This is a genomic window from Cyanobacteria bacterium GSL.Bin1, from assembly GCA_009909085.1.
In the GTDB taxonomy this organism is placed as follows: Bacteria; Cyanobacteriota; Cyanobacteriia; order Cyanobacteriales; family Rubidibacteraceae; genus Halothece.
In genome coordinates this window covers 1-103,597 of sequence record JAAANX010000034.1, presented here as the reverse complement: position 1 = coordinate 103,597, position 103,597 = coordinate 1, and the positions used below count along the sequence as shown (strand labels likewise).

At 42.8% G+C, this 103,597-nt stretch carries 81 protein-coding genes and 8 pseudogenes; 40 read left to right on the top strand and 49 right to left on the bottom strand.

Going from position 1 to position 103,597, the window contains the following annotated elements:
* Positions 1-85: 85 nt before the first annotated feature.
* From GVY04_02665 to GVY04_02635, 7 genes and pseudogenes are all read right to left on the bottom strand, one after another.
* Positions 86-343 (bottom strand): annotated as a pseudogene (locus tag GVY04_02665) (OsmC family peroxiredoxin).
* A 167-nt stretch (positions 344-510) separates the two neighbouring features.
* Positions 511-795 carry a hypothetical protein gene (locus tag GVY04_02660; protein NBD15070.1) on the bottom strand — a complete coding sequence of 95 codons (285 nt, stop codon included), beginning with the start codon at positions 793-795 and terminating at the stop codon, positions 511-513.
* Between the two features lie 116 nt (positions 796-911).
* Positions 912-1,802: a LysR family transcriptional regulator gene (locus GVY04_02655; GenBank protein ID NBD15069.1), complete on the bottom strand. Its 891-nt coding sequence runs from the start codon at positions 1,800-1,802 to the stop codon at positions 912-914.
* Positions 1,803-1,805: 3 nt separating this feature from the next.
* Complete coding sequence (locus GVY04_02650) at positions 1,806-2,465, bottom strand: glutathione S-transferase family protein (protein NBD15068.1); 660 nt, start codon at positions 2,463-2,465, stop codon at positions 1,806-1,808.
* Between the two features lie 55 nt (positions 2,466-2,520).
* Positions 2,521-3,126 (bottom strand): TetR family transcriptional regulator, encoded by a 606-nt coding sequence (locus tag GVY04_02645; protein NBD15067.1) that lies wholly within the window; start codon positions 3,124-3,126, stop codon positions 2,521-2,523.
* A gap of 52 nt (positions 3,127-3,178) precedes the next feature.
* A complete protein-coding gene (locus tag GVY04_02640) occupies positions 3,179-3,661 on the bottom strand; it encodes a GNAT family N-acetyltransferase (GenBank protein ID NBD15066.1) in 483 nt (160 codons plus the stop codon).
* 167 nt (positions 3,662-3,828) lie between these two features.
* Positions 3,829-3,930: pseudogene (locus tag GVY04_02635) on the bottom strand (Uma2 family endonuclease).
* A 274-nt stretch (positions 3,931-4,204) separates the two neighbouring features.
* Between GVY04_02635 and GVY04_02630 the strand changes: the two are divergent.
* From GVY04_02630 to GVY04_02615, 4 genes are all read left to right on the top strand, one after another.
* A complete protein-coding gene (locus tag GVY04_02630; protein NBD15065.1) occupies positions 4,205-4,624 on the top strand; it encodes a DUF1622 domain-containing protein in 420 nt (139 codons plus the stop codon).
* Positions 4,625-5,213: 589 nt separating this feature from the next.
* Positions 5,214-5,693, top strand: a complete 480-nt coding sequence (locus GVY04_02625) for a GNAT family N-acetyltransferase (GenBank protein NBD15064.1) — start codon at positions 5,214-5,216, stop codon at positions 5,691-5,693.
* A 147-nt stretch (positions 5,694-5,840) separates the two neighbouring features.
* Entirely contained in the window at positions 5,841-6,401 is a 561-nt protein-coding gene (gene aac(6'), locus GVY04_02620) for an AAC(6')-Ia family aminoglycoside 6'-N-acetyltransferase (protein ID NBD15063.1), read from the top strand.
* Positions 6,402-6,848: 447 nt separating this feature from the next.
* Positions 6,849-7,223 carry a hypothetical protein gene (locus GVY04_02615; GenBank protein ID NBD15062.1) on the top strand — a complete coding sequence of 125 codons (375 nt, stop codon included), beginning with the start codon at positions 6,849-6,851 and terminating at the stop codon, positions 7,221-7,223.
* Between the two features lie 82 nt (positions 7,224-7,305).
* On the opposite strand, the gene GVY04_02610 is transcribed toward GVY04_02615, so the two are convergent.
* Both GVY04_02610 and galE read right to left on the bottom strand, forming a co-directional pair.
* Positions 7,306-7,455 (bottom strand): hypothetical protein, encoded by a 150-nt coding sequence (locus GVY04_02610; protein NBD15061.1) that lies wholly within the window; start codon positions 7,453-7,455, stop codon positions 7,306-7,308.
* Positions 7,456-7,477: 22 nt separating this feature from the next.
* Positions 7,478-8,479, bottom strand: coding sequence for a UDP-glucose 4-epimerase GalE (gene galE, locus GVY04_02605; protein NBD15060.1), 1,002 nt, complete (start codon positions 8,477-8,479; stop codon positions 7,478-7,480).
* 258 nt (positions 8,480-8,737) lie between these two features.
* Between galE and GVY04_02600 the strand changes: the two genes are divergently transcribed.
* A complete protein-coding gene (locus GVY04_02600) occupies positions 8,738-9,676 on the top strand; it encodes an EamA family transporter (protein ID NBD15059.1) in 939 nt (312 codons plus the stop codon).
* On the opposite strand, the gene GVY04_02595 is transcribed toward GVY04_02600, so the two are convergent.
* From GVY04_02595 to GVY04_02585, 3 genes are all read right to left on the bottom strand, one after another.
* The gene (locus tag GVY04_02595; GenBank protein ID NBD15058.1) at positions 9,650-10,555 is read right to left on the bottom strand and encodes an AAA domain-containing protein; all 906 of its coding nucleotides are present in this window, start codon (positions 10,553-10,555) and stop codon (positions 9,650-9,652) included. The two genes, GVY04_02600 and GVY04_02595, sit on opposite strands and share 27 nt — an antisense overlap.
* Positions 10,552-11,490 (bottom strand): bifunctional riboflavin kinase/FAD synthetase, encoded by a 939-nt coding sequence (locus tag GVY04_02590; GenBank protein ID NBD15057.1) that lies wholly within the window; start codon positions 11,488-11,490, stop codon positions 10,552-10,554. The genes GVY04_02595 and GVY04_02590 overlap by 4 nt, the downstream gene beginning before the upstream one ends.
* A 76-nt stretch (positions 11,491-11,566) precedes the next feature.
* A complete protein-coding gene (locus tag GVY04_02585; protein NBD15056.1) occupies positions 11,567-12,364 on the bottom strand; it encodes a response regulator in 798 nt (265 codons plus the stop codon).
* A gap of 169 nt (positions 12,365-12,533) precedes the next feature.
* Here GVY04_02585 and GVY04_02580 point away from each other — a divergent pair.
* Positions 12,534-12,872, top strand: a pseudogene (locus tag GVY04_02580) (hypothetical protein).
* A gap of 252 nt (positions 12,873-13,124) precedes the next feature.
* Complete coding sequence (gene ileS, locus GVY04_02575) at positions 13,125-16,034, top strand: isoleucine--tRNA ligase (GenBank protein NBD15055.1); 2,910 nt, start codon at positions 13,125-13,127, stop codon at positions 16,032-16,034.
* A 228-nt stretch (positions 16,035-16,262) separates the two neighbouring features.
* Here the strand turns inward: ileS and GVY04_02570 are convergent, their stop codons facing one another.
* Complete coding sequence (locus GVY04_02570) at positions 16,263-16,529, bottom strand: GlsB/YeaQ/YmgE family stress response membrane protein (protein NBD15054.1); 267 nt, start codon at positions 16,527-16,529, stop codon at positions 16,263-16,265.
* A gap of 378 nt (positions 16,530-16,907) precedes the next feature.
* Between GVY04_02570 and GVY04_02565 the strand changes: the two genes are divergently transcribed.
* The 8 genes from GVY04_02565 to GVY04_02530 all read left to right on the top strand — a co-directional run bounded on the left by GVY04_02565 (position 16,908) and on the right by GVY04_02530 (position 30,220).
* Positions 16,908-18,005: a DUF3616 domain-containing protein gene (locus GVY04_02565; GenBank protein ID NBD15053.1), complete on the top strand. Its 1,098-nt coding sequence runs from the start codon at positions 16,908-16,910 to the stop codon at positions 18,003-18,005.
* A 304-nt stretch (positions 18,006-18,309) separates the two neighbouring features.
* On the top strand, positions 18,310-20,307 hold the full coding sequence (locus GVY04_02560; GenBank protein NBD15052.1) for a CHASE2 domain-containing protein: 1,998 nt from the start codon (positions 18,310-18,312) through the stop codon (positions 20,305-20,307).
* A gap of 75 nt (positions 20,308-20,382) precedes the next feature.
* On the top strand, positions 20,383-21,039 hold the full coding sequence (locus GVY04_02555; GenBank protein ID NBD15051.1) for a response regulator: 657 nt from the start codon (positions 20,383-20,385) through the stop codon (positions 21,037-21,039).
* Positions 21,040-21,088: 49 nt separating this feature from the next.
* The gene (locus GVY04_02550; GenBank protein NBD15050.1) at positions 21,089-21,688 is read left to right on the top strand and encodes a protein-tyrosine-phosphatase; all 600 of its coding nucleotides are present in this window, start codon (positions 21,089-21,091) and stop codon (positions 21,686-21,688) included.
* 235 nt (positions 21,689-21,923) lie between these two features.
* Entirely contained in the window at positions 21,924-22,277 is a 354-nt protein-coding gene (locus tag GVY04_02545; protein NBD15049.1) for a hypothetical protein, read from the top strand.
* A 633-nt stretch (positions 22,278-22,910) separates the two neighbouring features.
* Complete coding sequence (locus GVY04_02540) at positions 22,911-24,731, top strand: BamA/TamA family outer membrane protein (GenBank protein NBD15048.1); 1,821 nt, start codon at positions 22,911-22,913, stop codon at positions 24,729-24,731.
* A gap of 21 nt (positions 24,732-24,752) precedes the next feature.
* Positions 24,753-27,731 carry a filamentous hemagglutinin N-terminal domain-containing protein gene (locus tag GVY04_02535; GenBank protein ID NBD15047.1) on the top strand — a complete coding sequence of 993 codons (2,979 nt, stop codon included), beginning with the start codon at positions 24,753-24,755 and terminating at the stop codon, positions 27,729-27,731.
* 179 nt (positions 27,732-27,910) lie between these two features.
* Positions 27,911-30,220 (top strand): tetratricopeptide repeat protein, encoded by a 2,310-nt coding sequence (locus GVY04_02530; protein NBD15046.1) that lies wholly within the window; start codon positions 27,911-27,913, stop codon positions 30,218-30,220.
* 56 nt (positions 30,221-30,276) lie between these two features.
* Here the strand turns inward: GVY04_02530 and GVY04_02525 are convergent, their stop codons facing one another.
* The 16 genes from GVY04_02525 to GVY04_02450 form a co-directional block, all read right to left on the bottom strand.
* Positions 30,277-31,641: a DUF2808 domain-containing protein gene (locus GVY04_02525; protein NBD15045.1), complete on the bottom strand. Its 1,365-nt coding sequence runs from the start codon at positions 31,639-31,641 to the stop codon at positions 30,277-30,279.
* Positions 31,642-31,784: 143 nt separating this feature from the next.
* Positions 31,785-32,756 (bottom strand): hypothetical protein, encoded by a 972-nt coding sequence (locus tag GVY04_02520; protein NBD15044.1) that lies wholly within the window; start codon positions 32,754-32,756, stop codon positions 31,785-31,787.
* Between the two features lie 93 nt (positions 32,757-32,849).
* Positions 32,850-34,886, bottom strand: a complete 2,037-nt coding sequence (locus GVY04_02515) for a hypothetical protein (protein NBD15043.1) — start codon at positions 34,884-34,886, stop codon at positions 32,850-32,852.
* Between the two features lie 313 nt (positions 34,887-35,199).
* Complete coding sequence (locus GVY04_02510) at positions 35,200-37,731, bottom strand: FHA domain-containing protein (protein NBD15042.1); 2,532 nt, start codon at positions 37,729-37,731, stop codon at positions 35,200-35,202.
* A gap of 18 nt (positions 37,732-37,749) precedes the next feature.
* Positions 37,750-38,994 carry a DUF1822 family protein gene (locus GVY04_02505; protein ID NBD15041.1) on the bottom strand — a complete coding sequence of 415 codons (1,245 nt, stop codon included), beginning with the start codon at positions 38,992-38,994 and terminating at the stop codon, positions 37,750-37,752.
* A gap of 10 nt (positions 38,995-39,004) precedes the next feature.
* On the bottom strand, positions 39,005-40,558 hold the full coding sequence (locus GVY04_02500) for a hypothetical protein (GenBank protein NBD15040.1): 1,554 nt from the start codon (positions 40,556-40,558) through the stop codon (positions 39,005-39,007).
* 124 nt (positions 40,559-40,682) lie between these two features.
* On the bottom strand, positions 40,683-41,588 hold the full coding sequence (locus GVY04_02495) for an apolipoprotein acyltransferase (protein ID NBD15039.1): 906 nt from the start codon (positions 41,586-41,588) through the stop codon (positions 40,683-40,685).
* A 76-nt stretch (positions 41,589-41,664) separates the two neighbouring features.
* Positions 41,665-42,591, bottom strand: a complete 927-nt coding sequence (locus tag GVY04_02490; protein ID NBD15038.1) for a hypothetical protein — start codon at positions 42,589-42,591, stop codon at positions 41,665-41,667.
* A 58-nt stretch (positions 42,592-42,649) separates the two neighbouring features.
* Positions 42,650-43,642 carry a hypothetical protein gene (locus GVY04_02485; protein ID NBD15037.1) on the bottom strand — a complete coding sequence of 331 codons (993 nt, stop codon included), beginning with the start codon at positions 43,640-43,642 and terminating at the stop codon, positions 42,650-42,652.
* Positions 43,643-43,679: 37 nt separating this feature from the next.
* A complete protein-coding gene (locus GVY04_02480; GenBank protein ID NBD15036.1) occupies positions 43,680-44,570 on the bottom strand; it encodes a hypothetical protein in 891 nt (296 codons plus the stop codon).
* Between the two features lie 599 nt (positions 44,571-45,169).
* Positions 45,170-47,296: an FHA domain-containing protein gene (locus tag GVY04_02475; GenBank protein ID NBD15035.1), complete on the bottom strand. Its 2,127-nt coding sequence runs from the start codon at positions 47,294-47,296 to the stop codon at positions 45,170-45,172.
* Between the two features lie 443 nt (positions 47,297-47,739).
* Entirely contained in the window at positions 47,740-48,585 is an 846-nt protein-coding gene (locus GVY04_02470) for a ketose-bisphosphate aldolase (GenBank protein NBD15034.1), read from the bottom strand.
* A gap of 172 nt (positions 48,586-48,757) precedes the next feature.
* Positions 48,758-49,816: a Rieske 2Fe-2S domain-containing protein gene (locus tag GVY04_02465; protein NBD15033.1), complete on the bottom strand. Its 1,059-nt coding sequence runs from the start codon at positions 49,814-49,816 to the stop codon at positions 48,758-48,760.
* An 89-nt stretch (positions 49,817-49,905) separates the two neighbouring features.
* Positions 49,906-50,286 carry a response regulator gene (locus tag GVY04_02460; GenBank protein NBD15032.1) on the bottom strand — a complete coding sequence of 127 codons (381 nt, stop codon included), beginning with the start codon at positions 50,284-50,286 and terminating at the stop codon, positions 49,906-49,908.
* Positions 50,287-50,289: 3 nt separating this feature from the next.
* The gene (locus GVY04_02455) at positions 50,290-55,164 is read right to left on the bottom strand and encodes a PAS domain S-box protein (GenBank protein NBD15031.1); all 4,875 of its coding nucleotides are present in this window, start codon (positions 55,162-55,164) and stop codon (positions 50,290-50,292) included.
* Positions 55,165-55,196: 32 nt separating this feature from the next.
* Positions 55,197-55,394, bottom strand: a complete 198-nt coding sequence (locus tag GVY04_02450; GenBank protein ID NBD15030.1) for a chlorophyll A-B-binding protein — start codon at positions 55,392-55,394, stop codon at positions 55,197-55,199.
* A 923-nt stretch (positions 55,395-56,317) separates the two neighbouring features.
* Between GVY04_02450 and GVY04_02445 the strand changes: the two genes are divergently transcribed.
* Positions 56,318-56,731 (top strand): AbrB family transcriptional regulator, encoded by a 414-nt coding sequence (locus GVY04_02445; GenBank protein NBD15029.1) that lies wholly within the window; start codon positions 56,318-56,320, stop codon positions 56,729-56,731.
* 171 nt (positions 56,732-56,902) lie between these two features.
* Here GVY04_02445 and GVY04_02440 read toward each other — a convergent pair whose 3' ends face one another.
* Complete coding sequence (locus tag GVY04_02440) at positions 56,903-59,092, bottom strand: DUF839 domain-containing protein (protein ID NBD15028.1); 2,190 nt, start codon at positions 59,090-59,092, stop codon at positions 56,903-56,905.
* 382 nt (positions 59,093-59,474) lie between these two features.
* Positions 59,475-60,863 (bottom strand): asparagine--tRNA ligase, encoded by a 1,389-nt coding sequence (asnS, locus tag GVY04_02435; GenBank protein ID NBD15027.1) that lies wholly within the window; start codon positions 60,861-60,863, stop codon positions 59,475-59,477.
* A gap of 123 nt (positions 60,864-60,986) precedes the next feature.
* Here asnS and GVY04_02430 point away from each other — a divergent pair, with 123 nt between their 5' ends.
* Positions 60,987-61,304 carry a DUF1825 family protein gene (locus tag GVY04_02430; protein ID NBD15026.1) on the top strand — a complete coding sequence of 106 codons (318 nt, stop codon included), beginning with the start codon at positions 60,987-60,989 and terminating at the stop codon, positions 61,302-61,304.
* Position 61,305: 1 nt separating this feature from the next.
* Here the strand turns inward: GVY04_02430 and GVY04_02425 are convergent, their stop codons facing one another.
* The gene (locus GVY04_02425) at positions 61,306-63,240 is read right to left on the bottom strand and encodes a PBP1A family penicillin-binding protein (GenBank protein ID NBD15025.1); all 1,935 of its coding nucleotides are present in this window, start codon (positions 63,238-63,240) and stop codon (positions 61,306-61,308) included.
* A 236-nt stretch (positions 63,241-63,476) separates the two neighbouring features.
* On the opposite strand from GVY04_02425, the gene GVY04_02420 reads away from it, so the two are divergent.
* The 5 genes and pseudogenes from GVY04_02420 (at position 63,477) to GVY04_02400 (ending at position 71,262) form a co-directional block, all read left to right on the top strand.
* The gene (locus GVY04_02420; GenBank protein ID NBD15024.1) at positions 63,477-64,613 is read left to right on the top strand and encodes a succinylglutamate desuccinylase; all 1,137 of its coding nucleotides are present in this window, start codon (positions 63,477-63,479) and stop codon (positions 64,611-64,613) included.
* A 1-nt stretch (position 64,614) separates the two neighbouring features.
* The gene (locus tag GVY04_02415; protein NBD15023.1) at positions 64,615-65,547 is read left to right on the top strand and encodes a GTPase Era; all 933 of its coding nucleotides are present in this window, start codon (positions 64,615-64,617) and stop codon (positions 65,545-65,547) included.
* 178 nt (positions 65,548-65,725) lie between these two features.
* Positions 65,726-66,169 (top strand): annotated as a pseudogene (locus GVY04_02410) (hybrid sensor histidine kinase/response regulator).
* Positions 66,170-66,715: 546 nt separating this feature from the next.
* Positions 66,716-69,598, top strand: a complete 2,883-nt coding sequence (locus GVY04_02405; protein ID NBD15022.1) for a response regulator — start codon at positions 66,716-66,718, stop codon at positions 69,596-69,598.
* A 56-nt stretch (positions 69,599-69,654) separates the two neighbouring features.
* Entirely contained in the window at positions 69,655-71,262 is a 1,608-nt protein-coding gene (locus tag GVY04_02400) for a SpoIID/LytB domain-containing protein (protein NBD15021.1), read from the top strand.
* 11 nt (positions 71,263-71,273) lie between these two features.
* Here GVY04_02400 and GVY04_02395 read toward each other — a convergent pair whose 3' ends face one another.
* The 5 genes from GVY04_02395 to GVY04_02375 form a co-directional block, all read right to left on the bottom strand.
* Positions 71,274-72,038: a hypothetical protein gene (locus GVY04_02395; GenBank protein ID NBD15020.1), complete on the bottom strand. Its 765-nt coding sequence runs from the start codon at positions 72,036-72,038 to the stop codon at positions 71,274-71,276.
* Positions 72,039-72,761: 723 nt separating this feature from the next.
* Positions 72,762-73,718 carry an AAA family ATPase gene (locus GVY04_02390; protein ID NBD15019.1) on the bottom strand — a complete coding sequence of 319 codons (957 nt, stop codon included), beginning with the start codon at positions 73,716-73,718 and terminating at the stop codon, positions 72,762-72,764.
* Positions 73,719-73,769: 51 nt separating this feature from the next.
* Positions 73,770-74,219 carry a KH domain-containing protein gene (locus GVY04_02385; protein NBD15018.1) on the bottom strand — a complete coding sequence of 150 codons (450 nt, stop codon included), beginning with the start codon at positions 74,217-74,219 and terminating at the stop codon, positions 73,770-73,772.
* Positions 74,212-74,460: a 30S ribosomal protein S16 gene (gene rpsP, locus GVY04_02380; GenBank protein NBD15017.1), complete on the bottom strand. Its 249-nt coding sequence runs from the start codon at positions 74,458-74,460 to the stop codon at positions 74,212-74,214. Before rpsP ends, GVY04_02385 begins: the two co-directional genes overlap by 8 nt.
* A 62-nt stretch (positions 74,461-74,522) precedes the next feature.
* Positions 74,523-74,786: a hypothetical protein gene (locus GVY04_02375; GenBank protein ID NBD15016.1), complete on the bottom strand. Its 264-nt coding sequence runs from the start codon at positions 74,784-74,786 to the stop codon at positions 74,523-74,525.
* A gap of 203 nt (positions 74,787-74,989) precedes the next feature.
* On the opposite strand from GVY04_02375, the gene GVY04_02370 reads away from it, so the two are divergent.
* On the top strand, positions 74,990-75,583 hold the full coding sequence (locus tag GVY04_02370) for a chorismate-binding protein (GenBank protein NBD15015.1): 594 nt from the start codon (positions 74,990-74,992) through the stop codon (positions 75,581-75,583).
* Positions 75,584-75,585: 2 nt separating this feature from the next.
* On the opposite strand, the gene GVY04_02365 is transcribed toward GVY04_02370, so the two are convergent.
* The 4 genes from GVY04_02365 to GVY04_02350 form a co-directional block, all read right to left on the bottom strand.
* Entirely contained in the window at positions 75,586-76,617 is a 1,032-nt protein-coding gene (locus tag GVY04_02365) for a J domain-containing protein (protein NBD15014.1), read from the bottom strand.
* Positions 76,618-76,977: 360 nt separating this feature from the next.
* A complete protein-coding gene (locus GVY04_02360) occupies positions 76,978-77,592 on the bottom strand; it encodes a heme-copper oxidase subunit III (GenBank protein NBD15013.1) in 615 nt (204 codons plus the stop codon).
* 127 nt (positions 77,593-77,719) lie between these two features.
* Positions 77,720-79,384 carry a cytochrome c oxidase subunit I gene (ctaD, locus tag GVY04_02355; protein ID NBD15012.1) on the bottom strand — a complete coding sequence of 555 codons (1,665 nt, stop codon included), beginning with the start codon at positions 79,382-79,384 and terminating at the stop codon, positions 77,720-77,722.
* Between the two features lie 25 nt (positions 79,385-79,409).
* Positions 79,410-80,381, bottom strand: coding sequence for a cytochrome C oxidase subunit II (locus tag GVY04_02350; protein NBD15011.1), 972 nt, complete (start codon positions 80,379-80,381; stop codon positions 79,410-79,412).
* 423 nt (positions 80,382-80,804) lie between these two features.
* Here GVY04_02350 and GVY04_02345 point away from each other — a divergent pair, with 423 nt between their 5' ends.
* The 3 genes from GVY04_02345 (at position 80,805) to psaC (ending at position 83,924) form a co-directional block, all read left to right on the top strand.
* Complete coding sequence (locus GVY04_02345; protein NBD15010.1) at positions 80,805-81,728, top strand: heme A synthase; 924 nt, start codon at positions 80,805-80,807, stop codon at positions 81,726-81,728.
* 49 nt (positions 81,729-81,777) lie between these two features.
* Positions 81,778-82,728 carry a protoheme IX farnesyltransferase gene (locus tag GVY04_02340; GenBank protein NBD15009.1) on the top strand — a complete coding sequence of 317 codons (951 nt, stop codon included), beginning with the start codon at positions 81,778-81,780 and terminating at the stop codon, positions 82,726-82,728.
* A 950-nt stretch (positions 82,729-83,678) separates the two neighbouring features.
* Positions 83,679-83,924, top strand: coding sequence for a photosystem I iron-sulfur center protein PsaC (gene psaC, locus GVY04_02335; protein NBD15008.1), 246 nt, complete (start codon positions 83,679-83,681; stop codon positions 83,922-83,924).
* 155 nt (positions 83,925-84,079) lie between these two features.
* Here psaC and GVY04_02330 read toward each other — a convergent pair whose 3' ends face one another.
* Positions 84,080-84,718, bottom strand: a complete 639-nt coding sequence (locus tag GVY04_02330; protein ID NBD15007.1) for a hypothetical protein — start codon at positions 84,716-84,718, stop codon at positions 84,080-84,082.
* Positions 84,719-84,852: 134 nt separating this feature from the next.
* Here GVY04_02330 and egtD point away from each other — a divergent pair, with 134 nt between their 5' ends.
* On the top strand, positions 84,853-85,881 hold the full coding sequence (gene egtD / locus GVY04_02325; protein NBD15006.1) for an L-histidine N(alpha)-methyltransferase: 1,029 nt from the start codon (positions 84,853-84,855) through the stop codon (positions 85,879-85,881).
* A 75-nt stretch (positions 85,882-85,956) separates the two neighbouring features.
* Here egtD and GVY04_02320 read toward each other — a convergent pair whose 3' ends face one another.
* The 3 genes from GVY04_02320 to GVY04_02310 form a co-directional block, all read right to left on the bottom strand.
* Positions 85,957-87,132: an LL-diaminopimelate aminotransferase gene (locus tag GVY04_02320; protein ID NBD15005.1), complete on the bottom strand. Its 1,176-nt coding sequence runs from the start codon at positions 87,130-87,132 to the stop codon at positions 85,957-85,959.
* Between the two features lie 113 nt (positions 87,133-87,245).
* On the bottom strand, positions 87,246-87,569 hold the full coding sequence (locus GVY04_02315) for a thioredoxin fold domain-containing protein (protein ID NBD15004.1): 324 nt from the start codon (positions 87,567-87,569) through the stop codon (positions 87,246-87,248).
* 116 nt (positions 87,570-87,685) lie between these two features.
* Positions 87,686-88,474, bottom strand: coding sequence for a PspA/IM30 family protein (locus GVY04_02310; GenBank protein NBD15003.1), 789 nt, complete (start codon positions 88,472-88,474; stop codon positions 87,686-87,688).
* Positions 88,475-88,877: 403 nt separating this feature from the next.
* Here GVY04_02310 and GVY04_02305 point away from each other — a divergent pair, with 403 nt between their 5' ends.
* From GVY04_02305 to GVY04_02275, 7 genes and pseudogenes are all read left to right on the top strand, one after another.
* Positions 88,878-90,404, top strand: a complete 1,527-nt coding sequence (locus tag GVY04_02305) for a sodium/solute symporter (GenBank protein ID NBD15002.1) — start codon at positions 88,878-88,880, stop codon at positions 90,402-90,404.
* Positions 90,405-90,473: 69 nt separating this feature from the next.
* Positions 90,474-91,412: pseudogene (locus GVY04_02300) on the top strand (GAF domain-containing protein).
* Between the two features lie 555 nt (positions 91,413-91,967).
* Positions 91,968-92,750 (top strand): annotated as a pseudogene (locus tag GVY04_02295) (PAS domain S-box protein).
* Positions 92,751-92,816: 66 nt separating this feature from the next.
* A pseudogene (locus GVY04_02290) lies at positions 92,817-92,999 on the top strand (sensor histidine kinase).
* Positions 93,000-93,071: 72 nt separating this feature from the next.
* Positions 93,072-93,956: pseudogene (locus GVY04_02285) on the top strand (response regulator).
* Between the two features lie 75 nt (positions 93,957-94,031).
* Positions 94,032-94,403, top strand: a complete 372-nt coding sequence (locus tag GVY04_02280) for a hypothetical protein (protein NBD15001.1) — start codon at positions 94,032-94,034, stop codon at positions 94,401-94,403.
* Between the two features lie 62 nt (positions 94,404-94,465).
* Positions 94,466-94,627 carry a YqaE/Pmp3 family membrane protein gene (locus GVY04_02275; GenBank protein NBD15000.1) on the top strand — a complete coding sequence of 54 codons (162 nt, stop codon included), beginning with the start codon at positions 94,466-94,468 and terminating at the stop codon, positions 94,625-94,627.
* A 57-nt stretch (positions 94,628-94,684) separates the two neighbouring features.
* Here the strand turns inward: GVY04_02275 and psbH are convergent, their stop codons facing one another.
* The gene (gene psbH / locus GVY04_02270) at positions 94,685-94,888 is read right to left on the bottom strand and encodes a photosystem II reaction center protein PsbH (protein ID NBD14999.1); all 204 of its coding nucleotides are present in this window, start codon (positions 94,886-94,888) and stop codon (positions 94,685-94,687) included.
* A 140-nt stretch (positions 94,889-95,028) separates the two neighbouring features.
* Between psbH and psbN the strand changes: the two genes are divergently transcribed.
* Positions 95,029-95,160: a photosystem II reaction center protein PsbN gene (psbN, locus tag GVY04_02265; protein ID NBD14998.1), complete on the top strand. Its 132-nt coding sequence runs from the start codon at positions 95,029-95,031 to the stop codon at positions 95,158-95,160.
* A gap of 45 nt (positions 95,161-95,205) precedes the next feature.
* Here psbN and GVY04_02260 read toward each other — a convergent pair whose 3' ends face one another.
* On the bottom strand, positions 95,206-96,327 hold the full coding sequence (locus GVY04_02260) for an aminotransferase class V-fold PLP-dependent enzyme (protein ID NBD14997.1): 1,122 nt from the start codon (positions 96,325-96,327) through the stop codon (positions 95,206-95,208).
* Positions 96,328-96,441: 114 nt separating this feature from the next.
* On the opposite strand from GVY04_02260, the gene GVY04_02255 reads away from it, so the two are divergent.
* The 5 genes from GVY04_02255 (at position 96,442) to GVY04_02235 (ending at position 100,428) form a co-directional block, all read left to right on the top strand.
* Positions 96,442-97,950 carry a TM0106 family RecB-like putative nuclease gene (locus GVY04_02255; GenBank protein ID NBD14996.1) on the top strand — a complete coding sequence of 503 codons (1,509 nt, stop codon included), beginning with the start codon at positions 96,442-96,444 and terminating at the stop codon, positions 97,948-97,950.
* Between the two features lie 232 nt (positions 97,951-98,182).
* Entirely contained in the window at positions 98,183-98,410 is a 228-nt protein-coding gene (locus GVY04_02250) for a hypothetical protein (GenBank protein NBD14995.1), read from the top strand.
* 224 nt (positions 98,411-98,634) lie between these two features.
* A complete protein-coding gene (locus tag GVY04_02245; protein NBD14994.1) occupies positions 98,635-99,510 on the top strand; it encodes an NAD(P)H-binding protein in 876 nt (291 codons plus the stop codon).
* 36 nt (positions 99,511-99,546) lie between these two features.
* Positions 99,547-99,870 carry a hypothetical protein gene (locus tag GVY04_02240; protein ID NBD14993.1) on the top strand — a complete coding sequence of 108 codons (324 nt, stop codon included), beginning with the start codon at positions 99,547-99,549 and terminating at the stop codon, positions 99,868-99,870.
* Between the two features lie 24 nt (positions 99,871-99,894).
* Positions 99,895-100,428, top strand: coding sequence for an FKBP-type peptidyl-prolyl cis-trans isomerase (locus tag GVY04_02235; GenBank protein ID NBD14992.1), 534 nt, complete (start codon positions 99,895-99,897; stop codon positions 100,426-100,428).
* A gap of 37 nt (positions 100,429-100,465) precedes the next feature.
* Here GVY04_02235 and dnaB read toward each other — a convergent pair whose 3' ends face one another.
* Complete coding sequence (dnaB, locus tag GVY04_02230; GenBank protein NBD14991.1) at positions 100,466-102,364, bottom strand: replicative DNA helicase; 1,899 nt, start codon at positions 102,362-102,364, stop codon at positions 100,466-100,468.
* 62 nt (positions 102,365-102,426) lie between these two features.
* Positions 102,427-103,425 (bottom strand): aldo/keto reductase, encoded by a 999-nt coding sequence (locus tag GVY04_02225; GenBank protein NBD14990.1) that lies wholly within the window; start codon positions 103,423-103,425, stop codon positions 102,427-102,429.
* Positions 103,426-103,597 lie beyond the last annotated feature (172 nt).

The window sequence follows — 103,597 nt, the reverse complement described above, 5'->3', positions numbered from 1 at the left end:
CTCGCCTCACTTAAAAACGCGAAGTCTCGGAAACGAGATGGAGAAGCCCGCGTTCTATCCGTAGGATGAACGATGGGAAGATGTCACTAACAATAATTGATGCATCGGCACATAAGTGGAGATACCAAAGGAGATGACACGCAGATAAAGAAGCGACTAATAATTCTTCTGGGTTATATTGGGTTGGATTCCCCAGAAAAGCTGGATCGGCTGATCCGATAATGACTGGCTTATTTTCCACTTTAATCTCATAGGTGCGTTGATAACTCCGATAATTGACTGTTCCTTGACCTTGATTCCCTTGCCAAGTTAGTTGTGCCGAATAGTGATGTTTTTTTTTCTGGGTTCATTGTCATGTAGTACTTCCTAAGCGGGTGAGGGACAAAATTATCGGTTTAGGGAATAGGGAAAAAAGGATGTACTTCATGAGCATAAGAATTGCTAATAAACATTAATCAAATCAGGGGCTAGGTTTGTTTTCCTTAATCCAACCCACCCCATACAAGAAAGCTATTGATAATAGCGTTGGTCTAACCACATTCTCACTTCTGATTCCGAAGTAAAGCTTGCTTTGAGATTAGTATAGGGATCATAAACGTCCCACCAAATCTCTCCGCGACGATTTGATCTTTTACGAACTTTTGGTTCAGGGGGGCGCGTTAAGTAAGTGATTAAATGCTCCCACAGTTGATGCAAAGGACGTTGAATTGCTTGGGGTTGAATTCGCTGCTGAGTATAGGGAATAATTTGATGCGAAACGAGGACTTTTTCATATAAGACACGGCTTCGTCTCATCGCTTAGCTCTCCTGAAAAGATATTTTTTTGAAGTTCTAAATTCACTGTAGAGTTCATTTCAGGAAGGATCAAAAAGTAAGCTGCATCTGTTCTATGAGTAAAATTGATATCTGAATTAATGCTGAAATGCCCGTAGTGTTTCTAGGAAAGCGTAAGTTGCCGGTGTGTGCAGGGCATCTTTGCGCATCGCCGCATAAATCACGCGCTCTAGGGGAATTGGTAAATTACAGGCATGAATGGTTTCTGGGATCGGTTCAGCCGCCAGACGGGGTAAAATGGCAGCGCCTAAGCCTTGCTTCACTAAACTCATCATGGTCGAGTCGCCACGAATCCGGTAAGCTACCTCTAGAGGAACTGTTTCCTGTTGCACATAAGGCTCAATATATCTAGAACAACTTTGGCTATTGGGAAGAATGAGAGGAAACTGTGCCAGTTGTTCCCAGGTTAGTGTTTTTGTCTCTTGATGAACCACTGTATTGGGAGGTAGCAAGACAACATATTCATCTCTGAGTAATTCAAAACTGTCAAAGTCGTTGGGATTGAGCAGATCGCTTAAGCTAATATCAGCATTCCCTTGCTGCAAAGCTTGTTCCAATTCCGTCCATTCTTCAAACTCGGTGATTGTCACTTTAATATTCGGAAAGCGCTGCCGAAATTTCACCAAAATTTCCGGCAATAAATGCGTCGCCAGACTGCGAAACGTTGCCACTCGCACCCTTCCCCCATCTAATCCTTTCGCGTGTTGTGCCGCGCTGACAATATCGGAAAGATGGGTCAATACCTTTGCTGCATGTTGAACAATTTGTTCGCCCACAGGTGTCAGATGCGCCCCATATCGCCCCCGATGCAACAGTTGAACACCTAATTCTTCTTCTAATGACGCGATCGCGTGACTAATTCCTGATTGCGACACATTAAGTTCCAAAGCCGCCTGACTAAAGTTTTGATGTTGGGCAACGGCAACTAACGCGCGTAACTGAGAAATCTTGATATTAGGCAAAGTCATGACTCATCTCGACTGTTTTTGACGCTGGTAGCGCTTGATTGTAATTTGGATATAGCGTTTCCACTGGGCAAAATCTTCTGCATTGGGTTCAGTTTGTTGCCAAGCTTCCCGGGTGGATAATTTTTCTTGCCAGGCTTGGAGACGAGGATAAGGATCCGCAGCGATACCCAAGCGAAATAATAAAGGAACGGTTGCACCGACCACAATATCGGCTAAGTTGAGGGTATCCCCGCCAAAATAGTTATTCTGTGCCAGTTGTGCTTCCAGAAAGCCTAAACCGGTATTTAAATCTGTTTCTTGTTCAGTCGTTAAGGGTTGCACTTCTGCATTGGCAACCAGGGGTAACTTGGGCATCACTTCATTGGTCGTTACCATTTGCACCATTCTCATTTTGGCGAATTCAGGGGCGGAGTGGGGTGACAAAGTAATTTCAGGATAACGCTTTTCCAAGTAATCCAAAATTGCTAAGGATTCAATCAGTCGTAAGTTATTCTCAACAATAACTGGTACATGATGAAAGGGATTTAACGCCAGAAACTCCGGTTGATTTTGTTCCCCGCGTAAATCAACCAAGACAGGATGAAAGGGAATCTGTTTTTCGAGTAAGGCGAGCCAAACTCGGCGCGCAACGGGGGAAAGGGGATGATAATAAAAAGTCAGCATAATTTTCTCCGTTCTATAAAAGACCAATCGGTCTGTTTTAGGTAAAAAAAATGAGCTAATCTGATTGTGAGGGTTTGAGGGTCGTATCGATGTAGTTGAGGAGATGTTGTTGAGCGCGATCGAGATAAGCGCGATCGTCATAAAGCTTACTCATCATTAAGCCTCCTTCGAGCACGGAAATAAAAACAGTTGTCGTCATTTCAACATCAACAGTGGCTTGGATTTCTCCCCGTTTCACACCGCGATTGATAATATGCTCAATCATTACTTGCCAATGATCCATGGCTTGCTGCGTCCGCTGACGTAGTAAGGGATGGGTATCATCACTATCAACAGCCGTATTCAAAATTGGACAACCGCCAGCAAGTGGCGGATCTTCGATAGTGGCGGTAAAGACTTTCACCATCAGTTGTAAGCGGTTAATGGCATGACGATGAGTGTGCAGCACTTGGCGATGACGCTGTTCGAGTTGTTGGACTGCATAATCAAACGCCGCTAAGGCTAACTCGTCTTTATTCCGAAAGTGGTTATAGATCCCTCCTTTTTTTAAGCCGGTTGCCTGCATGATGTCAGACATGGCGGTTCCCTTGTAACCATACTGATTAAAAATTTCAGCAGCTTGTTCAATAATCCACTGACGAGTGGCTTGTGCTTTCGACATCATTAAGAAACCAATCGGTCTGAAATAAATTTACCAGATCAAAGACGATTGCTCAAAGGTGTTTTTCCATCAGGTAATTGGCAAAGGTTTCTCCACGACGAGTGACACACTGTTGATTCACTACGGAAAAGCCCATCTTCTCAAAAAATGGCTTGGCGGTAATGCTAGCGGCTGTGACTAAGCGAGGGAGTTGCAGTTGAATTGCTTGGCTTTCAATTGCTTGGTAAATTCGACGACCGACACCACAGCCTTGATAGTTATGATGACAGTAAAAACAATGGATATCGCCATTGGCTTCTAATTCACCGAAGCCAATAATCGTTCCCTTGCAATCCGCCACATAGGTGTAATATTGGGAACAGATTACTGCCCAATTGCGGAAGTAAATCTGATCCGGTGCCCAGGCTTTGACTTGAGAAGGGGAATAATCTCGACTGTTGATCTTGCGGACTGTATCGTGAAAGAGTTGCGCAATTTGTTGGGCATCACTGGCTTGAAAGCGCCGGATTTTGTAGTCAGGAGTTTGAGGAGACATCTTGAGATCTTGATGCTATTGTTTTTAATTATCCCCTCTCAAACGATTGACGTTTCTCCTTATTCGCTAAATAATTGAATGAGCCAACGGTTAATTGTACCGTCATCTGTAGTTCTCCCCTTTTCAAGTGCTTCTTCAACAATGGTCATTTGTAACGTTGGTAAACTAATTACCCTGGCAGCGATCGCGTTATCTCGTCCATGATTCAATCCTAATGGGCTCATTTCAATTTTCATGTAGCCGTGATCATAGTAAAATCGAGCCTGCTCAGATTTCGGTTGATGAGTTAGCTTTTGAAAGCTTTGCCAACTCATGGCTTGCCAAGTTTCAGTTAAAGTTTTATCAGAAGAAGTATTAACCATACTTATAGAAGTTTTGCCGGAAAACTTTTATAACTTTAGTTTAGTGGGGAGAATGAAGAAAGAGTAAAGGAAATCAAGCTTGATGACTGGTAAGACCGTTATAGTAAAAAAAATGATCTTGAATGATGACTTGAACTATCCCAGTGGATGTTGTCATGTCAGCATTGATTGAGGAGGTGCTATGGCACTGGATGTGGTAAGTGCAGAAATTTCAGCGTTAGTCGTTCTACTCAACAGTATTTTGACCAGCTTGTGTCAGTTGCTGGCTCTGTTTGTCATTGCCATTGGCGTAACCAAGGCACTGTTTATATTTCTCAAAGCCGGTTTCTTTCGCCCTGAAACCACAGAAGCTTTTCAGCACAGTCGCCTTGCGATGGGGTATTCTTTTTCTTTGGGATTGAGTTTTTTGATTGGTGCAACGATTCTCAAGACAATGATTTCTAGCCGCTGGGATGATATTGCTCGATTAGCCGCAATTATTGCTGTTCGCACTTTACTGAACTATTTATTGCTTCAGGCGATTAATTCATCGAAAGAGGATTCATCTCAGTCATCTTCCCCAAGCTTACTTTCCAAACTTCCTTCACTTTCAGGAGAGTAGAATGCTGTTGATCTTAATCCAGTTCCATCAAGTAATAACCTGCTCAAGGAGTTTTTGACGAGATTTTTCCACGAAAGGATCTCCCGAAAAATTCTTTAATTTATCTGTCATCCTGAGAAGACCCTCATCTCAGATGATGGGATGAATCAGGATAGTTGTGTGGTATGATTTTGGCAAGCTAAAGGAGGGATATTGGATTAGTCGTGTAGTACGAACCTATCCTCACGCTTTGCTCCGGCTGGAAAAAGGCTAACTGCACCAAGTGGGTATCGAAAACCGCTTGCCCCATTGCTCCACTGATCGATAAGTATCAAGGGCGGGAGATCAAAATAAATTACGATACCGTCGGGCGGACGGAAATCTAAACGCTTGGGGAGCTACCTTTAAGAGCGCTTGCTGTAAAAGGTGTAGTCAGGTAGGACATGAGACCGTAAGACCAAAATTAACTTAGTTAATGGAGGCAAGACTCAGCCCAAGAATCCCTCACCTCCGGTGATGGGAGCGTCAATCCATACAGTGGGACATCCAGAAAGTTTCCGCATCATAAATAGTTAGCTTGCCACGCACAGCTTTGATGCAAACCGAGATTATGAACTGCATTATTCGACCACTCGAATTAGAAGACGAGCCATTTCTCTGGGAAATGTTGTATCAAGCCATACACGTACCTGAGGGGCAAACTACTTTGCCACGAGAGATCGTCCAAATCCCAGAACTTGCTCGCTACGTTCAAGATTGGGGGCGTGAGGGCGACTGTGGTTTTCTTAGTAGCGATACACTCACCAGCCAACCTATTGGTGCCGTATGGCTACGCTTGCCAATAGGAGAACACAAAGGTTATGGCTATGTGAATGACAACACCTCTGAACTCAGTATCGCAGTTCTCCCTGAATATCGTGGTCAAGGTATAGGCACAAAATTGCTGAGCCGCTTATTTGCATCTGAGTGGGGGAAATCGTCTATTTCGTTGAGCGTCTCCGCAGATAATCCAGCAGTGCGGCTTTATGAGCGTTTCAGGTTTAAGATTGTAAGCAGGAGCGATGAGTCACTCACGATGAAACGAAACTAAAATGCAATCAGCGAGAGGCTAATACTTCACTGCAGCGGACTGACAAAGGGTGCTGCAGTGAAGTTGCTGAGATTATCTACCGCCGCTGCGTTTTGCCGTTAGGTAGGCGTGTTCCGCCCTAATGAAGACAAACAAGAAGAAAGTAACATGGTTGACAGAATTCGTCAGTTCTGTACAATATCGGAATCAGAGGAATGGATGAGCCAAGCCGCGCACCTACTGATAGGAACCTTCCGTGAACTGGAAAACTATGCCTGGTCCGACGATGAAAGTGCGCGCAAGGAAGTAGTCGAATGTATACAAGACCCAAACGTCTGTATCGGGCTTTGCGAGGGCAACACATTACTCGGCTGGATTGGGCTACGTCCGATGTACAAGACGACCTGGGAAATGCATCCCCTGGTGGTTGATCCTCAGCATCAAAGGCAAGGGATTGGTAGAACTCTACTAGAAGAAATAGAGAGAATCGCCAAGGAAAAAGGAATCATCGGAATAGTGCTTGGGACAGACGATGAACAATTCAGGACTTCGCTATCTCAAGTCACCATTAGCAGGGACAACATCTGGGAAGAGATTAAAAAGATCAGGAATCTCAGGAATCATCCTTATGAATTCTATGAGAAGTGTGGATACATGATCGTGGGAATTGTCCCAAACGCAAATGGTAAAAATAGACCGGACATCTGGATGTGGAAGGCGCTGGAATGAAAAAAAAAGGATTGGTCTAACCAATGCTTCGAGTGGATTTGATAATCAAGGGCACGTTGCAATACTTCTCGAATCAGCCTCCCTATTGATTGGTAAAGATGGGGACAAGGTTAAAGGATCAAGGGACAAGGAACGTTAAATTACCCTTTTCAGTATCGCCTTTAAACGACAAGTACTGGGGCGCGTTGGCAAACCTTGGATTGATCCAGGTTGAGAAATTTACAAGCTATCCGGTCAACTCAAAGAATTATGGAAAGGTTTAAGGATGGGAAGGCATGAAGTTGAAATTTCGCGATCAAGCGAAGCTCGCTGCCAGAGGTGATCGCGCTAGCGCAACCTTGATGACATCATAATGGACTCATTTCAATTCAGAAAAAGTAAAGGAAATCAAGCTTGATGACCGGTGAGACCGTTATAGTAAAAAAATAGTTAGCTGCAGGAATAGAGATGAGAATTCTTACAAACATCTGCACAGACGATCTGCAAAGCAGTAAAAAATTCTATGTTGACCTTCTTAAGTTAAAGGTCAAATACGACAGTGATTGGTATGTTCAGCTTTGTGTGCCAGATAATTCGGAATTCGAATACGGAATCATAAAGCGGGATCATGAATTAGTACCTGAGCAATACCAACAAAAACCTACAGGTATGTATGTAACGTTTGTAGTATTGGATGTAGACGTTACTTATCAAAAAGCAATTGAAATGGGGCTGCAAATAATTCAAGAACCACGCAATGAGTTTTACGGACAGCGCCGTTTTCTTACACTAGATCCTAATGGTTGTTTAATCGATATTTGCTCTCCTTGGGAGGCATCGTAATGGCAATCGTTCTACAGCTAACAAGGCGCTGCACTCGGACGGCAATTCCGCTACCCTCCATTGCCGCCGGTGAGCTTGGTCGTTAGGTAGACGTGTTACGAATGGCTTGCGGTTGCGGGGCTAAAACTGTGGCAACAGCAAGATAAATTGACAGTAGACCGGTAAGAAAAAGCAAGCAACCCATAACAATCAGTAAAGAAAAATAGCATTGCCGACACAGAAAGTAAAACAACTTGATTCAGGTTTAATCTCAGCTAAAAATGTCGCTTTTGATGCCATTGCCAAGCGTGACCAATAATTTGCTTTAAATCAGAATATTCAGGTTGCCAGTTCAAAATTTGACGCGCTTTCTCACTACTGCCCACTAACATCGGTGGATCGCCGGGGCGTCGGTCAGCTTCTTCTACGGTAAAATCTTTTTCTGTGACTGCTTTGGCAGTGGCTATCATTTCTCGCACGGTAAAACCATTGCCATTACCGAGATTAAAGATTTCACTCGCTCCACCGGCTAGCAAATATTCTAACCCTAAGACATGCGCTTGGGCTAAATCGGTAACGTGAATATAGTCGCGAATGCAAGTACCATCGCGGGTGGGGTAATCAGTACCAAAGATTTTAATGGCATCCCGTTTGCCTAAGGCAGCGAGTAAAATTAAGGGGATGAGATGAGTTTCCGGGTTATGATCTTCTCCCGCTTGCCCGTAGGGATCGGCCCCAGCGGCATTAAAATAGCGGAAAATGACGGATTTCAAGTTATAAGCGGTATCAAAATCTTGCAAGATCCGTTCTACCATTAACTTACTTGCTCCATAAGGGTTAATGGGATTTTGGGGATGGGTTTCGGGAATCGGAACCGTTTCGGGAACGCCATAGGTGGCACAAGTAGAGGAAAAGACAAATTTATCAATTCCTGCATTTTGCATCGCTTCTAAAAGCGTTAGGCTACCAAAAACATTATTGTGATAATATTTGGCGGGATTGGTCACGGATTCTCCCACATAAGCATAAGCAGCAAAGTGCATGACTGCGGCAATCTCTCGTGTCTGGAAGATCTGATCAAGGAGGGCGCGATCGCTGGTATCGCCAACAATTAATTCTGCCTTGAGGTTATTTTCGACAATATCCTGATGTCCATAAACTAAGTTATCAAGAATAACGACATCATAGCCTTTCGCTTGTAAGGCAAGAACAGTGTGGGAACCGATATAGCCGGCACCACCGGTAACAAGAATAGTTGAATTCGATAAGGAGGACATAGGTAATCAATATATAGATGATTCGACTTACCAGTTGAACAGGGGACAAACTTGACCCAAATCAATTAATTGAGTTAATTGAGTACCCTAAAAATTGTTTTTTCAGGATTATGCCTTATTATAGGTTGTCTGCTAAAAACTGGGTCATGTAGAAACAACAACTCTGGATTCAATCAATTGGTAATTGGTGTTGGTTTCTAATGACTGCAAAATTTATCTTTTGCTTCCCATCCTCAACTTTATTTTGAATGACTATTTATGCTTGGTATTTTAGTAATGTTACTGGCAGGTGGCTTTTTGTCTCTGCAAAATGTGATTGTCCGCGTATTTTTTCAAGGCAATGCAGAAATTGGCGGGATCTTACCGTCTAACTTTGAGCATACTGTCCTCTTTTTGCAAACTCGCACTTTTTTTATGGTGCTTTTCCTGAGTTTAATCGCATTGCGGATTTATCCGAAAACTTTTACTGAAATTGCCCAAGCTGGAATGCGCTTAAAATCCGCTTTACTCAGCGGTTCAATTTATTTTGTCACGGTGATTCTCCTTTATTTAGCGATTGGTAATATTCCCGCGGGCATTGCAGTGACGCTCTTTTTTATCCACCCCATTGTCGCAATGTTGTTGGGATGGTGGCGCGATCGCGCAGCGCCAAATCGCTGGCGTTGGGGCATTATTACGGGTGTGATGCTCGGTTTAATTTTAGTGACTCCGCAGTTGCAAGGGAATCTTTCTTCGCAATTTACCTTCGGCATGATGTGTGCTTTGGGGGCAGGCATTGGCTTTGGATTATATGCATTTACGGCTCAAAATGCTTTGATACAATTTCATCCGATTTCTTTTTCCCTCATTACCTTTTTTCTACTCTTTCTTTTGTCCAGTTTGACGGGCTTGATCTTACAAATTACCATTCCCCAAAACCTTTGGTTACCGTTACTGCTGTGGAGTGCGGCATCAGGATTGATCACCCTTGGGGGATTAGTCTTTACTAATTTAGGAATTCGCTTAGTGGGGGCAGCAACGGCTACTTTAGTGGGCTCGATCGAGCCGGCACTGACCGCAGTGGTGGCTTGGCTCATTCTGCAAGAAACCCTCGATCCCAGACAGATGATTGGGGTTGCCATTGTCACTCTCAGTATTGCCAGCTTAGGATTAGAGAGACGAAAACAAAGTTCAACTCTCCACAGGAACCGCTCTTAAGAGGCGGTCAACAATCACTTTTTCCTTGCGTCCTCCCGCTGGAATTAACCGATGGGAAAGCACATAAGGAGCAAGAAATTTCACATCATCAGGAATGGCATAATCTCGCCCTTCAAGAAAAGCGAGGGCTTGCGTCGCCCGTTGCAGGGCAACCGTTCCCCTAGGGCTAACCCCTAACCTCACCTCTTCATCTTCCCGCGAAGCCCGCACAAGATTCAGAATATACTGTTGTAGAGGCGTAGCGACTTTGACTGCCAAGACTTGACGCTGTAATTCGATAACGTCTTCCGGGGAAATGGAAGGTTGTAAGGCCTCCAAACTAGTGCCTTGACGCTGTAGCATTTGCAGTTCTTCTTCTGCGGTGGGATATCCTAAACTTAAAGACAGCGCAAACCGATCCATTTGGGCTTCTGGCAGGGGAAATGTCCCTTGGTATTCAATGGGATTTTGCGTTGCAATCACAAAAAAAGGCTTTTTGACCGGACGCGTCTCCCCATCAATCGTGACTTGCTGTTCTTCCATGACTTCCAATAAGGCAGATTGGGTACGGGGGGTTGCCCGGTTGACCTCGTCTGCGAGAAAAATATTAGAAAAAACGGGACCCGGAACAAACTCAAAGGTTTGATCCCGCTGATTCCAAATATTGGTGCCTGTGACATCAGACGGTAGGAGGTCAGGGGTACATTGAATGCGCTGAAATTTGCCATTAATCGACCGCGCTAGGGATTTCGCTAGCAGGGTTTTTCCAACGCCAGGCACATCTTCGAGGAGAACGTGACCGCCACTGAGGAGAGCGATGATGACCAAGCGAACAGACGTATCTTTACCCACAAAAATTTGGGCAATGTTCTCGGTTAGTTTTTGGATATAGTCTCTCATGGATTTACAGGTTGAGAAGAGGGTTGGGGAAGAAGCTGACGCGCTGTTTCGCAATCTCTAGCAATTTGGGCTTTGAGGGCATCTAAAGACTCAAATTTAGTTTCTGGACGGAGAAACTGCTTTAATTGTACGCTCAAAGTCTGCTGATATAAGTCTCCGCTCCAATCGAGAAGATGAATTTCGATGGTCGGATGTTCCCCATTAACCGTAGGACGCCTCCCAATGTTCATCACGCCAGGGTGAGGCGTAACCATTGAGTGAGTCATACTCGTCACCTGCACGGCATAGACGCCATGACAAGGAATCAATTTATTACGGGGAAGGGCAAGATTAGCAGTGGGAAACCCAATCGTCCGTCCCCGTTGTTCTCCAGTGACCACTGTTCCTTTCAGAGTGTAAGGTCTGCCTAAGAGTTGATTGGCCAGCTGAATTTCCCCTTGATTTAGGGCTTCGCGGATCCGAGAACTACTGATGCGTTGTTCGGCATTCGTTTGTAAATTGGCAATATTAACCTTAATCTGAAAGGAAGACGCGATCGCGCGCAGATCTTCAGCCGTTCCCTGACGTTGGTAGCCAAACCGAAAGTCTTCTCCCACACTAATATAGTAGGGGTCTAATTGTTCAATTAAAATTTTTTGCACAAAGTCTTCAGGAGAAAGGGCAGCGAGTTCTCGATTGAAAGGGAGCAAAACCAGTTGTTGGATTCCCAAAGCTTTGAGATGACTAATTTTTTCCTCTAGAGGCGTGAGGAGAGAACAGGGCTGCCCACTAAAATATTCCCGGGGATGGGGATGAAAAGTGACCACTGTCGAACGTACCGATTGCTCTAAGACCGGTTGAATGACATTCCGGTGTCCGCGGTGAACACCATCAAAATTACCGAGCGCGATCGCGGTTGGCGTTAAAGCCTGTTCTGGCGTTGGGGTAATCCACACAGGAATTGTTGCTGACTTCCTTTTCAAATCTTCATATTATCGGAAATCCTGAAATTTGGCTACTCAACCTCCTCATTCAAGAAATTGATTCACGATTGTTTATTCCTGATATTGGGACTTCGGATAAAGGAGTCTCCCTCATTTGAGGGAGGGGCTTTCCCAGACGAGTTTTAAGCAAATGACTGGAACTAAGCACATCGATATTTAGGCGATACCCGACATTACGCACAGTTTGAATCAGCAATGGCTGTCGGGGATTGGTTTCTAGTTTTTTCCGTAATGATAGGATATGGGTGTCAATGGTGCGAGGATTATCAATTGCTTCGGGCCAAGCCCGACGTAATAATTCTAACCGAGACAAAGCAACTCCTTGGGCTTGTGCCAAAACATAGAGTAAGCTGAATTCCTGTGGCGTAAATTCAATTTTTTCCCCTTGCAAATAAACTTTGCGCTGCGCCAAATTAATTTTCAACTGACCGTAATCGAGCAATAAAGGGACATTACTTCCTCGAAACCGTCGCGCTAGCGCCTCAACTCGCGCCATGAATTCCCGCATACCAAACGGTTTCACGAGGTAATCATCGGCTCCGGCTTTTAGCCCGGCAACAATATCTGCTTCACTGTGACGGGCCGATAGCATTAAGATCACTGCTTGTTGATAGCGATGCAACCAATAGCAGAACTCCAAGCTATCTCCATCTGGCAAATCGGAATCCAACACCACCAAGGTCAATTCGCTACTCTGCAAATGCTTTTTCCCTTGCTGGATCGTCCCCGATTGAGACACAGAGAACCCAGCCTGCTGTAAATGCCAACCCAACAGTGATCTGAGATGGGGATTCCCCTCAACAATGTGAATAGAAATTGATTCCACTGTACGTTTTACGACTGTCATCCTAGTGGTATCAAAAATAACAAAGATCCAGGGAAAGTTCCGTAACAAGTGTTACTGGGGACTAGACCAGTGTTACCAAGAAATCGTCACTGAAAAGACCCACACAAACCGATAAAATCAACATACTGTCTTGGGAGGACTTAATCAAATGCTAGCTCATTTACTTGCTCTTGCAATCGCCCTAGGAAGCTTTGTTCTCTATTTCTCAGCCTTCTTTTTTCCAGAAATTCATCGTAAAAGCGACTTTTACTGGAGTGGCTTGGGACTCTTTTATGGTCTCGTTTTGTGGGTTTGTGCGGGACGAATTACCGGTGCTGTTCTCCTCGGAACGGTTGCAAGCACCGCTTTACTCTTGTGGTTTGGTACACAAACCTTACTCTTACGCCGGGCACTCGCTTCACCCGCTGAGAAAACGAAGGTCTCTCAAACCATTGCCACTCGTTTGCAAGCTCTTTCTCCACAACGCCTCTGGCAAAAACTGAGAGGTCAGCGCACAACGCCCGAACCGGCTGTTAATAACCAATCCGAAGCAACACAACCAGCAGAAGCCACTGGGGAAACCGACCCAACACCCCCCGAGTTGCAACCAGAAGAAGAAACCAAAAAGCAGTTATCCAGCAACAAGGAAGAAAGTTCAGAAGCATCTTCTGAAACAGAGGAGAAAAACACCCCATCCTAACGTTAAAATAACGATACAACTTCACTGAATTTGTCCACCCCACAAGCACAACAAAAGACCGTGACAACCAATAATAAGAGTTATAAGGACACGATTAACTTACCCAAAACTGATTTTGCGATGCGGGCAAACGCAAAACAGCGAGAACCTGAAATTCAAGCGTTCTGGCAGCAGGAACAAATTTATGAAATGCTGTCGCAACAAAATCCCAAAGATGTTTTTGTTTTGCATGATGGACCCCCCTACGCTAACGGTTCACTGCACATGGGGCACGCCTTGAATAAAATTCTTAAAGATATAATCAATAAATACAAACTCTTACAAGGTTATAAGGTGCGCTATGTCCCGGGTTGGGATTGTCACGGTTTGCCCATTGAATTAAAAGTTTTACAAAATATTGAGGAGAAAGATGCCTATGGCTCGGTCTTCGATCTACGCGCCCAGCTGACTCCCATTAAGCTACGGAAAAAAGCAGCAAAGTTTGCTCACAAAACAATTGAGGTGCAACGGGAAGGCTTCAAGCGTTATGGGGTCTGGGGGGATTGGGACAACCCTTACTTGACGCTAAATCCGGCTTATGAAGCGGCGCAAATTGGTGTTTTTGGGGAAATGGCACTGAAAGGGTATATTTATCGGGGTTTGAAACCTGTGCATTGGAGTCCCAGTTCTCAAACTGCCCTCGCTGAAGCAGAATTGGAATATCCTGAGGGACACACTTCCCCGAGTATCTATGCCGTGTTTCCCATAACGGCTTTGGGAGAAGCGGCACAAGCCGCCTTAGGAGAATATGCGTCCAGTTTAGGGGTTGCCATTTGGACAACTACCCCTTGGACCATTCCAGGGAACTTAGCGGTGGCGGTAAATCCCGATTTAAATTATGCGGTAGTGGAACCCTCAGGAGACAACGCGCCCTGTCAGTATTTGATTGTGGCAGCAGAGTTAGTGGAGAAACTTTCCGCAACCTTAGGACAATCGCTAACGGTACAAACAACGCTTCCGGGAAAGGCATTGGAATATTGTCAATATCGCCATCCCCTCTTTGATCGCGAAAGTCGGATCTTGATCGGTGGTGATTACATTACAACTGAATCAGGAACCGGACTGGTTCATACTGCACCCGGACATGGTCAGGAAGACTATGTGGTTGGGATGCGCTACGGTTTACCGATTTTATCTCCCGTTGATGAACAGGGAACTTTTACAGAGGAAGCCGGTAAATTTGCAGGATTAGAGGTGCTTAATGGCGGGAATGATGCAGTTATTGAGGCGTTACAAGCAGCAAACTCTCTTCTAAAACAAGAACCCTATCAACATAAATATCCCTATGATTGGCGCACCAAAAAACCAACAATCTTCCGGGCGACCGAACAGTGGTTTGCTTCGGTAGAAGGGTTCCGCGAAGCTGCCCTCATGGCAATTGCCTCAGTCAATTGGCTGCCGAAACAAGGGGAAAATCGCATTCGGGCGATGGTTTCTCAGCGGAGTGATTGGTGTATTTCTCGCCAGCGTAGTTGGGGCGTTCCGATTCCGGTATTTTATGACGAGGAGACGAATGAACCGTTGCTGACCCCTGAAACCATTGCTTTCGTGCAAAATATTATTGCCGAAAAAGGATCGGATGCCTGGTGGGAAATGTCTACCGAGGAGTTGTTACCGCCGGAGTATCGCAATAATGGACGCACTTACCGCAAGGGAACGGATACGATGGATGTCTGGTTTGATTCTGGTTCCTCTTGGGCGGCGGTAGCGAAACAGCGAGAAGAACTGAAGTATCCGGTGGATATGTATTTGGAAGGATCCGATCAACATCGGGGTTGGTTCCAGTCCAGTTTATTAACCAGTGTGGCGACGCAAGGCATTGCCCCCTATCAAACGGTTCTCACCCATGGCTTTGTCTTGGATGAAAAAGGCTACAAAATGAGTAAGTCCATGGGGAACGTGGTTGATCCAGCGGTGATTATTGAGGGCGGTAAAAATCAGAAAAAAGAACCGGCTTATGGGGCAGATATTCTGCGTCTCTGGGCATCTTCTGTGGATTATTCGGCGGATGTTCCCATTGGTCAAGGCATTCTGAAACAGTTGGCCGATGCCTATCGCAAGATTCGCAATACAGTCCGCTTTCTGTTGGGGAATTTACATGATTTTGACCCAAAAACAGATGGGGTAGCCTATGAACAACTCCCCAGTTTAGACCGCTATATGCTGCATCAAACCAGCGAGGTATTTGCAGAAATTACTGCTGCCTTTGAAGACTATGAATTCTTCCGCTTTTTCCAAACGGTACAGAATTTCTGTGTGGTGGAACTTTCCAATTTTTATCTCGATATTGCCAAAGATCGGCTATATATTTCCGATGCGAGTTCCTTACGACGACGCAGTTGTCAGACAGTATTAGCGATTATTGTCGAGAATTTGGCTCGCGCGATCGCGCCCGTTTTATGCCATACCGCAGAAGATATTTGGCAAAATATCCCTTATCCCCTACCTCACCAATCAGTTTTCGCTTCTGGATGGATTCCTCAACAAACAGATTGGAAAAATACAGACCTTGCGGAAAGTTGGTCGAAATTACGTCAAATCCGTGGGGAAGTGAATAAAGTTCTTGAACAAGCCCGAACTGAAAAACTGATTGGCGCTTCTCTCGAAGCTAAAATCTTACTTTATGTATCTGACTCGGAGTTACAGGAACAACTGCGTGCCATGAATCCCAATGAAACAGTTGGAGATGGCTTACACGTGGATGAACTGCGCTATCTATTCCTTGCTTCACAAGTGGAAGTGTTAGATACCCCAGAGGCAGCGCAAAATGCTGTGTACCACAGCGAAACCGAACTGGTAACAGTTGGAATCGTCAAAGCAGAAGGCGAGAAATGCGATCGCTGCTGGAATTATTCCACCCAAGTCGGGCATTTTCCGGATGATCTAACCATCTGCGAACGATGTCATGACGCTTTAGCCGGTCATTTCTAATCAAAATGGGAGAGGGTTATCCTACTTCTTAAAAAGAAAAGAAGGATAACTAATCTTCTACAATCAACTCGAAATCTCTAATGTTTTCTGAGTTCAGAAACGTTTTACACGATTGATGCTTGGTAGCCATTTCGCTGATTTTACAGCTTTTTATTGCTAGACTCAAAAAAGTTTTCTGCACCAGCAAGGCTCTTTAATTTAGCGTTTGTCCAACTTTTCAAACCTTATTTAACCTCTGCGAGTAATTAACCCCCAGATAAAAATTGCAATGATCGCTCCAAGTACGGCAACAATTAAACCAGAAATACTCAAAGTAGTGGCCGTCAAAGACAAAGTCCCTGTCGTCAAAAAAGTGTGTAGCGTTCCTCCAATAAAAGCACCTAGTAACCCAAGAAGGATAGTCGCTATAATTCCTCCTTCTTGATCACCGGGATAAATTGCTTTAGCAATGATTCCTGCCAATAGTCCTAAAATTAACCAAGCAATGATATTCATTTCAAGTTTTTATGTATTAACACTTAAACACTTACATATTAAAGGAATAATGAACAGATAAAGGTAAAATATTACATAATCTTAATAAGATTAATATCATCGAGATTATTAATAATTATTCATATTTATCTGCTGAATTTTCTATCAAAAGCCAGATGGAATAGACCCTAAAATATAGTAAGGATGGGAACCAACAGTAGATGATGTGATTGCTGGGAAAGCGAATCTCTTATTTTTAAAGGGAATAGGCGTCGTTACAAAATCTACAGTTTATTCGCTTGGAAATTGAGTCTTTCCTGAATTTGAGAGAAATCGCCCAACTAGATCGTTACAACTATCTTTGTCCATTTGTCCTTCATTAAAACTTTATGCTAATTTATGCTAAACGGATTTTTACTCACTCGAGTGTTACTTCAATTTCAAAGTAAATCAGATGATTTGTTAAAAGAACTTTCTGCTGTTGCCCTCACCCCAGATGGCAGTCTTTGGGTGGGCTCAGACGAGTATATTACCTTAGAGCGTCTGACTCCTATGGGTAATGGGACTTACGGTAACCATGAAACCTTTCATCTTAAAGATTTTGTTGATCTCTTTGATCACGACTTTGAAATTGATATTGAAGGGATAGACTATTCTGATGGCTATCTCTGGCTCGTTGGTTCCCATAGCCTCAAACGCAACAAAACCAAAGGCAAGAAGCCGAAAAAAGATATTGAACGACTCTCGGAAATCGAGCGTGATCACAATCGGTTTCTCTTGGCACGGTTGCCGGTTCTCAATGGAGAGCTGGTCCCGACCTATGCTCGATCAAACAATAACGAAGATGCTTTAACTGCTGCCTCTTTGCAAAAAGTGGAAGGTCATAACCAACTGATCGAGGCTCTCATTGAAGACGAACATTTAGGCCCCTTGCTATCCATCGGTCTCCCTTCTAAGGATAATGGCTTTGATATTGAGGGGCTAGCCGTCCAGGGGCACCGCATTTTTCTTGGGCTACGGGGTCCCGTCTTGCGCGGTTGGGCGATCATTTTAGATATTGAGCTAGAAGTCACTGCTCCTGGGGTTCTGACCCTTAAAGATTTGGGAGATGGTATCTTATATCGCAAACATTTCCTGGATCTCAATGGTCTCGGCATTCGGGAACTCTGTTTCTACAACGATAGCTTATTGATTTTAGCAGGACCAACAATGGATCTCGAAGGTGCGATGCAATTGTTTGGTCTCAAAGATATGCTTGATTGCAGTAAGGACACCCTATGGGATCAAGATTCTGACCACTTAGAACTTCTGTTTAACTTACCTTTTACCATTGGTTCCGATCATGCAGAAGGACTAACCCTCTTCCCCTGCTTTGAAGATGAAAAGGGATTAATGGTCGTTTACGATTCCCCGAATGAAAACCGTTTTCGTGATCAGCAATCTATTTTTGCTGATGTCTTTCAACTACCCAGCTCTAAGCTAGAGAAACTGACGTGATCGGAGAGCTGCTTCCAGCAAGCTTAATTGAGTTGACATCGTCTCCTGTTAGCATTCGTCTAGCGGGAGCTTCCTATTCAGCATCAATGAGTATTAAGAACGAGACTGGTGTTTTCAGCACTTCTAAGCTGTGTCGCCATTATGAGCATTGGAGTTGGTGAGGTGAGACTTGGGTATAATCGTTTATCCCCTTTCGCTCCAGCTTTGAATGCAAAATTTTAATGATCTGAATATTTATTGCTCATTTTCATCCGAAACTCATGGAACGATGTCACCTTTAAGGGACGAAACCAAAATGTGATATATGATAATCTATATTACATTAGATTTAGCGGCTGAAATAATAATGTCTGTAAATGCAGGTCAATTAGCTCGTTTCACTTTGAGCTTAAGCTGGGGCTTGTTTTTTGGTTTTTTTATCTCAATTCATCCCTTTATGAAAAAGGTAGAGGTTTACATTTATGATTACTTGATACAACAAGCTAAACTACCAGCAGCTAATTCTTCTATTATTTTAGTCAAAGCAAATAATGAAAATCTGGCTCCTTCTAAGGAAAAACTAGTTTACGCTAATCTGGTAGAGAGATTATTAGAGGGAGGAGCCTCAGTTGTTGTTCTGAACTTACACCATAGTTGGAGAAACCCTGATGATAATCACTGGTTAAATTCTCAATTTTCTCATCGTCCCTTACGAGCATTAGTGCAGAAATATTCTGAACAACTCGTTTTAGTAACTCCCATACAAACTCAAACCGACTCAGAAAAACGTCAATTTAAAGTTTATAATCACCTTTTGAATCAAGATCTAAAATATTCGATTGCCCCACCAAAAGTTCAAGGTTTTTTTGAATATAATTTTATCCAGCAATCTCCCATAGATATTAATAGTGCTGCTCGTAGAATTCATTTAAATGATCGGTTGATTAAGAGTGATAATCTAGAAAAAATTCATTTAGAATCATTTGCAGTAATTGCCTTCAAGAAATATGCTCGATTCTTAAATCGACCTTTAAATACTTATCACCAAAACTTACTTGACACTAAAAAAATAAAAGGGATTAATTTTGGACAACAGAAAAAACAATTTACGACTCTAAGTTTAAGCGATATATGTGGCGATAATCAAAGGGTATTATGTCAACCGAAATCTCGTTCAAAACAGGTTCCTTTAATTCGGAATAACATTGTCATTGTTGGTTTTACTAAAGGTGATTTTCTGAACACGATGCCAATTCAATCTCCTGGAGGAGAAACGATACCTGCAATTGAACTTCAGGCATATTTATTAGCAAATTTAATGACAGATTCTTTTTTTTCCCCTCTTCCGCAAGAGTTTGTCATCATGCTCTTAGTTTCAGGTGGAATATTAATTACTAGCACAATTATGCTGGGATTCAATCAAAATGCTTTTTTATGCCTCCCTCTTTCTTGTTGGAGCCTCTTAATTGGAACTGGTATTGCTTTTGGCGGGCTGACATTCATTCTATTTTCTAACTACATCACCATACCCATCATGTCGCCTATCTTAACCGGTCTTGGTTGTGGCGCTGCTGCATGGATCTGTCAATGGATTAAGCAAGAGAAAGATTATATTAATCAACAACAGTTAGAAATTGAGCAACATATTGCAAATGAACAACAAGTTGCGTTATCTCAAGCTCAGAAGATTCTCTATCGAGTTGGAGATGAACTCCATAGCGGAGCCCTACAAGAACTCAAACTCCTGATGGACGATTTGGAATTGTTGCAGTTAGGCGCTTCCTCTGTTGAAATTAGCTCAATTTTAGAAAAAGCTGAAAAAATTGGAACTGATTTACGGTTAGCTTTATATGATACGCATTGGATGGCACAAAAATTACATATTAATTCTGAATTAAACGAAGGATTATTGGTTGCTATAAAACGTAAATTAAAAGAATTAGAGAGTCAAGATAATATTAATATTAAAGTTATTCAACAAATTCAATTCTTACCAGAGCCAATTAATAATCAATTGTGGATTGAAGCACGAGAAGAGATTTTTCAATTTTTTAATGAAGCCATTTCTAATGTAATTTATCATGCGCTGCCTCCTCATGGAACTGCAACTTATATCAAAGTTGCTTTATCCTGGCAAACCAAAGGGGAATTAGTCATTGAAAATGATGGTGTACAGATTTTATCTAGTGCCCAAAAGAGTACTGGCTACGGCAGTCGATTGATGGAATCTGTAGCAACTAAATTGCCACAAGGACATTGGGAACGAAACTTTTTATTTCAAAAAAAAGTCAGAGTAAGATTAGTTTGGGAACATCGATTTTAGAATTATAAAGAATTTTCTAAATTGAGTAGGAATTTAATAAATAGAACCAAATGAATGATGATCAATTAATTCATTATGTCTTCAAGGTTAGTTCTAGTGGTTGAGGATCACCCGGACGTATCACAAAACAATTGCAAGTTTTTACAGGTGTTAGATTCCTCTGCGGTCTGTGTTCCCATTGAACATCCGCAGCAAGCGCTGAAACGCCTTCAGTTGGAAACACCTGATTTGGTAGTCGTCGATCTGCAATTTGGAAATAGTGATGGGACGGAAACAGCAGAACCGGGATTAGAGTTCTTAAAAGAGATATTTGAACAATACCCAACACTTAACCTGCTGATCTATACCAGTGAATATAGTTGGCTGCAGGGATTGGGGCAAGATATTCAATCACATGAAGGTGGATTCGTTGTTGTCAGTAAACTGCAACGGCGTAAAGCATTTTTAGAGGGGGCGGAGGGAGCATTAAACCGTGAGTTCCGGATTCCCCGTGAGTTACAGCGTCATTTTCGTTTGACTTTAACCGAACAAGATTTAGCAGTATTACAAATGGTGTGTCGAGAATCGTTGACCGATCGCGCGATCGCGCAACGCCTTCATGTCAGTTTGAAAACAGCACAGAACTACATTAAACGCCTGAAAGTCAAGTTAGATGTGGATCTAAGCGATCCTAATACGAGTTCTCGGGTCGCACTGTGTATGGAAGCGATTCAACGCAAGTTATTGGTGTAATCAGAAATCAACTGAGAGCAAAAATTGCGGTTTTATGTGTAAATTATAATTGATTGCTTTCAGTTCGCGATCGCGCTTCCAAGCTAACGACATAGACGGCAACCTAAATGATGAACATCCAATGATACCTAACTGGCGAGATGTGGGTGAAGCTGTCAACTTAATTACCGGAAAAACCGTTCTCCTGAAAGGACAACTATTCCGTGGGGGGAGTATCAATCAATTATTCTCAAGGGATGAACTGCCACCCGTGGGAACAATTGTTAATTTACGGAAGGGGCGCGATCGGACGTTTGATCGCGTGACCAATATTCATATTCCGGCTACTGACACCCTGGATAATTACTTGACACAAAATCATAAAATCCAAGGTTGGATCAACCAAGTTTTGTCAGCAATGTGTTTCAGGGCGGAATGGCCCCTATTATTGCACTGTACTGCTGGAAAAGATCGAACAGGAGTCGTTGTTGCAACTATCTTGAAAGCTGTTGCAATTGAAGACGATGTGATTAAAGAAGAGTACCTCTTGTCGGATGGCATTAAGGATCCAGCTTATATTGATCTTGCTTTGGCAGGAATTAATCGGGTTAATGAATATATTTATGACCCTCAAGTCATTACTATCCTTCATAAGAAACTCATCTTATAAATATTTTTTAGATACGCGATCGCGCTTTTGAAGTTAAATTTATAGCGTGACCGCCTTTTGTGATTAATATTACAAAAATAAAAGACAATCCTCTATTAAGGAGGTGTGATAAATCAATGCTGGGTTTAAGTTGCGGTTTTACGTAAATAATTTTACGCAATCTACTCTATTCCAAGAAATTGGAGAAGAGATATTATCTAGAGTGTATTTAATTTTTTTATAAGGATTAACAAGGGTGATACTCAAGAAACTGTCATTGCTAATTCCTGCTTCTATCTTTCTAACCTTGAGTAGTGTATCTTTAGTACAAAAAACAGCTTGGGCTCAGTGTAATGCTTTTGGCTGTTCTCAGTCCAGTGTTGCTGAGTGTAATGCTTTTGGCTGTCCGAAACCTCCTCGCGGAGAAGAGTGTAATGCTTTTGGTTGCCCCCCTTCTCCACAACCAGAACAGAATAACAATGGCAATACCAACTTTAATTTTTACCAGGAAAGTCAGGGAGTGAGCAACTTCCAATTTTGCGTTCAAAATCATAGACAAGAAGGTTACCCTACTTCATCTGCAGTTAGAAGATGTGAAGGTTTACGGTAGTTTCTATTGACTTGAATTAGTATAAATCAGTCACAGAGCCATCCTTTAAAAAAGGATGACAGGACTTGTAAAGGGCGGGAGCTTCCGCCCATAGCCACTTATCAATTGTTGACAACAGCAATGGTTTGCGCCTTGTATTGGAAGAATTTTTTCAAGTTTAGAAGAAATAGAGATCAACCTGCTAAATCTAAAAAAGAAAAAGCCCTATAGAATATCTATAGAACTTTTTAGAAGCATGATCCCACTGTCAACCAATTAAATTTTAATGACTTGTTTGTTCTATTAATAAATTGGTCTTGTTTACAGCTTCGTATGCACTTCCTTAAATTTTTTTGGGAAATTACTACAGAAAAAAAACTTTGGCATATTCACAAGGGATTTTAAGTAACGCAATTCCCCCTTGAGATCAATGTTTGTCAAATGAACAACGTGGTCCATCCTCAAGTTCAGACGAGACATCTCGTTTAGAGCAGTTTTTTAAGCATATTCACTGTGCCGGCCATTGCACTGGCAATTTTGTGGAAAAATTGCGGTTTTACGTAAATTGCTTTGCGCTGAGAGACTCAATCAGTATTTCTCTTAGTGATTAAAATTAATTTGTTCAGATCGAAATAGCAGTCATTTCGTTGCTTAATGAATATTCCTATTGATTTGTGGTGTTCGAGGAGTAGTCTTCTGTTTGCATCTAGCACAGTCTTAGGTTTGAATGCATGGGTAATTCAACCGGCTTATTCCTTTGAAGACCAAAACAGACAGTTCAATCCAGATCAAGTCCTCATTAGTCAGCGTCCCGATTCCCCTGAGGATCGTTTTCCACAACCGCAACCTTTACCTGCAGAACCTCCTTCTGAAGAACCGATCTTACCGTCTGAGGAAACGCAGCCCGAAGCGCCAACAGAAGAGGAACAGCAAAATCTAGATCTTCCTCTTGACGTTACTCGGATTGAAGTTACCGGTAGCACGATCTTGACTGCTGAGGAGTTGGATCCGATTATCAACCCATTAGAAGGGAGAATAACCACTCTCGGGGAACTGAAAGAGGCAGCAACGGCAATTACACAACTTTATTTAGAGAGAGGTTATATTACCTCTCGTGCGGTGGTACCGCCGCAAGAGATTGAAGATGGAGTGGTTGAAATTGTTGTCATTGAAGGGAGTCTAGAAGATGTTCAAATTGAGGGCAACCGTCGTCTGAATACGGGTTATATCCGCAGTCGTCTGGAACTGGCAAGGGAAACGCCTTTCAATGCGGGAGCCCTTGAAGATCAGCTCCAACTTTTACAAATTAACCCCCTATTTGATGCCATTGAAGCCACATTGCAAGCCGGAGAAGGGGCGGGAAAAAGCGACCTTGTGGTTACGGTAGAAGAGGCGAATCCTTGGTTGTTTAGTCTCAATGTGGATAACTATACCCCACCGAGTACGGGTTCAGTGCGCACTGGCATTAATGTCGGGCATCGTAATTTAACCGGGCTGGGCGATACGCTGTCACTGACGTTCAATCGCACGGTCAATGGCGGTTCTCGAGAACTGGATGCTAACTATACCGTTCCCGTTAATGCGAAAAATGGAACCCTGCAACTGCGGACGATTATTGAGGGGAATGATGTCACTGAAGATCGGCTGGTACCCGTTGATCCCAATACGGGTGACGAATTAGAGATTGAAGGCGAATCGGAACGGTATGAAATTAGCTTTCGACAACCTGTGGTTCGTACTCCACGGGAAGAATTTGCCTTATCTTTAGGGTTTAGCCACCAACGCAATCAGAATTTCTTTGAAAATGAAGGATTTGGCTTCTTTAATCAAGCGCCGGATGAGGATGGAGAGACTCGTACCAGCGCAATTAGATTGGGTCAGGAGTATTTAAGTCGCGATCCGAAGGGGATTTGGCTACTCCGGTCGCTATTTAGTGTTGGCATTGATGCATTTGATGCCACGACGAATGATGCGCCCGTTCCGGATAGTCGTTTCTTTAGTTGGTTCGCCCAAGCCCAACGAGTGCAGCGTCTCAGCCAAAATAACTTGTTGGTGATCCAAGCTGATTTGCAATTAACGCCAGATAGTTTGCTGTCTTCAGAACAGTTTACAATTGGTGGAGGGCAATCGGTTCGCGGATATCGGCAGAATGCTCTTGTTGGAGATAATGGCTTTCGCTTGTCGGTAGAAGATCGAATCACGCTTGCTCGGAGCGAAGAGAGGGGTGAAGCAACGCTACAAGTTGCTCCTTTTGTCGATATGGGCGCAGTTTGGAATTCCGATGATAACACCGATAGCGACTTAGGCGATGACACCTTCCTCATTGGGGTTGGACTTGGCGTCATTTGGCAACCTGTATCGGGCTTAAATATCAGGCTTGATTACGCACCTCCTCTGATTAACTTAGATGACGATATCAAAGGAGACGATATTCAAGATCATGGACTGTATTTTAGTGTTTTCTACCAACCGTAAATTGAGAAGGAAATGATTTTCATGAAAACAGTTATAACACGCGTCTCAATTGTAGCTTTCCTCTTCCTCTTTGGCGTCAAAGGCGTTCAGGCGAACCCCATTACCGCTGCTAACGATGGCACTGGCACCCAAGTTTCCCCTAATGGCAACCAGTTTGATATTGAAGGCGGAACCCAAGCTGGAAACAATCAATTCCATAGCTTCGAGAAGTTTGGACTCAATCGCGGACAGATTGCCAACTTCATCTCTAACCCTAATATCCAAAATATTATTGGTCGGGTGACCGGCGGGAATGCTTCGATTATTAACGGTTTAATTCAAGTCAGTGGAACCAATGCTAATCTGTATTTGATGAACCCGGTGGGGATTCGCTTCGGGTCTCAAGCCGCTTTAAATGTCCCCGGCTCTTTCACTGCAACAACGGGTCACGGGATCAAAATTGGGGATTACTGGTTTAAAGCCCTAGGACAAAACAACTATGCCAACTTAGTGGGAGAACCCAGTGGCATTGCCTTTGCTACTGACAAGGCCGGTGCCATTATTAATGAAGGAGAACTTTCTGTTCCTACCGGAGAGCAAATTGCCCTAGTTGGGGGTTTAGTGATTAATACCGGAACCCTAGAAGCACCAGAAGGCGATATTATCATTGCTTCGGTTCCGGACCAGCAAATGGTTACGATTACCCAAGAAGGCAGTTTGTTAAGTTTGGGCTTACCCGCATCGGCAGAAACCGAGCTGGCAATGGGTGCACAAGCTTTAACGCCTTTAGATTTGCCTAAACTACTAACAGGTGGGAATGCAGAAACCGTTTCCAAAGTGGAACTAACGGCAAATGGAACTATTCGCCTCGTGGGAAGTGATGCGGAAGTTCCCAACACTGCAGGAACAACTTTGGCATCCGGTGAGATTGATGCCTCGGGAGAAGTAGGAGGCAAAGTTGGTATTTTTGGGGAAAAAGTGGGGGTCATTGCAGCCAATATTGATGCTTCGGGAAGCAATGGCGGTGGTGAAATCCTCATGGGTGGGGAGTATAAAGGACAAGGGGATCCTCCCAATGCCTTACGTACCCTGATTGATGAAACTTCTGTGATTAATGCGGATGCGCTGGATGAGGGCGATGGCGGGCGAGTCATTGCTTGGGCGGATGAGGTAACCGGATTTTATGGTGAAATCAGTGCTCGCGGTGGGAATAACTCCGGTGATGGCGGGTTTGTTGAAGTGTCTGGAAAAAATCACCTGGCTTTCCAAGGGACGGTTAATGTCAGCGCTCCCGAGGGGGTGAATGGGACATTACTATTAGACCCTGCTGTTATTGAGATTGTTGAAACTGGTGAGAACGATGATGAACTCGATGACGGACAAATCTTATTTGATGATGATGACGATGAAGATAGTACATTCACGATTTCGGCAAGTGCTTTATTAGAAGCTGGTCGTGATGGAACAATTGAGTTGCAAGCGACTAAAAGAATTACTCTAACTCGTGATACTAATCTAGGTTCTTCCTCATCAAACGAGTTCAGTGGTGACTCCGGAGAAGAAGTAGTATTAGATCCTGGTGAAAAGATAAGCAATTTAATTGTCACTGTTGCTCCTGTCGGTTCAGAAACAGGAATTATTCAAATTTTTGGGAATATTAATGCCAATCAATTGACTCTTGAGAATAAAAATGGTGACATCATCATTGGAGAAGAAAGTAATCTAGTTGAAATTAATCTAGCTAATTTTACTGTCAATGAAGTAGATTTTAATTCACTGACCGAAGAACAAAAAGATAGAGTAACAGCTGATGTAGTCCGGGGAGGCTTAGGCTTTGATCAAAATAGCAATGGTAAATTATTTCAATCTGAAAGCGGAGGAGGGGAAAGTAGTTTAATTGCTACTAATGGAAACATTGAGCTTTTTGGTGGAATTCGACTGGATGCCAAGGATTCTCTAACCATAGACGCCAAACGGTTTAGAGCTTTGAAACCATTATCTGTTAATGGAAACTCAGGATCGCAAGGCCAACCTGCTCCTGAGGATGACCTTGGTCAGGTTAATTTTAATATTGGGGTTCAATTTGGGGGAGAAGCTGTAGCTGGCGGTATTATAGGTCCTAATGCAGTTTTATCAGAAGGAGAGCCTGATGTTTTACTAACAGCTCAATTCTTAAATGAACGCTCAAATAACAAAGACCCAAAACGCGTTGAACTTTTCAATAATAATGAAAATCCTTTTGAGCCAGACACAAACATTAATTTAATTATCCGTGAAGATACATCATTTAGGTTTGGTGATAATTTCGATCCTGACCAACCAGAAAGTAGTGGTCTAGAAGAACCTATTAAAACTTTTCAAATTGATCAAATATTGAATGGTTCTCTTTTTGTTGGTGGAGAAAGTGGTAGTGTTGACGACCCATTAACAGTGGGTTTAGTTCCTGATGAACCACCAGAAACAGATAAAGACCGAAATAAAAATAGAGATACAGATACTGACAGAGATGGTGACGGCGGCGACGGAAATGGTGGCGACGGCGGCGACGGAAATGGTGACGGCGGCGACGGAAATGGTGGCGACGGCGGCGACGGAAATGGTGACGGCGGCGACGGGAATGGTGACGACGGCGACGGGAATGGCGACGGCGACGGGAATGGTGACGACGGCGACGGGAATGGCGACGGCGACGGGAATGGTGACGACGGCGATGATGATGATTCAGGTGATAGTGACGACCAAGATGATGATGAACAAGATGATGGCGAAATAAGTCAAGATGATTTATGTGAAGAAGATGAAACAGATTGTGAAGTGGCAGGCTATACCTTTACGCCAATCGAGGGAACTAATATGGTATTAGCAACCCGCTCGGGTCAAGTGTTATCACTGCTGTTCACTTTGCCAACTGATGAAGACGGTAATGTGATTCCAATTTCGGTCGAGTTATTCCCAGAATTGTTAACCCCAGATGCCTTTTTAGACGCAGACGATTGGGAATTTCAAGATCAACAAATTTAGATTCCGCTAAGGTTATGTACAATCGCAGCTTTCCTTTCCCATCATTGGCATTACTTCTAACATCTTGCTTACTGTCTGTAAGTGGGGGGTATGCAGCTCACTCGTCAATTTCTGAGTCGCCGCAGATTCAGTTAGCTCAGTCTCAGCAGACAAGTCCTCAAGAACTCCTGAGAGAAGGGATGAACCACTATCAAGCCCAGCGTTGGGACTTAGCGATTCAAGCCTGGAAAAAGGCGTTATCCCGCTATGAGCAGTTAGATGATGCCAGTGGACAGGGATTGACCTGGGGACGGTTAGGGCTGGCTTATGAAGGAATGGGCAGTTATCAAGAAGCGGTCAATTCCTTTGAGCAGTCCCTCACTTTTTTACAGGAAAGTGAAAATCGTACCGCCAAAGCGAGTGTTCTGGGCAATTTGGGGAATAATTATCTACGTTTAGGCAATTATCCCCAAGCCTTGGACGCTTACAACCGCTCTCTAGCGATTTGGGAAGACCTGGATAATGCGGTGGGCCGAGAATTGGTGCTGCGGGGTTTGGGCAATCTGCACTTGGAATTAGGTGAGTTTGAACAAGCCCTCTCTTTACATGAACAGGCGTTGCAGTTGACGCAAACCAGAAATGATCGCGAAGGGATAGCTCTCTCACTCAATAGCATTGCTAACGTTTACATGAACCAAGGGAAATTTCCAGACGCGATCGCGCAGTATCAACTCAGTCTGACTACAGCGGAAAAAATTGAGGATGAAACTCTCAGTCAAAAGTTGCAAGCACAAATCTTAAGTAACCTCGGTTATGTTGAGCAAGCACAGAAGAATCACGATGCCGCCTTAGCGCACTATCAACAAAGTTTAAAGTTTGCTCAAGCGATTCAACATCCTCGCTTGGAGGGGATTGCAACGAAGGGAATCGGGACCGTTTATACGGACCTGGAAAATATACCAAAGGCAATGCCCCATCTTAAGAAAAGTCTCACCCTGGCTCGACAAGTGAGTGACCCCAGGCTAGAAGCTTCCGCTCTTCATGTACTCGGCTCAGCGTATTGGATTGCTGGCGATCTCGTGCAAGCGGAGAAACACTATAAAGGCGCGATCAAGCTCTTAGATGACTTACGCGATGGCTTAGGCGACTTAACCCAAGTTTCGATGTTTGACACGCAAATTCACAGCTATGCCCTCCTGAGACGGATTTTGGTCGAACAAAATAAATACGAAGAAGCTTTAGAAATCGCCGAACACGCTAAAGCCAGAGCCTTCGTTGAGCTATTGGTCAAAAGAGTGTCGTCTGTCGCTCCCACTTCTCCGCAGTTTGAACAGCAAATTGCCCCTCCCGATATTCAAAAAATTCGTGAAATTGCTCAAGAGCAGAATGCCACCCTGGTTGAATATGCTTATATTGCCGATGAAGAATTTGTCGCCCGGGGAAAAATTTATGGTCAATATATCAAGCTGCATATTTGGGTCGTGCAACCCAATGGCCAAGTCTCCTTCCAATCCGTTGATTTGAGTGCTCAAGACTCCCAGTTAATTCTCAAAGCGGGTGAGTGGGCAAATGACTGGCTAGAGTTCCTGCAAACAGATCTATCCACCGCTCAGTATGAGCGCTTGCGGAGTACTGAGCTTGAACCGACATTTGATCAAATCCATCGCTCTCTCTACTCGGTTTTAATTGAACCAATCGCGGATTTATTACCCTCTGACCCAAATGCACCGGTTATTTTTATCCCTCGCCGAGAACTCTTTCAAATTTCTTTCCCCGCCCTCCAAGATGCCAACGGAACCTACTTAATTGAAAAACACACCATCCTAACCGCGCCAGCGATTCAAGTGTTAGACTTTACCGCTCAAAGGAGAAACGATAATCAAAATAAGAGAGCATTGGTCGTGGGCAATCCAGAAATGCCCAAAACCTTTATTGGCCCTAACCAAACCATTGGGCTTGAATTAGTTTCGTTACCCGGCGCGGAAGAAGAAGCCCAGGAAATTGCTCAACTGCTGGGCACGAAAGCAATTATTGGCAAGGATGCAACGGAAGCTGCCATCAGTGAGCAAATGGGAGCAGCCCAACTGATACACCTGGCAACCCACGGGTTAATTCAAGACTTTTCTGGCAGTGGTGTTCCTGGCGCGATCGCGCTGGCTTCCTCTGGTGAACAAGATGGCATTTTAACTTCCGATGAAATTCTCAAGTTAGACCTGCAAGCCGAGTTAGTCGTCCTCAGTGCTTGTGATACGGGTCGAGGTCATCTCACCGGCGATGGGGTAATTGGACTGTCTCGTTCCATCCTGGCTGCCGGAGCTTCACGTTTAATCGTTTCACTCTGGACGGTAAGGGATGATGCATCAGCTAACTTAATGGTTGAATTTTATCGCCAACAGCGTCAAACTCAAAGTAAGGCTCAAGCTTTGCGACAAGCGATGCTCTCAACAATGGAGGAATATCCGCATCCAATCGAATGGGGGGCATTTACGATGATTGGTGAAGCCAATTAATCAACTGTTTTTACCCCCATTGGAGCGAGTTGTTAGCATTCGCTTCATCGCGACTCCTAAAAGAAATGATCATTGTCTCGAAAGTGAAAGCGGGCAACACCCAGATTCAAAGCCAAAGGTTTCTTGCCTCCAGGAACGGCTGTCACATTAAACAGATACACCCCGCTAGATCGGGGATTTCTGGTCGGAAATAAGCCGACGGTAAACGTTGTTCCCGGTGCTATAGGCTCGGTAAAGGAAATAGTAATCGTTTGCGTTGCCTCATCGAGTGAGACATCTTGAATCGCGATCGTTGTTCCTGAGCTGCGTTTTTCCCCCGTGAACGCGATCGTTTCTTCGAGTTCGTACTCGATGTTTTCAGTAGATTGCTGCTGCTTGATTTGTACAGCTTGCAGAGGCTCTCCCGCATTATCCGGAAGAGCAAGGGTGAAGTAATGTTTGACTCCTCTTGCTTCTACAGTATTCCGGGTGGGACGCGCACTGAGTAAGCGAGGTGACTCTGCAAACGATGCTGAGCGGTTCGGCGGTCGAGATGGAGTGGCAGAGGGAGTAGGCGATGAGGGCTGGGGTAAGGAGGGCTCGGAGTCTGCACCTGGGAGGAAAGCAAAATTATTATCCAGGGAAGTAGAAACCCAAGGTACCTGTTGCCCTCCCGTTTGTCTCTTCACTGTACGTCGTACCTCTCTCATCATTAGGACGACATCTTGCCCTGGGGTGCGGATGCCTTCCAGTAAAGCACCCGTAAAGGTTCCATTGCGACCTTCGCCATCAGAAGCAACATTGCCCGGTGCAGTGGCATAGGCAATTAACATGCCTTCAGCTCTCACCTCAGCTAAACCTCGGGAGCCAGAGGAACGCCAGCCCCGATTAAAGGGATTATCGCGACAGGCATCGAGAATGACAATATTCATCTGATTCCCAGCATCTTCCATTCGTCCTAGCACTTGCCCCAGAGCAAGACTCTCGTAGCGAATATCTGACTCGGATTGAATTTCTGCATCTACAGGAATCAAATAATTTTCTCCTTGAGACTGCATGCCGTGTCCGGCATAGTAAAATACGCCAACACTTCCCGCCCTCAACTCATTGGCAAAATTTTTCAGAGCTGACTCCATTTCCCTCAATTCGGCATTGGTAACTGTAATGACCTCGTCAAACCCCAACTCTTGGAACATTGCTGCTATATCTGTCGCATCGTTGACCGGATTTTTTAAGGGAGAGCCCACTGTGTAATCTGCATTGCCCATTACTAAAGCGACACGCCGACGATTGGCAGCGCGATCGCGCTGTTGGGACTGAACGCCAACCTCATCTTTCGGTAGATTCTGAGCCAACAACAAAGAATAATCGGCACTCAAACCGATGATTGATAGTAAACCCACAACAGCTAAACCGAGGGAAATAAAGGATGGCTTCCACATAAGTCCACGGTGGGAATTTCTACCCCAGATACACTTTATAGGAAAAATTGTACTACGGAACTTCTCGTTTAACCGTCGAAAAGGAACATACAAGACCTTTCTTGACCTTTGCTCTAAGTTATATTCTCCTCTTCATTACCTAATTACTGTTGATTAAGTCTTGTCTCTAAAAAATCATCCCAAACAATCACTTCTTTCATTTCCTCGCCCCCAACGTTCCGAAAAATTCCCCCACTACTGGCACGTTCTTTAAGATTAAACAACTCCCTTAACACTTGATTGGGATTATCTTGGGCTTCTAAAGTAATTAAAAGACCATCACTTCGACAATCTCCAGCATCATTTTTTGCAACACAAATGACGTTTTGTTGATTCATTGTTCCCGTTGAAATGTATCGGAGTGTTTCGGCATCAGAATGTTGCTGAAAGCGTGCCGTTACTTGATCACAGCGTTTTTGAGGGGTATAGCCTGAATTGGCAAAAAACTGACTCTTCCAAATAATCAGTTCAATTCTGCCCCGTTTAGTATCAACAACGGTAACCGGTTGTTTTCCACCTTCATTTAAGCAAAAGTATTGTATAGAATTTTTGGGTTGGGTTGCCGTAGAATCTTGTGGAAGTTGATTTCCTTGATCAGAAAGAGGCTCAGTTTGATTAGTCGCTATTTGTTGATTTAGATTAACAACTGGCTTCTGAGAATTCCCTTGATTTTGCTCGATTGATGAGCTGCTAAAAAACTGCCTTAAGGCTTGCTCGGGAGCCATATTATTGTTTAACATCAGTAAAAAACCAAAGTTATCTCCAGTACAATTCCCGGATTCATTAGCAGCGCATAAAAAGTACTGATTATTAAGAGTCCCCACTGAGATAAACCCCTGGTTGCCATTGTTAACAAAGTCTTGTAATCGAGAAGTAAATTCTAAACATGCCTTAGCAATATCTTCTCCATCGAGCAGAGATTCGACTTGTTGCCAATTGACTAATTCTTTTTCTTGGCTTGAGATTTGAGCAACAGTGAGGAATTGACCATTTTTGGAAACACAGCTATAGCGAGTCGATTCAGCAATAGAAATATTTGAATAGCTAAGAAAGCTAGATATAAGTGTTGTTGCCACTATTATTGGTTTAATTGCGCGATCAAGCATTAATTATTAATCTCCACTTTAAAACTAAGTATTAAATAGAATTATTTACCAAAGAATCTGAATTTACTCACAACCAGCAGTAGACATTCCGGTACTCCGATTAAACTCATCATCGCAAAGGTCAATTGTTATATCATCAGGTTTGATCTTCGTTGTTCCAGTAGTCGTTCTCGTATTCGTTGTTCCAGTAGTCGTTCCCGTATTCGTTGTTCCAGTAGTCGTTCCCGTATTCGTTGTTTCAGTATTTGTCTCGATGCTCCCAGCAGTTGTCATACCTTCATTAGCCTTGGTTATAATTGAACTAGCTTCAGTTTCCCAGTAGTTGTAGCCCTTCCCTGATTTTTTTAATTCTTGCGCTTGATTTCTTGCTACATTCCATTGTTCTTTCTCTAGAGCACTGTTAGCCTCAGATAATAATTTCTCGTTTTTCTCATGTAAATCCTCCAACTCTTCTTTTTTCTGAAGTGCTTGTTCTCGAACTGGGTTAGAAGTCGATAATGTATCAACCGCTTTTTTAAAGCTGTCTAACTTCCCATTTTCTTTATACTCGCTGATGCCTTTGTCTAAGAGTTCATTCGACCAATCTTTAATCTTTGTTTGAGCCTCTTGATAAACTTCACTTTCCTCCTGAATTTTCTCAGCTCGTTGAATCGCCTCTGAGTATTTGTCAATCTCAACATCAGACTGAGCTAAGCGGAGTGAACACTTGTCATAAAAGTTCACCTTGGCTTCTTTCATCGCATCAGTTTCATCTTCTAATTGGCTATTAGATTGCTCAATACACTCTTGGTATTTCTTTTTATCAAATAATGAGGTTAATGTTTCTTCAAGATTATTTAAACGCTCTTCATTTTGTTGGTTTTGCTTCACGATTGCCTGATTCTGTTGCCGCTGTTTATAGAACTCCAACCCATACATAAAAACAGTCGACAAAATTATGATAAGAGATACAATTCCCACATTTTTGGCTAAGGGAGACTTCAGCGAAGTCGCCACTTGATTTTGAGATCTAGATGGTGATGGGAGTTTATTCTCTTCCTTTGAAGAAGATGACTGCTGAGATACTGATAAGTGATTTTGGGAATTTGAATCTTGTTTAAGGGTTTCTTGTTCTGGTTGTGGGATCGCTGAGTTTTGTTTAAGGGTTTCTTGTTCTGATTGTGATTTTTGTTGGTTGTAATCTGTAAATTCTTGCGATCTCATGCCATTCAACTCTTCAGTTAAGATGACAGAGGTTTCATTTTGTTCTTGGTTAGAACTTCGGTTGTCTAATGCTGCTGTAACTTCCTGGGCAGTTTGATATCTATCCTTGAAGTCATGACGAATTATTTTGGATAAAACTTCTGCTAAGCTAGCATTAACTGTAACGCTCCGCTGAAGCTGACCCTCTTCATCTTCTATATATTGCCAAACCAGTTCTCCATTGTCATCTTCTGGTAAATCAATGGGATTCACTCCCGTTAATGCTTGAATGGCAACCATTCCTAGCGCAAAAATATCGCTAGCGGGACGAGGTTTCCCTCGAATTTGCTCAGTGGGCATATAGCCACGAGTACCAATAGCAACGGTTGATTGAACCAGCTTAGTCTGAAATGATTCTTTAACTGCACCAAAATCAACCAACACAATTTTTCCATCTTCCTGACGCCGAATTAAATTGGCAGGTTTGATATCCCGATGAATAATGGGTGGTTTTTGAGTGTGAATAAAGTCTAAAATTGGAAGACAGTCTTTGAGAAGAGCCAAAACGGCTGATTCTGACCACGGTTGATTGGGCAGGAGTTCTTGATCTAAAGGGATCCCATCAATAAAGTCTTGAACAAGATAAAAGTTTCCTTCCTCTTCAAAATAATCCTTGAGGTAAGGAATTTGGTTATGAGTCCCCACTTTCGATAAAGTAGCAGCTTCTTTTTCAAACAGTTTCTTGGCTTGTTCAAAATGATTGGGATCATTGACTAAGGGTTTCAATTGCTTAACCACGCACTTCGGCTGGGTTGGAATATTTTGGTCCTCAGCTAGAAAGGTAACGCCAAAGGCTCCTGATCCAATATTTTTCAGGATGTGATAGCGAGATGCTAATAGCTTATCTTCAATCGTCATGGTTCTAGATAAAAATCATTGATATTAGTAAAGATGGCAAACCATTTTCTACATATAGGCACGAAGCAATCATGCAAAGTCTTCTGCTTTTAAATTGGTTGATTTTTTTCTCAGTATGCACAGAAGCTAGCAAAATTTTTATAGAATCTCAGTTAATTGACCAATTGATAAACTCGCTATTGATTTGCCAAGGAATAAATAATTGATCGAATTAACTGAAATATCTTTATTTTATTCCTTTTCAGCGAAATCTAGGAATAGAAACAACGTAATGCAATTTACGTAAAACCGTAAGTATCTTTTTTTCAAAAGACTAGAGTGTCCAGAGGGCAATCTTTTCTCCTTCCACAGCACTTGCTAGAGTTTGACCATCAGGATGCACTACTGTTACTCCTCGATAAGCCGTTGGAATTGCCATTGATAATATTTCTTCGGCTGTCCCAATTGACCATAGTTTAATCCATTGCCGATCGCTAACACTAGCTAGCAACTGCTTCTCTGGGCTGAAGGTTAGAGCCGAAATAATCGATTTTTGAGTACTCATAGAAAGTGTTTCCTCTCCCGTTTCCAGATTCCAAAGTTTAATGGTTTTATCGCCGCTGGCACTAGCGAGAGTTGCCCCATCAGGAGAAAAAGCAAGGGCGTTAATCGCCAGTTTATGAGCCGTAATGGAAAGTGTTTCTTCTCCGGTTTCCAGATTCCAGAGTTTAATGGTTTTATCGCCACTGGCACTAGCGAGAGTTGCCCCATCAGGAGAAAAGGCAAGGGCGTTAATCGCCAGTTTATGAGCCGTAATGGAAAGTGTTTCTTCTCCGGTTTCCAGATTCCAAAGTTTAATGGTTTTATCGCCACTGGCACTAGCGAGAGTTGCCCCATCAGGAGAAAAGGCGAGGGCAGTAATTTCTTCTGAACAAGGCAGGTGAGACACTTCTCGTTGAGACATTATTCCCCATAGTGAGGAAGAAGTAATCGCTTCGAGATCATGGGTAGGTTCGGGATGAGTTGTTGTTGACTTGACCGGAGTGTGATTTTTATCAGTTTTTGTTATCTCTTCTTTGGTTTCTAGAGAAGGCAGCGGTACTGATGCAGTTGGTTTTTCTGGTGCTTTTGTGCTGGATTGAGAAGCAGAGGGTGAGGTCTTTTCTTCTGGTATTGATAGGTTTTCTGTGGGAACAGGGAGAGCAGAAGACGCTTCCTGTTCTTCTTGGTTCTGTTCTACAGCTTCTGCTTCTTTCTTTTCTTCTACGGCTTGAGAATCCAATTCCGATATCGATTCTTCAGCACTAGTTGATTCTTCGGTGGTAGAAACGGGAATAAAAACGGTTGTCGGTAAGGCAGAATGCTCAAAAATGAGTTCGGGTCCTTTATAGCCTAGGGTTACGCGATCGCCAGAGTTAAGAGAATGCCACCCTTCAATGCGCTGATCGTTCACTAACGTTCCATTAGTCGTTCCCGTATCTCGAATGTGCCAACCGGATTCTTGTCCTTGTTTAATATGTTTAATTTCGGCGTGACGGCGGGAAACAGTGACATGTTCAGTGGGATTGAGAGGAATTTGACAATCTGGCGATCTCCCAATTACAGTTACTTCTTCTGATGAGAGGAAATATTGTTGAGTTTTTGAGCAATCTGGGGAGGGAGAGGAGGGATGTAATGTTAAAGTGGCAACAAAATTAGAACTTGCATTAGACATAATTGTTGTTTCTCCTTTTGATAATTCGTTCCAAGTGGGAGGCATTTCAGCAGGATTTTGAAAAATTAGGGGTAACCAACTTGCCCCCGGAAATTCTCCTTCAATGCCTTGGAGTCTTTCTCGGGCTTCTCTGAATGCTAGATAAAGGGATTGTCCTTCAGAAAAGGCAAATAAAAAGTGTTTGAGAAAAATCTGAGCAACACGGTCAGGCACTGGCTCGCGCATCAAAATCATTTGTGGAAAGTCTAAATCACTTAATTGATTTGCCAACCCTAGCCCTTGACAAGAGTTGAAAATCGCTAATTGCAATCCACTTTTCAAAGCACGATTGAGAGCATTTTTTAACTGAGCAATCGTAAGTTTTTCTGTCGGATTAATGTAAATTTCTCCGGTTTTGCCATCTAATTGACTGCAACTATGTCCAGCAAAAAAGAGAATATCCCATCCGGCTTGGTGCCACAAGTATTCATCTAGTTTTTGCCGAGAAGGCTCAACTAAAAAAACGACGTTTGCTCCTTTTAAATTTTCTAGTAGGGCGCGATCGGCTTCAATATTAATGCCTGAGCTATTCCCTAAAATTGCTAAGATTCTGACTTGTTTAGCGGGGTTAATTACTCTTCTAACTGACTTGAAATCCAGTGCGCTAAGGGCAACTTCTGCTCCAGGATAATCTTGGAAAAATTGCCAAATAGACCAAGGAATTTGCCTAGACTGTTGATCTGAAGTTTGGATAATAAAGCGAATTTCATCATGAACACTCAATTCTTGGCGTAGACTACGTTCTATTTGTCGAAATCCTTCAGTATTAAGCCAGCTATCGAGACAACTTTTTAATTGTGTAGCAGCATTCGATAGTTCAATTTCTGAAACATGAGTAATATCAGTTTCGTTGATGAAAATACTGCTATCGCGATCAAAATTAGGATTCTGTCGATCCTTGGGTGGAGAATCACGAGTTCCTAAAGAACGTGATTGATTCAGAAGTTGGTAAACAGACTGCCAGTGTTGATAGTAATTGAGCAATTTTGGTACAGCTGGTAAGTTTCCTGTTACTTGCATCATGTAGTTACTAGATTGGAAAGTAACGCTCACAAAAGGAAAGCCCTGATTAAAATTACCTGTACCCAAATTTAAGACAACTAATTTAGTCATAAGGAATCTCTCTACTAATTAAGGAATTCCAACTTTAAATGACTCGGCTAAAGTTAAATCTCCAAGAGTTACTTGAACTCCAACGAAAATCCTTTCTTTGCAAGTAAATTGTTTGAGTTGAATTAAATTATCCTGATCTCTTGCTTGCACTTCTTGAATAATTTTATTGGATTGGGATAATAAAGACAGTTTAAGACTTGAGGGTAAGTAATTTTCTTCATCCATTGATTGTAGTTGAATCTGGACAGCAATTTTTCCTTCACGTTTAGGATGAATCTTAACAATTAGTGCCACTTCATTTTTACAATCTGGACCTAATTCTAAAAGTTTGACCCCTTGAGCACCCTCTTTTTGTGGAGACTCATTGCTTCTAAAATTATAGGCTAAATTCATTGATTGAGGTTTAATTAATTCTTCAAGAGAGTACCAACCTGCTTCAAAAATATTCCGAAACCACTGCTTAACATCAATTATGTCTTTTTGCTGAGTTGCGGCTGCTAATAGATTGTCCAATTGCTGTTTTTCTTCTGGATAATTATATATTAAATAACGCCACTTTTGATTCGTAAAAAGAGCTCCCCATTGGTAAAATGGTATAGCTAATCTTAATATATTCGGTCTTTCATACTCAAGGAGTTGGATTAAATTTGCTGCGTCTCTTGAAGATAGTTCTGGTAATGAATCCACTTGGGGTCGTGTTTCAGCAAATAGTTCCTGGCTTACCCAAATTGCAGATAAATCTTCAGTTAAAGCAGTAATTTCAAGAGAATAGGTTTTATCGAAGGGATCATAATGTCCCTGGTTCGATAGTTGTTCATGAGTAGCAAACCCTGATATTCGTAGGAAACAGTTTTCTAGATCAACATGGGCTGCTAAATAATAATTCCCAATCCATTCAGAAAGATCAACCCATTCTTGATGAACGCGTAATTCTTCAGCCTCTATTTCTTCGCTTGGGATAATAATTAATCGTGTTTGATTCAGGGTAATTGCTACGCCATTAATCAGCTTCCAAAGATGGGGAAATTCTTTGGAATGGGGATAAGTATCTAATCTGGAATTACGGAAGTTGGAATCACTTTTAAAATAATCAGTCATCGTATCAGAAGACAACGCATTAAGAAATGCTCGCCAGCGACTCGTTGCATCTTGATACTTAAAGTCCGCTGTTTTTTCCCAAGCGCGATCGCGCTGATCAGGACTAAATTCTAATACAAGTTGATCGGGATACAGTAAAGCAATATCATCTAATATTAAAGACATTAATTTTACCTCATAAGTTTGCTACTATAGTTGCCTGATTTTGAAGGATCCACTCTTCAATAAACATTCGTATTCTTTCCGAGGATGAATTATAAGTTATTAATCTAATTCCTAATCGTTTCTCGATTTCTATTTCAAATAATTCCTTTAATTGAGATAATTGATTTGTTTCTGAACAAGACAATTGTAGTTCTTCCAAGATTTGACTTTTTTCATCTGAGTTAAAATGGTTAAAAATAACCTCTTCTAAAATTTGAACAAAAAAGAATTTACTGTAACACTCTAAATAACTCTTTAAATAAGCGAGTCTTTCTTTAGAGCAAAACTCCGCTATTAAGGATTTCATATTTTTCTGATTTGACGGTTTCTTGAGATAAGTCTTACAAACAAAGGTTAAGATTTCCTTTTGATAGCGTTGAAACTGACGAGCCACTTGGTATTGTTTTTGCAAGCCAAAAGAAGTAAGAAAATCTCTTTGATTAATTTCCAAACCTAGCCACAGTAATAAAGAAAGCGAACCAATCGGCTCGATCGCGCTGAGCGCTTCTAAAATCAGCGATCGATATTCAGTTAATTTTTCTTGTTCTTCTTTTTGAAAAGCAATTTCCCAAGGATTAGCCACTAACGGTGAAGTCTCCTCGCTAACTGAAGGAGAAACTTGAAGTGCATCTAAGGAAATTTTATTTTTCCGTTCCCCCTCCTGTGTTGCTTTCAAACAAGTGTCTAAAACTTCTTCAATATCTTGGCGATTTAAGGGCTTTGCTTCCAACTTAAAAGCTCTCGCATAGTCTTGATAAAGACTTTTGAGTCTTAAAATTTGCTCGTTGTTCAGCGATCGCACAGAAGAGCTTTGACGGCGATGTTGAGTATTATTAACACTAATTTCATTTAGCAGATCTTTAAACGATTGCCAAATTAAGCGATACCGAATTAATTCATTGCCTGTAATTCCCCATCTGACTAAGCCTTTTTCTAGTTGGGTAGGACTCACTGATTGAAGAAAGCCATATCCTGATAATTTGATTGATTTCGACTTTAATTCCTTGGCAATCTGATGCTTAATCAACCGACTTAGAACCGTAAAAGCATAAGATTGAGCAGAAACCCCCGTCTTAACATCAAAACGTTTCAGGAGTCTAGTTGGATTGAGAGCTTGTTCTAAAGCTAAAACAAAACACTCTTCAAGGGGATACTGCAAGTTAACATTAAAAGATTGTCGCAGTTGGAAATTAACTTTTTTAGCAGCTTGCCAACTTGGTGTTTGCAAATAACAGAAGAGGAACTGCTGATAATAGCTGCTACCTAAAATTGAATAAGTCCAGTAAAGACTTGCTTTTTCTTTTTTTAAGAAATAAATATTTTGTTTAAATGATCTCAATATTTGTAAAAAATGATTTGCCCAATCCACATCAGAATAGTTTGCGATTAAACAATAAACTTCTTCGATTAGTGCTTTTAGAACGGGATGAGATTGGTAAATTGGAATAATGTGGTTTGTGGTTGAGTTTGTTCTTAAATAAATAACACTAGAAAAATTTTTAAGAATTGCTTCATAGTTATTCATACTGTAAAATAATTTAGAACTTAATATATTTTTTCTTAGCAAAGCTCTTAAAAAAGGAGGCTGTTCTAGCTTGACAATAAGTTAAGATAGAACAGCTGTTAATAATGCCAAGGAATAATTTTACCTAAGTAAATCTTCCCAATAATTCTTTTGCTTCAGCAAACACGCCAATTGCAGCTTCCAGACCAACATTTGTGGTATTCATACCAGTCACTAATGTGTCTTTGCTAGTATCAACAGTATTCCCCAAATCAATAACTGTCTCTCCAATACTGTTTAGGGTATTCCGCAATTCTTGTGCTTGACTGATTAACTCCTCAAATTGATCCTCTTCTTGTTTTTGTGTTTCAGCGACAACTTCTTCGGACTTTTCGCGAGTCTCATTTCCCTTTTCTTCTGCTTTTGATTGAGAAGCTTCAATGAGACCATCAATTTCGCTATTAAGTTCAGCGATCTTTTCTGTCAGTTCAGAAATTGCTTCTTCAGAAATGGTGCTTTGGACACGATTGGAATTTTCTTCAATTTCTTCTTCATGAGTTTGAATTTCTTGAGCAATATCCTCATTTAAGCGATTTTCTATATCGGTCGCATCTTCTTCTAACTCTTGGCTAACCTCTTCAACTTTACTTCGCAGAGATTCCAAACTCTCTTCAATAGAATTGAAAAGTTCATCTAAATCACTTCCTTTTGTTTCCGAATCTTCCCCAAGAGATGCTAATTCAGAGGTGGTATTTTCTAATTCTTGCTCTGCTTCTGATTGCAATTGTTCGGTTGTATCTTTCAGGGTTACGATCCCAGTTCTTAAGACTTCTCCTTCTGATTGCACTTGTTCTTTTGCAGCATTCAGACGGTCTAAAAGGGCTTGTGCTTTCGTTTCCAAATCATCCCAATAAAAATCGAATTGTTCGGCAACTTGCCCTAATTCTTCTCTAGCTGCAATTAAATTTGTTTCGGTTTCAGCTGCGCGATCCATCAATGCTTCCAGTTTATCGGCGGTTTCTAGGGCGGTAGCTTCAAAATCAACGGCCATTTTTTTCCTCCTAATCTTAATGATTATAGTAAGCGTTCTTAAAACTTAAAGACTGGTTATTAGGAATAGCTAAAAATTAAGCTACCCCCAGTTTGTTTGCTTCTCTTTCTACAGCTTCAATTCCTTCTTGAATGGGATCAACATACTCCCATAATTCATCAATTAAAGGCTCAACCAGCTGTCGTGTTCCTGATGATTCGGATTCCGATTCTATAATTTTTGCACTCATTTGTTCAATGGAATCCGTTATTTGTTTCAGTCCATCATCAATGAGTTCTTGTAACTCTTGTTCGATTTTAGATTGAGCTTCATCGATCATGCCGTTAACTCCTCCATACATCGAGCCTAAAATAGCATCTAAATTATTACTAAACATTTCTGAAATGTTGCGGAATTCAGATGCTAGTGTCTCAATTTTGCTGGTTACCTCTTGTTGATTGGTATTTACTTCATTACTGAAGTTTTCCACTTCTTCTCCCATTGTGGTTTTTGCTAATTCCAGCTTTTCACGAAGAACATCAATTTTTTCAATGGTTGCTTCCATTGCCGTACTGAGTTTTTCTTGATTAGTTTCTAGAGAAGTCCGAGCCTCATCGAAAGTGTTACGAGTTTCACTTTCAGTAGAATCGGTTTGAGCGCGACCTTCTTGAATTTTTGTTTGTAGTTGACCAAACTGAGATTGAGTCTTTTCTACTTCACTGCCTAATTTTTGTTGAGCTTCTTCAAGAAATGTCGTTAGGTTAGATGCACTATTTTCAAATTCAGAAATGCCTGATTCTAAATCTGATTGACGAGTTGAGGTTTCTTCTCTCATTTCATTGAGTGCAGTTTGCACCTGTTCTAAGATTTGGGTAACTTGTTCCTGTTTTCCCTTCGCGTTCTCCATTAACGCTTGTGTTTGTTGTTCTACTGCTTCTGCTTCAGTAATAATTGTGTTGAGACGGGTAGGAAATTCAGTTACCATCAGAGACAATCTATCGAGAGCATCTGCTAAATCAGCCATTTGGGTTCTCCTAATATTAATGTGATTGCTATTGTTTGATTTTGAGTGAGTTTAAGGGTTAAAGACCAACAAAGTCTAAGACTTCATTCATTGCACTAATGAGCGCTTTTGCTGCTGCTAATTGGGGAAGAATTGGTGAAATTGCACCAGTAACGCTAGTTCCAGTTGTCATTAAGGCAATATTTTCTGCTACTTCGGTTGCCATACTTTTAACAACCTCGTCTATTGCATCTTGGAAACTTTGTTTGATTTCTTCAGTGGCTTTATTCTCTGCGTAGTCTTGGCTATTTTCTAAAATCTCATTTAACCGATCTTTCAGCTGATCTCCCAAATCTGAAGTATCCTCATTAAAGGAGTTAATACTGTCTTCAAACTTTGTGATGGTTTCTTCAAACGTGGCAGTAATTTCACTTAATTTGTTATCGGTTAAATCAGAACTAAAATCAGAAAGTAAGGACTCTAGGGTTGCTTTTAGGCTTTCTCCAATTTCACTGGAAGTCTCATCAAAATCACTTTCTGAATCTGATTGAGCTGTTTCCATTGCTTGCTGGTGGTTACCCAGATTTTCTTCATAAGTTGAAAAGGTATTTTCAGCTTCTTCTCGCGTGCCTGACAAGTTATCTTCTAGGATAGAAATTGCTTCAGCAAGTTCACTAAATGTCTGAGTTAACTCCTCATAAGTGCTATCTAAATCAGATTTTCGTGCATCAGCTTCTGACTCAAAACTACTTTCAGAATCTTCAATGGATTGGTCTGCTTCATCTAGCTTCCCTTGCAATTCTTCTAAAGCATCTTGCAACGCCTGTAAAGCATTAATCGTTTCAGTACGAGAGCCTTCAAACTCGGTTCTAGTGTTTTCTAAAAGTTGGGCAGTTTCTTCTAATTCTGTTTCCACTGCTTGTTGAGCTTGTTGCAGTTGTTCGCCAGTGCTTGCTAGTTGTTGTTGAAGCTCTCCCATAGTTTCTGCTGCAACATTTAAGTTGCTTTGAAGACTGGTTAACTTCTCAGTTGCTTGTTCGACATTAATTCCTAATTCTTCAATACCTGCCATGATTCTTTGCTCCTATATGATTAAATGAACTGGAAAATTAGAGAATTTGGTCAATTGCTTCTAAAATGGGTTTTACTTCTTCAATTAAGTCAGTGACTTCGGAAACGCTATCAACAATCTCACCAATTTCTCCATCGATTAATTCCGAGGCTTCTCCCCCAGCGCTATCGACCGCATCTAGAGCTTGTTTGAGACCTTCAGAAGAGCCAGTCAGCTCACTAATCACTTCTTCGGCAAATTTAGTTGCCAAAGCTGATATGAGTTCGTTGGTCGAAGAATCAAGATTACTCTCTAAGGTTTGTTCCTGATTTTTACTTTCATCCTTGACCGTTGATACGTCATCAGATAAACTCTGCATTTTTTCTTTCAACTCTTCTTCGAGCGCTATAAATTGCTCTAGAAGATTACCTTTTTTCTCTGAAAAGCTTTCAGAAGTCGCGTCAATAGAACCCTTAAAGTTATCAAGATTGCTGTTAGCAGTTTCGCGATGATTATCGATCTCTTCTTCAGTTTCTTGAAGATGTTGAGAATACTGATCAAAGTCTGAGCGAGTTGTTTGGGCTTGTTCATCTAACTCTCCTTGAATTTCCTCTTTACGATTGCGAAAATTCTCTAGACTCGCCTTAAAATTATTCAGTTCTTCCTCAACTTTATTGCTAATATCTTCAATTCTTTGCCGAAAGTCGTCAAGACCGGTATTCGATTGCTCTAACTCAGTTTCAAATTGTTCCTCGGCAATTTCCAGCTCACTGAGAATTGCTTCCCAATTTTGATGCGCTTCTTGACCAGCTGTGCTTAGGGTTTGCACAAGATTATTGGTAAACTCCACAATCTGATCAACTTCATCCAGTGCATTAGTCCCATCTAAAAGTAGAGCTTGCGATTGTTGGTCACATTGATCGATTAAAACTTCGATACTTTCAGTCATATTTTTCCTTTGAATGCTGTTATTTACTTATTGGTCTCCTTAGAGAAAGAGTATGCACTTATCTCAAAAATTGAGTAAAAATATTGGAGTAATAAGTTTTTATACTTACCTATTGATTTTAGAAAGAAATTAGGTATCGTTATTAATAACATTTATAATATGATTTCAATCATAACAAGTGTCATTGAGTCACAATCCTTCATCTGCGTACAAAGATTTACGTAAAACCGTACTTTTTTTAGATAGGTTAGGTGTAACTGAGAAATATATTAATCTATGTGCAAAATAACAGGCTGTTGTTAGGACTTAGACAAAAAACAACAAGAAAACAGCATTAGACGCAGTCATAGCAATCAATTTACGCCAAAAAACTAAAAATCGCTGAAACCCAGCTATATCGAGAAAACTGCTCAATCGAAGTTAAACAACTACTATGTAAAGGTTTGAGGTTGTTTTTGCCTCACAATTGTTTAAGTCCCGCTATTACCCGCACGGAGTAATAGCATTTGAAGGATTTTTAGAGTATCAGCGGCTTCCAGCTTCTATCGCTTAATGAGAAACTAAACAATACATCTCATGTCAAGTTCAATCATGTTGAGCTAGATGTGAAGAGCCTTGCTAAGCTTAAGATAGTGTTCCTTTTGCTTTTTCAACTCGTTTTGCTGAGTCTTTAATTCTTCCATTTGAGCTTTATATTGATTTTGCTCTTTTTCTTTTTCTAAAATTTTTTGTTCATAAGTTTCGTTAACTAGCTTTAAAGCATCTCGGAAAGAGCGCTCTTCTTCTTCAAGCTTTAGGGTGAGTTCTTGAAAAATTTTATCTAACAGACTTTTCAGCAAGGATTGATAGTAACTCAGTAACTTATTTTTTAATTTTTCAGTAGTTTCTTGTATTTTTAGTTTTTGTTCTTGATTATACTGATCCGAGAAAAACCAGTAAATCAGAGCAATCACTACACCAAACAGAGGTGGGAAAGCAGTAAAGTGTTTTCCAACAAAATCAGAAATTTCTTGTCTGCCTAAACCCAAGCCAATGAATGCTGATCCCATTGTCACCATCATCATAATTTGCATCAAATTACTTCTCAGTTGTTTCATCAGGTAACCAGCAAAAGAAACTTGCTTATAATGACTATCACATTCATGTTCCATAAATGACCCCATTAAAATATTTTCGATATCAATTTCTGGGGTAGATGGGAAAGGAGATTCAGGTAAGAGATTCGGAAAAATATTGAGGTTTTGATGAGACCGATCATATAACCCTTTTAATCCGCCATTGCCGTAGGTATTAAGGATTTTTTCCCATTCGGCATAAGCCCAACGCCTCAGTTCCTGACAAATAAATTTCAGCAGTTTCTGGTTAATTTCTCGGCTTTCTGCTGATTCTGGTGTACTAAGTTGGATGTAACACATCCCTTCTTTCTTCAAAATAATTGAATCTAGCTCTTGAACGATTGTATGAAGCTGGTAACTAACACTATCTTTATGGGGAAGAAATAGTAACTGCTCTTTAGAGCGCGTAAAATCTATCTTCACTTGTTTAAAGAAACGATCTTTATCTTCATTTACTTCCGTGATCACTTTTTTTCCCATTTCTTTCAAGTTAACAGTGGCAATTCCTTCTAACTTAGATTGAACTTGCTCTAATTTTGTATCCAATTTTTCTTCTTGCTTGGAAAGGGCTTGATCAATTGGTTCTAATAAAGGAAGTGTCAATTTAGATAAGCGCTGAGCTAAGATATTTTCAGGCTGGCGTTTGACGAAATTTTCTAAAGACTTAAAAAAATTAGCTTGTGCTTTTTTTAAGGATTTCGGTAACTGGTCAAAATCGGGGTTATTCTCTGACTGATTTGTGTCTTGCTCATAGAAGAGTTGAAGACAAACTGTAATCAGTTCAAATTCTTTTTGTAAGGTTTGTTGGTCAAGCCAATTTTGTAAGCGGCTCGAGTGCTCGGAGGATAATTTTTCTTCTTCAGAATCATTCGGTGAAGGAATATCAGCAACAATTAGCGGTTTATGAATGAGAGTGCTATCTAGTTTTTGCAGAAAATTTTCTTCTTCTGAAGTCAGCGGTTGACAAGAATTAACCACCATTACTAAAAAATCACAGTTTATACATTCCCAATAGAGGGGAGAGGCACTGTAGTCAGGAACTTCAAAATAACTATCAAAGGAAAATTCTGCAATTTGAGGTTTTGATTCTGGGAAGCCTAGGTGAATTTTATCTCCGGAAACAATTTGTTGAGATCCTTTAATTGGTTGACCATTAATAAATGTGCCATTGCGACTATTAAAGTCACATAATTCCCAAATCCCCTCCCCCTCTTTTTCGCCAACAAAGCGGATGGTGGCGTGGTGTTGAGAAATACCTCGATAATGGCTGGCTGGCAGCGCGATCGCGCAGTTTTCATCTCTACCAATTTGATATTCTTGAGTTGCAAGTAACTCATATCGTTGCCAACTTTCAGTTCCCTCTTCCGATAAAAATTGACGTAAACTTAAATATCCTTTGTATTCAGGTTCAATCCGCTGTGGAACATCCGGTAGATGACTATAATTAATTTGACAAGCACTAGTCAGAGTTTGATCGGTACTGACGACGTTATATAAAACTTCAGCTAAGCTTAGATCTTGGCTAACAATTTGCATTGTCACCTTTCTCTTAGCAAGATAGTGTTCGATCTCAGTTAGTTCTCGAACCACACTATCTAATGGCTCACTCAATCCAGTTTTTTCCAAAAAAGTTCGGAGATCACGAAGTGTTTGCTCAAGTTTGTCTGCTTTAGAGGCCATCTTACATATGAATTAGGAGTAATTTCTCATGTCATGTAAAGTTGCTACAAAGGATGACTGTCAGTTGAACATTCAAATGAGGAGGGGAGTGTTGAACGTGATTAACTCTGATCCTATAATTTTCCCTTAGCTAAATTGGACAAATTAACTCAAACTTATTTACGTAAAACCGTACCTTTTCGTCAGTAATAATTACTCCTGCCGTGGGAGCGGCAACGTTTGCACTGTTTGTTACGTCACTTTGTTCCCTTTCCAATCATACAAGGCATTACTCTCAGAGCAGAAATCATTCTTTTAGCTGAGCAAGGGAACAATACAATAATCAAAGGTTGGTCAGTTCACGTCTCCTCGTCAATTTGGTAGAGCGCATCACTTTAAGCTTTACCCGCACTACCAAACAACCTCATCTTTTCGGCAATCACCGCTTGCATCGCTGCCGTCACGGCTTTTTGGCAATCTAAGAGATCGCTTTTAGCTTCCGTTTGCCCGTACTCCTGCCAAAACTGGAGATAGGTTTTTCGCACTTCGCTATTGACATTAAACTTGCAGACTCCTAATTCAATAGACTGTTGAATCATTGCCACCGGTAAACCAGAAGCACCGTGCAACACTAAGGGAATCTGGAGTTGCTGACGAATCTTAGCGAGGCGATCAAAATCTAATTGGGGTTCGCCGTGATACTGACCGTGAACATTACCGATGGTAACCGCGAGAAAATCGACTCCCGATTCAGCCACAAATGCCTTTGCTTCCTGGGGGTCGGTCATTTTAGCTTCTTTTTGGGCAACCGTCATTCCGTCTTCTGTGCCGCTAATTCGACCGACTTCTGCTTCCACCGTTGCCCCTTTAGCGTGGGCTAACTCCGTCATGGAGCGGGTGAAAGCAAGGTTTTCTTGAAAAGGGAGAGAGGAACCATCAGCTAAAACCGATTGCAGGCCGGCTTCTAAAGCCGTTCCGATCACAGCGCGATCGCTGCAATGATCTAAGTGAACTGACATCGGGACTTTAGCTGAGTCGGCTGCTTCTAAAAACAGCGCCATTAAGGGAGAACCGCCGTAATCTAGGACATGAGGCAGAATTTGGAGCATCGCTGGGCTATTTTCTGCTTCGGCAGCATTAACCACCGCTTTTGCTCCTTCAAGATTATACAAATTGAAAGCGCCAATCGCGTAGGAATGTTTTTGGGCTGCCTCTAAAAGTTCTTGGGTGGAAGTGAGCATAAAATTGGTTTTTGAGCGCTTTGAGCTAGCTATTCCTTTTGCTCCAATTTAAGCATCATCGGAAATTTCGAGTCAATCGTGATCCACTCGCTCTTTGCTCATCCCTTGTTGCCAATCCTCCGATGATACCCTACTCCCCAAAAAGCGATTCGTCTGCAATGTTAATGGCGACTTATTGAGAAGACTGTTGACCATTGCTTTGATCAGATTGCTTGAGAATCAGTCGCTGGATCGCAAAGATAGCTGGGTTCACTTCCACACATTGACGCTGGGGATTTTTAAGATAAGTTTCTTGTTCACTTTCAACCATTTCAATGTCTTGAGCGAGAAAGCGATGCAATACGAATCTTTGTAAGCCCCAAACTAAAAGCGGACGGATTAGGTTTAAAAGCCATTGCGGGAGTCCCAGATTAAAGAAGAAATAGGCAAAGGAGCGGCTTTCTGTTTTACTCACCGGTAAACGCATTAAGTAGAGTGAGGAAATACCTTCTAAATTGGTGGCGTAGTGAGGATAGCGATATTCAATTGTAATGGGAAGAGTAGTGACTTCATCAGCGCGATCGGTGAGTCCTAAAAACTTCGCCATTACTCCCTGATAGGAAACATTATATTGAGCGCAAACACTGTGTTCTGTCTCTTTGAGATTGATCAGTTCTGGGTTAAACCAGCCTTGCAAGTTTTGATGAAGATACCCATGGAAAACATCTATTGTGTTTTCGTTACACATGGAAAAATGAGCATTAAAGTGAGCTGTTACAGGGACTCGTAACCATTGCCGATTTTCAAATTCGGGAATCTGTAAAATCGGCTGCTCATTGGCCAACTTAGGGTCACCTGGGAAAACCCAAATCAAGTCATATTTTTCTTGAATCGGGTAACTGCGAGCGCAAGCTCGAGGTAATTTTTGTTCGTCGGAGAAATAAGGAATTTTTACGCATTCGCCCTGACTATTAAATTCCCAGCCGTGATAGGGACAAACTAGACGATTCTCTTTCACTTCTCCTTTATGAAGGGCAACGCCTTTGTGAGGACAAGCATCAGCAAGGGCATGAACGTTGCCTTCGTGATCTCGGTAAATAGCAATATTTTGATACCAGATTGTAACCTGGTGTACCGTACCGACCTTTAATTGCTCTGCCCATCTTACCGGATACCAGTGGTTGGGGTTAATTCCGACTTCTCGAATTCGATTCTGAACAGTTTGGCTTTGGAGCGTTGTTTTCAATTCCATCTTTGTTATACTTTGCCCGGGCTACGCTCTAAGTGATGTATTCTTTACTTGTGTAGCCATCAATAACGATGCACTAAACTTCAAATTAATTATTCGGTTTTATGGCGAGAAATGGCAATCTCGATCGCGGCGTGCAGTTCTCTTTCTTTAAAGGGTTTGAGAATATAGCCATAAGGTTTACTTTCTTTCGCTCGCTCGAGGGTACTTTCTCCAGCATAAGCCGTTAGATAAATAACAGGTAAATTATATTCTTTATAAAGTTTAGTTGCCGTTTCAATGCCATCCATTTCTCCTTGCAAGTTAATATCCATTAAAACCAAATCAGGACGTTCTTTTTCAATTAACTCAAGCGCTTCTTCGCCAGAAGCAATACGACCCATCACTTCGTAGCCCATTTTTTCTAGACGCCTAGAAACATCAAGGGAGACTACGGCTTCATCTTCGACAATTAAAATTTTATTGGCTGACATAGTTTAAAATCGTTTCCGTTCAATGGGTTTGGGAAAAGTAATTTCAAAACTTGCCCCAGGGTTATTCTGAAACTTTAGAGTACCACGTAACTGTTGAGTGAGAGAAGTAATTAAAGAAACCCCCAGAGAGCTATTTTTTTCAGGATTAAATCCTTCTGGTAAGCCCACACCATCATCTTCAACTTTTAAGCTAATCATTTCTTGAGCTTCATCAATAACGCCTAAGAAAATGTAAATTTTACCTTGATGTTGATTAGTAAAGCCATGCTTGAGTGAGTTAGAAACGAGCTCGTTAATTAGGAGTCCACAAGGAATAGCACTATCAAGGTTCAGTTGGATGGATTGGATGTTCATTTCCGTTTGTACCCAATCGGGATTAATGTTGTAAGACGCAAGGAGATGATAGATGAGATCGCGAATGTATTCTGCAAAGTCAATATTGGCTAAGTTTGTTGCTTGATAGAGTTTTTCGTGGATGAGGGCCATGGAACTAATCCGGTTTTGGCTTTCTTCCAAGATGGCAAGGGCTTGTTCATCTTCTATTGTTTGGGATTGTAAAGAAAAAATACTGGAAATGACTTGGAGATTATTTTTGACTCGGTGATGGACTTCTTTTAACAAGAGGTCTTTTTCCTCGAGAGAGGCTTGCAGTTGTTCTTCTCCTTCTTTTCGTTCGCTGATATCTCGACAAACCCCAACAATCTCGCCATTGCGGATTAAATTCATCGATAGTTCTTGGATAAAGGTGCTTCCATCTCGACGCTGGGCGTAGATTTCTCCACTCCAACAACCGTGACGTTGCAGTTGAGGAAAAATTTCTTCGTTGATTCGGGATAATTCTTCTAAGGGATGATGATCGCGCCATTGAGTGTTGACGAGGGTTTCAGGAGCGTCATACCCAAGCATTTTGCAGTAAGCCGGATTCACATAGTGGAGTTTCCCCCCAGCCTGAATAATCATAATGCCGTCGGTGGTGGTTTCAATGGCAGTGAGTTGTTGCTGGAGCGTTTCTTGAGTGAGTTGTTTTTCTTTAGCCAGCGCGATCGCTGCTGCTGCCGAACTTAATAAGCCAACTTCTAAACGTCCCCAATTTCGTGCAATTTCATAATTATCAAAGCCAATAACGCCAAAAAATTCACCATTGACCATTAGTGGCAACATGAGAAACGAAATAATATTTTGCTCCCGGAAAAAGGCTTGTGTAGCCGGTGGTAAATCCGTAACCGTTTTTTGTAAAAATTCTCCTTGTTGTAACTTCTGATAACATTCAGAGCCTAAGTTTTCGTAGCAGAAGTAGAGTTGCTCATCAAACTTGGGATAATAAATACGATCAGAATACCATTGCGCACATTTCCGTCCCCGCAACCGCCCTTGTTCATCCACAAAGTTTTCATAGACATAAATGCGATTCGCTGCACAGGCTTCGCCTAAAATACCCAATACTTCCTGATATAAGGCTTGATCAACGGTTGAAGCGAGAAGACGACGTTGCACACCGACTAACGCTTTTAAATAGCGTTCGCGTTTTTGTAGTGCTTCTTTCGCTTGTTTCCGTTCTGTAATATCTTCAGCAATTCCGGCAATCCGATAAACTTTTCCTTGATCGTTCCGTACCGGAAAGGCGCGGTCATGAATCCACCGCATCTCTCCATTCGGACGAATAATTCGGTACTCCTCATTGTACTCACCGCGAATCTGTTTGCGAGAGGAATCGAGCACATGCTGGTAATCTTCAGGGTGGACAGATTGTAACCAGTCCGTAGGAGAGTCATAAGCACTCTGCAAACTTCGTCCCCAAGTCGATTCATAAGCCGGAGAGATATAAATAAAACTCTGCCGGGCTAAATCAACCATCCAAAACACTTGCTCAATATTTTCTGCCAGTTGACGGAACTGATTTTCGCTTTCTTGCAATGCCAACTCAGCTTGCTTACGTTCAGTAATATCAATCCCAATCAAAACCGCTGCACTGGCTTGGCGATATTTTTGCGCTGCCACCAAGAAGCTGCGAGTTTCCCCATTTTTGATCGTATTTTCTAAAACTTGGCTGGTTTCAATCTCTTCACTCGCCAGAAATTCGTACATAAAGCGGACAAAAGAAGAATTGGTATTCAAAAAGCCAATTTCTTTCCCAAGAAAGTCTTCTGGTTCTAAATTGAGGGTATTGGCCAATTGCTCATTGACACCCAAATAATATCCATCTCGACTCACCCAAGAAACTAATCCGGGGACAGTATTAATCACAGCTCGCAGTTGATCTTCAGCTTGGCGACGTTCTGTAACTTCATTGAGCGTTCCTGTAATACCGGTAATGATGCCATTTTCATTCCTAGTTACGCGAGCGGTTACCTCCATCCAACAAAAACCGCCGGCTTGCGTTTGATAGCGGATTTCATAACGACAATGATAATCCGGATTGTTGAGCAATTTTTGAAATTGCTTTTGATGGTAAGCCAAATCTTCAAAATAGATGTAGTTGAGAAAAGGCTGTCCAATCGTTTCAGAAATTCGGTAGCCGGTAATTTCTGTCCAAGCTGGATTTAAAAAGCACCAGAGACCATTAGTATTTACCCGAAAGATTACTTCTCGGATCCCATCGACTAGAGAGCGGTAGGCTTGCTCACTCTGTTGCCATGCCGCTTCAGTTTCTTTGTGATCGCTGATATCTTCTAAAATCGCCACGAGTGATTGCGGTTTTCCTTCTAAATCCCGCAGCAAAGACATCGTTAAGCTAACCCAGACCCAACTATTATCCTTACGGTGGTAATGTTGTGCTTGACAAAAGCAATCTCTTTCTCCTCGTAATAACTCCCGAATCTGACTATCATCTGTTGCAATTTGTTCTATAGCAATTAAATCATGATAGGTACGAGTGACTAATTCCTTTTGAGAGTAGCCTAAAATCTCACAACCTCGCTGATTAACCCGTTGAAAGCGACCGGCAAGATCCAATAAGGCAATCCCAACGGCAGCTTGTTCAAAAATACTGCGAAAACGTTGTTCGCTAGTTTTAAGGGCGATTTCAGTTTGCTTACGATGACTAATATTGCGAGTGATCACCCCTAAATTAATCGGCGTTGAGGTGGTAAGGTCTCGAACAACAAAAATATTGGCTAAAACGGGTAGAACTGCTCCAGTTTGGTGATTCCGAACCGCAAGTTCTCCCGACCACTGACCGGTTTTGAAAATACTGGGAAAAATTTTTTGATCAAATTGCTCCTCACTATTGGTTAAAAAACAGTCTTTTAGCGATAGAGAAAGCCTTTCGACGCCATCAACTCCCAATAACCGTTGACCGCCCGGGTTGAGGAATTCCACTTCTCCCTCTAAACTCGTGAGGCTAATGAAATCTTTACTATTCTCGACCAGCGCCGCGAGTTTTTGATGTTCATTTTTCATGGGGTTGGTCTCTGTGATATTAATCCCAACGCCCACCACATATCCTTGCTCTTCCTCCAGATTGACACAGACATGACTTAAATAACATGTGGCAATTGTGCCTTGTTGGTTGAGAAATGTTGCTTCTGTAGTTGATTTACCGTGGCTCAAGGCTTCTTGGATTTTATCTTCTACATGAGCGCGATCCGATTCGATAAAGAATTGGAGGGGATCAATTGCACTAATTTCCTCGGTGTTATAGCCGGTAATCTTTTCCAGTTCCTGATTCCAGCGGACACAAGGACCATTTTTTTCAATCATGTAGAAGACACCGGGCAAACTTTTAAGAATCGAGTCCGAAATTTCTTTTTCTCGATATCGTTCCGCTTCTTTCTGAACGCGATCGCGCAAATCGCGACCTTCTGCAATTAAAAGGACGACTTGACCGGCTTCATCCCGGACCGGTTTTAAAGATAAATCGATGGGAACTAGCTCCCCACTGTCTGAGAGTAATTGTGCTTCATAGCGCACCATCCCACCAATTTGGGCTAGCTTAATCGACTGTTTGATTTGCGCGCGATCAGCTTCTGATCGCCACCAAGGAATTTCTGAAAAATGATGATGCCTAATCTGGGGAAGATGACTCTGCACTAATTCCAAAGCTGTTTGATTCAAATCAATTACTTTTCCTGTTTCATCTAACAGGGCAATAATTTGAAAACTTTGATCAAATAAAGCACGCCATTTCTTTTCACCGGCAGTGAGCGCCTGATAAATTTGCTGCTGTTCACTAATATCTTGTAACAAGCAGCCAAACTGCAGGGCTTCCCCAGCACTTCCTTGGATCAAGCTCAAGCGCAAAGCGGCAAAAAAAGGGCTTCCTTGTTGAGGAGAGATCCTGGCTTCGCACTTTTCCACACTCTTTTCTTGCTCAGCAATTGTCTGCATGGCTTGTAGCAGCTGCTCTTTCTCGTCAGCGCCCGTCAGAAACGTGAGCAGAGATTGTCCAACCAGTTCTTGTCTGTCCACTCCCAGTAGGTCACCAGCTGTCAAATTAGCTTCTAGGACTTGTCCCTGAGCATCAGTGGTTAAATAGCCATCGGGAGCCAACTGAAATAAGTTCTGATAGCGTTGGTAATCCACTTCTGTTCCTTGCTGATGACTAACCCTTGAGTTGAGTTTCCCTTGAGTGCTCTTTGGCTCTGGCAGAGGGGCTTCGGCAACCACTTCTAATGTGTCTTGAGTTTCATCGAAGGAAGGGAGAGAAACTGTTGGTTGGTCTTCCCATTGGAGATAGAAACTAAGTTGGCGAGTGAGGGTTTGAATTTGAGCAGATAACCGTTGACGTTGTTGTAAATCTTCCTGAAGTGAAGCTTGCAGTTGCTTTACCGTGGGGAGAACGCCTTTTTCTGTTTGCTGATGCAAGGCTTCCAAAGCAGGAGAATTACCAAAGTTTTGACTCAACGTGGCAATCCGATCAATCAGTTGCTGACAAGTCATAGCTAGCGCAAAACGTACTGGGTAGAATAAGTTTATCTTAAACCTAACCAAGTCAAAAAGCTTTGGTTTGTAATAAATTCAATTAAGAGAAGGGCAACAAATCCTAACATGGCAAATCGCCCATTCATCCGTTCCGCATAAGGCGTCCAGCCAAAAGCAGGTTCTTCAATTTCAGGAAGAAGGGATTCATTGTTCTGAGTTAATTTTGAGTTAGATGTTTTTTCGTTCATCTGTTGTTATAAGTAAATAGCTTTCTGATCAGTTTAAAGGGAATCGGGTATTTTGGCTGTTACAAGTTGACAATCACGATGCACTTGGGTTCAATTTATTTTTACTATAATCAAGTTTCCTCTCCGGATTTAGGTAGCCATTTTTTAGTCTAATCATCAAACTTCGCCATTGATGATAAAATCACCGCTCTAGCGTCTCGCTTTCTCATGGCGTCAGTTAACAAATCACCTTGGGTAAGAAAAATTGGCTGAAATAAAGGTGGTCAGCTTTTCCCATGGGGATAATTTTTTTAAATTGCTGCTTGACTCTTACCAAATTAATCATCAGTTCTCATTTTGTCCTGAGTCTGGTTAGCTTGATCAGCTGTTAGCGTTGGCGATTACTTTTTGATGGGAGCGAGTCAATAACTCAAGTGAGAGACGACTGCAATCACAATTACTTGGCGAAGCTTGTTAATAAAAAGCTCAATTGCTCTTTTCTTGATTCAAATGGTTAATAAGACTCTCATATTTCTCCCCAATCAGTAAAGAAACCTAGAGTTACGCCCCATGGTTTTCATTTTTTATGGTAGAAGTTTTGCTGCTCACCCTCTTGAGTAAGATCTTATCCTTAATCAGGTTTTGAGATTTCTAGAGACTAACAGCCGCTGCCAATTATCTCAGAAAAAGTCTCAATTCTCCCCTTCTTTGGCTAGTTAATCCCTTTTCTTTTCTCCTTTCTGCACAAGAGATATTCGCCTTGCTTTGTTACTGTTCTTTAATTTTATCGGAGCGAAGCCAACGGCTCAATAATAGTAAATCGCAAATTTTAAAAAATTTCTTGTAAAATTGTAGGAGTTTAACGATATATTTTTAATAGGAGGAATGTCTCTAAGCAAACTCTCCCAACTGAACAGACAATTAAGAGGATAATTATACAGAAAATGGAAGAACAAACAGCACCGTTAAAAGGTCGTGCCTTGCTGCAAAAAGTCAAAGAACTCTCTCACTTACCGCGTCGAGAAACAGCTAAAGAGTGTGGTTATTACAACACAACCAAAACCGGTCAAACGCGGGTCAATTTAACCGAGTTTTATGATGCTGTTCTTGAAGCCAAGGGCGTTCCCCTTGATCCCGATGGGGGGAAAGACGGTCGTGGACGTGAACCGACTTATAAAGTTAGCGTTCACAAAAATGGTCAAATTGTCATCGGTTCCACTTATACCCAGGCAATGGGGTTACAACCGGGCGAAGAATTTGAAATTAAGTTGGGCTATAAACACATTCGCTTGGTTCATATTGATGATGGTTCGAGCAAACCTGAAGAGGCTGAAGAACTCGAAGCAGTAGCATCCTAGACCGGGAGTAGCAGTTATAGGTCGTTAGCACTCGGAAAAAAATCCCTACTCATAAAGAGCAGGGAACCTAAGGTAAACTCAAAGATCTAAATTTTTCTGAGAAAAGGAAATAAACAAGTCAAGGTTCTATTTCCTTTCCACCTATGATTGTATAGCGGGATGCGTCGGAGGTCAGTCTTCTCTTTTAAGAGATTGTCCATCTTTCCGTCGCACCGCTACTACACCTGGGCGTGGTGGGTCATTGGGGCCCAAGCCCGGCCAATTAGAACCTAAAGGAACTTCGCGCTGTTGTATAAAATGTTCCCCGGTGGTCGTTTTCATCGCAAAGGTTCGGGTTTCGCTTGCCATGTTTTGGCGTTTTCCATTGACTTCTCCAACATGCTGAGGCGCGAGGAAAAGGGTTTTTTGATCGCTGGTTAACCAAATGCCACAAATTTCACATTCCATTGGACCAACAACAATCGGATAAGCCATCCCTGCTTTCTCACCGGAGGTAGGCAGATACCAAGCTGAGTTATTCCCGAAAATGCCTCGCAATGCCGATTGATCAACGCCATCGCGATCAGAAACTTCTAAATTATGCTTACTGGTGGAAATATCAGTCACCATCCAGACATCGCCATCAGTATCAATATCAAGATTATCAGGATTGACAAACCCTAATCCCTCTTCCGCCGGTTCTCCACCAAGGGCAAACATCTCCCAACGAAAACGCATCGCTGCCGGATTATTGCTGTCTTCTTGTAATTTCATGATCCAGCCATATTCATAAGCCTCACCATTAGGACCGGCAAAGACTTGGTTATCCGGACCGCCATCACCCCCCGGACTGCCGGAAGTGAAAGCAATATATAGCGTACCATCTTTTGCCACATCAGTGTCTTCTGGACGAGCCGTGCAGCTAAGACCAGCCGCATTACCGGCAAAGTGAGCATCAACGAGAATGGCACCCTGTTTTTCTGTCTGATCTCCCAGATAAAGGTCACCGAGGGTTTTGAATTGAGCTTGAAATGCTTCGGCTTCGGCGTCATTAGTAATTTCAATGACACCACCTTCGGCACGATCTGGATTAGGAAGCATGACTTTGCTCCCAAAAACTGTGCTGGGACGAACCGGATCAATCGGCGTGTCAGGAGTTAAAGCCACCCAGCGTCCACTGCCATCAGGATTAAATTTCGCGCCATAAAGCATTCCGCTTTCCAGCAGGCGAGAATTGTTTTTATCAGTAACGGTTTTGACAGTATCTTGAGAAACAAACTTATAGAGGTGTCCCCCGCGGCGATCGCAGCCCGAATAAAACGCAAGTTTTTGCTTCGGCACCACCCGCACCCCAACGGCTTCATGACGAAATCGCCCCAGCCAAGTATGTTTTGTCCCGTAGTCAGCAGGATTCGCCGGATCGACTTCCACCATCCAGCCATATTTATTGCCCGGTAAACCGAACACATTGGCGCGTCCATCCACCGTATTATCGGTGAGAATAAAAGGCGTGTTACCGGGATTAAACGCTGAACCATCTGCCATTACAGGTTCATAGACCTGATCCTGGAAGTTTTCTTCAGCGGATAAAACGGTTCCCCAAGGCGTGGTTCCGCCCGCACAGTTTTGAAACGTGCCAATGATCCGATTACCTTGATTATCTTCGTAGCCCATCTTGTCGGGTTTGGTGAAGACAGCAGTAGCCGGTCCAGTGGCATAAAGCGCCCGATTGTCTTCTAAGCCAGAAATCCCAGTAATCCGGCGATCAGCATTGGAATAAGTCCGTTCCCAACTGCCATCTGGATTGCGTCGAATGGAAATAATGCCAATGCCTTGGTCAATCAACCCCTCTTTCGAGATTTCTTTAATTTGCGCTTTCAGGGGACTATTTTCCGGTAGCGCAAAGGCATTAATCTGACCCTCGCTTGGCGCGGCAACCGCTTTGACTTCAGCAATGGGTAACGACTTGCCAATGACCTCTGGATAGTTTTCCAGCCACGCTTTCCCACTGATATATTCAAAGTTAACCGTGAGGAAGCCTTCATTGGGTGCCGTTTCCACAAAAGAAACATAATCATTGTTATAACCAAAGCGAGAATCTCCCACTTCGTCTCCCCAAGCTGCAATTAAATCGTAGGTAAAGCCATCCGGCAGCACCAAATCATCAACCACCTGATAGTTGCTGTAAGCCTCCTTTTGTGCGTTAGAAGAAAGCTGATCAATCTCTAGGGGGAGGGGAAGCTTGACAGAGGGAAGGGTGCTACTGACCACTGTTTTTGCGGTTGCCGGGGTTTGAAACGGTTTGCCCTGGGTGGGAATTCCGCCAAGGGCAACGGTTCCTGCACTTGCCCCGAGAAAGAGTAAAAAGTTGCGACGTTTCATGGGCGATTCGTGTTCTCCAACTCGAAATAAATATTAGTTTGACTAACGGTCAAAGCAGGCACCTTTCTAAACAGAAGGCGTCATCTTTGACAGTCGTGAATTTTTTGCCAAACAAATTGATCCTAAAAGTAATTTCTAGGATTTAAGTTAAGAACAATTTAATGCCTTATTAATAAACGATTATTTGTCCGTATGTTTTCACAACGAAAACTGAATCATTGATAGAATCGCGTCGTCACTTTTTCTTTTTACCATTGCCTGATGCTAGTAACTCAGTGGGTTGGGTTTGATAATTCTTTGATCAACGCTCACCGGAGCAAAGCATGTGGACAGGCGCCTTCGGTAACAGAAGGCGTAATCTTTAACCCAACCGCACGAGAACTTAAAATTCAGCGTTTTCTGGGGTGCGGGGGAACGGAATCACGTCTCGAATATTTTTCATCCCCGTCATAAACTGAATTAAGCGTTCAAAGCCTAAACCAAAGCCAGCATGAGGAACGGTTCCGTAGCGTCTGAGGTCGAGATACCACCACAATTGTTCCGGTTCCATCCCTACTTCTTTAATCCGTTTTTCTAACACCTCTAATCGTTCTTCCCGTTGGGAACCGCCAATAATTTCGCCAATTTTGGGGGCTAAAACATCCATTGCGGCAACGGTTTTTCCGTCATCATTTAAACGCATATAAAACGCTTTAATACTACTTGGATAATCGGTAACAATAACCGGTTTTTGGAAATATTCTTCACATAAATAACGTTCGTGTTCCGATTGTAAATCGACGCCCCATTCCACCGGATATTCAAATTTTTGATCCGCTTTTTCTAACAGCGCGATCGCGCTAGTATAAGTAATCCGTTCAAAGTCTTCATTAATAATATGATCTGCCGTTGCTAAGACCGAATCATCAATCCGTTGATTAAAAAACTCCATATCTTCCGGACACTGATCCAACACCGCCTTAAAGATCTGTTTGAGAAACGCCTCTGCTAAGTCCATATCGCCTTGTAAATCGCAGAAGGCCATTTCCGGTTCAATCATCCAAAACTCTGCTAAATGGCGAGACGTGTTTGAGTTTTCCGCCCGGAAGGTGGGACCAAACGTATAAACCCGGTCAAAAGTTAATGCCATCGCTTCAGCTTCCAACTGACCACTCACAGTCAAATAGGCTTGTCGTCCGAAGAAATCTTGAGTGTAATCGACGTTCCCATTCTCTTTCGGAACCTCATTCAGATTCAAGCTGGTCACATTAAACAACTCGCCTGCCCCCTCACAGTCATTTGTGGTAATAATCGGGGTGTGAACCCACAAAAAACCTTGCTGTTGAAAAAATTGATGCACCGCATTGGCGCACGTATTGCGCACTCGCATCACTGCCCCTAATGTATTCGTGCGTGTCCGAATATGTCCTAAACTGCGGAGAAATTCAAAAGAGTGGCGCTTTTTCTGTAAAGGATAAGTTTCTGGATCGGCTTCCCCATAAACGGTCACCGCATTGGCTTGTAATTCAATTCGCTGCCCCTTTCCCGGGGACTCGGCTAAAACCCCAGTGATTTCTACAGAAGCACCGGTATTGAGTTGACCCAGAACTGTTTCATAATGGTCGAGTTGAGGATCTAAAATTACCTGTAAATTCGCCAAAGCAGACCCATCATTGACCTCAATAAAAGCAAACTTTTTTGACTCCCGTTTTGTCCGTACCCAACCTTGAATCGTCACGGTTTCTGCGGGTTGTCCCTGGCGGAGTAAGTCTATAATGCGACGTTTTGACATAACCTTGTTTTATTTTTCCTCTCTTCCTGTATCATACGGTAAACCGAATTGCCTGCTTTATTGCCATTTCGTTAAGATCGAACCAATAATTAAGAAACCGTATTCAAAACAAATATATTAGCCATGGGAATTTTTGATTCTGAAGTTGTCCAACAAGAAGCAAAACAGCTATTTGAAGACTATCAAGCCCTCATGGAACTGGGAGGGAAGTATGGAAAATTTGATTATGAAGGGAAAAAGCTCTATATCGAGCGTATGGAAGAGCTTTTAGAACGATATAAAATTTTCATGAAACGCTTTGAACTCTCAGAAGACTTCATGGCCCAAATGACAGTGGAACAACTAAAAAATCAACTGGGACAATTTGGAATGACACCGCAACAAATGTTTGACCAAATGCACCAAACGTTAGAACGCATGAAAAACGAGCTGCACCAGTAAATTAATTGTTAGACTTAGGTCGTTCAAACTCACTGGGAGAAGGAAATTGTTGGACGGGTTGATTATTGAGTGCTTTGAGCATGAACTTGCGCCAGACCGGGGCAGCGAATCCACCACCAGTCACTCCGGAACCAAGAGGACGATAATCATCATTCCCAATCCAAACCGCCGTTGCTAATTGAGGCACATAACCCACGAACCAGACATCTCTTTCAGAATTGGTTGTTCCAGTTTTACCAGCAGCAGGGCGACCGATCTGTGCTGAGGTGCCTGTTCCGGATTGCACCACTCCTTGCAAGACGCTATTGAGAGAAGCAACCGCCCACTGATTTAAGACTAATCGGGGTTCCGGTTGGTTATCGAGCAATAAATCACCTTGACTATTACTGACACGAACAATAAAAGTCGGATCTGAATGCCAACCATTGTTCGCGAAAGTCGCATAAGCCCCTGCCATTTCCAATGGTTTTACGCCCACTGATCCGAGGGGCAAAGAAATAACCGGCTGTAAAGGGCTCTCAATTCCCAGTTTACGGGCAACATCAATCACATTATCTAGCCCAACTGCTTGACCTAATTTTACGGCTGGTACGTTCTGCGATCGCATAAGAGAACTTCGCAGCGTCATTGTTCCGGCAAAACTTCCCCCATAGTTTTTCGGACGATAGTAACCGGAACCATCCCGATATTGAACCGGACTATCTTTAATTGTAGAATCCGGGGTATATTGACCACTGGCAAAAGCGGTGTAGTAGACAAACGGCTTGAACGAAGATCCCGGTTGACGGCGAGATTGAAGAGCGCGGTTAAATTGACTATTTTCATAATCAACACTACCTACCATGGCTTTGACAAAATGAGTTCGCGGATCAACCGCTACAATCGCAATTTGTGCCGTCTTCAGCCCCCGATTCAGTAATTGTTGATGAGCTTCTTGTATGGTTTCTTCTGCCATTTGTTGGAAAAAGAGATCGATGGTCGTTTGCACTCGTAATCCCCCTTCGGTGACCGCTTCTTCCCCAAAGCGTTCTCTTAGTTCAGCGGTGACTGCCTCTGTCACTGCTGGGAGTTTACTTTCTTGCCAAGCTGTGGGTTTTCCGACTAATAGCGGTTCCCTAATCGTACTATCAGCAACGGGCGCCGGAATCCAACCAATTTCTTCCATACGGCTTAAAACGACTGCTTGACGACGTTTTGTTTCTGCATAATCCACAAAAGGACTATATTGCTCTGGGGCTTGAATTAACCCTGCCATCATCGTCGCTTCAGCTAAGTTTAATTCAGAGGCTGATTTTTGGAAGTAACTTTGAGCAGCCGTTTCTGCGCCATAATTGTTATGCCCCCAATAAATCGTATTGAGGTACATTTCTAAAATTTCATCTTTGCTAAAGACTTGCTCAACCCGCAAAGCCAAGACTGCTTCTGCTAATTTTCGACTCAAGGTTCTTTCTGGAGAAAGGAAAACATTTTTCACCAGTTGCATGGTGATGGTCGAAGCCCCTTCTACGACTTCTCCACTTTGCCAATTGACCAACAAGGCTCGACCAATACTCGTTGGATTAATCCCCTGATGCTGGTAGAAATGACTATCCTCAATGGCAAGGACCGCTTGTTTGAGTTCTGGAGACATTTCCTCTAGCCCAATTACATCGCGGTTGGCTTCTCCATGTAAGCGTGTTAGAAGACGACCTTTAACATCATAAATATAGCTGGTTTCAGTGGGTGAATAACCTTCTAAAACGCGAACATCTGGAAGATTACGGAAACTCAGCGCTAATCCCACAAGTCCGCCTGTAATGACTGCACCAGCAAGTAAACTTACACAGACCACTGTTCCTGTCGCCGCTTTTCCAACCCCTTTTGTAAATTGCAGGGTATTGTGCCACAAGGATGGTTGGCTCTGGTTGTTATCTTGCCGAACGGTTGTATTCGACACGGTGGTTTCTTCCTCCCACGTTTAGCAAATATAATAAACCTGTTTTTGATGTTGACACTAAGATTACTATTTTGCCTACCCATTGGCAACTCAGTCGATGAATGGACAACTAATAATCAACAATGTAAAATGAACGATTCATCATCATGATTGATCAATTTAGCCCCAACATTATCGATTCGCTAACAACGAGTAATTAATAAAAAAACACAACTCACTGTTGAATTCTTATTCTAATGCAACCGAATATTGAAACCATTAATCTACGTCGTCTTTCTTCAGGCGATCATCTAGCATTACAGATTTATCAGTTTCAGGGGAAACCCGGTCAAAAAACTTATATTCAAGCCAATTTACATGGTGCAGAAATTATTGGTAACGTTGTCATTGCAGAACTGTACCATTGGCTCACCAAACTTGATCCAGAAAATTTATTGGGTGAGATTTGGTTAGTTCCGGGCTGTAATCCTGTTGGCATGAATCAGCGAGCGCATTTTTTTAATCCTGGACGTTATAACAGTTACGATGGTCAAGACTGGAATCGTATTTTTTGGGATTATTCTGCTGAAGAAGATGAGGTTTATGGGTTTGCCCAAAATTACTTAGAAGCCGATCTCAAATCGATTTATAACAGCTATTTAGAACGAATTAAAGCTCGGTTGCAAGAACAAATTGAGCAGGATCGTCAATCCTACGGGGTTCGCTATGGGGTTAAGTATCAGCAAACGTTACAGTCCCTTTGTTTAGATGCCAATTACGTCATTGATATTCATAGTTCCAGTAACCGTGGCATTGATTATTTATTTACTTTTCCGGGTCAAGAAAAGGCAACACAAGCATTTTTGTTAGATGTTGGAATTCAGGTTGATGAACCAGCAGGATATACGTTTGATGAAGCGTTTCTTAAGCCTTGGCTAACTTTAGAAGAAAAATTTCGAGAACTTGGACGGGACGTTAAATTTGATGTTGCTGCTTGGACGTTAGAGTTAGGAAGTGGGATGACAGTCCAACCGGAGTCAGTTAAAAAAGGAGTAAGAGGGATAAAAAACTATTTGGTGCATCAGGGGGTTGTGAAGAGTGAGGAGTTTCCCCGAACCGCCACTTCAAATCATACAGTAGCGTTTGTTCAAAAAGAACAGATTAAAAAATATTATGCTCCGACAGGAGGGATCATTCAAAGCTGTGCTGATTTAAAAACAGTTGTTAAAAAAGGAGATATCATTTATCAAATTTTAGAGTTGAATAAGCAAGGAGAAGCCTTACAAAAGATAACCATAACCGCAGAAAAAGCAGGTTTCGTTTTTGATCTTGGAACCAATCAAGGTGTAAATGAAGGAGAATACGTTTTAACCATACTAGAGAGAGAAGAATGAAATGCTTGATGGCTTTGGACAAATTCCGGTTGCACCGCCAGATTTTAAGTCAGGGTTTATTGGTCTGATTGGGCGACCCAATGTGGGAAAATCGACACTGATGAATGAGTTAGTTGGGGAAAAAGTCGCGATTACCTCCCCAGTGGCGCAAACCACTCGTAATCGTTTGCGAGGAATTCTGACTACAGAAACAGCACAGATGATTTTTGTGGATACGCCCGGCATTCATAAGCCGCATCATGAATTGGGCAAAGTGATTGTGAAGAATGCTCAGAGTACGATTGATGCGGTGGATTTAATTTTATTTGTCGTTGATGCTTCAACGCCAGCTGGGGGCGGCGATCGCTACATTGCTGAATTACTAAGAAAAACTCAAGTTCCTGTGATGATTGGCTTGAATAAAACTGATTTAGTGGATGGCGAACAAAGAGCCAAAAATCGCGCCACCTATGAGACTCTTTTACAAGAACGAAAATGGGATGCTGTAGAATTTTCAGCTTTGACAGGATTGGGGTTAGAAGAGTTACAAGTCCAACTCAGACAAAAATTAGATGTTGGTCCCTACTACTATCCACCGGAATTAGTGAGTGATCAACCGGAACGGTTAGTGATGGCAGAGTTAATTCGAGAGCAAATTTTACAGGAAACTCGGCAAGAAATTCCGCATTCGGTTGCGATTGTTATTGATCAGATTATTGAAGAAAAGAATCTCACCACCATTCGCGCAACAATCAATGTTGAGCGTCCTTCACAGAAAGGAATTTTAATTGGAAAGAAAGGAACAATGCTCAAACGAATTGGGACAGCCGCCCGCGCCGAAATGCAAAAGATGATTGCCGGGAAAGTGTATTTAGAATTGTTTGTTCGGGTACAAGCGAAATGGCGGGATTCAGCTCGACAAGTTGCTGAATTTGGCTACTTTCAGGAAAATTAAAAACAAAGACTCAACCCCTCTATCAGCGCTAAAATATTGGTTAAAGTAGCTGGCAAAGAGTTTTTCAACTCAGTAATATTACAGAACTTTCATAACTTTATTAGAGTGATTATAATCAAGGCAAGAAATTAATCGCTGTCCATTTAAAACGCGAAGCAAGGAAGAGACGGACGTGACTATGCAGCCAAACCAACCCCAAACCCCGGACCGGAAACAATATCTACTAGATGCAAAAACTCATCTGGAAACCATTGAGCGTGGGCTACTAAACTTATCAGGTGTCGTCAGACAACCAGAAACGCTAAAACGTCTTCATGATGCTGCTGAGTCTCTAAATAGAGGGGCGGTTCTTCATGAAATGCAGACGATGCAAGAAATTGCTCAGTTTTTTGAAGACTGTTTTGGAGTGATGAGAACGGCCTCTGTGGTTAGCGATAAACGTTTGGAAGAGTTATTGTGGCAAGTTTTTGATACGTTTCAAGGCTTGGTTGAAATGCACGCTATCTCGGAAGAACCCACTGAATATACAGAGGGTGTCGAACGAGAAGTGTTCAAAGGACTGCAGCCCCAGTTAAACGAGGCTAAAAACTACCTGCAGTCTCGGATTTTGCATGAAGAAGCAACGGTGAATGAATTGAGTCTAGACAGTGACTTTTTTCAGCAGCAAGTTGAGGCTGAGTTAAACGCAATGGAAGAGATCCTTGAGCAAGAAAATCCGTCTCACTACCGCAGCGTATTAACCGAACATTGCCAGGTGCTAGAGCAAATTGGGGTACAAGCCAACTTACCGACTTGGGTTAAACTGCTTAAAATCGCTCAAAGCGCGATCGCGGCAACCGAAAACTCCGTCAAAACTGCAGCAGAGTGCGCGATCGCCGACATTCGAGACGCTCAAAACTTGCTTGAGCAAGGTCAAGCCTATACCATTCAACCGAGTCAACGCTTAAAAGCAATGTCTTTACAGTTGTCCTCACCGTGGGATACACGAAACTACGATGATGATCTCGATAGTGAGCAAGAGGATTCCAATGCACTAGACTCAGAAGAATTAGATGAGAAAACAACAATTACTGATCTATCTGGTATTTCTGAAGCAAGTACTTCTAATGAAAATTTAAATTTCTTAGAGAGTCTCGATCTAGAAACTGACTTATGGAATAAAGAAGAAATGAATCTTAATGTTCCTGAGAAAGTTGATGCTTCTGACGAAGATCTTGAATTATGGATTGAAGAATCAGCAATTGGGGAAGAAAATTCACAATCATGGCATGAGCAAGAAATCATTTTAGAAGATGAAGATGCTGAATTAGATCTAGAACAATGGCTCCCAGAAAATAGCCAAGAAACTGATGATGAAGAGGCCTTTTTCGAGGAATTATTTGCCGAAGAAGATCATGATGATGAACGCTTGGTAGCAGAAATAGACTTAGAACAAGAAAGTGTCTCTAGCCAGCAAAGTGAGTCCTGGAATATAGAGACTGCAAGGGAAAACCTGAACTTAGATGATCACAAAGATAGCAGTGCCGATGAAGAATGGAATGAACTGTTCCAAGCTTTAGATGCGAGTGAACAGCAAGAACCTAGCAAGGAAGAAGAAGAAGAAGAAGCCCTCTCCAAACTCGATGATCTCTATCCAGATGAAGAGTCTTCTACAGAAGATTTCTCTTGGTCACAACAAATCTTTGAACCCCTAGAAGACCTTGAATCAATTTTTGCTAATGAAAAAGAGAAAACATTTATTCAGGGGGTAGAAGATAGCCTCGCTTTTCAAACAACATACGATGAATACAAAACTTTTTCCTCAACTTACATCCAAGAATCGGTAGGAGAACAGCTAAGTTTTGCTCTCGATTATTACGAAGAGATAGAAGATCTAGAGCACTTGATTAATGCCCCTGCTCAACTACAGAATCAAGCAGACTTTGATCGCGTTGCCTTAGAAGCTTATATTGAACAAGTACCGGAACAAATCGCCACAGAAGCAAGTACCACTGAGATTACACCCCCTGCCCCAGCAACACAGCAGCCTCCAGTTGCAGCGCCAGCAGCACAGGGAGGAGTCAGTATATTTGAACAAACACTCAAGGTTCCAGTACGCTTAATGGATAACCTCAATAACTTAATTGGGGAGTTAGTGATTAATCGTAATAGTTTGGAACAAGACCAAGAGCGATTACAACAGTTTTTAGATAACTTATTAGAACGGCTACAAGATCTAAACGATTTGGGCGTACAGATACAAGACCTTTATGAGCGGTCTTTGTTAGAGAATTCTTTACGGCTGAGTAAATCCTATAGCAACGGCCAAATGGGAGCAAGCCGGAAAAATAGTGAGCACAGTAGCGATTCTCAGATAACCTATAATGAGGAGTATGATCCTCTAGAAATGGACCGTTTTAGCGGCTTCCATTCACTTTCCCAACAGATCATTGAGTTGATTGTGCGCGTGCGAGAGTCGGGGTCGGATATTGAATTTTTAGTTGACAAAGTTGAACAAGAAGCCCGAATTTTCCGTCAAGTGACCGGTCAACTCCAAGAAGGGTTTACAGAAGCCCGCATGGTTCCCTTTTCCCAAGTCGCTGATCGCTTACCGCGAGCAGTACGGGATATCTCCATAAAATTAGAGAAGAAAGCGCAATTGGAAGTGCAGGGGAAAGAGACGTTAGTCGATAAGATGATTCTCGAGCAACTCTATGACCCATTGACTCACTTGGTTAACAATGCCATTACTCATGGAATTGAGTCGCCAGAAGAACGGCAGCGATTTGGTAAACCAGTCACTGGAACAATTAAAGTAGAAGCCCGGCACCAAGGCAATCAGACGATCATTGCAATTTCTGACGATGGTGCGGGGCTTGATCCCCTTGGGATTCGACGCAAAGCAGTAGAGAAAGGCTTGATTTCTAAAGCGGACGCCAGTGCTCTTCCTGATATTGATATTTTTGACTTTATCTTTAGCCCTGGGTTTAGCACCAAGGAGCAAGCCGATGACTTTGCTGGACGCGGTGTTGGGATGGATGTTGTTCGTTCCTCTTTAAGCAAACTTCGCGGCAGTATCAACATTGACTCTTCTCCTGGTAAAGGAACCACCTTTACCATTGCCTTACCTTTAACGCTTAGCATCACAACAGCACTTTGTTGTAAACTCAATCAATCTAATCTTGCTTTTCCGATGGATGGGGTGGAAGATCAATTTGAAACCACCCAAGACAATATCAAAGTCAATAAAGACGGAGAACGGTTTATTCGCTGGCAAAAGAGCTCAACGCTACTCCCGTTTAAACCTCTGTCAGAACTTCTTTCCTATAATCGCACGCTGACCCGCAGTAATCTTTTTGCCGCTCAATCAGAAGATGATGAAATTTCCATTGTCGTACTCCGTAGTACAGGGAATTTAGTGGCGGTTCAGGTGGATCAAGTGCTGGGACAACAAGAAATTGTAATTAAACAACTGGCTGGTCCCATTCCTAAACCCATTGGAATGGCTGGGGTAACCGTGATTTCTGATGGCAGTGTCATGGCGATCGCGGATGTTTTAGAATTGATTGATTTATTCTATGGACGGGTTCGTAAAGATGTAATGAACTCAATGCTGGCGCAGCAAGAACAAGCAATGGCACAACAAGCAGGCGAGGCAGAACCGATGGTGCTCATTGTTGATGATTCCATTACCGTGCGGGAGTTACTCTCAATGACATTTGCCAAAGCCGGTTATCGCGTTGAACAAGCCCGTGATGGCAAAGAAGCTTGGGATAAACTGCGAGCGGGCTTAGTTTGCGATATGATGTTCTGTGATATTGAAATGCCGAAAATGGATGGCTTAGAGTTATTATCTCGCGTCAAACAAGAAGAACGATTTGCCGACTTACCAGTGGGAATGTTGACTTCACGCGGGGCGGAACGTCATCGACAAATGGCATATCGTCTCGGGGCAAAAGGATACTTCACTAAGCCTTATTTAGAAGAGGTGTTATTGGATGCAGCGAAACGTATGCTAAAAGGAGAAAACATGATGAGTCGTCAGGTCACTAGTAGTAGTTTCACGCAGTAATGATCAATCAAAATAATCGCTTGCATCGACTAACCGTCAAAAAAAAACAACATTCAATGGCAGCGGCCATTCCGGGGTCTAACTTAGGAAAAGGTTTAGGAGTATCGTTGATTGGATTACTCAGTGCCTTTAGCCTATTGATGCCCCTACCTGCCAGAAGCGAAGCTTTTCCCATTGAAGTGGGAATCGTGCAGCGATTTGGAGAAGAACTGAGCGATGAAATAACGATTACCAGTCCGGACTCAACTCCCTTAACAGTAACTGTAGAAAAAGAGGGAACGACTCAAACCTTAAAGACAGATCGGTTAACTTTAGAAATCAAAGCTGTGCCTTTGGTTAAGCCGAAAGTCAGGGAACGTCTAATTTTAAGTGATCATGCAACCTTCGAGACGGCAGAAAGCAGTGCCAAGACTTGGGAAAAACGGGGATTAATTGTAGAGGTAACACAGCCAGGGCGCTGGCAAGTTTGGGCGAAACCGGAGGTTTATCACTCGCTTTTGTTGCGGCGCCTTTTATTAGAAAACTTGCAAAGGGAAGGTTACCAAACTCCGTATTTAGAAACAGAAGTATTGGAGGAAGTAGTTGAAGTTTCTTTTGTGATCGATGAAAAACGATATCGCCCAGAAACATTAGAGATTCATCATCAGACCGAACAAGTGTCTGTTGATGCCAGTGAAGTTCCTCGTCGTCTTTATCCGGGGCATTTGCGTCTCCAGCCTAATTCTTACGGGAACTATACGCTGGTGAACATCGTGCCGGTTGAGTCTTACTTACGGGGGGTGGTTCCCCATGAAATTGGACCGAAAGCACCCTTAGAAGCCGTAAAAGCGCAAGCAATTATTGCTCGTACCTATGCGTTGCGAAATCTGCATCGCTTTCAAGCCGATGATTATCAAATTTGCGCCAACACTCATTGTCAGGTGTATTGGGGGCTGAGTGATACTAACGAACGCAGCGATCGCGCCATTCAAGAAACCGCACAACAGGTTCTCACTTATGAAGGTCAACTGGTTGATGCCCTATATTCTTCCACCACTGGCGGTGTCACGGCATTTTTTAGTGATATTTGGGATGGTCGGCAACGTCCTTATTTACGGTCGGTTGTCGATTCAGCGCAGTCTGTGTGGAATTTAGATAAACGTCCTCTGAGTGATGAAAGCAATTTTCGGGCCTTTATTAATCAGCAACAAGGGTTTAATGAGACCGGGAGTCGCGCCTTTCGCTGGGAACGAGAAAGTAGTCTTGAAGAGTTAACAGAAGATTTACAGAAGTATTTAACTCGCCTGAATCATCCCCTAGCCGAGAAAATGACAGCGATTGAGAAGATGGCGATAACAGCGCGATCGCGCTCTGGGCGAATCTTGGCAATGAAGGTTGACACTGATCAAGGAACGATTACCCTTGAAAAAACAGAAGTCCGTAGTGCTTTTGAACCGCCACGTAGCACTCTTTTTTATCTCAATCCAGTCCGCAACAGCGATAACAAACTACAAGGTTATGAGTTTGTTGGCGGTGGCTTTGGTCATGGTGTGGGCTTGAGTCAAATTGGTGCCCACTCTCTTGCCCAACAGGGCTGGTCAGCTCAGGAAATTCTCTCCTTTTACTACCCAAAAACAGAGATTATTCCGCTTGAGGAAGCCATCACTCAATTAAGAACTCCTTAACTAGGAACTTTTTAAACCAGTAAATGAAACCGTTGTAGCATAACTTCCAACAGCTCAGGGAGAGTGACTTTCAAATCAGTGCTACTCTTAAATAACAGTTGTTGCGGATGAGGCAGATCAAAGGGATACTCTCCCTGCCAGTGTTCCATTTGAGTCAACAAAATATGCTCTCTTCGCTTACACTGCAACGCATACCCTAATTCAACGCTAACAGTAGGACTTGGTAGTAACACTGTCGTCTTTTCTTTCGGAATTTGTGCCACAGGTGTGCCATCGGCAATAAACACTAAACTCTTACGAATTTTCCTTAATTGATTCTTACTGAGGCGCAAAGGATCGTCTTGTGGACGAAGCGAATATTCCAAACGAAGCGGAACGCGAGTTTTACGATTAAACGTTTCAATTGTCTCTTCTAGAACTTTCTGTAATGCTTCATACGCTGCCGTATATTCTTGCTGATAGGAAAAATAAATAACAGGATCGAGTAAGGCACTAATCTCCTGTTTAATAAAGTAAATCTCTTGAGAAATAACATCAATATTAGCAATATAATACCCGCCACTCCCTTCAATGTAGAACTCAACCGTTTCCCCTGCTAAATAACGTTGAAACCACTCTGCTGCTACCACTGTTTCTCGTTCATCCAAAAAATCTGCTCTCAGTCCAGACTTTAAGAGACTACTTTTACTTAACCGTAAATTGTGAGGACGTTGCATCAACTCCTGAATCGGCTCATATTCCTCTAAATACCAAGCTCGTAGCGCAATAATTGCCATAGACCCCTCCCAATATAATACGCACCAGGAATGATAGCAGTTATCTTGCTCTTTTAGGACGTATGATCGCGCCAAGTTTCAAGTTGTTGATTTATCTTAGCAACTAGGAAATTTCCTAAAGCTCGCGCGTTTGTGAAGCATGGAGGGAGTCCAATCGCTGCTTCTCTACAATACTCATGATTGATCGCCCCTTGCGTTAGCATTTACCTTGCGCGATCGCGGGCTCACTTAACTTAGGCATCGTTTATTCCAAGGAATTGTTATGCTTAATTATGGATAAGGCAAGAGATTGAGATTTGGAATGAATCGGTAGTCTCGTTGGTTCTTAGTGATCAAAGGGCAATCGCATATTATTGCTGTCGTTGCAATCAAGCTATCAGAAATCAGTAAGCCGTGACTGAGGCGATACATACGCAGTAATTCAACTGCTTAATCAGAAATTGGTTGTTGACGCTCCACTGCCCTAGAAGGGCGGGGATTCTTGGTTCTTCACCCAGATGTCAGTATCAATTAGAGTTGAATTAGTCACGAGCTTCTGACCAATCATTTTTTCGCAAATTTCGCACCCAAGTGCTACTATTTTCTAGATCTTCGCGATCGCGCTAATCACAGTTGAGGAATTTGATGTTAGTCTGGGCTACATATAGCGAGAACTGTTAAGGGACTTCGCGATTCAAGCTTTTTAGAATAAAAGAATGAGAAAGGCTAAAGCATCTAACAACATCACATTTCATGTTGTTCGTAAGCGGCAACGATTCTCTGAACCAGAGGATGACGGACAACATCCCCTTGGGAAAATTCACAAACAGCAATCCCTTCAACAGATTTCAAAATTTTTAAAGCGGTGACGAGCCCCGACTCTTGATGATAAGGTAAATCAGTTTGTGTGATATCTCCTGTAACCACCATGCGAGAGGAAAAACCCAAGCGAGTGAGGACCATTTTCATTTGCGCTGGGGTTGTATTTTGGGCTTCATCAACAATCACAAAGGCATTATTGAGAGTCCGCCCGCGCATATAGGCAAGCGGGGCAATTTCTATCGTTCCTTTTGCCATTAAATCTGGGATTTTTTCCGGGTCAATGAGTTCATACAGTGCATCGTAGAGAGGGCGCAGGAAAGGATTGACCTTTTCTTGTAAATCACCGGGAAGAAAGCCTAATTTTTCTCCCGCTTCTACGGCGGGGCGAGTTAAAATGAGACGCTCGTAGTCTCCTTTTAATAAACATTGCACGGCCAAAATTGCAGCGAGAAAGGTTTTACCGGTTCCTGCTGGACCGGTGCAAAAGGTAATATCGTGAGATTGAATGGCTTTAATATATTGTCGTTGTCGAAACGTTTTAGCACGAATTTGTTCACCTTTACGGGTGCGCGCCAGAACATTTTTTTGCAGATCTTGATAGTCTTCTAAGCGTCCCGTGTCTTGAGCTTGAAAGGCGGTCATGATCTCCGCTTTGGAGATCGCTTTTCCTTCTTCCCAGTAGGGTTTGAGCGAGCGCACAACCGCTAGACAGCGTTCCACTGGCTTTTCTTGACCAGTAATTAAGAGCTCTTGCCCTCGCATCACTAATTTTGCCCCAGTTTGTCGGGAAAGGGTTTTGAGATTAGCTTCTTGGGGTCCGGCGAGTGCGATCGCGCTCTCGCTACTGGGTAATTCGATGGTTTTGACCGCCTCTGTCATCTGAATTGATTATGAGTATTTTGGCGTTAATGGGTCAGAGAAGATGCCTCCTTACGCAGAAGGAGCCTGTTCTGATTGTTGGTCAGAAGAACGATTGGAGCTCGGTTTAGACCGTTTTTGGGGTTTTCGCTTCCCTTCTTTTCCCAATGCTTTCTGCGGTCGTTCCGAACGCGAAGTGGGTTTACCCATCTTCCCAACTTCGGTTGTCGTTTCTTTCTCCCCATAAATATCCAGATAAACCGATTGTTGTGCTGCTGTCGCAGCAGCTCTCAACACCGTACGGATCGCACTCAGATTTCGTCCGCCTCGCCCAAATAACTTTCCCTGATCATTTTTTTCTAACGCCAAACGAATCCAAACTCGTTGATTGCTATTTGTCCATTCACAATCAATTCGTAAACTTTCCGGGACATCGAGCAGGGGAGTTAACAAAAATCGGACTAATTCAGCATATTGGGGCTGGTGCGATGCAGGGGATGAGGAATTGACATAATTAGGCATTCACTTGTTGATACACTTGCGCTTTTTTCAAAATATGATCGACGGTTTCGGTCGGTTTCGCACCTTGTTGCAATCGTTTCACAATGGCAGGGACATTGAGACGGGTTTCACCCGTTCTGGGATTATAAAATCCTAATTCTTCTAAGGGACGACCATCGCGACGGCTACTATTGTTCATCGCAACAATCCGATAACTAGCTTCTCTTTTTTTACCTAACCGTTTTAGACGCAGTTTTACCATTTTCTCCGTAGTTCAGTTAATAGTCACATCTTACAATTGTACCGAATTGAGACCGGATTGGTCTAGACCGTTTGACGTCCCATTCGCGGTTGCTTCTTGGCAGTGACAAGGAGTTGATCGCGCTGGATAACCATCTCTCCCCGCTGGAGCGCGTTACGCCATTGCTGTCCCGTTTTCCAGGCACGATACTTACTGACAGTCCAACGGGGGTTAGGTGGATAGCCTTCAAACCCAGAACGTAAGGCAGGGTAATTACTTTCCGGCATTGTGGTGCGCACGGAAATGTTTTTTGAGAGTTCCACAATCGCGGTTGGTTGTTGTTTCATCGCACACCCCCTTTCTCTTAACATATTTTTACCCTCTGCTTTGAGTGTAACTTCAACCCTGCTCAATGCACACTCAGTAAAATCTCTGATTGATCAAAAAAATACTAGAATTATACAGAGTTTGAAGGAACTCCCTTCGACAATAGACAAGGTCAGCTGAATAATAGACAATTAGTAAAAGTTTTAGAAAACGATATATCGATATGTCTCACGCTACTGATATTGTCACTCTCGGTCGCTGGATGGCTGCCGATTTTAGTAATCAAGAACAAGCCTTTACTAATCCTCCTTTTTTTGCGCATATTCGGGTCTGTATGCGCCCTTTACCGGTGGACTTGCTATCTGGGATTAGTTTGTTTGTCGAACAAGCCTACGACTATATGTTAAATAATCCCTATCGGATGCGTGTCCTCAAGCTATTAGCCGTTGATGACCATATTGAAATTGAAAACTATACGCTAAAAGATGCCAGTGCATTTTTTGGGGCGAGTCGAGAACCAGACCGGTTACAAAAGCTGACAGCGGAGAATTTAGAAAAACTCCCGGGTTGCAATATGATTGTTTCTTGGACGGGCAGTAGTTTTCAGGGAGAAGTTGAACCAGGTAAAGCCTGTAAAGTTGTCCGTAAAGGAAAGGAAACTTATCTGGATAGTACGTTTGAAATTGATGCCAATCAGTTTACTAGTTTAGACCGAGGACGCGATCCAAAAACGGATGAGCACGTCTGGGGATCGGTTGCGGGGGCGTTCCAGTTTGTGCGCTGGAAAAGTTTTGCCCATGAAGTGCCAGCCAGTTAATTTCATCGAAACTCAATTTCAAACATCTCACCCAATATGGCTTCCAAGTCTTCAGCAGTCAGGGTTGTTCCTAAATCAGGACCGCTGAGAAATTGTTGAATTGTCATTTTTTTGTCGCGAAAATCACGCACAAAGTCGCGAATTTCGGTGATAACTTTTAATTGCTCCTCTGCTTCTGCCACAACATCAGTAATGGGATCAATTCCTTCTTTGGTCGCACGTCGATAGTCGGTAACCACGGTTCCTTCTGGTGTTCTTCTGAGGTAGCGGAGCTCTTGTTTAATTTCTTCGTATTGCTGGGCGAGGAGTTCATTCTCTCGTGTCAGTTGTGAGCGTTGCTTTTCGGCACTACTTTCTTGATCTTCATTCAACTCAAGAGTTGCTACCTCATGTTGCTTACGTTCAATTTCGAGGAGTTTGGCAAAGTCGCCTTGTTGGTAGGCTTGGTTGACTTCTTGCATGATCGCCGTATATTGATCTTGCGTTTCGCTGTCGGTCACTTTATCGGGGTGAAAGCGACTGGCTAAGCGCAGAAAAATATCCCTGATTTTACGTTGATTGGCTGGGGGATCACTTATTTCACGTTGCTGGTGAGTTTCTTGTTCGTCTTCTGCGCTCGGTTCAGGATTGGCAAATGCTTCTGCAAAGGGACCGGAAAAAAAGTTGGCTTCTTCATCGTCCTCCTCGTCGGGACTAATAATGCCATCCTCTTGCAGAGATTTATAAACACTTTGAATTTGTTTTCGGCTTTTTTTCCCAAATTTTCGCTTGGTAAAAATCTCTTGGAATAGGTGATGAATTTCGCGATCGCGCTCCATCATTTCTTCCACAACCGGGCGACAGCGCTGAAACATCTCTCGGGAAATGTCTTGCATTTGTTCCACTAAGTTTTTTAACTCAGTGCGTTTACGCTGAATTTGTTTGAGAAACCATTGCTGATCTTTTTTTAAGGCAGCAATTTGCTCATGGATAGCAGACAGAGCGAGAGATTGTGCTTGCTTTTTAGAGGGATTAGATTGGCGCGATCGGCTCATGGGTTAGCTCGTCTGATAAGAAGCAATTTTAAGAAGAAAAATAACAAATCCTTAACCCGATTGCCAGTGGGTTAGTTAATCAATATGCAGAGAAAAATTTGTCATTCTTTCGTTACCCATTCATTGTGCCATAATAGTCTGCTTGAAACTCAACTCGATCAGCTCAGTAATAAAAAATTCCCTTGACTGGAAACTCGATTAGCCTTTCCCTTAATCTGCCTTACCCCAACTCCGATTGTTTGTGAGTCTATAGTTCAGGTGGGGATCAGCAAATGAGTCTTGAAAAGAGGGGTTAACGCGCGTCAACTCCTCCCTTATGATGTTTTTGTGTCCAATTGCCGAGTTGAATAGAACAAGAGCCTACAACAGGTACACTAAACCAAACAAAATTACCCAAACCACATCAACAAAGTGCCAGTACAGTTCTGAAGCTTCTACACCAAAATGTTCTTCACTAGTATAGTGATTTTGACGGGTGGATCGCTGCAAGACAAATAAAATCAGCAATAAGCCAACGGTGACGTGTAAGCCGTGAAACCCCGTGAGAACAAAAAAGCAGCTAGTAAACAGATTGGTGGTTAAACCAAATTCGAGATGACTGTACTCATAAAGTTGCCCTGCGAGGAAAATCGCCCCCATCGCTGCGGTTAAGCCAAACCAAAACTGTAACCCAGAAACATCGTTTTTCTTGATCGCGCTTTGTCCCCGGTGCATCACAAAACTACTCGAAATCAGAATAATTGAGTTGACTCCGGGAAGAAGCATTTCTAATTCTGGGGTTCCAGCAGGAGGCCATTCTGGAATTACTGAAGAATAAATCAGGTAAGCCCCAAATAGTCCGAGAAAGATCATACTCTCTGCTACAAGAAACAGGACAACACCAAACATCCGATGATCGGGATGTTCCTCATGGGCAGTGCTTTGACTTTCTGCATCGTTAAGATCTTGGGACTGATTAACCGTTGAACTTTGCATAAATTTTTTGACCTTATGATTGAATTGGTTACAACAAGATTGGGTCATGCAGAGACATTCCATCGAACATCTCTACATTGATCTTTTCTTCTCAAATGACAAAGAACTGATGACGAAGGACAAACCCTTAACTCATGTCGGCTTTCACTTCAGACAACAATTCTTCTACCGACTGATCGTCTTCTTCTGAGATATCAATGCCATAATCATAGGGACCTGACCATAAAACCGGTTCTTCCTCAAAGTTTTCAATCAGTGGCGGCGAAGTCGTTTGCCATTCTAAGGTTAAAGCCTTCCAAGGATTTGCCCCAGCTTCTTTTCCTTTGAATACTGACCAAATTAAGTTTGCCAAGAAAGGAAAGGTAGAAACAGCTAAGAGATATGACCCTGCGGTACAAACCATATTCAATAGTTGATACTCGGGATCATAAATGGCAATGCGTCGGTTCATCCCTTGTAAGCCCAGTTGGTGCATGGGTAGAAAGGTGAGGTTCAAACCAATAAAGGTGAGTCCAAAATGGATTTTGCCCCAAGTTTCGTTGAGATATTTCCCGGTCATTTTGGGGAACCAGTGATACACGGCTGAGAACAACCCAAGCACACTGCCGCCGAAAAGAACATAGTGTAGGTGGGCAACGATGAAATAGGTGTCGTGGACGTGGATATCAAAGGGTACTGAGGCTATCATGACACCACTTAATCCCCCAATTAGGAAGGAAGAAACAAAGCCCATGCCAAACAACATCGCACTGTTGAGACGAATTTTTCCGCCCCAAATCGTAGCACACCAGCCAAAGACTTTAATGCCGGTGGGCACGGCGATAATCATGGTTGTTGCCATAAAGAACATCCGTAACCAGCCGGGTGTGCCACTACTGAACATATGGTGCGCCCAGACAATTAAACCGAGAAAGCTAATGGCAAGACTGGAAAACGCGATCGCGCGATAGCCGAAAATTGGTTTGCGGGAATGAACCGGCAAAACTTCTGAAATTACCCCAAAAAAGGGCAAAATCATAATATAAACTGCCGGGTGCGAGTAAAACCAGAACATGTGCTGATACACAATTGGATCACCCCCACCCGTGGGATTAAAGAAGCTAGTGCCAACAATCAAATCAAATGATAGGAGAATCAGTGCTGCGGCTAATACCGGGGTACTCACCAAAATCATTGCCCCCGTTGCCAACATGGACCAACAAAAGAGGGGTAAATCAAAAAACCCCATCTCTGGCATCCGCATTTTGAGGATAGTTGCCAAGAAGTTGATCGCTCCCAAAATCGACGAGGTTCCCAAGATCAAAATACTGAGAATCCAGATTTCCTCTCCTGCTTTCCCCGTCATTAAACTCAGAGGCGGATAAGATGTCCAGCCCGCTTGCGGTGCCCCCACAAAGAAACTTGCCATGAGTAACAAGCCTCCCGGGGGAATCATCCAAAACGCCACCGCGTTCAAGCGCGGAAATGCCATATCTTTTGCCCCAATCATCAAAGGGATTAAATAGTTGGCAAACCCTGCCCCGGCAGGCACAATCCAGAGAAAAATCATAACTGTGCCATGAACGGTAAAGAGTTGATTATAGACTTCTGGACTGACAAAATCTGATTCTGGTGTTGCTAACTCTGTGCGTACAGCAGCAGCGAGTGCGCCACCAATCAGGTAAAAGATAAAAGAGGTGACAAGATATTGAATTCCAATCACCTTATGGTCCGTATTAAACGTAAAGTAATCGGTCCAAGTTCGTTTTTCCTCAAGATGTTCGCTTTGAGGATTTGCTACTGGCGTTGTCATAAAATTAGCGTCTCTCTTCAATGAATTAATGCTTGTGGTGGGCAGGCAATGCCTCTAGTGTTTCCTCATTCACCCCAATTTTTTCCGCGTAAGGGGCAAGTAGTGGATCGATGGTACCGACTGCAACTGTATCGTCTAGCGGTTGACTTTGAGCCACTTGTTGTTCTTGAATCCAAGCTTGATACTCTTCTCGACTTTCAATAATTAACTGGGTTTTCATTGCGCCATGATAAGGACCACACAGTTCTGCGCAAATAATGGGATATTCACCGGTCCGTTCAGGAGTAAAACTAATTTTAGTTTCCCGACCCGGAACAGCATCTTGTTTCAGGCGAAGTTGGGGCACCCAAAAGGCATGAATCACATCCCCTGCTTCAATGTTGAGTTTAACGGGTTGCCCGACTGGAACATGCAATTCTCCAGAGACAATGCCGCTATCAGGGTAAGTAAACAAAAAGGCATACTGAATTGCATTCACATCTACTGATAAGGGCGTCAGATTTTTGGCTTGATTACCCGGTGATTCCCCTAAACCAAGGGCAAGGTAGTTGGATGCTGAGGCAATTAATCCTTGTAACCCCTGGCTAGAGGAGTTATCTGCAGCAACTTGTTGGGGGCCTGGATCTCTAGAAGCTTCGGGATTGAGCCCTCCCATGGAATTATAAACTTCAAAACTGTAAATCGAAATAATCAAGACAATGACAGTAGGAATCGCTGTCCAGACAATTTCCAAGGAGACATTCCCTTCTGTTGGTGGACCATCACTGTCATCGCCAGGCTTTTGTCGAAAGCGAATTACTGAATAAATCAATACACCTTCGATCAGTAAAAACAAAGCAGTGGCAACGGTCATCATCAATTGAAAAATCCCATCGACTGCTTCCGCTTCGGGGGAAGCAGCAACGGGAAGTAGACCATGATTTTGACCATACCAAAGGCTAATAATGGCGATTAAGATGGCAATTGAGGCAATTTTAATTTTGTTAGCAGTAGTCACGGTTTTTTTACGCTGATTTGCTTAATCGTTTGTAAGTTTCAAGTTAATTTCATGATCGTTTTTCTGGGAATTGTTGCTGATCCAGAAACGCTATAGCCAATTTGTATTATCCTTTCGATGCTCATCCCTAACCTACGGTAAAACAAACCATTAGAAAATTCAGGTGAATTGGTAAATTTTCAACTTTTCTTTGTCTTTTCTTTGGGATCGCAACAAATCTAAACAATAAATCGGGAGGAAATGTAAAGAAATATCAAAGGAAGCTTTCTCTAATCTGAAGAAGATCTAAAACAATGGCAATAAGCGACTGAGATGAGTAGAGTAGTGACTAAAGTGAGTCAATTACTGTTTAGCAAGTGCTAAGTTAATTGAGGAGCTATTACTTAGCAACTAATAAAGTTTTTTTTATAATCTTTAGCGGTTATGACAGAATCAGCGATTTACCCAAAAGTTAATTCTTCTTCAGCCAAAGTTTCAGCTCAGCAACGGGTCAGACGGTTGATTTGGAAAATTGCTGGGGCAACCTTTATTTTAATGGCAATTGGGAGTGCCACTCGCGTTATGGATGCGGGTTTGGCTTGTCCGGATTGGCCCCTGTGCTACGGTCAGGTGGTGCCCTCACAACAAATGAATTTACAAGTTTTTTTGGAATGGTTTCACCGTCTTGATGCTGCCCTGATTGGGCTGACAACAATGGGGTTGGTTGGTTTATCGATTTGGTTTCGCCGAGAATTACCCCGTTGGCTACCTTGGGCATCTCTATTGGCATTAGTTTTAGTAGTTGTTCAAGGATTACTCGGTGGGCTGACAGTAACTGAGTTATTGCGCTTTGATATTGTCACCGCCCATTTAGGAACCGCTTTGCTATTTTTCTGTTTGTTGATTGGCATGGGAAGCGCTTTGCTGCCTTATCAAGGAACAACGACGGCGAAGAAACTTCCTTGGTTCGGTGGTGTCGCCGTTGGCTTGGTCTATTTACAAAGTTTGCTGGGGGGATTAATTGCCTCCCGCTGGGCAGTCCATCAATGTTATACCGGCTTTGAACTGTGTTCAGTGATGAATACCCATCTAGTTGGTGTACTTCCGGCAAGTTTAGCAACACTGGCAGTGGTGATTTTTTCCTGGCGAACGCCAGCCCTCCATCCGATGCTACGGCAATTAGCAAATCTTTCTGGTATATTTTTGCTGCTTCAAATTTTAGTGGGGTTTGCGACCTTCCATCTCCATTTACAAGTGGAACCCCTCACCGTAACGCATCAAGCGGTGGGTGCAGCTTTATTAGGGGGATTAGTTGCTTATACTGTATTAGCCGTGCGTGATTGCGCCACTCCCTCCTCAGCAGTCTAACCGCCCCTTTGCTTATTACTCTCCATTGTTCAATTTTCAAGGAATAAACATGACAGGGACTAGTCTTTCTCCCCGTAACGAAACGTTTTTACAAGTGATTCAGAGTTATTATCAACTCACCAAACCGCGTATTATTCCCCTATTACTGATTACAACTGCAGCCGCGATGTGGTTAGCGGGAAAAGGACAAGTTGACCCTTTCAATGTCTTCATTACTCTCGTTGGTGGAACCTTAGCAGCCGCTTCTGCCCAAACGCTCAATTGTATCTACGATAAAGATATTGATTATGAGATGCAGCGCACTCGGAAACGCCCTATTCCTTCGGGGCGCGTACAACCGCAACACGCTTTGTTATTTGCCATTGCTTTAGCGATCCTTTCCTTTAGCCTCATGGCTTGGTATGTCAATGTCCTGAGTGCGTTACTCGCCCTTTCTGGAATTTTCGTTTATATGCTGGTTTATACCCACTGGTTGAAACGTCACAGCACCCAGAATATTGTTATTGGCGGTGCGGCTGGGGCAATTCCAGCGCTAGTCGGCTGGGCTGCGGTGACTGGTGAGTTAAGCTGGACGGCGTGGTTTTTATTTGCCATTGTCTTTTTTTGGACACCCCCTCATTTTTGGGCGTTAGCAATGATGATCTGTGATGATTATGCAGAAGTCAATGTCCCCATGTTACCAGTGGTGAAAGGGGCAAAAAATACCGCAGAACAAGTGTTTGCTTACACCATTTTTGTCGTTCCTTTTACATTTGGCTTGATTTATCCCCTTGGTGAGTCTGGACTGATTTATGCTCTATTTGCAGGGATTCTCGGGGTAACATTTATTATCAAAACTTGGGAGTTACGAAAAACCCCAGAGGATAAAATGAAAGCGCGATCGGTGTTTAAGTATTCGATTCTCTACATGATGTTGTTATGTACCGGAATTGTTATCGATAGTTTACCCTTGACCCACAACATGCTCAGTTTAGTAACTGATACGATTGCTCAATTCTAAATTACAATTAACCCCCATTCGCTCTAGTTTGGGGAGTTTTTTTGTGATTAACCACAGAGTCACAGAGGAACACAGAGAGTTTGTTAATACTACAATAGGACCAGCCCTTTCAAGGTGTGAACTTTGTGGTCTTAATTTTGGGATAAAATTTTAGCAGTAGAAACATGAGGCTGATTAACTCCGACGAGTGCGTTTGCGACGTCGTCTGGTCTTCTTTGGGGAGCGAGGATGACGTGAAAAAGCTGCCAAGTTAACCTGAGCGGCTAAATTGAGTAGAATCTTGGTCAACTCAAGGAGAGTCATTCTTTCAAAAACGATCCATTCTTAAGGAGGAATGGCAATCATCATCCCCCGATAAGTGCCTCGAATTTCATCAGCCAGATAGTAGCTCGAAACTTCTTGTTGAATTTTCTCAATTCCGTAAACTCGTCTCAGAGCCGCTAAGACAACAGAAAGGATATTGATTTCCTTAATGAACTACAATTTGGGAAAAATCACAAGACATTGAAAGGGCTGCTCCTAAAAGTAGTAGAGGGCAATTAATTCATAATTGACGGACGACGTAGATGCAGTGGGGTAAACCGCTTTACTGAATGTACTCTATAGGAACCCAAAAGACGATAGATCGCGCAACGATGAATTTTTACAATGCAAACCGTTAAGCCATTTAATGGATCCCGAAATTAGACACTCTTAACCATTTCCGTTCTTCTCAGTCTCATCTTGCTCTAATCTCCTGTTGCAGGGCTAAAAACTCACAGGAATTCGTTTCGGAATTATCAACAGTTGAAGGAAAGACTATGGGAAAAAGGGAAATTTTTTGTAAGGCATTTGTTACAGAGTTTAAAGTTTCTTATTGTTTGTATCCGGTGCAGTGAAAGCCTTGCGGTAAACTAAATCTGAACAGTGTCCTTATTTGATAAAAATCCGTTAAGGAGTAAGTCTTAACTATGTCTCATAGCGTAAAAATTTACGATACCTGCATTGGCTGCACACAGTGTGTTCGTGCTTGTCCTCTCGATGTTTTAGAGATGGTTCCTTGGGATGGTTGTAAAGCGGGTCAAATTGCATCTTCTCCTCGGACTGAAGATTGCATCGGCTGCAAACGTTGCGAAACCGCTTGTCCAACTGACTTCCTCAGTGTCCGCGTCTATCTGGGTGCAGAAACAACCCGCAGTATGGGCTTAGCTTACTAGTGATGATTTTTTCTCGGTGAAAAACAAGAGTAGCCGAGGTGCAGTGCGACCTCTTTTGAGGAAAATTGCGATCCCTTGCGATCTAACCAGTGGGTGGGAGGTCATGTCATATTAGCCACAAGGACGGGTTGTGTGACATGAGCTCCTACCGCTTTTTAAACGTCTTCTCGTCGCCATACGGCTAAACCGCCCCCTCGCCCTCGTGCAGCAATATAGTTTTCTTCTAAGAGAAAATAACGGAAAAAGGCTTGTTTTTTGATCGGTTCTTGGTAAAAATTGTCTTGGCTCTTTTGACCGCCACGAATATTGCCAGAGTAGATTGCTTTTCCCAATACTTGGCAGGTTAAATGAGTAAAATCAAAGGCTAAGAGCTTCTGTTTCGGCAAAAATTTTGTCGGTCCGGATAAGGTAAACGTCAAACCCGCTACACTGACCGAATTTTCCACACGACCCGGCTCAGTCTCAGTGATATTCAGATCATCAGAGTTTTCAGCATAGGATAAATGAATTTTGAGCCAAGAAGGGAGATAGCGTCCCGCCCCTAACATGACGCCAGCGCGTTGACGAGTCTTTTTGGTCCCCGTAATAAAGCATAAGCGCCACTTGCCAATTAACTGCTCATAAGAGGCAACAGATGTTGCTTTTTTTCCCACCTTTTCTAAATTGACTAAGGCGCTAACAACTGTTTCCGGTTTTGGTCGAGCCGATTTTATTTCCTGAATTGCCGCTTCAATCATAGATTGATGGGAAGAAATATCCGAATTGCTTGTATTTACTTGTAGATTATTATTCATGATGGTTTGAATGGTTTAAGATTCCCCCTTTGGGAATGTTGTAACAAAAAATACTACTTTAGATGATGGAATAAGGACAACGCAGTGTGATGAACTAGCTTTTAGTCCTAAATTTAACGAAAACGGAGAATTTCATGTCCATTTCCTTCCCAACTGCGCATCGGGAATCCCTTGATCTTTCAAAACGGTTGAAGATTGATGATTTAAGTGATCCGACAGTTACTGCCTCTGCCAATGATGGCTCTGATCTAATTGCAGGTTTGACCCAAGAACAAAAAACAATTCCCTGTCACTATCTCTATGATGATCGCGGTTCGGAATTATTTGAGCAGATTTGTGATTTACCGGAATATTATCCTACGCGCACCGAAGCGCAAATTTTAAGAGAGAATGGGCGCGCGATCGCGCAAACGACTGGCAATTGCGAATTGATTGAACTCGGAAGTGGCAGTTCGACCAAAACTCGCCTCTTATTTGATGCCTATGCTGCCCTGGGAGAGCCTTTATATTATATTCCCATTGATGTCAGTGCTGGAATATTAGAAACCAGTGCCCAACAACTCTTAGCTGATTATCCCCGTCTCAAAATTCATGGTTTAATTGGCACTTATCAACAAGCGCTACAGCATCTTCCTCCTTCTCCTTTATCAAAGCGTATGGTGTTCTTTCTCGGTAGTTCTCTGGGCAATTTTGCCCCAGAACAGTGTCGAGAAATTTTCCAAGATGTGAAGAACGCGCTTCACCCAGGGGATTATTTTTTATTAGGACTAGACTTACAAAAATCGAAATCTATCCTCGAACCAGCTTATGACGATAGCCAAGGCGTTACGGCAGAGTTTAACTATAATTTATTGGATCACTTAAACCGTCGCTTCCAGGGCAACTTCAACCGTCAATATTTCCGACATTGGACATTCTATAATTCTGAACTGGGACAAATTGAAACCTATCTCCGTTCCACTCGTCCGCAAACCGTGCAATTAAAAGCCCTTGATTTAACGGTAGATTTCACTGCAGGCGAAACCATCCATACAGAAATTTCTCGTAAGTTTAATTTGCAAGAAATGGACCAAGAACTTAGCCAAGCTGGATTGAAAGTGCTCAACACTTACACTGATCCTCAAGATTGGTTTGCACTCTTATTGTGTCAAGTCACCCCCTAAACGGGTTCAAACCCAATTAATTCAGTTTCAGAATGGGAGGGGCTCTCCCCTTCCGCACCAGCAAAGAACAAGCATTCATGAATGTTGGAGAAACTTAGCAATTTTTGTTGCTGCTGCTTCTAATTTCGCCGCATCCTGCACTAATGCCATGCGGACATATCCTTCGCCGGCTTGACCGAACCCGGAACCAGGAGCGACAGCAACGCCAGTGGCTTCCACTAACTGCGTGCCAAAGTCCATCGAATTGCCTTGCCAAGATTCGGGCAGTTTAGCCCAGAGATACATCGTAGCAGCGGGTGTTGGTACCTCCCAACCAATTTGATTTAAAGCTTTCACAAAAACATCTCGGCGGTGTTCAAAGGTGTCCACCGTTTTCTGGATGCTTGCTTGCGGACCGGTTAACGCCGCGATCGCGCCGTTGAGAATGCCCCGATATTGGTTAAAATCGACTACAGCTTTCACTTGTCGCAAACCGAGAATTAACCCTTGATTCCCCACGGCAAAGGCAATGCGAAAGCCCCCCATATTATACGACTTAGAAAACGTGAAAAACTCGATGGCAATTTCCTTATTGCGGTCTGCTTGTAACACAGAAGGGGCAGGAGGTGATCCCGAAAAGACCATATCCCCATAAGGAAAATCATGAACGAGCGCGATTTCATTCGCTTTACAAAACTGTACCGCTTCTTCAAAAAACGATAAAGGAGCGAGTGCTGTTGTGGGATTATGAGGATAACTCAGCACCATCATCTGTGCTTTTTCTCGCACGTCTGGCGGAATATCTGCAAACACGGGCAAAAACTGATTTTCTGCCAAAGTGGGCAACCAATAAATTTCACCCCCGGCTAAATGAATCCCACCAGAATGAGAGGGATAACTGGGATCTTGTAACAAAGCAATATCGCCGGGATCAAGTAAAGCAAGAGGGAGATGTGCGGTTCCCTCTTGACACCCAATCAGGGTTAGAACTTCTGTTTCCGGATCAACGGGCACACCATATTTAGTTTCAAACCAAGTGGCAACTGCTTCTCGAAACGGCTGGGTACTATGAAATAGGGCATAACCGTGGGTGCTGGGATCATAAAGAGAATTCTTAATCGCTTCTAAAACATGATCGCCGGCTGGTAAATCAGACGACCCCAAAGACAGATCAATAATTTCCTTACCAGCAGCTTTAGCTCTTGCTTTTGCCGCGTCCATATCAGCAAAAACATTGCGACGTAGCGGTTGGAGACGTTGCGCAAATTTTATCATGGGTGATTCGTCATTTGTCATTGGTCGTTAGTCATTAGGGAATAGGCAATGGAGAATTCAAGATTCACCTTGTCTCCTCCTCACCGTGCTACTTCAACTCCTCCTCATCCTCAAAGATACTGATCGATACTTGCTTTTAAATGATCTTTGGTGATTGCCCCTTCATGAGACCACTGAACCTCGCCATTTTGAATGAATCTCAAGGCCGGGACTCCTTCCACTTGATAAGTTTTTACCGCTTCTGGATTGGGGTCAACTTCCAGCTTGAGGACTTTTACTTGCTCGCTATATTCATTGGCCAGTGCTTCCACTGACGGCGAAACCAGACGACAAGGACCACACCAATCCGCCCAAAAATATAAAAGCACTGGCTGTCCAGCTTGGGAAATTTCTTCAGCAATTTGAGAATCCGTTGTTGAAATTAAGTTACTCATAAAATTTCTTCTGTCGTTAACGAAACCATCAAAAATATAGAGGGGTTAAAAGTTAGGATTTCCGACCTTTTCCCCTCTGCTTCTAGATTAAATGGTATCGTTAATCCATACCATAACTAACCATCTAATTGTCTACGCAGTGCTTCTAACTCGGCATCCATTTCGCTATCGCTCACTGCATCCTGATTTTGTTGATTGCTTTGTTGATCGCCTTCTGGTAAAGCCTGCTGATTTTGGGATGAACCAGATAATTGGGCTTTCATCGCCGCTAATTCATCATCAACATCACTACCCGATTCGAGTTGAGCAAACTGGTCTTCAATACCGCCTCCACCACCAACAAGTTCGGCTGCGGCTTGTCCAGAAGCTTCCATTTCCATCACTTTTTCTTCCATGCGTTCAAACGCACCCATGGCACTACTACCACTTAAGTTGCCCACTTGTTCTTGCAGTTGCTGGTTCGCTTTCGCTGCTTTCATGCGTGCGCCCAGCATTTCTTTTTTCGTTTTTGCTTCCGAAATTTTGCTTTCTAAGGCAATCAAAGATTTTTTCAAAGTGTCAACTTGCGATTTTTGTTGATCGACTTGTGGTTTCAGCGCAGCAGCAGCATCAGCAGCGGATTTTTTTCGTTGCAGGGCTTGCCGAGCGAGGTCTTCTTGCCCTTTACTCAAGGCAAGTTGCGCCCTTTGTTGCCATTTATTAGCTTCGGATTGTTGCTCTTCGTACTGTTTCCGACTCCGACGTTCAGCAGCAATGGCTTTGGCAACGGCTTGGCGGAGTTGCACCAAGTCTTCATTCATATCCACCAGTGCCTGTTCCAACATTTTTTCGGGGTCTTCCGCTTTACTGACGAGATCATTAACATTGGCGCGTACAACCCGACTGATGCGATCAAATAGTCCCATAATGCGATTTGTCCTTTTGGCAGTTTACGATTTTTAATGTTAATAGCAATTCACGGTGAGCACTGTCGAACCGTTAGGTAAGAAGATTGATGCGCTAACACCTCATCGAAGGATGATAAGATGTTGACGCGATTGGAGGGGCAATCCTTTGTTTCTACTGTTTCTATGGTAAGACACTCAGCCTCTATCCAGAAAACAGAGATCAGTTGATTTGATTGTCACTTGTTTTTCGTGATTATGCAAAAGATTTTGGGTTTAACCTTTCTCGATACACAACTGAGTTATGCCAGGCATTGATTGACTGATGATTCTGCTGTACCTTAATTGAATTAACCAAAAACTGGTTTCACCGAATTGATCAACTAATGGGTCAGAATAACTTCGTAAAGAATTTTCATCTTCTATGGGTATCATCGATTGGAGCATTGTTGCCGTTTACGCCCTGATCGTCATCAGCATTGGGATGATTGCGAGTCGTAAGCAAAATAACACTGATGAATATTTTCGCGGTGCTCGTCAAATCCCTTGGTGGGCGATTGGTTTTTCGATTGTTGCTACCTCATTCTCCGCTGCTTCCCTACTCGGAGGACCTGGGCAAGGTTATGGACATGGTTTTTTATACTTACAACTTCAGTTGGGGGATTTAATTGGTTATGGATTAGTGATTGCCCTATTTTTACCTTTTTTTATTAATCTTAATTTGACAACAGCCTACGAGTATTTAGAAAGGCGCTTTGATGCAAAAACTCGCTCTCTGGGGTCACTGTGCTTTCTTTTATTTGTCATTGCTCGCCTGGGTGCCTTGCTCTATGGGGCATCGCTGGTGGTTTCGACTGTAACCAGAATTCCTCTCTACCCAGCGATTATGATTGTTGGTTTAATCTCAATTGTCTACACTGTAGCGGGTGGCATTACAGCAGTGGTTTGGACAGATGTGTTGCAGTTTGGCATGATTTTTCTAGGCTTGGGCGCAGGAGTTTGGGCAGCTGTTTCGGGTGTCAATGGTGGCTTGGGTACCCTGTGGCAAGCTGCTGGGGAGGCCGGGAAACTAACCATGTTTAATACCTCTTGGGAACCTGATTCTATCTATTCTCTACCAACGGCTTTGTTGGCTTATGGCATCCTTGCCTTTGCTGTGGCTGGGACCAATCAACAATCGGTACAACGGTATGTTTCCTGTTCTGATGTGCCCTCTGCGCGGAAAGCCATTTTACTGGGCTGGTTTTCTGGCTTTGTGGGAGTGGCGGCGACGCTTTTTCTCGGCGTGATCTTATTTGGTTTCTATTCTCTGAATACGGGTCTCCCCGAAGAGATTGTTGGCGATCAAATTTTGCCCTATTTTATCGTTAACCAAGTGCCGGTAGGAGCATCAGGTTTTTTAGTAGCAGCGATTTTTGCAGCAGCGATGTCATCAATTGACTCAGCCTTACACTCTTTAGCAACCTGTATGACAGTTGATTTTTATGATCGATATTTCTGCCACCAAGAAAATGAATCAAACTCCCTACGAGTTGCGCAAATTTTAATTGTTTTTTGGGGGATTTTAGGTATTTTTTCGGCTTTTTATGTTGCTTCAACCGGTAAAGATTTATTACCCTTCCTTGTTAGCTATACCACGATTTTCTTAGGGCCGTTATTAGGAATTTTTTTGATGGGAGTCCTGTTTCCTCGCATTAATGCCAATGGCGCCTTTTATGGTACTGTTTTAGCAGTGATTCTAATCATTATTAGTTCTGAAGCAGGATGGTTAACGTTTCCAGGGATCTGGCGATCAGCAATTACCGCGCCGATGGGAATAATCCTTGGTTTTGGCATTTCTCTATGCGGTAAAATTCCACCCGCTCGGTCAATACAAGGTTTAACCCTCTGGACTCAAGAATCCAAAAGGCATCAACCGCTTGGACGTCCTGGTTTAGAGGATGATGACTAGAGAAATTCATGGAAATGACCGATCCTATAATTGAAACAAGTATTAATCAATGAGTGATAAAAATAACGGATGGATATTAAGTCAAATGACTTAGAAATAAATTTCAAGCAGCTAATTGCTTTTTCTCCATTAACCATTCAATCAACTTGTTCTGTTGCTGAAGCTTTAAGATTAATCACCTCCCAAGCACAGGGGAATAATGATTTTTCAGATAAAAATTCTGTGTTAGTAACAGCACAAGAAAAGTTAGTTGGGCGCATGAGTGCCCAACAAATTTTGGCATTATGTGCTCAAGGAGAAACATTAGAAACGCTAGCCGTAGAAGCAATGATGCTTCCTCGAGAACCGACGGTTTATGAGTCGGAATTAAGTTGTATTGCTCGCGTTCTTAATCAATTACAACAGAATCAAACTTCTGAAATTGCAGTTATTAATGATCAAGATGAGGTTGTGGGAGTGTTAGACTCTGAGCGTGTTTGGCACGATCTTGCTAAAACGAATACCCTGCATCTGAAGCAACAACTCGCAGCAGAACAGTTTCTCAATGAGATTTCTCAAGCCATTCATGGTTCTCTCAATATTCAGGAAGTTCTGCATCTTGCAACTCAAAGAAGCTGTACTTTTCTAGGCAGTGATCGCGCTCTAATTTATCAATACTCTGCCCAAGGAAAAGGTCGCGTGGCTTCTGAAACTACCCTTTCTGAAGAAGTCTCTCCCTTGCCAAAGGAACTGTCTATTTTTGAGAATCTTGAGAATAACTCAGAAGACTTAGCATCGTATCGCCAAGGGGCTGTCCAGGTCATTTCAGATGTCTGCGAATCAAAGGTGTTCTTTGCTCAACAACTGATTAATGCTGAAATTAAGGCGGTCATCATTGCCCCCATTGTTTGTTCAGGGAAACTGTGGGGCGTCTTCAGCGTTAGTCAACAGGCTACCCCTCGACAGTGGACAACTGAGGAAGTCAAAGTCGTAAAACAAGTGGCACAGCAATGCGCGATCGCGATCCAGCAAGCCCTGATCCATCGTAACCTGCGTCGAGAGGTGACAAAACGCAAAAAAGGGCAACGGCACCTCGAAAATCAGCAACAACAATTGCTCAATATCGCCAACAGTATTCCCGGCGGAATTTATCAATTTTCCGTCAGCCCTAATGGAGAATGGTCATTTCCCTTTGCCAATCAAGGGGCACTCAATTTATTTGGTATTCCCGCCGACGTTGATTTCTCAGTTGCCCAACATTGGTTAGACCGGATCCATCCTGAGGACTTACAGAAAGTCAACAACAAAATTGAAATGGCGCTTTGCCATAAAACCCGGTGGCAATGTGAATTTCGGGTTGTTCGTGCTGACGGCATCCGCTGGGTTGAGAGCATTGCTGACATTCCTGAACAGCGAGAAGATAACAGTGTTGTTTTTAACGGCGTCGTTTTAGATACGACAGAACGCAAAAATGCTGAGAATGGCTGGCGGACGCTCGTCGAAGCCAGCAAAAATTTTAGCAGTAAAAATTTTTTAGCGTCAGTGGTGGAATATATTGCAAACACCTTGGACGTTCATTGGGTCATGGTTTCCCAGAAAGAAGGTAATGCTATACAAAGCAAAGCAATTTGGGGCAATGGGAAACTACAACCGAATGTGAAACTATCTTTGACTGATGACAGCCCTTGTGTGGATATTATTCGTTTTCAATATCATAATGGCTTAATTTATCAAGACAATGTCCAAGACAATTTTCCCAATAATGAGCTGCTCAAAGCTACAGATGCCAAAGTCTACATTGGTCTACCGCTCTTAAATTTGAAAGAAGAGGTCGTTGGCAATCTTTGTATTTTTCATCGCCAACCTCTCACAGGAATTGATCGGATCAAAGCAATTCTTAATGTCTTTGCAGACCGCATTGCTGCAGAATTAGAGCGCACAGAAGCTTTGGCTAACCTGCAAGCTTTTAACCAAGATTTAGAGAAGCAAGTGGCAGCCCGGACCGCAGATTTAGCAAAAAGAAACCAAGAATTAGACAGCTTCTTTTCCGTGAGCTTGGATTTACTTTGTATTGCCGATTTCAAAGGGTATTTCTGTCACTTAAACCGTAGATGGGAGGAAATTTTAGGCTATTCTCTAGACGAACTGAAAACTCAACCTTGCTCGCATTTTATTCATCCTGAAGATCAAGCCGCTACGGAAGAGGCGTTGCGACGCCTCCAAAAGGATCAACCGGTGAAGTATTTTATTAATCGTTATCGTTGTGCAGATGGCTCCTATCGCTGGTTAGAGTGGAGTGCTGTACGAGTAGGAGAAAAAATTTATGCCGCTGCTCATGATGTGACCCGACGGAAGCAAGATCAAGAATATCTAGAACAAACCAATGCTGAACTCGAACGAGCCAACCGATTGAAAGACGAATTTTTGGCTAACATGAGCCATGAATTCCGCACACCGCTCAATAGCATTTTGGGATTGACCGAAGGGTTAAAAGAACAAGCCTATGGTTCTCTTAATCCCAGACAATTCAAGAATTTAGAAACGATTCACAGTAGTGGGACCCATCTCCTAGAACTGATTAATGATATTCTTGACCTCTCCAAAATTGAAGCGGGCAAGTTAGAGTTAGATATCAATCCGATCTCGCTGCAACATCTGTGTGATAGTGCCCTTTCTCTAGTGAGGGAAATGGCTCAGAGAAAGCAAATCACTCTGAAGCTTGAGCTTCCTCAGCAGTTACTGACAATTAGAGGAGATGAACAGCGTTTACGACAGGCGTTACTCAATTTACTGTCTAATGCTATTAAATTTACACCGCCAGAGGGCAAGATTACTTTGCAGGTGGCATGGATGAATCAGGGAACAGAAATGGCTTTTTCTGTAATTGATACCGGCCTTGGCATTGATGAAAAGGATCTGCCTGAGCTATTTCAGCCTTTTATGCAGCTACAGCCGCAGGCTCCGTCGTCTCACGGCGGAGTATGGCTGACTCAGCAAAGGAAGGGAACTGGCTTAGGACTGTCTCTCGTGAAACGGATTGCAGAATTACATCATGGAAACGTGAGAGTGGAAAGTACACTCGGAGAAGGCAGTTGTTTTACGATCATTGTTCCTTACACTCAGGAGCAAAATGATGCCATCGCTCTCAAAAGTGAAAATACAAGCCAAGAGAGCACCACCAGTTAGAGCAGTGATGAATCACGACCTTTAGCCAAAATTTTAATTGCAGATGATGATGAAGCAAACCTGCTCACTATTCGTTCTTATCTAGAAGCGAAGGGATATCCCATTGTTGTTGCTACCAATGGTCGCAGTGCCGTCAACTTAGCACGACAAGAACAACCGGATCTTATTCTAATGGACATTCAAATGCCAGAGCTTGATGGCTTGGAAGCGATTCGGCAACTCCGGGCGCAACCGGATTCCTTGCAAACGCCCATTATTGCCCTGACTGCATTTGCCATGTCCGGCGATCAAGAAAAATGTTTGCTCGCAGGAGCGGATCATTATCTGACCAAGCCAGTTCGCTTAAGAAATCTCCTCAATACCATTCAAAGGATGAGTGAGGGCTGATACTCCGTCTCAAATAATTTCTGTTAAAATTTGTGAAACAATGCGAATTGATATTACTAAGAACTTCCCTGAACTATGCTTGAGATGCTCCCCCCTATCAATATCGACACGACGACGATCGCGGGACTGAGCCTGTGGGCGTTTGCACTTTATCTCAGCTTGTCTTCTTTACGAGACTGGTTAATGACGCAGCTAATGCGTTGGTTTAACTTTGCTGAGCGCTCCTTGTATCTTTCCGTCCAAGAATTTGAGCGCACCCGCGAAGCGAGAGAATCTCAGAATGCCTTTTATGCTTCTGTGTTTAGTATTTTCCCTTTTCTTGCCCTGGGTAGTTTGTGCAACTATGGAGTAGAGTTGAGCTTGGGTTCGAGTTGGGCAATTAGTATGGGAATTCTGGCTTGTATGGCGTTTGGCGTTTATGAACTCGGGCGGCAATCGCAGCAGTAACAAAATCTTTGAATTCAAGTTAATATAACAGCGTAAGCAATGTCTAAGAGTAAGGAAAGACAATGGCTGACGTTATCCGAATTATCTTGTCCGTTCTTATTCCCCCGTTAGGAGTATTTCTTCAAGTTGGCTTTGGCGGGCACTTCTGGCTTAATATTTTACTCACGCTTTTGGGATATATTCCTGGTTTAATTCATGCGGTATGGGTAATTGCGAAAAAATAAAAAAATAAACCCGGGACAGCACCGGGTTTATTTTTTGCCAGTTTCGTCTGAATCAATTTACTGGCTTAGGCTTCGCCAATCTACCTCAAATCCTTCAACCAGGAGAGAAGAGTTATAAATTTGCAGAATAATCAGTAAAAAGACGAAAAACAGCCCCATAAACACTGCCATCAGAGGCGTTGTTCCCCAACCAGGAGCAACTTTTCCATATTCTGAGTTTAAGGGTTTGAGAAGATTTCCTAAGCGGGTCCGCTGTGCCATAACACTTAAATTTTGAATTTTAATCTACTTTTCCTAATTGTAATATTATTTGACCGCGGAAGGCGATCGCTTAACTCAATGAGAGTCACGCCAGAAATATGTACAATTGTAAATGATAGTTCTCATTTTTTATCATCACTATGGAATCTGCAACCCTAATTAGTATTTCCATCGGAGCTGTTGTTCTGGCGGTAACCGGTTACTCCCTCTATCTTTCTTTTGGTCCACCATCGGCAGAATTAAGCGACCCATTTGAAGATCACGAAGATTAAACTTGCTGATTTCCCCCCTTCTACTCGGGGGAAGTCACAAATAATTTATAATTGGCTCTTAATGGTTTCCACTAAGGCTTCGATTTCTGCCTCAGTGGTGAAATAGTGGACACAAGCGCGGATACAGTCGGGATCAGCTAAGGTTCGCAATAGAAATCCATCTTTCTCTAAGGCAGTAACAAACGGTTTGTGGGGAAGGTTTTCCAACTGGAAGGAAACCAAACCGGCTGCTGGCGGAGAAGTACGTAAACAGTTCAGTCCTTTGAGTTGAGAGAGACGTTCCCAAAGCATGGCGCTAAGTTTACAAATTTTCTGATAGCGTTGTGTAGGAGTTCCCCATTGCTGATGTTGCGCGATCGCGCTGCTTAAACCCATATACTGCGGATAAGCAGATGTCGCCACTTCAAATTTTCGTCCATCTTCTTTATAACTCACGGGTTTGCCCTGAGTGTCTAGATTAATCCCGCGCCAACCGATAAAAGTGGGACGGAGTTGGGAAAAACGCTCAGCAGAAATGTATAACCCACCCACTCCAGCCGGACCACACAGCCATTTGTGTCCGGTAAAGGCATAAAAATCCACTCCTGTATCGGGTAACCCTAAGGGTAACGATCCCACTGATTGCGCTGCATCCACTAAGACGAGGACGCCTTTTTCATGACAGACCCGAATAATTTCTTTGAGCGGCAAGACTTGTCCGGTATTCCACAATAAATGGGATAAGATGACTAACTTGGTCTTTTCTTGCAGGTGTTCTTGAATAACAGCGGTGGGGTCTCCCTCATTGAGGGTTGCCATAATTGGACAAAAGGAATACTGAATTCCGAAGCGATACGCCAGTTCCTGAACAGTTGCAATAATCCCGGGATGCTCGCAGTCGGTAAGTAGGATATGATCGTGATTTTGCCAATTCAGTCCCCATAACGCTATATTACAGCCAACTGTTACATTTTCCGTCAGAGTAATGGTCTCAGGTGAACTGCCGACTTCTTGGGCAATGGCTTGACGGGTCTTGGCCGTTTCTTCCTGTAACCAGGCATTGACGCGCTGAGAAAAAGGTCCCTCGGCTTGAATTCTTTCATATCCTTGCGCGATCGCGTTCCAGGTCTTTTGAGAGAGGGGTCCCTGTCCACCAAAATTAAAATAGCCTTTTTGCTGCCAAGCCATGTTCTGTTTTTAACGGTTGTCCTTACTTAGCCTAACCCTTTCTTTACATTAAAATCAAAGAGAGTAAGCGGAGAAGCAGTGACCAATCACCGATAACCCAATAACCAGTATCTAATGCTACTTAGTGATGTTGTCCTCTTAGACTATAAGCGTTGTAACCGACGACCGTTTTTAGATTTTTATGGCGATCCTAATCAACAGGAAGCGCAACGAGACTTTCTCTTCAAATTACGAGAAGAAAATAAAAAACAAGTTTTAGAAATTCTAGCTGATTCTTTTTATCATCAACCAGAAACCGCTTTCCAAGACTGGCAAACCAGTGGCCAAGAAACCCTAGCCCTCATGGAACAGGGAGTAGACTGCATCTTAAACGGAGTTTTATGGCAAACGGGGTTAGCGGGTTGGAATTTGCCTTTTTCTGTACGAGAAACAGTCACCTTATTAGCTTCTCCGAGTTTACTAGTGAAACAGCCCGGAAGTTCGATTTTTGGCGATTGGCAATATGAAGTGGTGAGTGTGAAATTAGGTCGGCGCCCAAAACCCGAGTATAAACTCGTTGCAGCATTTCAAGCCAAATTATTAGCCCTGATGCAGGGAAGTGAGTTGGTCAATCCCCGTTTAATTGTTAAATCCCGCAGTGAGTATCGAATTAACTTAACAACTTGGGTTTCTCGGATGGAAGAAATTTTAACCGCCGTTTTAGCGATGTTGATTTCTCGTCAAGAACCGGAAGTTTTTATCTCTAGACAACGCTGTAATTTATGTCAATGGCAAAGTTTTTGTTATGACATTGCCCAAGAACAAGCACATCTTTCTCTGCTGCCTGGTGTGACGCCCAGTCGTTACGAAGTTCTGAAAAAATTAGGGTTAACGAGTTTAGAAAACCTCGCCCAAGGCAATCATTTTTTACTGGCAAAAGAGTTGGGAAAAGACGTTGCATTTGACTTAAAAAAGCAAGCAATGGCGACCCTGTATCAAAAACCGCTATTAAAGTCAGGTTCTCCCGCTTCAGTTTTAGAAACAATTCCCACTGCTCACCGAGAAATTTACTTTGATATCGAAGCCGAACCGGAACGAAATTTAGATTATTTGCTAGGCGTTTTAATCGTCGATTATCAACAGCAAACTGAAACCTTTTATCCGCTTATTGCAGAAACTCCAGAACAAGAGGCTGAGATTTGGGAAAAGTTTTTAGAACTCGTTTTCCTTGATCCCCATGCCCCCATCTTCCATTACTCGAAATATGAAGTGGAAACGATTCGGCGATTGGCTGCGCTTTATCGTACTTCACGAACACAAGAGCAGTTACTCCTAAAACGATTGGTTGATCTCCATGACCGGGTCACGCGATATATGATTCTGCCGACAGAAAACTATTCTTTAAAAACAATCGCGCAATGGTTAGGCTTTCAATGGCGAGAAACTGGCGTCAGTGGAGAACAATGCGTTTGTTGGTACGATCAATGGTTAAAAACGCGCGATCGCGATCTTCTCAAGGCAATTATTCGCTACAACGAAGATGATTGTCGAGCGACTTATGAACTTAAAAACTGGCTGGTTCAATTTCTTTCTTCTCATGATCCAAAAACCGAGCAGCATTTGCATCAAGTGCAATCGATATAAAAAATTATAAATATTTTTGAATAAATGAAACGTTGGTTACAAATATTACTTCTTTTCCTAAAAAGAGAATGCTAAATTAAAAATTAAGCAGGGCGTTGGCTGGCAAAAAAACCAACACGCTTTGAGCAACGGTCATTCCCAAGCTCGTGTCGGGCGAAAGCCTGCGCCAAAGGTATTGATTTCGCGAGGGCGGATGACTCAAAAATTTTTCGCTGAGCCAAAGGTAACTTCTATGATACTGCCTATTTTCCCCTTAACCCTCCTCACCATTGCTCTTGTTAGCATTTGGTACTATCAACGCACTGCAAATGATATTTATCGGGTTCTCTCAGCAATTATCGCCATTGTTTGCTTAATTTGGGGGTTCGCGATCGCGCATTGGTCAGTTCATCTTTTGAGTCTTGTTCTCCTCTATAAATTCAACACCGTTTCTTTTAACAGTGCTGACTCGGGAAATTGAGCCTCCCACGTCTAAAGACAGTGGGATTCCCACGTTGAGTTTGGAAGCTTTCTTGATCAAATCCATTATTACTAATTGATCAACAGACATCTTAACCAAAATCCATTGGCATTTCTTAATCTCAAGCTAGATAATCAGCCTTGTGATTGTTGAATGTTAATCAGGAATTAAAGTAACCTTTGCATAATATGCATAGAATTAAACGGTTACGATAGGAAGTTAAGATGTTTCTAGTTACTGGTGCAACTGGACAAATTGGACGACGGGTCATCCGCTTATTGCGGGAAGAAGAAGAACCGGTTCGGGGATTTGTGCGTTTAGAGTCAAACTATAGCGAAATTGAACAACGCGGTGCAGAAATTTTTATTGGCGAGTTAACCCAAGAAAAAGATATTGCTAAAGCCTGTGAAGGGGTTAAATATATTATTAGTGCTCATGGTTCAGGGGGAAATGCCCAAGCCTTGGATTATCGGGCAAATATTGATCTGATTGACTATGCTAAAGCCCAAGGGGTGGAACACTTTGTTTATATTTCTGTTTTAGGGGCGCAACGTGGGTATGAAGACTCGCCAACCTTTAAAGCGAAGCGGGAAGTGGAAAAATATTTGCACAATAGTGGTCTCAACTACACAATCTTACAACCGTCAGGACTGGCTTCCGATTTAATTCCCTTAGCGGAACGGTTCCGAGATACGGGCTTGTATGTAATTATTGGCGACCCGAAAAATCGCACCTCCATTGTTAGTCCCGATGATTTAGCCAAAATAGCGATTAACTCGGTTCGCATTGACGCCGCAAACAACAAAACTTTCCCAGTCGGCGGACCCGAAATTCTTAGACGAGAGGAAATTCCAGAAATTTTGAGTCGCATTTTCAATCGAGATCCATTGCTGGTAAATGTTCCCTTATTCCTACTCGATACAATCCGTGATGGAGTGGGATTATTCGATCCCGATACGAAAAAATCTCTAGGAACCCTACGCACCTTATCTGCCAATGAATTTTTCTGTACCGAAGCAGAGATAAATGAGCTAGAAACGACGTTTAACATGAAAATGGAGTCTCTAGAAAGTTTTATTACTCGCTATTTAGGGACTTAAAATGAACAAGCAGACAAGGAAGGTTGGACAGAAACAATGGATAGCAACAACTGGATCAAACAATTGCTCATGGTTGGGGTGGGAACCACGTCCCTGGTCGCAGAAAAATTGCGAGAAGTGAGCGAACAATGGGTAAGGGACGGTAAAATTAACCCGGAGCAAGCGCGAGAGTTTGTGGATGATTTAATGAAGCAAATTCAAACTGAACAAGGAAATTTTGAAGAACAGATGGAACGCCAAATGCGGAATGCTTTGCAAGATTTAGGCGTTCCTCGTCAAAGTGAATTAGATGAGTTACGAGGACGGATTGATCGAATTGAACGTCAAATCAGGGAGTTAGAAAATCGGTCCTGGCGTTAACTATATCAGGTAGGAGGCAATTTAATGCGAGAAATTTTAGTCAGTTTTGGCGTTCTAGTGGTTTGTGTTTTAGTGCTGATTGGCGCACAGATCGTGGATCAAGGCAAACAGAATAGCGCTGTGGCATCCCCTCTGTCTGCATCCCCCTTGACTGAGGCTTCTGAGTCAGGAACCTTAGTTGCTCTCAGTTTAGAGGATGTGGCAGAAAAAGAAGATGTTAAAACCACGGAGTCAGGACTGCGTTATGTTGATATTGAACAAGGAGAAGGAGCAACCCCAAAAGAAGGACAAACTGTTGTCGTTCACTACACTGGAAGCCTTGCCGATGGGACAAAATTTGATAGTTCCCGTGATCGCGATCGGCCTTTCTCCTTTAAGCTAGGAGAAGGACAAGTGATTAAAGGGTGGGAAGAAGGAATTTCGACCATGGAAGTGGGGGGTCGTCGCCAACTGATTATTCCACCAGAATTGGGGTATGGTCAGCGGGGGGCTGGTGGTGTAATTCCTCCCAATGCAACGCTTATTTTTGATGTGGAATTATTAGAAATCTCATCTTAAATGAGCGATATTGTAGAGGCGTTCCTGCTGAATGTCTCTACAGATTCGATTCATGATCGTATCGCGCCATATTCCGAAATTCCGTCAATTCGGCGTTGAAAATGAGTTTGACCGTGCCAGTGGGTCCATTGCGATGTTTAGTAATAATTAATTCGGCTAGATCGCGATCGGGTGTATCGGGATTGTAATAGGCATCTCGATACAGCATTAGCACCAGATCCGCATCTTGTTCAATACTATTGTGAACAATAATATTATTGGCAACAAAATTATGTAATCGCGGAACAGTCAAATCGTATACAGGAAGAGAATCACTAGGGGTAAGGGAGATAATTTTATCCCAGTAAACAGGGTTTGCTACTGATGGGGATGTAATTGGGAAATTGAAAGAATGTTTTTCACCACAGAGATACAGAGGACGCAGAGAGTGAGTGAGGGTTGATTGCTTGCTGATTCGGTTGGGGTGAGTTGTAATTTCTGTTTCTGGTAAGTGAGGAGGAAGTGCAATCTTGTTTCCGCATTGCAGTTGATCTAATCGCACCCAACCATCAAGGGTTAAGAATTTATGATTGCCGGTGGCAATAATTTTAGGTCCTAAAGCGGTTTTTAATTCAAAAGTGGGCTTGACTCCTGTTGAAAAAACTCGGCTAACTGGTGCTTTTTCCATTTTCCAATTATCAGGATTAACTGCCCAAATATTAAATCCGGATTGTCCAACTAAATTTTTAATGGGAACGTCTTCACCTGTATCAGCTAGAGTAACTAGGGTATCTCCAGATAAACAGCCCGATTCCCGCAAATCAGACAGCATAGGACGTTTATTGGTTCGCTGTTCCACCCCCCGACTCAACTGAGAAAGGGCAATCACTGGGGCTTTTAATTCCCGGGCGAGGGTTTTGAGACTGCGGGTAATGCGAGATAATTCTTGTACGCGATTATCCCCTCCCCCTTCCATTAACTGTAAGTAGTCCAGTAAGACGAGTCCCAGTTGTCCGTGTTCGGCTTGTAAGCGTCTCGCCTGTGATCGCATTTCCATCACGGTCAGGGTTGCGGTATCATCAATAAAAATGGGAACCTCAGAAAGCGTCCCGATCGCGCTACTTAATTTCTGATAATCTTGTTGGCTTAAACGCCCTGAACGCAGTCGATTACTTTCAATTTTTGCTTCACTGGCAAGTAAGCGTTGACTCAATTGTTCTTTCGACATTTCCAAACTAAATAGCGCCACCGGTGCTTGATAAGTTCCGGCAATATTACGGGCAATATTTAAGCCGAATGCCGTTTTTCCCATCGACGGTCGTCCCGCCAAAATAATTAAATCGGACGGTTGCAACCCACTGGTCATGCTATCTAAATCGTAAAAGCTACTCTTGAGTCCGGGAAGTTGTTCTTGATAGTAAAGCCCTTCAATTTGATCGTAGGTTTCAATGAGGGTTTCACTCAGAGGCACTAACCCCGATTGTGGACGTTCTTGGGTAATGGCAAAAATACTTTGTTCGGCGCGATCCAAGATTGTGTTAAGCGCTTCAGTGGTATCAAACCCAAACTGCACGATCTTATGTCCGGCATTAATCAGTTGACGCCGGAGATATTTATCGAGAACCAGTTGGGCATAGCCATCAATATTGACGGCAGAGACCGTTCGGTCTGCTAGTTGGGCTAACTTGGCTTTTCCCCCTACTTTATCCAATAATTCTTGGTCGGCGAGCCAAGTGCTGAGGTTCATTAAATCTGTGGGTTTTCCTTGGGTTTGTAGCGCGATCGCGCCGCGATAGATCGTTTGGTGGGCTTGGAGATAAAAGGCTTCGGCAGGGAGAATTTCCGCAACTCGCGCGATCGCTTCTGGATCAAGTAGAATGCCACCTAAAATTGACTCTTCTGCTTCAACATTTTGAGGCGGGAGAGATTGATCGCTAAGGGGAGAGAATTCGGTCATTATTTACTAACCACAGAGACACAGAGAACACAGAGCAATCATATCAATTGATCACTGGTATTTCATCGCGTTTGAAAGATGTTTTGCAACATCTGACGGGTATTTTTTTGTACCGCTTGGTCAAGTTGGGTTACTTCTGCTTTACTCAGTCGCCAGCCCAATGCCCCAAGATTAGTTTGGGCTTGCTGTAGCGTCTTTGCCCCCGGAATCGGAATCGTTCCCTTACAAATACACCAGTTTAACGCTACTTGGGACATTGTCTTTTCCCGATTTTTAGCAATTTCTGCCAAGGTCTTCAAAACCGGTTGGATCCCAGGCAATAAATAGCGAAATAATAAGCCCCGGACTCCTTTGGGAAACACACCATTTCCATATTTCCCAGTTAATAAGCCAAGGGTGAGGGGACTATAGGCAATCAGTTGAATTCCTAATTCATCGCAAACGGCTTTCAAATCCAATTCTTGTACTGGATCAGTGGAGAGGAGAGAATATTGCACCTGTAACGTCACAATGGGAACACCGCGTTGCGTAAACTTTTGATGGACTTCCCGCAACCGCTTCGGACCATAATTGGATAAACCGACTCCTTTGACTTCTCCCTTTTCATACAAATCCGCTAGTCCCTCTAACAGGGCATTTTCTTGCCAAGGAAAATAATTGGCTGTAGGCCAATGCATTTGTACTAAATCAACATTTTTTCCTAAACGTTCCGCCGAAGCACGACCGGCTGCTAGCATAGACTGACGCGTTAAACGCCACGGATATGCAGCCAGTTTTGTCGCAATACAAATATTTTCTTTCTCGCGTCCTTGATACTCCCGGGTAAAGTGTCCTAACAGTTGCTCACTGCGTCCTTTTAATTTTCCTGTGCCATAAGAATCTCCGGTATCAAAGAGAGTCACACCATGATCGACACAGTAATTAAACACTTGTTGCAGCTGTTGATCTTGACTCTCATCGTACTCCCACAACAGCTTATTGCCCCATGCCCAGGTACCACACCCCATCACTGGAAGACGCAGCTGCTCATTGACTTGAATTTTATTCTCTTTTGCTTCCATCATCATGGGTTATCATCTTCTCCTCTAACTTTAACGCCATTCTTAAACTTAGCTTGTCACGGGGAAGCCCCGCGCTCTACCCGATCGGGTGGGCGACGGGATGAGGAGTGGTGAGTCGAGGGGTTCAATACCCCGAAGACGAACACATCTTCACCGTTTTTGCGTTATACTA

Coding starts and splice junctions, on each gene's coding strand:
- GVY04_02445 (NBD15029.1), top strand. CDS start 56,318: ATGGAAGAACAAACAGCACCGTTAAAAGGTCGTGCCTTGCTGCAAAAA.
- GVY04_02390 (NBD15019.1), bottom strand. CDS start 73,718: ATGACAGAGGCGGTCAAAACCATCGAATTACCCAGTAGCGAGAGCGCG.
- GVY04_02385 (NBD15018.1), bottom strand. CDS start 74,219: ATGCCTAATTATGTCAATTCCTCATCCCCTGCATCGCACCAGCCCCAA.
- GVY04_02555 (NBD15051.1), top strand. CDS start 20,383: ATGTCTTCAAGGTTAGTTCTAGTGGTTGAGGATCACCCGGACGTATCA.
- GVY04_02595 (NBD15058.1), bottom strand. CDS start 10,555: ATGAGAGACTATATCCAAAAACTAACCGAGAACATTGCCCAAATTTTT.
- psbH (NBD14999.1), bottom strand. CDS start 94,888: ATGGCACAGCGGACCCGCTTAGGAAATCTTCTCAAACCCTTAAACTCA.
- GVY04_02305 (NBD15002.1), top strand. CDS start 88,878: ATGGGTATCATCGATTGGAGCATTGTTGCCGTTTACGCCCTGATCGTC.
- GVY04_02530 (NBD15046.1), top strand. CDS start 27,911: ATGAACCACTATCAAGCCCAGCGTTGGGACTTAGCGATTCAAGCCTGG.
- GVY04_02310 (NBD15003.1), bottom strand. CDS start 88,474: ATGGGACTATTTGATCGCATCAGTCGGGTTGTACGCGCCAATGTTAAT.
- GVY04_02525 (NBD15045.1), bottom strand. CDS start 31,641: ATGTGGAAGCCATCCTTTATTTCCCTCGGTTTAGCTGTTGTGGGTTTA.
- GVY04_02415 (NBD15023.1), top strand. CDS start 64,615: ATGCTTGATGGCTTTGGACAAATTCCGGTTGCACCGCCAGATTTTAAG.
- GVY04_02405 (NBD15022.1), top strand. CDS start 66,716: ATGAATCTTAATGTTCCTGAGAAAGTTGATGCTTCTGACGAAGATCTT.
- GVY04_02345 (NBD15010.1), top strand. CDS start 80,805: ATGACAGAATCAGCGATTTACCCAAAAGTTAATTCTTCTTCAGCCAAA.
- GVY04_02420 (NBD15024.1), top strand. CDS start 63,477: ATGCAACCGAATATTGAAACCATTAATCTACGTCGTCTTTCTTCAGGC.
- GVY04_02560 (NBD15052.1), top strand. CDS start 18,310: ATGATAATCTATATTACATTAGATTTAGCGGCTGAAATAATAATGTCT.
- dnaB (NBD14991.1), bottom strand. CDS start 102,364: ATGACCGAATTCTCTCCCCTTAGCGATCAATCTCTCCCGCCTCAAAAT.
- GVY04_02395 (NBD15020.1), bottom strand. CDS start 72,038: ATGGCAATTATTGCGCTACGAGCTTGGTATTTAGAGGAATATGAGCCG.
- GVY04_02360 (NBD15013.1), bottom strand. CDS start 77,592: ATGCAAAGTTCAACGGTTAATCAGTCCCAAGATCTTAACGATGCAGAA.
- GVY04_02600 (NBD15059.1), top strand. CDS start 8,738: ATGCTTGGTATTTTAGTAATGTTACTGGCAGGTGGCTTTTTGTCTCTG.
- GVY04_02460 (NBD15032.1), bottom strand. CDS start 50,286: ATGTCAGCCAATAAAATTTTAATTGTCGAAGATGAAGCCGTAGTCTCC.
- GVY04_02480 (NBD15036.1), bottom strand. CDS start 44,570: ATGACTGAAAGTATCGAAGTTTTAATCGATCAATGTGACCAACAATCG.
- GVY04_02280 (NBD15001.1), top strand. CDS start 94,032: ATGCTTGAGATGCTCCCCCCTATCAATATCGACACGACGACGATCGCG.
- GVY04_02365 (NBD15014.1), bottom strand. CDS start 76,617: ATGAGCCGATCGCGCCAATCTAATCCCTCTAAAAAGCAAGCACAATCT.
- GVY04_02510 (NBD15042.1), bottom strand. CDS start 37,731: ATGACTAAATTAGTTGTCTTAAATTTGGGTACAGGTAATTTTAATCAG.
- GVY04_02630 (NBD15065.1), top strand. CDS start 4,205: ATGGCACTGGATGTGGTAAGTGCAGAAATTTCAGCGTTAGTCGTTCTA.
- GVY04_02275 (NBD15000.1), top strand. CDS start 94,466: ATGGCTGACGTTATCCGAATTATCTTGTCCGTTCTTATTCCCCCGTTA.
- GVY04_02515 (NBD15043.1), bottom strand. CDS start 34,886: ATGACGATTGAAGATAAGCTATTAGCATCTCGCTATCACATCCTGAAA.
- GVY04_02330 (NBD15007.1), bottom strand. CDS start 84,718: ATGAATAATAATCTACAAGTAAATACAAGCAATTCGGATATTTCTTCC.
- GVY04_02235 (NBD14992.1), top strand. CDS start 99,895: ATGCGAGAAATTTTAGTCAGTTTTGGCGTTCTAGTGGTTTGTGTTTTA.
- GVY04_02430 (NBD15026.1), top strand. CDS start 60,987: ATGGGAATTTTTGATTCTGAAGTTGTCCAACAAGAAGCAAAACAGCTA.
- psbN (NBD14998.1), top strand. CDS start 95,029: ATGGAATCTGCAACCCTAATTAGTATTTCCATCGGAGCTGTTGTTCTG.
- GVY04_02225 (NBD14990.1), bottom strand. CDS start 103,425: ATGGAAGCAAAAGAGAATAAAATTCAAGTCAATGAGCAGCTGCGTCTT.
- galE (NBD15060.1), bottom strand. CDS start 8,479: ATGTCCTCCTTATCGAATTCAACTATTCTTGTTACCGGTGGTGCCGGC.
- psaC (NBD15008.1), top strand. CDS start 83,679: ATGTCTCATAGCGTAAAAATTTACGATACCTGCATTGGCTGCACACAG.
- GVY04_02240 (NBD14993.1), top strand. CDS start 99,547: ATGGATAGCAACAACTGGATCAAACAATTGCTCATGGTTGGGGTGGGA.
- GVY04_02655 (NBD15069.1), bottom strand. CDS start 1,802: ATGACTTTGCCTAATATCAAGATTTCTCAGTTACGCGCGTTAGTTGCC.
- GVY04_02625 (NBD15064.1), top strand. CDS start 5,214: ATGAACTGCATTATTCGACCACTCGAATTAGAAGACGAGCCATTTCTC.
- egtD (NBD15006.1), top strand. CDS start 84,853: ATGTCCATTTCCTTCCCAACTGCGCATCGGGAATCCCTTGATCTTTCA.
- GVY04_02245 (NBD14994.1), top strand. CDS start 98,635: ATGTTTCTAGTTACTGGTGCAACTGGACAAATTGGACGACGGGTCATC.
- GVY04_02645 (NBD15067.1), bottom strand. CDS start 3,126: ATGTCGAAAGCACAAGCCACTCGTCAGTGGATTATTGAACAAGCTGCT.
- GVY04_02315 (NBD15004.1), bottom strand. CDS start 87,569: ATGAGTAACTTAATTTCAACAACGGATTCTCAAATTGCTGAAGAAATT.
- GVY04_02535 (NBD15047.1), top strand. CDS start 24,753: ATGAAAACAGTTATAACACGCGTCTCAATTGTAGCTTTCCTCTTCCTC.
- GVY04_02375 (NBD15016.1), bottom strand. CDS start 74,786: ATGAAACAACAACCAACCGCGATTGTGGAACTCTCAAAAAACATTTCC.
- GVY04_02565 (NBD15053.1), top strand. CDS start 16,908: ATGCTAAACGGATTTTTACTCACTCGAGTGTTACTTCAATTTCAAAGT.
- GVY04_02370 (NBD15015.1), top strand. CDS start 74,990: ATGTCTCACGCTACTGATATTGTCACTCTCGGTCGCTGGATGGCTGCC.
- GVY04_02505 (NBD15041.1), bottom strand. CDS start 38,994: ATGTCTTTAATATTAGATGATATTGCTTTACTGTATCCCGATCAACTT.
- GVY04_02255 (NBD14996.1), top strand. CDS start 96,442: ATGCTACTTAGTGATGTTGTCCTCTTAGACTATAAGCGTTGTAACCGA.
- ctaD (NBD15012.1), bottom strand. CDS start 79,384: ATGACAACGCCAGTAGCAAATCCTCAAAGCGAACATCTTGAGGAAAAA.
- GVY04_02470 (NBD15034.1), bottom strand. CDS start 48,585: ATGCTCACTTCCACCCAAGAACTTTTAGAGGCAGCCCAAAAACATTCC.
- GVY04_02660 (NBD15070.1), bottom strand. CDS start 795: ATGAGACGAAGCCGTGTCTTATATGAAAAAGTCCTCGTTTCGCATCAA.
- rpsP (NBD15017.1), bottom strand. CDS start 74,460: ATGGTAAAACTGCGTCTAAAACGGTTAGGTAAAAAAAGAGAAGCTAGT.
- GVY04_02640 (NBD15066.1), bottom strand. CDS start 3,661: ATGTCTCCTCAAACTCCTGACTACAAAATCCGGCGCTTTCAAGCCAGT.
- GVY04_02650 (NBD15068.1), bottom strand. CDS start 2,465: ATGCTGACTTTTTATTATCATCCCCTTTCCCCCGTTGCGCGCCGAGTT.
- GVY04_02450 (NBD15030.1), bottom strand. CDS start 55,394: ATGAACGAAAAAACATCTAACTCAAAATTAACTCAGAACAATGAATCC.
- GVY04_02495 (NBD15039.1), bottom strand. CDS start 41,588: ATGGCCGTTGATTTTGAAGCTACCGCCCTAGAAACCGCCGATAAACTG.
- GVY04_02485 (NBD15037.1), bottom strand. CDS start 43,642: ATGGCAGGTATTGAAGAATTAGGAATTAATGTCGAACAAGCAACTGAG.
- GVY04_02455 (NBD15031.1), bottom strand. CDS start 55,164: ATGACTTGTCAGCAACTGATTGATCGGATTGCCACGTTGAGTCAAAAC.
- GVY04_02490 (NBD15038.1), bottom strand. CDS start 42,591: ATGGCTGATTTAGCAGATGCTCTCGATAGATTGTCTCTGATGGTAACT.
- GVY04_02500 (NBD15040.1), bottom strand. CDS start 40,558: ATGAATAACTATGAAGCAATTCTTAAAAATTTTTCTAGTGTTATTTAT.
- GVY04_02250 (NBD14995.1), top strand. CDS start 98,183: ATGATACTGCCTATTTTCCCCTTAACCCTCCTCACCATTGCTCTTGTT.
- asnS (NBD15027.1), bottom strand. CDS start 60,863: ATGTCAAAACGTCGCATTATAGACTTACTCCGCCAGGGACAACCCGCA.
- GVY04_02570 (NBD15054.1), bottom strand. CDS start 16,529: ATGAATATCATTGCTTGGTTAATTTTAGGACTATTGGCAGGAATCATT.
- GVY04_02400 (NBD15021.1), top strand. CDS start 69,655: ATGGCAGCGGCCATTCCGGGGTCTAACTTAGGAAAAGGTTTAGGAGTA.
- GVY04_02615 (NBD15062.1), top strand. CDS start 6,849: ATGAGAATTCTTACAAACATCTGCACAGACGATCTGCAAAGCAGTAAA.
- GVY04_02260 (NBD14997.1), bottom strand. CDS start 96,327: ATGGCTTGGCAGCAAAAAGGCTATTTTAATTTTGGTGGACAGGGACCC.
- GVY04_02340 (NBD15009.1), top strand. CDS start 81,778: ATGACAGGGACTAGTCTTTCTCCCCGTAACGAAACGTTTTTACAAGTG.
- GVY04_02465 (NBD15033.1), bottom strand. CDS start 49,816: ATGGAATTGAAAACAACGCTCCAAAGCCAAACTGTTCAGAATCGAATT.
- GVY04_02440 (NBD15028.1), bottom strand. CDS start 59,092: ATGAAACGTCGCAACTTTTTACTCTTTCTCGGGGCAAGTGCAGGAACC.
- GVY04_02540 (NBD15048.1), top strand. CDS start 22,911: ATGAATATTCCTATTGATTTGTGGTGTTCGAGGAGTAGTCTTCTGTTT.